Genomic DNA, 114,073 nt, shown 5'->3' on the forward strand with positions numbered 1-114,073 from the left:
CCCCGGCCGCCGGTCAGTACCGCAGAGAGCGTATCCGTCAGGTCGAGCTTCTCGCGCTTCTGATCGAGCGTGACCATTTCCAGGCTGGTGCCGAGCCGGTTGGTGCCGGCGTCCGGTTGAAGTTCGCCGATCAGCATCTTCAGGAGGGTTGTCTTGCCCGCGCCGTTGGGGCCGACGAAACCGATCCGGTCACCGCGCTGGATGCGGGTGGAGAAATCCTTGACGATGCTTCGCCCGCCATAGGATTTGGACAGGTGCTTCGCCTCGATGACCAGTTTTCCGGAGGTCTCTGCATCACTGGCGTTGAGCTTGGCGGTGCCCTGCGGCCCGCGATGCTCGCGTTTCTGTTTCCTGAGGTCGGCGAGTTCGCGCACCCGGCGCATGTTCCGCTTGCGCCGGGCGGTGACGCCATAGGTCATCCAGTGCTCCTCGCGCTTGATCTTCTGCGCGAGCTTGTGCTGGTCGATTTCCTCCTGTTCGAAGACCTCGTCACGCCAGGTTTCGAAATGGGCAAAGCCCTTGTCCATGCGGCGCGAAACGCCCCGGTCGATCCAGACCGTCGCGCGCGAGAGATTTTCCAGGAAACGGCGGTCGTGCGAGATCAGCACGAGCGCCGACTTGAGGCTCTTCAGTTCCGTCTCAAGCCACTCGATCGCCGGCAGGTCCAGGTGGTTGGTTGGCTCGTCCAGAAGCAGGATGTCCGGTTCCGGTGCGAGTGTGCGCGCAAGCGCGGCGCGCCTGGCTTCACCCCCGGAAAGAGACGTCGGATCTTCCCGTCCGTTCAAACCCAGAACCTCGAGAAGGTAAGCGCCGCGATAGGGATCGTCCCCCTCGGTCAGGCCTTCGTTGACATAGTCGAGTGTCGAGGCATAGGCGGAAAGATCCGGATCCTGCGGCAGGTAGCGGACCGTGCGTCCCGGCTGGAAGAAGCGTTCCCCCCTGTCCATCTCGACCTGGCCTGCCGCGATCTTCAGCAGCGTTGACTTTCCCGACCCATTCCGTCCGACCAGGCAGATGCGGTCGCCTTCGGACACGGACAGGTCCGCACCGGTCAGGAGCGGCGTGCCGCCGAAGGTCAGTTGAACGTCGCGCAGTATCAGAAGGGGCGGGGCCATGGTTTCCCTTGGTCTGTGAAGAACGGCGCTTGGTTTATACCAACCGTCATAGAAAGAAACCCATTTCACCGGGATTATTTTGCCACAAGGCATGGCGCGGTTTGCGCGGTAGTGCCGGCACGTCAAGCAAATCGCAACGCGGCATTGAGGCAAAAGAACCCGGCCTCCGGTGGCATCAAACCGGCCATCGGCTGCGTTGCGGCGCTTGCCCGATGCGCCGGAATCGCGCTGCGCACCACGCCTGACCGAGTGGACCGGTTTGATGCCATGAAATGGGTTCTATCAATGAAGGTTGGTACTACTGGTCCTGTCCCGGCCGCGCAAGCGCCAAACCGGCCAAATCCGAAGGACGGCAAAATGGCTTCACCTCCCAGCGTCAGCGCGCTTGAACGGGCACAAGGACTGCTCTGCACATGCTTCCTAGCGAGATTTTGCCATTTCTGCCGCCAAATCAGCTTCGTTTATGGGTCCGTACCCTGGAGCCGGAAAAGGACTTCCGAGACTTTTGATGGCTTTCTGTCGGATTTTTGCCGGGAAATGGGTTAAGCTGACTTGTGGTCAGGGGCCTATCGTCCATTTGCCGGCTGAAATGCCGGAAGGAGACTGAAGATGTTTTGTCTGATCAAGGGTCCCGTGAAGTCCGGGAATTTCGCGTGCAAACTGAGGTCACTCGGTCTTGCGATTGCGCTGTCTTTTGCCGGAGCCGGGCTGACGGCCGCTGTCCAGCCGGGAGTCGCCAAGGCCGATTCGTTCTACATAGGAACCGGCGGCGTCGGCTTTGCGTTCGGAACCGGTGGCTATCGTGGCGGCGTCTTTTATGGCGGCTATCGCGGCGGATTTGCCGGCCCGCCATTCCGTCCCTATGGCCCTCCCTATTATTACCATCCCTACGACCGGCGCGCTTATCCGTATCGCTCCCGGCGCTATGTCGCGCCGCGCTACAGGCCGCCGCTCTATATCGCGCCGAGAGGGGTCTACGTTGCTCCCCGCGGGCGCTATGTCGGCCAGCCGCAGCGCGTGCCCTACACCAAGACGGGTCTTGCTCCGTTCACGCCTCAATGGGTCGCTTACTGTTCGCGGAAGTTCAAGTCCTTCAATCCGAACACGGGCACCTATCTGGCCTACAGCGGAAAATATCGTTTCTGCCGCTAGAATTGTAATTTAATTTCGCACCCGTTTAGCGGTCGGTATAACGATGCCGTGAAGGTGGAGAAAATTTTTCCGGCATCTTCGCGAAAACTGCAAAAACATCGCCTTTCTTTCCCGGTTGTTGAAATATGCCGCCGGGGAATGCTTGATTGCGCGTAAAGAGCGTGGAATCTTGTCCGCTATCGTTTCAAGCTGCAACTATAACCCAAGAGGGGAGAGCGATATGTTCAAGTCCATGCGTGTGACGGCGCTTGCGGCTGCCTTGATGGCTGCCACATCTCTGACCGCATTTGCCGAGGTGGTCTATCATCGCGGCAACACGGCCGATCCGGAAACACTGGATCAGCACAAGACGTCCACAACCTACGAAGCGCATATCCTGCGTGACCTCTATGAAGGCCTGGTAGCCTATGATGCCGCAGGCAAGGTCATTCCGGGCGTTGCGACCGACTGGACAATCTCCGACGATGGCACGGTCTATACCTTCACGCTGCGTGATGACGCCAAATGGTCGAACGGCGACCCGGTCGTTGCCGGTGATTTCGTCTATTCCCTGCAGCGCATCATGACTCCGGAGACAGGGGCGAAATACGCCAATATCCTCTACCCGATCAAGAATGCCGAGAAGGTCAACAAGGGCGAACTCGCTCCGGAAGAAATCGGCGTGAAGGCCCTGGACGACAAGACGCTTGAGATTTCGCTTGAAGCACCGACACCCTACTTCATCGAGCAGCTGACACACCAGACCGGGCTGCCCGTTCATCCCGCCACCGTCGAAGCGCACGGCACGGACTTCGTGAAACCGGAGAATATTGTCACCAACGGTGCCTACGTTCTCGCGGAGTTCATTCCGAACGCACACGTGAAGGCCGTCAAGAACCCGAACTTCCACGATGCGGCCAACGTTCAGATCGACACGGTGTTCTTCTATCCGACCGAAGACCGCGGTGCGGCCCTGCGCCGGTTCCAGGCAGGTGAACTGCATACCAACAACGATGCGCCCACCGAACAGGTTGCCTTCATGAAGGAGAACCTGGGCGATCAGTTCCGTGTCGCTCCCTATCTCGGCACCTATTATTACGCGCTCAACCACGAAGACGAGACGCTGAGCAACCCCGAGGTTCGTCAGGCGCTGTCGATGGCTGTCGACCGCGAGTTCCTGGCAGATGAAATCTGGGGCTCCACCATGGTCGCCGGCTACTCGTTCGTGCCGCCGGGCATCGGCAATTACGGCGAACCCGCCTTTGCCGACTACATGGACATGTCCCAGATCGATCGCGAGGAAAAGGCGATGGAGTTACTGGAGAAGGCCGGTTTCGGACCGGACAATCCGGTGAAACTCACGATCAACTACAACACGTCCGAGAACCACAAGAACACGGCCGTCGCAATTGCCGACATGTGGAAGCCGCTCGGCGTCGAAGTGTCCATGGTGAACACAGACACCAAGACGCACTACGCCATGCTGCGTGACCGTCAGGACTTCGACATCGCCCGTGCCGGCTGGATCGGCGACTATTCCGACCCGCAGAACTTCCTGTTCATGGTCGAGAGCGACAACACCGGCTTCAACTACGCGCGCTACGAGAACCCCGAATACGATGCGCTGATGGATGAGGCCGCGGCGACGATCGATCTGGAGAAGCGCGCGGAGATCCTCAAGCAGGCCGAAGAAATGTTCATGCGGGATCTGCCCTTCATCCCGCTGATGTACTACGGCTCCATGAACATGGTGTCCGACAAGGTGTCCGGATTTGAGGACAATCTCCTCAACGTTCACCCGACACGCTTCATGAGCATTTCCGAGTAACCTCAACACTGGAACCGGCAGGAGATTTCCTGCCGGTTTTTTGCAAAGGCGGCACCGGAAGACCGCCGGCACACCAACAGGGGCAGAGCTTATGCACCGCTACGTGCTCGGTCGATTGCTCAGCGCAATCCCGACCCTCTTTCTGATCGTCACAATCTCCTTTTTCCTCATCCGGATCGCGCCGGGCGGACCTTTTGACCTGGAGCGTCCGCTCGAGGCCAAGGTGATGGAGAATCTGAACAAGATCTATCACCTCGACGAACCGCTGTGGAACCAGTACCTGCTCTACCTCAAGAGCATCGCGCAGCTGGATTTCGGACCGAGCTTCTACTTCCGTGATTTTTCGATCAACGAACTCTTCGCCCAGAGCCTGCCGATTTCGATCCAGCTTGGTCTCTCGGCCTTGTGCCTGGCACTGGTCGTCGGTGGAACGCTTGGTGTCATCGCGGCCCTGCGTCAGAATCAGGCGACCGATTACACGGTCATGGCCGCGGCGACCCTAGGTGTCACCATTCCGAATTTCGTCGTGGCGCCGATCCTGACGCTGATCCTGGGCGTCTGGCTGGGCTGGTTGCCGGTGGGCGGATGGAACGGAGGCGCGTTCGTGAACGTGATTCTGCCGGTCGTCACGCTTGCCTTGCCGCAGGTGGCCGTGGTCGCACGCCTGACCCGGGGGTCGATGATCGAGGCGCTCCGCTCCAATCACGTCCGCACGGCAAGAGCCTACGGCCTGACGGGATACATGGTGATCGTGGTTCACGCCCTGCGCGGGGCCATCCTCCCGGTGGTCTCCTATCTTGGACCGGCAGCCGCCGCGCTCCTGACCGGGTCCGTCGTCATCGAAACAATATTCGGAATTCCGGGTATCGGCCGGTATTTCGTCCAGGGTGCGCTCAACCGCGACTATACGCTCGTCATGGGAACGGTCGTCGTCGTTGCCTGTTTCGTCATTCTCTTCAACCTCATCGTGGATCTGCTTTACGCATTGCTTGATCCGCGCGTGCGCTACGACTGAGGGGCCGGCCATGACGATTACGGCAGATAACAACACGGTTCCCGAAAAGGGCCGCTCCCTGTGGGACGACGCCCGTGACCGCCTGCTGGCGAACCGGGCCGCCGTCGTGAGCATGGTCGTGCTCGCGGCGATTGCGCTGTTGTCGGTCCTTGGTCCGGTCTTGTCGCCGCACCAGTTCGACACGGTCTACCGGGACTACGTCAAGGTTCCCGCAAGCCTTGAGGCCTATCCGCGGCCGGAACAGGTCGAGCCTGCTTTCATGTCGGTGGCCAAGCGGGCCCGCATGACCGTGGAGAGCTACGAGCGGGAGGGAGATACGGTCGTTGCCAGCGTGACCTCCAAACGCGAGATTGACCCGCGTGCCACGCGCTATTTCGACCGGAGCAACCTTTTCAAGGACACGCAGCTGACCGACCTTGCCGGCGACGGCCTTTCGGCGACGATACGTGCCGACATCAACTACATGCACTTTTATTTCGGCACGGATGCCAACGGCCGCGACATGATGACGAGAACCTTCATCGCCGGGCGCGTGTCCCTGACGATCGGGTTGCTGGCCACTGTGGTCGCCATTTCGATCGGTGTCATCTACGGCGCCACATCGGGATACATGGGCGGCCGCGTCGACCAGATGATGATGCGCGTTGTCGACATCCTCTATTCGCTGCCCTTCATCTTCTTCGTCATCATGCTGGTGGTCTTTTTCGGCCGGAACTTCATCTTGATGTTCATTGCCGTCGGTGCGGTCGAGTGGCTTGACATGGCCCGCATCGTGCGCGGACAGACGCTGACGATCAAACGCCAGGAATACGTTCAGGCCGCCGAAGCCATGGGGGTCGACGACGGCGGTATCCTGCGCCGGCACGTCATCCCGAACACCCTGGGCCCGGTGGTGGTCTACATGACGCTGCTCGTGCCGAAGGTCATTCTGCTGGAGAGTTTTCTGTCGTTCCTGGGCCTCGGTATCCAGGAGCCGATGACGAGTTGGGGTGTCTTGATTTCCGAGGGCGCGCGCAATCTTCAGGGCGCAGCCTGGATGCTCATCTTCCCGTCCATCTTCCTGACATCGACCTTGTTTGCGCTGAATTTCATCGGCGACGGCCTGCGCGATGCGCTGGATCCGAAAGACAGGTGAGGAGAGCGGCATGAGCAACGAAACACAGAAAACCGTCCTCGCCATCCGGGATCTGAAAGTCGATTTCGAAACCGCGACCGGGACGGTGAACGCGGTGCGCGGCGTCAATATTCACGTCGAGGCCGGCGAGACGGTCGCGATTGTCGGGGAAAGCGGCTCGGGAAAGAGCCAGACCATGATGGCGGCCATGGGGCTTCTCGCCTCCAATGGCCGCACGCAGGGCGAGGTGATCTACGAAGGGCGCAACATTCTCGGTCTGTCTGTCGCGCAATTGAACAAGGTCCGCGGCGAGAAGATCACCATGATCTTCCAGGAACCGATGACATCGCTCGACCCGCTCTACACCATCGGCCGTCAATTGTCCGAGCCCATGGTCGTTCACGGCGGGCTGTCCTGGAAGGCGGCAAGGGCGAAGGCGCTGGAACTCCTGAAGCTGGTGAACATTCCGGAGCCGGAGCGCAAGATCAAGGCGTATCCCTACGAGATGTCGGGCGGCCAGCGCCAGCGTGTCATGATCGCCATGGCGCTCGCCAATGACCCGGATGTGCTGATTGCCGACGAACCGACCACGGCGCTTGATGTCACCACGCAGGCGCAGATCCTCGATCTGCTTCGCGATCTGCAGAAGCGTCTCGGGATGGCGGTCATCTTCATCACGCATGATCTGGGCATCGTCCGCCGGATCTCGGACCGTGTCTATGTGATGAAGACCGGCGACGTCGTCGAAAGCGGCGACACGCAGAAAATCTTCACGCAGCCCGAGCATCCCTACACGAAGATGCTGCTGGATGCGGAACCGACCGGACACAAGCCGCCAGTGCCGGACAGCACCCCGGTTCTGCTGGAGGCGCAGAAGGTCGAGGTGGAGTTTGAACTGGATTCCGGCTTCCTTCAGCCCAAACACGTGCTGCGGGCGGTCGACAACATCAGTTTTTCCCTGCGCAAGGGACAGACGCTCGGGATCGTCGGCGAAAGCGGTTCCGGCAAGTCGACGCTCGGTCGCGCGATCCTGAACCTGTTGCCGGCCGGCGGGCGAGTTGTCTTTCACGGCAAGCAGATTTCCGGGCTGGACCGGAGCGCCATGCGCGCCCTGCGCAAGGATATGCAGCTGATTTTCCAGGACCCCTTCGGCTCGCTCAGTCCCCGGATGACCGTCGGCCAGATCATCTCCGAAGGTTTGCTCGTACATGAACCGTCACTCAGCGCCCAGGACCGGGACAGGCGCGCCTGCCAGGCGCTGGAAGAAGTCTCTCTCGATCCGGTGATGCGGAACCGTTACCCGCACGAATTCTCGGGCGGTCAGCGTCAACGCATCGCGATCGCGCGCACGATGGTTCTGAAACCGGAATTCGTGGTGCTGGACGAACCGACGTCGGCCCTTGACCGCACCATCCAGAAACAGGTTGTCGAGCTTCTGCGTGACCTGCAGACGGCACATGGACTGACCTACCTGTTCATTTCCCACGACCTTGCCGTTGTCAGGGCCCTGTCGGACACGGTCATGGTGATGCAGCGTGGCAAGGTTGTTGAGGCCGGTCCGGCGGACGCGATCTTCGAAGACCCGAAACAGAACTACACGAAGGAACTGGTCGGAGCCGCAATGCTGACCCAGAAGCACATGAGGGAGACGGCCTAGTGCGGTGAATTTGAAGTTCGCATCATGGCTCCAGCAGTCTCCGAAGCGAATTTCAAATTCGTAAACCGCACTAGAAAAATGCTCTAGGGTCGGGACCCATGTTCCATGGATCAGGCCGTAGCCCGGGGCACGAAAAATGCCTTATAGGGATGCCGGGTTGAGATCGGGTTCGTGCTGCGCCTGCAGCTTGGCCGTGTCCTGCCCGTAGAACTGCGGTGCCAGCAGGGTGACGCTTGAAAAGACGTGCGATTTGAGCGCGCTGACTGCCGCATCACTGTCCTGGGCCTCAAGCGCGTCCAGGATACAGTTGTGCTTGACGATGTTCGGATGGGTCCAGGCATCGTCCGGTCTCGGCGTCGCCAGCGTGATCTTCTGGAGCATGACCAGGGTTCTGACCAGCAACGGTTCGAGCGCGGACATCCCGGCAAATCTGAAAATCTGCAAATGGAATTCCCGGTCGATCTCCGCGCAGGTGTAGATATCCCTTTGGCTGCGCGCTTCCATGAACTGCCGGTCAAGATCCCGTAGCTCCGCGACCTGCTCCGGTGCGATCACCTTGGCCGCTTCGGTAATGCCTGCCACCTCGGTATTGATCCTGAGCCGCAGGAGCAGGATCGCTTCGGCGACGGACGGATCGGTCACGAATGTTCCCTGGTATCCCTTTCGCACGACCAGGCCGCATTCCTGCAGAAGCATCAGGGCTTCCCGGATGGTGCTCTGCGAACAGGCATATTCCTGCGCCAGGGACTGCTCCGTCATCGCGCTGTCCGACTTGAGCTCACCGGTCAGAATGCGTCCCTTCAGGTCCTGAAAGACGGATTCCGATTTTCGGCCGCGCTTCTCGCCGAATGCGTCTTTCTCGTGCGAAGCATTGTTCGCAGCACTTCGAATGGTCACGTCGTTGCCCCCACACCGGCGTCGATTTGTTTTGTTGCATTGCCTCGAGGCCAAACACGGGATTGTTTTCAAGTGTCTCCCGCTCAGCCGAGTGTCTGCCACCTTTGCGCGCAGGGTCAATGGGCCTCGGTGGTCAAATTTGCCGATAAGCGAGGCAAGCGCCGTCAATTCCGGTCAATGTGGACCTGCTTGTCCGTTTGCGGCGCGTCTGTCCAGGCTTTTCCGCCGATCTCAACTGACAATTTCGCGAGCGGTAAAAGTACTGATGAAAAATGCGCAGACGGCGACTTGGCTCCGGTCTACTTGACCGAATCGACGGTCCCGTCCGGCCTTTCGCAGATCGTCACTGCTCAGGCCGCCGATTTTTCAAGCATGGAGATCCAGTTGCGGTAGGCGATCTTTTCCAGTGTCGCATCGTCAAAACCCCGTTCGCGCAGCACGTCGAAGAGGGCCGGCAGACCGGTCACGTCGCTCAGACCTTCAGGCGGCAGACAACCGTCGAAATCGGAGCCGAGCCCCACGTGATCCGCGCCAAGATGGTCGACAAGACGGGCGACATGATCGGCAACAGTCTCAAGCGGGGTGTCCTTCTGGTGTTTTCCGTCCGGACGCAGGAAGGCGACGTGGAAATTAACGCCGACCAGTCCCTCGCTTTCCCTGATGGCATCCAGTTGCTTGCCCGTCAGGTTTCGGCTGCTTTCACAAATGGCATGAACGTTTGAATGGCTGGCGACGATCGGCCTGTCCGTGATCCCGGCCAGGTCCCAGAAGCCTTTTTCGTTGAGATGGGATACGTCGAGCAGGATCCCGAGCCTGTTGCATTCCTGAACGAGCGCGCGCCCGGCGGATGTCAGCCCCGGGCCTGTGTCGGGAGAGGCCGGAAAGGCCATCGGTACGCCCGAACCAAAGGCATTTTCCCGGCTCCACACCAGACCGAGCGACCGAAGTCCGCGATTGTAGAGGTCTTCAAGAGCCTGAAAGCCGGTGTCGATCGCCTCGGCGCCTTCGATATGGAGGCTGATGGCCAATTTGTCCGCCTCGACGGTAGCCAGGTTCTCTTCCGCGGACCTGCAGATCACGACCCCACCCTGGGACGCGGCTTCGATCTGTTCGGCGCGCTCCAGCATCCGCATCGTGAAGTCGAGTGCCTGTTTCTGGGGAACTTCCTGAAAATTGACGGGATCGTTGGGGTTGAAGGGCTTGGAAAAGTCCTGGTCCGGGTTCGAGGGGACGAACATGGCGAACAGGCCTCCGGAAAACCCGGCCTCCTTGGCGCGCACGGCGTCGATATGCCCTCTTTCCGAGCGGTCGAAGAAACTGCGCTCGGTCCCCTTGATCGCGTCTATCTCCAGTTTGAGCAGCGTATCGTTGTGGCCGTCGAAAACCGGAAACCGGCGCGGTGAAGTCTCGTTTTGCACGAAGTGTCCTTGAAGTTGCTGGCAGGCCGAAAGGCGGAAGGGAAATGGAATCTTCTGCTATCAATCTAGTCAATCAGACGCGGATTGTAAGGCTCCCGGGTCAGGACCCGTTCATTTGAATGAACCGGCGGGTATGAATGAGTATTGAATCTGGAGCGAATGTGACTTGAAACTCGTTCAAAGCTGGCCCAAGAAGGGGTCCGGTTTGTTGATAGGTTACGCGGCGCGCGCGCCGTTGGTGCACGAGGATACGGAATTGGTGGAAAGACCTGGGTTGTCACGCCGCTCGATCCTGACGGGAAGCCTGCTCCTGGCTGGCGGGGCGCTTGCCGGTTGTCAAACGGCTGTCGGTCTGCCCGATCAGGCGGAGTTGCCTGACGAGGACTTCGACTACGCATCTGCCTATGCGGCGCTGCCGGACGGCGATTTCACCTGGCCGGCGATCAACTACAAGAATTTCGACGAGAGCTACCTGCGGCAGGTCGTGGAGTATAAGACCCGTGAAATGCCGGGAACGATCATCGTCGACCCTTACAACAACTACCTCTACTGGACGCTCGGCAACAAGAAGGCGTTGCGCTACGGGATCGGTGTCGGCCGCGCAGGCTTCGACTGGTCCGGCGAGGCCCTTGTGCGCGTCAAGCGCGAGCATCCGATCTGGCGCCCTCCACGCGAGATGATCGCGCGCAAGCCGTCACTCGAACGCTACTGGGAAAAGGGCTATCCGCCGGGGCTCAAGAACCCGCTTGGAGCCCGCGCGATGGATCTCTGGCAGGGACCGGTCGATACGCTCTACCGTATCCATGGCACCAACCAGCCGTCGTCGATCGGCAAGAGCGTTTCCTCGGGATGTATCCGCATGTGGCAGCAGGACGTGATCGACCTGTTCAATCGTGTGCCGCTGAGGACCAAGGTCGTGGTCCTGAGTGAGGACCCGAACGCGGACGCGGCCTAGGCCCTATTCTCAGGTCAGCGCGACATCGTGCAGAACGGCGCCGAAGTGGCAGACCGCTGCGGCGAGCACGAAGGCATGCCAGATCGCGTTCTGGAACGGCAGCCGTTTCCAGGCATAGAAGACGGTGCCGATCGTGTAGAGCAGACCGCCGGCCAGGATCATGCAAAGCCCGAACATGGACGCACGTTCAATCAGGGGATTGGCCGCGAAGACAACCACCCAGCCGAGACCGAGATAGATCGGCACGGAGAGTTTCTCCGCCTTTGAAAGGCGCACCAGTTTCAGGATCGCGCCCGTGATGGCGCCGGTCCACACCGTCGCCAGCAGGATGCCGCCCGTCCAGCCGCCGATGATCACCGCGGCGAGCGGCGTATAGGTGCCGGCGATCATGAGGAAGATCGCGGCATGGTCCAGCCGCCGCAGGATGCCGGATTTGTGGTCCTTGGCGAGCATGTTGTAGAGCGCGGAGCAGATCAGCATCGCCATCAGGCAGGCGGCATAGATCATCACCGTGACCTGGCGGGTGGGGTCATCGTTGTGCCAGAGCGTGACCGCAAGGATGACGGTCGCGGTCAGGCCGAGGCAAATGCCGATCACATGGATTGCACCGTCCGCGATCAGCTCTGCGAGGCTCTGCGGTCTGAACTCCGTCATCCGGGCGGTCTCCGGTCACTTTGCGTCATCGTGTTCCAGCGCGATCGAGCTGTAGGCGCAGGAGAGGGCGAGCAGAACGCCCATGGTCACGAAGATCGACGTGAAATCCGCACCCATGGCAAGGAGGACACTGCCGAGGGTCACGCCGAGCGTTCCGCCGACGAGGCGCGCCGTGATGATCAATCCGCTGACTTCGCCCTGCTTGTCCCGCGGCACGGCGTTGGCGGTGATGCGCCCGGTCGGGATCATCGCAACGGGCAGGAAAATGCCCCAAAGGAGCAGTGCCGGTGCCAGCAGCCAGTAATTCTCCAGAAGCATCATGAGGCCGATGAGGATCGTTGAAACGGACAGCAGGGCCATGGCGACAAGCACCGGTTTGCGGGAGCCGTACTTGTCGGAGAACTTGCCCGCAGGCGCGGCGAGGATCGGCATGGGCAGCACCGCGATCACCGTTCCGATGCCTGCCCAGAGCGCGCTGTAGGACATTTCGAGCTGCAGAAAATGCGGCACGTAGATCGCAACCACGATCTTGCTCATCTGGGTCAGGAGAATAATCAGCGTGCTGGCGTGAAACGGCGGCAGCTTGAACAGCCGCACGTCGATCAGCGGCTTGTCGTCCTTTGCTTCAAAATAGATGAACATGCCGAGGAACGCGATGCCGCCGAGAATGGTCGGGATGATGACGGGCGAGACCCAGCCGAAATCCGGGCCTTCCATCAATCCGAAGATGAGCGCGGTCAGGCCGACGAGCAGCAGAACCAGCCCGATGGGATCGACAACCGGGCGCGGCCGCGGGTGCTCCGGATTGCGCCACAGGATGCAGGCGAGGGCGCTTCCGGCCGCAACGATCGGGATGTTGATCCAGAAGACCCATCGCCACGACAGGAAGTCCGTCAGAATGCCGCCGACCAGTGGTCCGGCAGCAAGGAAAATGGTCGCCATTGCCGCAAGCGTGCCGATGGCCCGGCCGCGTTCGTTCTCGTCGAAGGTCAGGGTCGCGGCGGCAAGCGTCATCGGGAACATCACGGCGGCGCACAGACCCTGGACGACGCGCATGGAAATCAGCATGGCGATGCTGTCGGCGAAACCGGCAACAAGACTGGCAACGGCAAAGATGACGCTGCAGACAATGAGCGTCGGCCGGAACCCGAAGAGATCGATCGCCTTGCCGCCGACGGCCGCGAAGCAGGTGAATGCCAGCATGTAGGCATTGATGATCCAGTGGGTCGTGGTCGCCGAAAGATGAAAATGCTCGCGAATGGCGGGGAGCGACACACCGAGAACCGTCTCGTCCAGCATCACCAGGCCGCCGAGGCAGCCGACTGCCAGGACCAGTCCGCGCTTTCGCTCTTTTTCGGCAAGAGCCATGAAAAAATGGTCTCCGTGTCGTTCGCAACCGTCTTTTGTCAAAATACTTTCCTGCAGCTTAGGTCAGCATAGTGACAGGCGCAAAGCAGTTTCTTGGCATCGGCCTCAGCCGGCTGGCGCGCCTCCTCCGAAACCGAGCGTCGACAGGGCCCGGTCGGACCGCCTGCTCCAGGACACCAGCGCGTCGGAGAGCCGGGCCGCCGGGCCGTCATCGGGGTCGGAGCTGCGCCTGACGCACCACCAGTCGAGCGAGATGCCTTCCTCCGCTATCGGGCGCGCGACCAGCGTACCATCGGCCAGTTCCGGCTCGATCGCCCACTGGCTGAAGATGGCGACGCCGAAATTCGCCCGGACAAGGTCGATGACGGCCTCCGGTGTCGGCATTGCGGTCATCCGACGGAACGGTTCGACCGGGGCGCCGAGGAGCGCGGTCCAGTCGAAGCCGGGTTCCGCCGTCAGCGGATAGACGAAGAAACGCTCATCGCCCATGTTGATGCTGTTGACCACGGGCTCGCCGGCCAGCGGATGATTGGCCGACATGACGGCGACGATCGGATCTGGCCCCAGCTTCGAAGACGTGAACTGGCCCTGCGCCGGCGCACGTCCGAAGACGAGCGAGACATCGACCGACCCGTCGATGAGGGAGGCGAGCGGCCGCGCCGTCGCGTTTCCCGACAGATCCACCGTGAGGCGCCGGTCTTCCCGTTCAAGATAGTCGAGAAAGGCCGGCAGCCAGTGGTAGCGGCTGTAGGTTGCCTGGCCCAGCCGGACCAGCAGGCGCTTTTCCTGCGCGGAAGCTTCGATGTCCTGTTCCAGCCGGAAGAGTTCGGCCAGAAAGCTGTCCCCCAGCCGCCTGAGGCGTTCGCCTTCCGGTGTCAGCTGCAGCCCGGCATCTCCCCGTTGAACCAGGGGTACCCCGATCCGGCGTTCCGCTTCACGCAGCCTGTGGGACGCGGCGGACTGGGTGATGCCGAGACGCGACGCGGAAACGGTCATGCTGCCGGTCTCGCTGAGAGCGGCAAGCAGGGTGAGGTGATGAATGGCGAGTTTCGGTATCATTTGTCCATGAAATCATTTCATGAAGAGAATGAAAACTAAGAATTTTATTTATGCGCAAAGGCGCGCTATCGAAGAAACATGTCAGTCTTCACCGTGCCCCGTTTCGAACTCACGCCCGCCGCCGCCACGCTTGTCATCGTCGTGACGGCGGTCGGCTTCGGTCTCGTGCCCGTTTTTGTGCGCGAGCTGCAGGGTCTGGGCACCGGTCCGGCGACCATCGCGCTCTACAGATACGCCATTTCGGTGCTGGTCCTGCTGCCGTTCCTGCCGCGCGAACGGCACAAGCGCGGCAAGGCGCTGCTGCTTGCGGGTGCTGGGGCGGTCGTCGGACTCAGCGTCATCGGCTACCTGGAAGCGATCAGCCAGGCTCCGCTCGCCGCCGTCGGTGTCGTCTACATGTCCTATCCGGCCTTTGCGGCCCTGTTCGCACTGGTCCTTCTGCGGCAGGCTCTCACATGGAGAACCTTCGCGGCAATCGGCCTTGTGCTTGGCGCAGCAGCTCTTCTCCTGGATCCGGCCACACTTTCGCCCGAGGCGCTTGCGGCGCTCATCTGGGCGATCCCCGCGCCAATCGCCTTCGGTTTCCTGATCGTCGTCCTTAGCGGCATGGGCGGGGACCTCAATCCGATAGAACGCGCCGTCTGCACCCTGATCGGAGCCATTGCCGGCCTGCTGCCGCTTGCCCTCGTCGAAGGCGGTGGCTCGGTCCTGCCGTCCTCCTTCAACGAACTCTGGCTGATCGTTTTGATGGGCCTCGTTACCGCTCTGATCCCGCAGATCATGTACACGATCGCCTGTCAGAAGATCGGGCCGATCAGAACCGCCGCTGCGGGCAGTTTCGAGTTGCCGACCATGTTCCTGATCGGCTGGCTGATTTTCGGCGAGGCCTTCGGGCTGGTGGAACTTGTCTGCGCGGTACTTGTGCTCTCCGCCATCCTCGTTGCACCCGCGCCCAAACCGGCAGCGGCCCCGGCAGGTGACCGGCAAGCCATTCAGGCGGGTTGAGTTATCTTTATAAAAAGTATCTTGATATAAAGATAAAAAGTGACTATCTCCTGCGCGACCGGGCAGGGTAAGCCTTTCGGGAAAGTTCGAAACAAACCGTCGTCCTCTTGTTCAAGGTGAAGCCGGGAGCAGGACAGGACGGTTTGCGCTTTACCCGAAACGCCTTGATAGCCCGGGAGCTTTTTGGAGAGAGAATTGATGACCGCCCGCAATCCCGACCACCCCGTTCACGACCTCATTGTCAACCGCTGGTCGCCCCGGTCCTTCGACCGGTCCGAGATGCCGGACGCGGATCTGAAAACGATCCTGGAAGCCGCGCGCTGGGCCCCGTCCGCCTTCAACATCCAGCCCTGGCGCTTTGTTTACGCCCGGCGCGGCGGGGAAGGCTGGGACACGCTGCTCAACCTCCTGAACCCGTTCAATCTCGACTGGGCGCAGCATGCCTCCGCGCTGCTGTTCCTGTTCTCCGACACGGAAGTCGACGGCAAGGACGGCAAACCCAGCCGGAAGAGCGGCACCCATTCCTTCGATGCCGGTGCCGCCTGGGCCAATTCGGCCCTGCAGGCAACCGAAATGGGTTATCACACCCACGCCATGGCCGGGATCAAACGCGACGAAATTCACGATCAGCTCGGCGTCCCGCCCCGCTTCAAGGCCGAAATCGCCATCGCCATCGGCAAGCGCAGCAGGGTCGAGGATCTGCCGGAAACCTTACGCGCCCGCGAGGTCCCGAGTGCCCGCAAACCGCTCGACGAGATTGCGTTTGAGGGGACGTGGAGCTAAGGGAACGAAGTTGCAGGGCACGAATGGCAAAGGGCGAGACCGGTAAACCGGTTTTCGCCCTGCTTGGTTTTGTAACTATCTTGCTACTCGAAACAGCAGCCCCCTCAAGCCCCCGAACCGGCCTTCACGTCCTCACTCTTTTCCACCGGCTTGCGGCTAAACTTCTCCCGAATCCGCTGAACCACGACATAGAGAACCGGGATCATCAGGAGGCCGATGGTGCTGTCGAGGATCATGCCGGCGAAGACCGGCAGGCCGATGGAGACGCGGCTGGCGGAGCCCGCGCCCGAGGCGAACACAAGCGGCAGCACACCGACGATGAAGCAGAGGCCGGTCATGGTCACCGGGCGGAACCGGGTATGGGCGGCGCTGATCGCGGCATCGACGATGCTCATGCCCTCGTCACGGCAGTTGCGCGAGAACTCGACCAGCATGATCGCCTTCTTGGCGGCGAGACCGATGAGGAGAACCATGCCGATCTGGGCATAGATGTTGTTGTTGAGAACGTCGATCAGGTAGAGCGGGATCATCGCCCCGCAGACCGCGAAGACGGCAGACAGCATCACCGCAATTGGCAGCAGCCAGCTTTCATACTGGGCCACCAGGCAGAGATAGGCGAACAGGAAGGCCAGCAGGAAAATGTAGATGACGTAGGAGCCTGCCTCGATTTCCTGAAGCGACATGCCGGTCCACTCGATGGAATATCCGTCCGGCAGAACGTCAGCTGCCACCTTCTCGAATGCCTTGATGCCGTCGCCGGTGCTGTGGCCGGTGCTGGTCAGGCCCTGAACGGCGGCCGAGCGGGCCATGTCGTAGCGCGTCACGCTCTGCGGCCCGACGACCGGCGTCAGGCTGACCAGCGTGCTGAGCGGGATCATGTCGCCGGAGGACCCGCGCACATAGATGTTGCCGACATCGTCCAGCGTCTGCCGGTATTCGGAATCGGACGCAAGGATCACCCAGAAGATCTTGCTGTCCAGGATGAAGTTGTTGACGTAGTAGGAGCCGAGATTGGCCTGCAGCGCGGTAAAGATATCGCTGATATTGACCCCAAGCGCTTCCGCCTTGTCCCGGTCGAGATCGACCTCGTATTGCGGCGTGTTGGCCGAGAGCGAGCTGAACACCTGCCGGAAGACCGGATCTCGGTTGGCGGCGGACAGAACCGAGTTCGTCACCGCGCCGAGGTCAACGACACTTGCCCCCGCATCGTCCTGGATCTGCGCGGCGATGCCGCCGGAAATGCCGAGGCCGTCAATCGGCGGCAGCGGGAAGACGAAGGAGATCGCACCTTCGAAGGCCGACAGCTTTTCGTTCAGCGTTCCGAGGATGTTGTACCAGAGCGTCGCCTTGGTCTTGCGCTCGTCCCACGGGGCGAGGATCGGGATCAGGGTGACATAATTGGACCCTTCACCGGCGATGATGCTGAAGCCGGTGACCGAGATGACGTCCGTCACGCCGTCGACTTCGAGCATGACTTTCGTCATTTCCTTGGCAAGGGCGTCGGAGCGCTGCAGGGACGCCCCGTCCGGAAGCTGGACATTGGCAAAGAGCACGCCCTTGTCTTCAAGCGGAACGAAGCCGGTGGCCGTTTCGCGGAACATGAAAACCGTTGCGGCAATCGCGCCAACCAGAATGAGCAGCGACAACATAGCATGCCGGATCATGCGCCGGACCAGCCAGACATAGCCGTCGCGCACCTTGTCGACGAAAGTGCCGAAGAAGCCGAGCAACCGCGGCGGTTTGCTGTCCGAGCGGCGCAGCAGCATGGAACACAGGACGGGGGACAGCGTCAGCGCGTTGACGGCCGACAGACAGAACGCGACGGTGATGGTCAGCGCGAATTGCAAGTAGATCTGCCCGGTGATGCCGGGAAAGAAACAGACCGGCACGAACACCGCCAGAAGCACGAAGGTGGTCGCGACGATCGGGCTGGTGACCTGGCTCATGGCCTTGAGGGTCGCTTCGCGCGGCGCAAGACCCTCTTCGCTCATGATGCGTTCGGTGTTCTCGATGATGACGATGGCATCGTCGACCACCAGCGTGATCGCCAGGACGATGCCGAACAGCGTGATGAGGTTGGCCGAAAACCCGATCAGGTAGAGGATCGCGAGCGTTCCCAGCAGCGAGACGGGAATGGCAACGGCCGGGATGATCACCGCGCGCCAGTTCATCAGGAACATGAACACGACGAACACCACGAGCGCCGTGGTCATCGCCAGGGTCGTCAGGATTTCCTCGATCGAGGCCTTCACCGCCTTGGTGATGTCGTAGAGAAGTTCGTAGTCGACGCCTTCCGGGAAGCCCGCCTTCATCTTCTCCAGTTCGGCGGCAACGGCACTCGCCACGTCCAGCGCGTTGGCCCCCGGGCTCTGGTAGATCGCGATGGAGGTGGCCGGCTTGTTGTTGAGCGCCGAATAGGCGGAATAGGAACTGGAGCCGAGTTCCACGCGGGCCACATCGCGCAACCGCACCAGCTGTCCCGAGGCGTCGCCCGAAACGACGATGTCGCCGAACTGCTCCGTCGTCTCAAGAAGGCCCTGGGACTTCAGCGTGAACTGCAGGTCGGTCGGACCTGCGAACGGCGCGCCGCCGATCTGGCCCGCGGTCGCCTCCGTGTTCTGGGCCTGGATCGCGTTGGAAAGGTCGGCGGCCGTCAGATTGAGGGCGGACATCTGGTCCGGGTTCATCCACACCCGCATGCTGTAATCCAGCGGGCCGAACTGGGAGACGCTGCCGACGCCGGGCAGGCGCGACAGTCGGTCCTGCATGTTGATCGTCGCGTAGTTGCTCAGGAAGATGGCGTCGCGGCTCTCGTCCGGGGAGACGAGGTTGATCACCTGAAGCATGTTGGCGGACTGCTTCTGCGTGGCAACGCCGAGGGTCTTGACCGCCGTCGGCAATGTCGGCTCCGCCAGTGCGACCCGGTTCTGCACGTTCACCGCGGCGATATCCGGGTCCGTGCCGACCTCGAACGTGATCGTGAGCTGGTAGGTACCGGCGTTGGAGCTTGTCGAGGACATGTAGATCATGTCGTCGACTCCGTTGACCTGTTCCTCGATCGGGATTGCCACCGATTTCTCGATCAGTTCGGAATCGGCTCCCGGATACTGCGCGTTCACCACCACCTGCGGCGGCGTGACATCGGGATATTCCGCAATCGGGATCAGGATGATGGCGATCACACCGATCAGCGAGGCGATCAGGGAAAGAACCAGCGCGAAATTCGGACGGTCGATGAAGAATCTGGACAGCATGATCGATCGTCTCTTTTAGCTTTTGGCTTCGACGGGATCGACGGTCATGTCCGGACCGATCCGCTGCAGACCCTGGACGACAACCTGTTCACCGTCCTTGAGGCCGGACGTGACTTCCCAGAGCCTACCGGACTGGCGGCCCAGAACCACGTCGCGCCGCTCCACCTTGTTGTCCGCGCCGATGACGTAGACATAGTGGCCCTTGGAATCGAGCTGGATCGCCGGTTGCGGGATCGCGGCCACCGCCGTCTGGTCTTCGCTGTCGACCGTGACATTGACGAACTGTCCGGGGATCAGAATGTTGTTCGGATTGTCGAACGTGGCGCGCAGCTCGATGGAATCGCTGCCTTCCTCGACCGACGTCCCCACATAGGTGATCTTTCCGTCGCTGGGATATTTTGTGCCGTCGGTCAGGGTCAGGCTGACCTGAAGGGTGGAGGAGTCGTTGCCGATGAGACCGGCTTCGCGGTCCTTGATGAGATCCTTTTCACCCATGTAGAAGCTGACATAGATCGGATCAACGCTGGTGACGGTCGCGAGCGTACCGGTGTTGGAATCCACCAGATTGCCGACATTCACGTTGGTCTTGCTGATGCGTCCGTCGATCGGGCTGTTGATGTCGGTGTAGCTGAGATTGATGTCCGCGGTCTCAAGATTTGCCTGGGCCTCGTCGACATTGGCCTGATCGACATCCATGGTCGCCTTGGCACTGTCATAGGTGGCCTGGGAGACATCGCCCTTGGCAAGCAGCTGGCGTTGGCGTTCCAGCTCGATCTCGGAATTCTTCAGCGTCGCCTGCGCGCCTTCGAGCGTTGCCTTGGACTGGTCGACGCTTGCCTGGTAGAGGTCCTTCTCGATGACGTAGAGCAGGTCTCCCTGCTTGACGAAACCGCCTTCGGTGAACTTGCGCTCGGTCAGGTAACCTTCCACCCGTGCGACGATATCGACTGTCTTGGTCGCCTCGACCCGTCCGACATAACGCGAACTGTTGTTTGGCGTGATCATCTGAACATTCGCGACCGTGACTTTCTGCGCGGCGGAACCGCTCTCCTGCGCAGCGGCCGGAAGCGCGCCTGCAAGCGCAACAGCCATCCCCAACATCACCTTCGCAGCTTTCATGACGCCTCCTGCCGAGTTCTTGTCTTCTGTCGTTTGACGGCATCATAACCGGAAAGCGCGATGGGGCGATTGAAATAACTTTAATTTTTCGTGGGGCTGAGGCCTGATCCACAATTTTAGGCTGTGCCGGGTTGAGGCTGCTTGTCTCCGCATTCGCAGCCGGTTCCGAAGGCGCGCCGGGTGTGTCAATCGGCGCGGCGAAACAGGGCGCCGGATCTGCTAGACCACACCGATGAAACAAGTGGGGTATTCGTCATGAGCATGTCCGACAAGTTGCCGGCGGAAAGCAGCCTGAACACCTATTATTCGTCGCGCGATTTCATGGATGTCTTTTCCGTATCGCTCAAGGGGCGTGAGGATCTCGTCAACGCCGACATACGTGTTCTGGCCGATCACATGCTGATGGCCGATATCGGCTGGATGAACGCGCTGCTGTCGCTGCGGGACACGCTGGTGAAGCCGCTCGGGCTGAAGACCACGACGACACTTGCGCTCGAACAGTCCGGCAAACCGGTCGCGGAGCGGGAACCTGGAGACCGGATCGGCTTCTTCAGGATCTACCAGGTCAGCGACAACGAGATCATTCTCGGCGAGGACGACTGGCACCAGGACTTCAGGCTGTCGATCTTCCGCAGCGCGTGGCCGACGCCGCGCGTTTATGCCTCGACCTGCTGCAAGCGTCACAATCTCTTCGGTCACGCCTACCTTGCGCTGATCCTGCCGTTTCACAAGAAAATCGCATCGTCGGTGCTGGACAACGCGGTTCGCCAGGAATTGTCCGAGGCAGCCTGAAAACCACCGCTCGCGATCCTGCCGGTTTTTCTTGCCGGGCCGAGGAAGTACGGGAAAACGGCGGATTTCGCGCCTGCGGTCTTTGCAATGATTTCGGAATCGTGCTGACTCGCGGACAGTAGCTGAGCAGGAGCGGAGTGATTGCAGCGCTTCAACGCGCTGATCATGTGTGCATGACGGTCGAGATCGATATCGGGGAAATGACGAGCGGCGCGCGCGCCGGGCTCGATCTGGAAGAGTTGCTGGCAACGCGCCTTCTCGTTCAGGGCAATTCCGGGTCGGGAAAGTCGCATCTGCTCCGCCGTCTGCTCGAACAGTCCGCAAGCTGGGTTCAGCAAGCCATCATCGATCCGGAAGGCGATTTCGTGTCGCTGGCCGAGAAGTTCGGTCATGTCGTCGTCGACGCGGTCGGCACCGAAAAGGATCTGCAGATGATCGCGGGCAGGGTGCGCCAGCACCGCGTTTCCGTCGTCCTCAACCTGGAAGGCCTCGATGCGGATCGCCAGATGAAGGCGGCAGCGACCTTTCTGGACGGCCTGTTCGACGCCGAACGGGACCTCTGGTACCCGATGGTCGTCGTCGTGGACGAGGCGCAGCTGTTCGCCCCGGCAGCCGCCGGAGAGGTGACGGAAGAAGCGCGCCGGCGCTCGCTCGGTGCCATGACCAATCTCATGTGCCGTGGGCGGAAGCGCGGGCTGGCCGGCATCATCGCCACGCAGCGCCTTGCCAAGCTTGCCAAGAACGTCGCCGCCGAAGCGTCCAACTTCCTGATGGGCAGAACCTTTCTCGATATCGACATGGCGCGCGCGGCCGATCTGCTCGGCATGGAACGGCGGCAGGCGGAGAGTTTCCGCAATCTCGACAGGGGCAATTTCATCGCGCTCGGCCCGGCCCTGTCGCGGCGGCCCGTGCCCATCAGGATCGGTCCGGTCGAGACCATGGGGCGCGGCGGCAGCCCGAAGCTGATGCCGTTGCCGGAGCAGCCGAAGGAAGAAGCCAAGGATCTGATCTTCACTCCCGCCGCGGGCGAGGCACCGCCGTCACGGCCCCGCTTCCAGGAACCTGTGGTTTCCACCGGCGAGGTTCTGGACCGGATTTCCAGCGCCGAACAGGCGAATGACGATGCCGAACCGCAGGCGGACAGCCTGCTGGATTTCGGTGAGCGGGAAGAAAAGATCGCCGAGATCATCGCCGGTATCCTGGAAGACGAGGACGCGGCCTTCCAGCCGATCGCAACGCTCTACCAGGACTTTCAGGTCCGCTGCCGGATTGCCAAGCTCGCAGGCGGACCGCCGGATCTGCAGGCTTTCCGGGAAAAGCTCTCGGTTGCCCGTGCCGGCATCGAAAAGGGCGAGATGGACGACGGAGCCTGGTCACAGGCGGAACTGATCGCGGGCGAACTGCCCGACGACATGCGCGGCGTCTACCTGCTTCTTGCCAAGGCCGCACTGGCCAAGGCGCCGTGCCCGGGCAACATCGAGATCGCCACCGCCTACGGAACGCGGTCCCCGGGACGGGCGCGCTGGCTCCTGAGCCACATGGAAGAACGCGGTTTTCTCGTCTGCGCGACGGATCTGCGCGGCAACCGGATCGTGACGCTGACCGATCTCGGCTGGCAGACGGCCCCCGGCGACGAGGCAGCGGCTTAGGGTCCGTAACCTGGACCGACCTCTTGCGAAGTTTGCAATAAACCGGAAGCCACGAAAATGTCATTCAGCCTTGTGTTGAACCGGCCGCCGTGTTTCCCAGCTAAGTCACGTGCAATTGATCAAGAGGACCCAGGATGATCCGGCTGATTCTGCTTCTGTGCTCCCATGGCGCCATGCTGGCCGCAGGCTTCGCTCTCGGGGTGTATTTCCTACCGATCCTGACGGAACCGCAAGGCCCTGACGAAGCTGTTCTGGCGGAGGCGGCCCAGGGCGCGCAGTACGAGGTGAGCCTGACAAGGGACCTTGCAGGCAGCGACTTCCTGCATTGGGGCGAGGGCACAGTCAGCATTTCTCCCCAGCGGATCGTGCATAAGGGAGAACTGTCTCCCGGTCCCGACTACAAGCTCTATCTCGTCAAGGAGTTCGTTGAGGACGAAGCGGGTTTCCTTGAACTCAAGGATACGGCAGTGCAACTCGGCGACATCAAGACTTTCGATGGCTTCATTGTCGATGTTCCGGCGGATGTGAGTATCGACGACTATACGACCGTCCTCGTCTGGTGCGAAGCATTCGGCGAATTCATCACCGCCGCAAAATACCGCTGAGACCCCTCCCGCCAAGAACAACAAGGATCAGATCGCCGGCCTCATGCGGCGCCTGGTATCTGCAGACGGGTCCACTTCGACAGGTTTGAGCGCAAGCAGGTATTCCAGCTGCGAAAGCTCCAGGGTGATGCCGTCGATGGTCCGGGCCAGAACGTTTTCCATGTAGCTGCCCGCCGGTGCGCGGTCTCGGATCTCAACCGCCCGGTCCTTCGCCTTGCGCAGGTAGGCGATCATCTGCGTGACCTCCGACCGGGTGACATCGGTTGTCGGCGGCAATTCCCGGCTGGCTGCCTCGGATCGCAGGATAGCGGAATACTGACCTTGCAAGGGGCTGACAAACTGCATTGCTCACCTCAAATGTTCTTGATTTGTTCTATTTAACTCAAATGCGAATTTTGATCAAGTCGGCGCGCTGCAGATTCCGCGACAATACGGTTGGCGGATGCGGCAGTGAGCGGGAAATCTCAGCAAAATCAGAGGCCTGCAAATTCCTCCTCGATGGTTCTTGAACTTGCATATCAAATTGGTTACATATGTAACTAATTTAGCCCCGGACCGGGAGGACATCATGGATCAGAGAACGGACAGCACGCGGGATTTGACTGGAAACGGGCACAATTCCGGAGCCTTCGACTACATGCCGGGCTTCGGCAACGACTTTGAAACCGAAGCGCTGCCGGGGTCCCTGCCGCAGGGCATGAACAGCCCGCAAAAATGCGCCTACGGGCTCTACGGCGAGCAGCTTTCCGGCACCGCGTTCACCGCCCCGAGCCACCAGAACGAAAGAACCTGGTGCTACCGCATCCGCCCGTCGGTGAAGCACACCAGCCGGTTTGAAAAGATCGAGCTGCCCTATTGGAAAAGCGCGCCGAACATCAACGAGGACGTGATCTCGCTTGGCCAGTATCGCTGGGACCCGGTTCCGCATGCCGAGGAGGAGCTGTCCTGGCTGACGGGCATGCGCACCATGACCACGGCGGGCGACGTCAACACCCAGGTCGGCATGGCGAGCCACATCTATCTCGTCACGAAATCGATGGAAGACGAGTACTTCTTCTCCGCGGACAGCGAGCTTCTGGTCGTGCCGCAGGAGGGCGTCCTCCGCTTCTGCACGGAACTCGGCGTGATCGAGCTGGAGCCGAAGGAAATAGCCATTATTCCGCGTGGCCTTGTCTACAGGGTCGAGGTCGTGAAAGGCCCGGCGCGCGGTTTCGTCTGCGAGAACTACGGCCAGAAATTCGAGCTGCCGGGCAGGGGACCGATCGGGGCCAACTGCATGGCGAACCGCCGCGATTTCAAGACGCCGGTCGCCTGCTTCGAGGATCGTGAGGTTGCCTCTGTCCTGACCGTGAAGTGGTGCGGCCAGTTTCACCAGACGAAGATCGGGCATTCTCCGCTCGATGTCGTTGCCTGGCACGGCAACTACGCGCCCTGCAAGTATGATCTCAGGAACTATTGCCCGATCGGCGCGATCCTGTTCGATCATCCGGACCCGTCGATCTTCACCGTTCTGACGGCGCCGTCCGGAGTGCCGGGTACCGCCAATATCGATTTCGTCCTGTTCCGGGAACGCTGGATGGTGATGGAAGATACGTTCCGCCCGCCCTGGTACCACAAGAACATCATGTCGGAGCTGATGGGCAACATCTACGGGCAGTACGATGCCAAGCCGCAGGGGTTCGTTCCGGGTGGCATGAGCCTGCACAACATGATGATCCCGCACGGGCCGGACAAGAATGCCTTTGAAGGCGCGTCCAACGCGGATCTGAAGGCCGAAAAGCTCGACAACACCATGTCGTTCATGTTCGAAACACGGTTCCCGCAACACCTGACGGAATTTGCCGCAAGCGAAGCGCCGCTTCAGGACGATTACATTGACTGCTGGGACAGCCTGGAGAAAAAATTCGACGGGACCCCGGAAGGAACCTGGAACAAGGGCTGAGAGACCGGTCCGGCCCTTTGGCCGGGGCGAGGGCCTTGAAACCCGAAAGCGGCGTTGTGCCGCCGGGGCGCTGGAAGGCGAAAATTCTGTTGGCCGGAGGGGGCCGACACGCAAAAGGAGCAGAAATTCATGAAACTGGCGACGCTCAAGGATGGCAGCCGGGACGGCAAGCTGGTGGTGGTCAACGAGAGGCTGACCTATTGCACGGACGCAAGCCACATCGCACCGACACTGCAGGCTGCACTGGATGACTGGGATGCTGTTGCACCCAAGCTGGCGCTGCTCGCCGAAAGCCTGTCGCATGATGCCGTACCGACCATCCGGTTTCACGAGCATGACGCGCTGTCGCCCCTGCCGCGTGCCTACCAGTGGGCGGACGGCTCCGCCTATGTCAATCACGTCGAACTTGTCCGTAAGGCCAGGGGCGCGCAGATGCCGGACAGTTTCTGGACGGATCCGCTGATGTATCAGGGCGGGTCCGACACGTTCCTGGCGCCGCGTGATCCGATCCGTATGCGCGACGAGGCCTGGGGCATCGACATGGAGGGCGAGATTGCCGTAGTCACCGGTGACGTTCCCATGGGCGTCAGCCCCGAGGAGGCCAGGAAGGCGATCCAGCTGGTGATGATCGTCAACGACGTGTCGCTGCGCGGACTGATCCCGGCCGAACTCGGCAAGGGCTTCGGCTTCTTCCAGTCGAAACCGTCTTCCGCGTTTTCGCCCGTCGCCGTCACACCTGACGAACTCGGCGATGCCTGGCAGGACGGCAAGCTGCATCTGCCGCTCAACGTCGATCTGAACGGTGCGCCGTTCGGCCGGGCTCAGGCCGGTGTCGACATGACCTTCGATTTCGGCCAGTTGATTGCCCATGCCGCCAAGTCGCGCAATCTCGGTGCCGGCACGATCATCGGCTCCGGGACCGTTTCCAACAAGCTCGACGGAGGTCCCGGCAAGCCGGTATCCGAGGGCGGGGTCGGTTACTCATGCATTGCCGAGATCCGAATGATCGAAACCATCAATGACGGTCAGGCAAAGACGCCCTTCATGAAGTTCGGTGACACGGTCCGCATCGAGATGCTGGACGCGGACGGGCATTCGATCTTCGGAGCGATCGAACAGACAGTGGAAAAAGGCTGACGCAGGAACCCTGCGACTGGATTTCATTTGAGACACCGGCGCTACGCCGGTGCCGCACACAAACGGAAATTGGCCCCGGGAGGTCACATGAGCAAGCAATTCGCATCCGCCGGAGACATGGCGGAAAAGGAAATCTCCTTTACCGAAATCGGCCGGGATCTCTGGGCCTTCACTGCCGAGGGCGATCCGAATTCCGGCGTCATCATCGGCGATGACAGCGTCATGATCATTGAGGCGCAGGCGACACCGCGCCTGGCCGAGAAGGTCATCGAGAAGGTGCGTTCCGTCACCGACAAGCCGATCACGCATCTCGTTTTGACCCACTATCACGCGGTGCGCGTCCTGGGAGCGTCCGCCTATGGCGCCCAGACCATCATCATGAGCGAGAAGGCCCGCTCCATGGTCGCAGAGCGCGGCAAGGAAGACTGGGCGAGCGAGTTCGAACGCTTTCCGCGTCTCTTCCAGGGCCACGAAAGCATTCCGGGCCTGACATGGCCGACCACGACCTTCAATGATCGCATGACGGTCTATCTTGGCAAGCGCCGTGTCGACCTGATGTTCCTCGGCCGTGCGCACACGGCGGGCGACATCGTCGCCTATGTGCCGGACGCCAATGTCATGTTCACCGGCGATATCGTGGAGTATCACTCGGCCTGTTATTGCGGCGACGGTCACTTCGGCGACTGGCCGGGAACGTTGGAACAGATCCGCAAGTTCGATCTCGACGCCATCGCGCCGGGCAGAGGCGATGCCCTCGTCGGATCCGACATGGTCAACGCGGCTCTGGATTCCACGGCGGATTTCGTCCGCTCGACCTATGAGCCGGTAGCAAAGGTTGCCAAGCGCGGCGGATCACTGAAGGAAGCCTGGGATGCCTGCCGTGCCACCTGCGATGCCAAGTTCAAGGACTATGCCATCTACGAGCACTGCCTGCCGTTCAATGTCGCCCGCGCCTATGACGAAGCGCAGGACATCGACACGCCGCGGATCTGGACGGCGGAGCGCGATGCAAAGATGTGGGCGGATCTGCAGGGCTGAGCCGTGACCGCGTTTCCCGAACATCTCAGGCTGATGGCCCGCAACAATGCCTATGCCAATGAACGGCTCCATGACGCCTGTTGCAGCCTTTCGCAAGTCGAATTCGAGGCGGAGAGGACGAATTTCTTTCCGTCCATTCGCGAGACCCTCAACCACATCTGGGAGGTCGATCGCTACTATCTCGATGCGCTTTGCGAAGAAGGCTGGGGACTGACGGTCTATGAGACACCTCATCTGGAAACGGCGGACGCGCTCAAGGCGGCGCAGGCGCTCGAAGACCGGAAGCTCATCCGGTTCTGCGACGCTCTAACGGAAGTGGATCTGAAAAGAACGGTTCAGCATGAAAGAGGCGCAAACGGTGTGCATCACGAAACGATCGGCGCGACGCTTCTGCACCTCTTTCAGCACCAGGTCCATCATCGCGGCCAGGTGCACGCCATGCTGTCCGGGACCGGCGTGAAGGCGCCGCAGCTTGACGACTTCTTTCTTGAGTTTGGCCGCCATCCGGTGGCGGAAAAACACATGTGACGCGTGAACTGGGAGGTTCATCTGTGACCAAGCTTTTCGAAGTGCCGCTTTACCCTTACAGGCACAGTCCTGATCAGGATGCGCCGGCGCCCGTTCGCCATCCGGTCGTCATCATCGGTGCCGGGCCTGTCGGCCTGGCCATGGCGATTGATCTTGCGCAGGCGGATGTGCCGGTGCTTGTCCTCGACGACAACGACAAGGTGAGCGTCGGCTCGCGGGCGATCTGTTTCGCCAAACGGTCACTCGAGATATTCGACCGGCTCGGTTGCGGCGATGAAATGGTCGAAAAAGGGGTCGTCTGGAACCTTGGCAAGGTCTATTTCGGCGACCGTCAGGTTTATAATTTCGATCTGCTGCCCGAAGCCGGTCACAGGCGGCCGGCCTTCATCAATCTGCAGCAATATTACTGCGAGCTCTATCTCGTCGAACGCATCAGGGCGCTGCAGGCCGAAGGCAAGCCGGTCGAGATCCGGGGCGGCAACCGCGTCGAGAACCTGCACCAATATGACGACCACACGCTCGTCACGGTCGAGACGGCCGAGGGCGCCTACAATCTGGAAGCCGACTGGCTGATTGCCTGCGATGGCGCGAATTCACCGGCGCGCCGGATGCTCGATCTCGACTTTGTCGGCCGGGTGTTCGAGGACAATTTCCTGATTGCCGATGTCGTCATGAAGGCGGACTTTCCGACCGAACGCTGGTTCTGGTTCGATCCGCCGTTCAACAAGGACCAGTCGGCGCTGCTGCACAAGCAGCCGGACGGCGTCTGGCGGATCGACCTGCAGCTCGGCTGGGACATCGACAAGGAAAAGGAAAAGAAGCCTGAAAACGTCATTCCCAGGCTGAAGCAGATGCTCGGCGAAGACGTGGAGTTCGACCTGGAGTGGGTGTCGATTTACACGTTCCAGTGCCGCCGCATGGAAGAGTTCCGGCATGGGCGGGTCATCTTCGCCGGTGACAGTGCGCACCAGGTTTCGCCGTTCGGCGCTCGCGGAGCCAATTCCGGTTTTCAGGACGTCGACAATCTCGGCTGGAAGCTCAAACTGGTTCTTGACGGCAAAGCGCCCGAAACGCTGCTCGACAGCTACACGTTCGAACGCGAGCACGGCGCGGACGAGAACATCCTGCAAAGCTCCCGCTCGACGGATTTTATCACGCCGAAATCCGAGATGAGCCGGATCTTCCGGGACGCCGTTCTGGATCTTTCCGAGCATTACGCATTTGCGCGCCCGCTGGTCAATTCCGGGCGGCTGTCGGTTCCGTGCGTCTACGACGGGTCCCCCCTGAACGGTCCCGACGCGGCCATGCTTCCAGAACGCACCCGGCCCGGAAGTCCCGCCGTGGACGCGCCCGTCGGTGACGGCTGGCTTCTGCAAAGGCTTGGCGGTTCATTCGCTTTGATGGGTATCGGTGTCGATGTTCCCGGACACCTGGAAACGGGCGGCATTGTCATCAAAGGCCATTCGATCCCGGAAGATTCTGTCAGCCCGGAACTGAAAGAACGCTATCTGGGCACATCCGGCAAGGCTGTCTACCTGATCCGTCCGGATCAGCATGTTGCCGCACGCTGGCTCAAGTATTCTGAAGAAGACGTCGCGGCTGCTCTGAGAACTTCAACGGGATGGCAAGGACAATGACACCTGACTTAACCGCACCGAAACTGGAAACCCCGGATGCGTTCTACGCCGATTTGCTCGCAGCGCACGAAAATCTCAGCAAGGCGGAGAGCGATGCTTACAACGCACGTCTCATTCTCCTGATGGCCAACCATATCGCGGACGCAAATGTTCTGAGGGCACTGCTCGACGCAGCGAAACGAAAGTAGCGCGCCGGCATCCGTGTTTACGCCTGCGCGACTCCGATTGCGGAAAACGAATCAGTTTGTCTTTGACATCAATATAACTTGAGGTAGCAAGTCTGATTATCTCAATCTCTTTACATTGTATTGTTATTTATTTTAGGGAGAAAGCTACGTGACAATTTTACTGACTATCCACTTGCAATAAAATGGAGTTTCGGGCTCGAATTAATTTACCCTTAGAGCCCTTTCACGAAATTCCTATTCTTCATCAATTGTTTATCCGGCCCGATGCTTACTCTGCGAAAGTGTTGGGGGATACAATGTCGAGCTTACTTGCACCACTCAAGAACGCGCGCTTCGCGACCAAGGTCGGTGGCGGATTTCTCACGATGATATTGGTGGCAGCGGCTGTCGGTGCCGTCGGGACGGTCGCGATCCTGGGTTTGCGTACCCAGTCGGATATCAGCGCGAAGGCAACCGCCTCCATGGCCGGGTTGCAGCAGGTGGCGCAGGCGCAGGAAGCGTATCTCTCCGGCGGGAGCGCGGAGTTGGCGGTTGCGGCCGACGGCCAGATCGAAAGTCTCACGGCATCCCTGCAGGTGCTGAACCAAGCATTCGGCAACAGCACGGCAGAGAACCCGACAACGCAGGCCATATCGCTGGTCGGTCGCCTTGGAACGGAATTCGAGGGGGTGGTTTCCGCAGTGGATAGCCGCCAGGTACAGGTCGACAAGCTGCTGCATTCCGCGCTTGGTCTCGAAACACTCGCCGTTGCGATCTCCGAACAGATGTCAAAAATCAAACGCGAGGCTGGAGCCGCGGCCAAAAAGGCGTCCGGGACGCGCAACCGCGCCGACAAAGTCGGACGCATGTTGTCTCACATAGAAGACACATCGACGGAGCTGAGCGCGTCGATCAAGAAGGCCGCACTCTTCGGCGACCTGCCGGAAAAAGACGCGCAGATGGCGCGCGAAGAAATTGCAACACTCGTCAAGACCGCCAAGAAGTCGGTCAAACTCAAGGTGGACGGTGTCGATCCCGCCAGCCTGAAGGAGCTGGCTGCGGCCACGGTCGCGATTGCTGAGCAATTGCCAGCTACGGAAGGGGCGGACGAAGCGGCAGGCGCGGTTCCGAAGGACATAGCCAAGAAGGTGGCAGCAGACCTCAAGACGCTGCACCTTCAGGCGTCGGAGCTCCGAAAAGTCGTTTACAATGCGGCAGACAACGCCAAGAAAACGGCCGCAACCGCTCAGTCGAAGCTCGGCATCGTCGACCTCGTCAACGAAAATGCCACAAAGTTCCTTGGCGCGTCGCTCGAAATCAGGTCCGCGACGATGGAGTTCTTTGCAGGATTTGAATCGATGAGTGCCGACGAGGTAACGACGCGGATCGGCATCATCAGGAACCTCGCCAATACTTTGAAGGGCGACAGTGCGGCGTTTCCTGAAATCGGGGAGACGGTTGCCAGGATCGATCAGGAGGTCGACGCGTTTGAAACCGAATTCGCAGGCATGGTCGCCGCGACGGATGCTTTTGAGGTTAAGCGGGAAGCGCTGATCGCGATTGCCGCCGACGTCCGCAATGTGATCACCGGATTGGCCGAGGCGCAGTCATCAAGCGCGTATGCAAGGGCGAACAGCGCACTCTGGTTCATTGCGATTGCCCTCGTGATCGCGGTCGTTGTCGGCGGACTGCTGGCCTATGTCGTCTCGCTCGTCATCACCAAGCCGACGCGCGCCTTGACCTCTGCCATGGCGCGGCTCGCGGACGGTGACACCGACGTGGTCATTCCTGCATCCGACCAACGCGATGAGATCGGCGACATGAGCCGGACCGTGAAAGTCTTCCAGGAAAATGCGAAGGATCGCGTCCGGCTGGAGCACGAGACCAGGGCGCATCAGCAGGAACAAAATGCACGGCAGTCTGAAATCGAGAACCTGATCGAAGGCTTCCGTCAGGAAGTGCAGGAGCTTCTCGGGGCCATGGACGAAACGGCCGCAGGCATGTCCGAAACGGCGGCCGCGCTTGGCGGGATTGCCGAGAGCAGCGCAGAGCAGGCAAGCGATACGTCCCGGATCAGTGACGATGCGTCCAACAGCGTTGAAAACGTCGCAAGCGCGGCAGAGGAACTGTCCGCCTCGATTGCCGAAATCGGCGATCAGGTCACCCGCTCTTCAGAGATCGTCACCAAGGCGACGGGAGCCGTGCACGAGACCAACGGCAAGGTACAGAACCTTGCCGAAGCTGCGACGAAGATCGGCGAAGTGGTCAGCCTCATTCAGGCGATCGCGGAACAGACAAACCTTCTCGCGCTCAACGCAACGATCGAAGCGGCGAGGGCCGGTGAAGCCGGCAAGGGCTTCGCGGTTGTGGCAGCCGAGGTCAAGGAACTGGCAACGCAGACATCAAGGGCAACCGAGGAAATCTCGTCGCAGATCCAGACCATTCAGGATTCCACGACGGATGCCGCGACCGCGATCGCTTCCATCTCCGACACCATGGAAGAGGTCAACGGCTACACGCAGGGCATCTCGTCGTCCGTTTCCCAGCAGGGAGCGGCAACCAACGAGATCTCGGGCAATGTTCAGCGCGCTGCCGAAAGCACGCTGGCCGTGAGAAACAACATTTCCCGTCTTTCCGATGCGGTCGAGGAGACCAGGCAGGTGTCCGGAAACGTGCTTGCCGCCTCCGGCGATCTTAGCAATCGCAGCAATGATCTGAAGAAGGGCATTGAAACCTTCCTGGAACGCGTCGCTTCCGCGTGACGCGGGCCTCCAACTCAACTCAAGGCGGCATCCGGGCCGCCTTTTTTTGTTCAGTCGAAGCTGATCTCCACGGATCCGAACGCACCGAAGTCGGCGTGGATCTCGGACCCGGGCGGGCACTCGACGGGTCTGACGAAGCTGCCGGAGAGGACCACGTGGCCGGGTTCGATTTTCTGCCCGTATCCGGCCATGCGCCGGGCAAGCCAGGCGACGCTTTCGGCCGGATCGTTCAATACCCCGGCACCGAGCCCGGTTTCCTCGATCTCACCGTTTCGGAACACCAGCGCCCCGACCCAGCGCAGATCAAACGCATCAGGGGCGTGGCGTTCTTTTCCGAGAACGATACCCGCGTTTGCGGCGTTGTCGCTGATCGTGTCATGGACGGTTCGCACCTTGCCGGTGTCAGGATCGGAACGCAGAATGCGTGTGTCCAGAATTTCGATAGCCGGGACCACATGGCCGGTCGCGGCAAGAACGCCGTCGCGCGTCACTTCTTCTCCGCCAAGCTCCGACCTCATGACAAACGCGATTTCGGCCTCGATGCGGGGCTGAATGAACCGCCCTTGCCGCACAGTCGCACCACTGTCGAATGCCATGTCGTCAAACAGGATGCCGCTGTCCGGGATATCGATTTTCAAGGCGGACTGCATCGCTTTTGAAGTCAGGCCGATTTTCCAGCCGATGACATGCCGCCCCTCGGCAAGTTTCTGCGCATGGATGGCAGTCTGGATTGCATAGGCATCATCCATACTGATGTCAGGATGGCGAAGGGAGAGGAGGCCGATCTGCCGTCCCGTTCTTTCCGCTTCGAGGAGATCAGCCGCTGCACGGGAGTGGTCTTCAGGTGTCATTGCTCGTCCTCGACACCGTTGCGCAATGTACCGATCCCCTCGACCTCGATTTCAACGACGTCTCCCGGCTTCAGATAGCGGGGCGGATCAAAGCGCGCGCCGGCACCCGTTGGCGTGCCCGTGACAATGATGTCTCCGGGCTGCAGGGTCATGAAGGTCGAGATGTAGGCGATCTCCTCGCGGATCGGGAACATCATGCGCTTCAGGTAGTCGTCCTGACGCACCTCGCCGTTGACCCGGGTCACGATCCGGGCTTCGTCGAGTTGGGCCGCGTCCGAGAAGGGGACCAGCCAGGGCCCCATCGCGCCGGACCTGTCCCAGTTCTTGCCCTGGGTTACATTGAACTTTGCGTGCCGCACCCAGTCGCGGATGGTCCCCTCGTTGCACAGCGTGAGGGCGGCAATGTGATCGTAGGCGTCCTCGGGCCGGATGCGCCGTCCTTTCTTTCCGATCACGATCGCGACTTCGCCTTCGTAGTCGAGCGTGTGGTTTTCCGGCGGCCTGATCAGGGGGCGCTCATGCCCGGTGAACCCACTCGCGAAACGCGGAAACAGGGACATGTATTTCGGCTGTGCGCTGCCATCCTTGTATTCGGCATTCCGGTCGGGAAAATTCACGCCGACGCAAAGGATGCGCGGAGCGTTCGGCAGGACCATTTCGTAGGTGTAGTCGGTATGGGTAACGGCGTGCGCGTTCGCTGCCTCGGCAAGAGCTGCAAGACCGCCGCCGGCAACGGCGTCATGGAGCGTCGGCCACTGCGGGAAATGCGGCGAGAGGGCGATCATTCCCTCCGGAACGATAGCCCCGTAGTAGGTATTGCCGTCTGCCGAGTAGGTTGCAAACTTCACGCTATTTTCCTCCAGACATCTTCAATGACGTCTCCGGCCATCATGACATCCTCCCGCGTTGTATCGAATTGACCGACCTGGAACCGGATCACCTTGCGGCCTTCAAAGGCTCCCTGGGTGATATAAATGCGGCCGTCATCATTGAGGGCGTCGACGAGGCGCTGCTGGTCATCGTCATCGCCGGGACACCGGAACGAGAACAGACTCAGGATCGGCTCCGTCACGATCTCGAACCCTTCCATGCCCCGAAGATGCTCACAGAGTTCGCCCGACCATCTGACGTGATTACGGATTCGTGCGCGCAGCCCTTCGAGCCCATAAGAGCGGATCAGGAACCAGATCTTTAGAGCCCGGAACCTGCGGCCGAGGGGGATCGTCCACTCCGAATAGTTGGTAACCGCATCGCCCGACGTCTTGAGATATTCGGGCTCGATTTTCAGCGTGTTGAGCTGCGGCTGAGGGTCGGCAAGGAACTGTATGGAACAGTCGAACTGGGCGCCGAGCCATTTGTGCGGATTGAAGACGATGCTGTCGTATCCCTCCACGCCTTGCCAGAAGTCTTCGCGCAGCTCCGAGCAGATCATGGCCGCCCCGGCCCAGGCCGCATCCAGATGCGTGTAGAGATCGCATTCGCGCGCAACGTCCAGAACGGGACCGAGCATGTCCGACGCACCGATGCCGGTGCCGCCGGTAATCGCAATGATGCCCGCCGGCTTATGGCCTGCCTCGAGATCGTCGGCGATGGCCGCGCGCAACGCATCCACGTCAAGCGCATAGCGCGGGTCGGACACCGGCAGCTTGACCAGGTTTTCCTGGCCGATGCCGGCAACCCAGCAGGCGCGGTCGATCGAGCTGTGCACCTGATCGGAACAGTAGATGCGCAGGTTCCCCTTTGCCGACAGACCGTCCCTGTTGCCGGTATAGCCCGTCGCGCGTTCCCGCATCGTCAGAACCGCTGACAGAGTTGCGGAGGACGCGCTGTCCTGGATCACACCCGTGTAGCCGTCCGGCAATCCGAGGGCCTGACGCAGCCAGTCGACCATGACGCCTTCCATTTCCGTTGCCGCAGGCGAGGTCTGCCAGAGCATGCACTGGGCGGCGATCGTCGTGACCAGCATCTCGGCAAGCATGGAGGGAGGGGCGGCATTCGCGGCGAAATAGGCAAAGAAGCGTGGATGCTGCCAGTGGGTGATCCCCGGCATGACGATGCGCTCGAAATCGGACAGGACGTCTTCCATGGCCTCGGGCGTCTCGGGTGGCATTGAGGGCAGTTGCGCCGCTATGTCACCCGGGGAGGTCTGCGCGCGCACGGGCCGGTCCGGCAGGGTCTTGTGATAATCCGCCGCCCAGTCCGAGATATGTTTGCCCCAGTGAGCGAACGCGTCCCAGTCCATGTATTCCTCCTCAGCGACCAGTGAAACGATCGGGCGATTATGAGCCTAAATCAGGGCGCGACAATCGGTTGGGCGGCGAGACTGGGGGCCTGGATCTCCGTGCCTTCAAAAACGGAACCTTCCTCGAACCAGCTTTTCGGTGCCGGTGCGCCCCAGAGCGTCTGGCGCTGCGGGTCCTTCAGGTCCCATTTGATCGGTTCCAGATCCGGGTCGACGGTCTGATAGTCGGAACAGTAGATTTCGATCCTGTGGCCGTCCGGGTCCCGGATGTAGAGAAAGAACGCGTTGGATATGCCGTGCCGTCCCGGGCCGCGCTCGATGTTGTCCACCCAGCCGGTCGTCGACATGAGATCCAGGAGATCGATGATGTTCAGCGGTGTCGGAACCCAGAACGCGGTGTGATGCAGGCGCGGCCCCTTGCCATTGGTGAAGGCGAGGTCGTGAACGCCGCCCTTGCGATGTGTCCACGCCGCCCAGAGCCGGCCGGTTTCCTCGTCTTCCGTGTACTCGGTGACGCGAAAGCCGAGCTCGTTGTAGAAGGTGACCGACTCGTCGACATTCGGCGAGAAGCAGTTGAAGTGATCGATACGCAGCGGTTTCACGCCGCGATAAAGCGCATATTGCTGATGGATCGGGGCCAGGCGGTCCATCTTGGCGTAGAACTCCAGCGGAACACCGTGCGGATCGCGGGTTCTGAACGTCCGGGACTGAAACGGCCGTTCCACCCAGTCGACCGGCAGGCCTTTGCCTTGAAAGAAATGCGCCGCCTTGTCGAGGCTGTCTTCATCATAGACCTTGAACCCCAGATCGCGGGCGCAGGCTTCGGATGACCTGCGCAGGACAATGCAGTGGTGGCCACGTTCTTCCATCGCGCGCAGATAGATGGCGTCGGCGCTTTCGTCCGTGACCTGCAATCCGAGCGTATCGACATAGAATGCCCGGCTTTTCGCGAGATCCGTGACCACCAGTTCCACGTGGCTCAGGCGCACGATGTTGAAGGGCGGGTAAAGGTTCGGTGCTGGGATCGGCATGTTCCTGTCCTGTCGGATGTCGGTTGGTGGTGCACAGCGTTTGTTGGTTTGGGCGGTGATGCCTCAAGCACCAAGACGCGGGATCTTGTGGTGTCCGGTGGCAAAGGCGACATTCTTCTGTTCCATGTAGAACTCGAACGACCAGTCTCCGCCATCCCGGCCGATGCCGCTTGCCTTGACGCCGCCGAACGGGGTCGGCAGGTGACGCACGTTTTCCGAATTCACCCAGATCATGCCCGCTTCCAGGGCGTCGGTGAAGCGAAGTGCGCGCGTCAGGTCGTTTGTCCAGACATAACCGGTCAGGCCGTATTGCACGTCGTTTGCAAGCTTCAGCGCGTCGTCCTCGTCCTTGAAACGGATGCTGGTCAGCACCGGCCCGAAAATCTCCTGCTGGGCGATGTCCATCGCGTTGTCCGCGCGGGTGAAAAGGGTCGGCCGGACGAAGTAGCCGGCGTCGCCGACCCGCGTTCCTCCGGCGGCGACGATTGCGCCGTTCTGCCGGGCCAGGTCGAAATAGCCGGTGACCTTGTCGAAATGGGTCTTGTGGATCAGCGGGCCGACTTCCGTTTGCGGATCAAGCGGATGACCGACCCTGATTGTATTGACCCGCTCGATCAGCCTGGCTTCGAACGCGTCGGCGATAGTCTCCTGCACGAGAAGCCGGGACGAAGACGTGCAGCGTTCGCCGTTGAGCGAATAGATCATGAAGATCACAGCATCGAGCGCACGCTCCAGATCGGCATCATCGAAAACAACGACGGGGTTCTTGCCGCCGAGTTCGAAGTGAACACGTTTCAGGGTGTCTGCGCCCTGCTTCATGATCATCGACCCGGTACGGCTTTCGCCGACAAAGGCGATGGCCTTGATATCAGGATGTTCGGTCAATGCCTTGCCGGCATCTTCGCCGAAGCCGTTGACGAGGTTCCAGACGCCTTTGGGCAACCCGGCCTCTTCCGCGATCTCCATCAGGATGCGCGCTGTCAGCGGCGAGAATTCCGCCGGCTTGTGAACCACCGTACATCCGGCGGCAAGCGCCGGCGCGATCTTCCAGGTGGACAGCATGAACGGCGTATTCCAGGGCGTGATGACCCCGACAGGGCCGATGGGGACACGTGTCGTGACGTTCATGAGAGTGGGCGAGGGCAGGGACTGCCCATCCCGTGCGCCTGGAGCCTTGTCGGCAAAGAACCGGAAGTTTTCCGCACCGCGCAGGGCGGCTTTCGACATGAAACGCAGGGCCTGGCCGGTGTCCCAGCACTCGCACAGAGCAATCTCCTCCGCCCGTTCGACGATCTTGTCGGCGATCCTGTGAAGGATCCTCCTGCGTTCGCCGGCCGCCATGTCCCGCCAGGCCGGAAAGGCAGCCTTTGCCGCCTTTGCAGCGGCGTCGATATCGGCAGCACCGCCCCTGGCAACGCTGCAGATCAGGCTCTCATCGACCGGAGAATGCGTTTCGAAGGTGTCACCGGAAAGTGCCGGGCAGGCCTTTCCGCCAATCTGGTTGAGGATCCCTGTCTCCTGGAAACGGGCAAGATATCCGTTCAGCTTGTCGATGTTCTCATTAAGGCCAGACATGGTTCAGGCGGTCCCCAAATGTGCGCGGATGCTGCCCGTCTTGGGCGACAGGTCCGGGTCGATGTCACGCATTTCCAGGGAAAGCGCGAGCGAACTTGTTTCAAGAACGGGTTTCAGAAAGACTTGTGCGGCGTCGAACAACCGGTTCGCCGCATCCTTTTTGACGTCGTCAGGTCTTCCGGCGCGCAGACGCACGGAAATGTCGACAAAGGCATGTTTCGGGTCGCCGTCCGCAATGCTGAAATGATTGGCCCTCAAGGCACGAACGCGAACGCCCGGTGTCGGGAAAGCCTCGATACTGGCCGCTTCAGACCGCAGGACGTCGCACAAGGCCTGAATATCCGTACGCTGTTCCAGATTGGCGGAATACTCGATTGATATGTGCGGCATCGAAGTTCCTTAACAAGATAATATTTGCTATGTTAAATATATGCAGTCGAAAATGTCAAACTTTTTGTGTCTATTTCGGCCAGGAATCGTTATGAGCCGGACATGACCGACGACATGGACAAGAAGGGTGGCCGCGCGCTGCCGTCGACGAAACGCTCCGTCCCGATTGCGCTTATCCGTGCGCGCGAGAAGGTCATGGGTCCGATTCGAGAGATGCTGTCCGACTGCGGTATCACCGAACAGCAATGGCGGATATTGCGCGTCCTGGAGGAATTCGGCCCGCAGGATGCCTCCTCGCTGGCAGAGCGTGCCTGCCTGCTGCTTCCGAGCCAGACACGGATCGTGCAGACGCTTCTCGAAAAAGGTCTCGTCACCCGTCAGGCGGACGAAAAGGACCGGCGCAAACAGACCGTCGCCATTACCGAGGCCGGACGGCAGATCATCCTCGACAAGCTGGACGAGGCGCAGGCCATTGCCGCGCGGATCGAGGAGGTTATAGGCAGGAAACGCCTGTCCGAGCTTCTGGACATTCTGGAAGACTTCCAGAAGCTATGAGAGCAGCTTGCTGGCACGCGAGTGTCTCCGAAAGGCCGGCAAAAGCACCGGAAACTGCTTGAGTTCTAAGGAAAAAATGCAATCGGAGATGTTCCTATCCGAGCTGTGTCTCAGTGAGGAAACGTCTTCCAAATGAACATTCTTGCTTTTACGAAAAAGGTCCTGATGTGCTTGTCAGGTCTGATTGCCCTGGCTTTTTCCCTTCCAATCGTCATTGCATCAATTCTGACGCCCATCTGGGGGCGTGTTCCATTTGTATTCCTGGAGATGTTTTACGCCAATCTTTTGGATTGGCTGTTCTGAAGGGCAGACGAATTGAGCAAATTGTTTGGCTCCCTGTCCCTCGACGTCGCTCTGATCTATTCGAACGAAACGTGAGTGCGATGGCTTTCTGAGATACGATATCTGCTGCCTGGCGCAGCGCGAAATGGGGCCTGTCAGGCGGTTTCAAGTCAAATGGATTGTCATTCCGGCTGAAGCGCAGCGGAAGGCCGGAACCCAGTAAGCGCTTGTTTTGCCGTTTTGCTAAACTGCCTGCCGCACGGAGTACTGGGTCCCGGTCTTGCCGCTTTTGCGGCAAACCGGGACGACAAATCCGGAAAACAATTCGGGTTTCCAACTTGGGGAAGAACGGATTTGTACAGCTTTCTCAGGCACATAAGTTCAACAGCACTTTCCAGGCCAGTCAGCCCTAATGAAGGCTGGCTGGCCATCGGCGTGTCCCGCGTAATCAGGATCAGCCCGCCGCCGCCAGTCCCCTGTCGAGTGCCGTCAGGATCGTCTCCACGTGCGCTTCGCTCAGAACGAGGGGAGGCGACAGGATGATGTTGTTGCCCGAAACGCGGATCATGGCGCCGTTGTCATAGGCGGTGCGGTGCACCTTGCCGATGGTGGCCTTGTCGATAGGGGCCTTGCTCGCCCGGTCGGATACAAGTTCAAGCGCGCACATCAGTCCGTGCCCGCCGCGGACGTCGCCGACCAGCTCGTGTTTCATGAACAGCTTTCGGAGGCCTTCAAAGAGCTGCCTGCCACGCACCGCGGCATTGTCCTTGACGTTGAGCCGCTCGGTCTCCTTCAGGCAGGCAATCGCTGCCGCCGCACCGACCGGGTGTCCGGAATAGGTGTAACCGGAGCCGATCGCGCCCTTGCCGGAGGCATCGTTTTCGAACGCCTCGGCCACGCCGTCTGAAACCATCACGGCCCCGAATGGGAAATAGCCGTTGGTGATGGCCTTGGCGCAGCACAGAAGATCCGGCTGCACACCCCAATGCCGGGCGCCCGTCCAGCTTCCCGTGCGGCCGAAGGCGGTGATGACCTCGTCGGAAATCAGCAGAATCCCGTGTTTCGAACAGATCTCGTGGACGCCGGGCATGAAGCTTTCGTGCGGCGGAATGACCCCGCCGGCCCCCAGCACGGGTTCCATGATGAAGGCGGCAATTGTGCCCGGATCCTGGAACCTGATTTCGTCTTCAAGGGCGGCAAGGCAAAGCTGGGCGAGCTTTTCCGGGTCCGTCTCGTTGAAGGGATTGCGGTACGTGTAGGGCGAGGGGATATGATAACAGCCCGGCATCAGTGGCTCGTAGGCCGTGCGGAAATTGGCGTTTCCATTGACCGAGGCACCCATCGTATGGGTGCCGTGATAGCCTTTCTTGAGGCTGAGAAACTTGACACGGCCGGCCTCGCCGCGAAGTTTGTGATACTGGCGCGCCAGCCTTAGCGAGACCTCGACACTGTCCGACCCGCCCGATGTGAAGAAAGCCCGGCTCAGGCCGTCGGGTTCGAAGAAATCCTTCAGCATCATGCTCAGTTCGATCACCGCGTCATTGGTGGTGCCGCGGAAGATCGAGTAGTAGGGCAGCTTGTCCAGTTGCTCGGAGATCGCCTGTTTTACCGGCTCGCAGGAATAGCCGAGATTGACGTTCCAGAGCCCGCCGACCGCATCGACGACCTTCTTGCCGTCCACATCCACGATCTCAACGCCGTCGCCGCCGACAATGATATCGGGCGGGTTCGCAAGGCTGTCAGCCGGATGCGCCATCGGATGCCACAGGTGGCGGGCATTGTTTTCCTTCAGGAAGTTGGCTTCCTTCATTGCGGAACTCCTTTAACTGGATGGCAGGGCGAGCAGGCGCAGGGCGGCTGCGAAAGAGGCGGCAGGGTCGAGCACGTCGAAATGCACGGTCTGCATGCCGGCGGCAACGGCCCCTGTGATGTTGCGGCGCTGATCGTCGACGAAGACACAGGCCTGCGCGGGAAGGTCCAGTTCCTCGATGCAGAGCGCGTAAGCGCGCGGGTCGGGCTTCAGGATCTGGGTGTAGGTGGCATCGACGATCACGTCGAAGTCTCTCAGAAAGGGCAGTTTCTCCCGGAATTCAGCACCGTAGAAGAGGTCCAGTTCATTGGACAGGATTGCGAGTTTCTTGCCTGCTTGTCGGGCGCGGTCGATGGCTTCCAGGGCTTGCGGGCGCATCACGGTCTCCGGGTCTGCGCCGCGGGCCGCCTTGACGAAATCCGACATTTCCGTGAAAGGCCGTCCGGTCAGCTTTGCAACGTCTTCGGTCCGCTTGCGCCAGTAGTCACGCTCGGAAATCTCGTCGGCCTGCATCGACCGCCAAAGCGGATCACTTCCGGGATCGAAAGGGCCTTTCCAGGTGAGCGTGCCGGCCGGCAGGCCGAGCACCTTTTCGGTCAGATCATGGGTCTCGAACAGCGTCCGCGTAACCACGCCGCCGAAATCCAGAACAAGGGCTTCGGCTTCAGGCGGCATCGGCCCAAATCCTCTTCAGATGCGCAGGGACGACGCCGCCGAGCCTGTCGGTGACCTCGGCTGCGCTTGCCGGCAATGCGTCCCTGATCCTGCGCTTCATGTCGTCCGTCATCCGGATGGTCGGAACGGCGACCGCGATTGTCCCGATAGCCTCCGGCTGATCCGCGAACAACGGTGCGGCAAACGAGGAAACGTCCGTCTCGAAGCCTTGGTCGACAAAAGCGATGCCCTGAACCCGAACGTCATCGACAATTTTCTTCAGGCGGACAGGATCAGTGATCGTGTGTGCGGTTGACGGCCGAAGGTCGCCCTTCAGGACGTCAGGCAGCAGCTCTTCCGGGCCGAACGCAAGCATGGCATGGCCGGATGCGGTTGCGTGGAGCGGCAGCAGTTCCGCCTCGTCGAAATAGACGCGGGTGCCGTGGATCAGGGCATCATGGTGGATGAGCGGCGAGAGATGCAGTCCGTCCCGCAGCGACACGTGCACCAGTTCGCCGAGGTCTGACGACAACTTCTCCACGATCGGGGCGACGATGGTTCGTGCGGGAAAAAGACGCTCACGCACGGCAGCGAGCCGCAGGATCGCCGGACCAAGCCGGTATCCGCGCGTGACCGGGTTCTGCTCCAGGAAACCGTTTGCAGCCAGTTCGTTCAGATGCCGGTGGACAGTTGCCTTGTCCTGTCCGCTCAGCGTCCTGAATTCCGTCAGTCCGATCTCTGCCCGGCCCGGGCAGAAATGGTTCAGCAGGTTGAGTGCTTTGGTGATGGTGCCCATCGAATTTCCGGTCTGTTTCCTGTCCTGATCGGCATGCTCTGCGACGGCGCCGATGAAGCGGTGATGCATTTATCTTGACAGATAGTTACAAATGAAACAATAATTATTTTGAAACCTGAGGTTCATTATTTGAACCTTTGGCTGGAGCGAGAAACTCCCTGTTGTCGCGCGATTAGAGGTTGACATGTATTTATTTAATATGACAACTTTTAACAAAGCAAATAAAAAATTATCGAGATCGATCGGCAAGATCGGCAGAAAACACCAGATGAGGGACCAGCAAATGAGAAAGCATGCAATTGCCCTGACTGCAGCCGGCCTGATGAGCGTCACCGCAGCGTTGGCCGACTATCCGGAAAAGCCCGTTTCATTCATCGTTCCCTGGCCTCCGGGTGACCTGGAGGACGTCCTGACCCGGCTGATTGCAGACGAGTTCCAGGAAATGTATGGCGTTCCGGCAGCTGTCGTGAACAAACCGGGCGGCGGTGGCGGCCCGTTCCCGGGGGCTGTCGAGGTCGCAACGGCACCGGCGGATGGCTACACCATCGGCTCGTTCGTTCCTGCCGTTCCGATTGCCGGTGAACTCATCGGGATCCCGGAGTTGACCCCCAACCCGTTCGAGCCGGTCGGCATCTTCATGACCTATCCCTTCGTGATTGCGGCCGGCAGCGACGCGCCTTATTCCACGTGGGAAGAGCTGGTTGCCTACGCCAAGGAGAACGATGTCGCGCTCGGTCACTTCGGCTCGGTGCTGCCGCCCACGCGCATCACGCTGGCGCTCGCCGCATCGTCCGATTTCGATTTCGGCAGCGACGCGGCTTTCGATGAGCTGAACTGCAACACGCTCGCTTCGGGCGATGTCGACGTGATCAACACGACCCTGCAGCAGGTCCTGCCGTGCAAGGACGATCTGAAGATCCTCGCAAGCATCGGCACGGAGCGCATTTCGATCATTCCGGACGTTCCGCGGGTGTCCGAACTCAATCCCGATCTGGACGTCGCGCTCTGGAACGGTCTGTTCGTGCACAAGGACGTACCGGCGGACGCCCGTGCGAAGATCGAAACCGCTGCAAAGGCGGCGCTCGAAAAGCCGGAAGCGCAGAAGCTGATCGGTGAAACGGGTGTCCTGATCTACTGGCAGGATGCGGACGCGTCCAATGCCCAGATTGCCTCCGACAAGGAGGTCAACGGCAAGATCTCCGAACTGCTCGGCGAATAAGCCACTCCTTCGTCCGGGCGGCGCTTGTTGCGGCCGCCCGGCAATTGCATGGTAAGGGGGCGGGATCGATGGCGCATATTAAGACACTTCAGGAGCTTTTCCGACGGCACAGACGCCCCGGGGACATCGTGTTTGCACTCCTGTTTCTGGCATTTTCCATCTTTCTGCTGTCGCAGATCTATGGTGAGACCTCCTGGGTCAAGCGCACGAAATGGTTCGCGCAGCCGCGTTTCTGGCCGGCCGTGTCGCTGATCTTCATGACGTTTTTTGCGCTGCTCCACTTCATCGGCTCCCTGTGCTCTCCGCGTATCCTCGGCCGGTGGCTCGAAGTCGTCTTCTGGCTGCGGTCGTTGGAATTCGTGCTCTATTTCCTGCTCTACGTCGCCGTCGTCCCGTTGCTCGGCTACCTGCCTTCAACGGTGCTGTTCACGTGTTTCCTGACCGTGCGCGTCGGATTGGCGACGCCCCGCTTCCTGCTGACTTCGAGCGCATTTGCCGTGTGCGTTGCCGTGATTTTCCGCGCGGTTCTTCAGGTCAAGATACCCGCCGGACAGCTCTACGAGGCTCTCCCCGATCCCCTCAAAGCCTTCGCGCTGACCTACCTGTGAGGTGACGATGGAAACGGTACTTTCAAGCCTCACCATCCTGTCCCAGTGGCAGGTGCTCGTCGCTCTGCTTCTGGGCTCGATCGGGGGTGTCATCATCGGCGCGCTCCCGGGGGTCGGTGCGGCGGTCGCCATCGCCATTCTTCTGCCGGCAACCTTTGCATTCGAGCCGATCGTCGGACTGACGCTGATGCTTGGCGTCTATGGCTCGTCCATGTATGGCGGGGCGATCCCGGCGATCCTGATCAACACGCCGGGTACCGCCGTCAACGCGTTGACGACCTATGACGGCTATCCGATGACCAAGCGCGGCGAGGGCCACCGTGCCTTGTCGCTCGCCTATTCCGCCTCTTTCTTCGGCGGAATCTTTTCGGTCCTCTGCCTCATCCTGCTGTCGCCGCTTCTGGCGATGATCGCCCCGCATTTCGGCAGCCGCGAGATTTTCCTGGCGGCGCTTCTGGGGATCATTCTGGTGGTGCTGGCGCATCGCGGCCAGGTCTTCGCAGCCGGAATGCTTGCCTCTTTCGGCATTTTCCTGAGCACGATCGGGCTTGAGCCGGTGAAATACACCAAGCGCTTCACCTTCGACATGACCTGGCTGACCTCCGGCATCAATCTGATCGTCGTCGTGCTCGGGCTTTTCGCGATCTCGCAGGCGCTGCTGCTTCTGGTCGACAAGGACCACAAGCCCGGCAAGGCGCATGTCGACGGCAACCTCTTTTCCGGGCTCAGCGAACTGTTCCGCTTCAAGCGCATCGCCTCCGTCTCCTCCAGTCTCGGGGTGCTGATGGGCATGATCCCCGGTGTCGGCGAGTTCACGGCGCAGTTCCTGTCCTACACCTATGCCCAGAAGACATCGAAGAAACCGGACGATTTCGGCAACGGCTCGCCCGAGGGACTGGTCGCGTCTGAAGCTGCCAACAACGCGGTGCCAGGGGCGGCCATGATCCCGCTCCTGGCGCTCGGCATTCCCGGTGAAGCCCTGACCGCCATGATGCTGTCGGTCTTCTACGTCCACAACGTCATCCCCGGACCCCAACTCTTTCAGGGGCAGCTCGATTTCGTGATCGCGATCTACATCGCGCTGATCCTGCTGAATGTCATCGTTCTGGCCTTCCTGCTGTCGTCCACGAACCTGCTTCTCAAGATCATTCAGATCCCGACGCGCTTCCTCGGCGTGATGATCCTGACGCTGTCCTTTGTCGGCGTCTATTCACTCCGCAACTCGATCACCGACTGCGCCGTTGCTTCCGCGTTCGGCGTTTTCGGTCTCATCCTGAAACGTCTCAATCTCCCGATCGTGCCGATCATCCTCGGTATGGTTCTCGGCGGCATCATGGAAGTGAAACTGCGCAGCGCCATGGCGCGGGTGAAGTCGCCGCTCGATTTTGTCGACCGGCCCATCGCCGCGGTCCTGTTCGCGATGATCCTGCTCATCCTGATCCTGCACGTCAGGACCGTGATCAGGGAGCACAAGTTGCGGCGGGAACAGGAAACGTCAAGAAATTCAGAAGCATCCACGCAGCAAGGATAGGGTTCAATGCTGGATCAGAGCGCAATCGATTCCCTGCGGCGGGAAGGTATCCCCGATCAGGGCCATTTCATTGACGGCCGGAAAGAACCTGCGCGGTCCGGTGAGATGATGGATGTCATTTCCCCGATCGACGGCACACGCATCTGCGGCCTTGCCGCGGGGTCCGCCGCCGACATGGAGCGCGCCATCAGCTCCGCGCGCGCCGCATTCGAAGACGGGCGCTGGTCGAAAACAGCGCCGGCGCACCGCAAGAAAGTCCTGCACAGGCTTGCCGAACTGATTGAGCGAGACGCGCTGGCCCTGACCGTGCTCGGCGTTCGGGACAACGGCACGGAAATCAACATGGCCTACAAGGCCGAGGCACTGTCTGCAGCGGCAACGTTCCGCTACTACGCCGAGCTTGTCGACAAGGTCTATGGCGAGATCGCACCGACCGCCGAGGATGTTCTCGGGCTTGTGCATCGCGCACCGGTCGGTGTTGTCGGGGCCATCGTTCCGTGGAACTTCCCGCTGATGATCGGCGCCTGGAAAATCGCCCCGGCGCTTGCCGCCGGGAACGCTGTCGTTTTGAAACCGGCGGAGACCGCGTCCCTGTCCTTGCTCAGGATCGCGGAACTGGCTGTTGAAGCGGGCGTTCCGGAAGGTGTCTTCAACGTGGTAACGGGTGCCGGTGCCGTGACGGGTGAGGCGCTCGCGCTGTCGATGGAGGTCGACGTGCTCGCGTTCACAGGTTCCGGTGCGACGGGCCGCCGCCTCCTGACCTATTCGGCTCAGTCCAACTTGAAACGCTGCTATCTGGAACTGGGTGGCAAGTCCCCGAACATCGTCTTCAACGACGCACCGGATCTTGCCGCGGCGGCAAAAGTGTCCGCTGCGGGGATCTTCCGCAATTCCGGACAGGTTTGTGTCGCCGGCTCCCGGCTGCTCGTGCAGGAAGACATTCACGACGACTTCGTGTCCGAGATCTGCAGGCACGCAGAAGCCTTCCGCGTCGGCGATCCGCTTGATCTGGCCTCGCATATCGGGGCCGTGCACAGCCTGCCTCAGCTGGAGGCCGATCTGCAATTCGTCGGGACCGCGGAACGGGAAGGCGCGCTCCGCCGAACGGGTGGGGACAGGATCTTGGAGGAGAGCGGCGGCTACTACATGCAGCCGACTGTCATGACCAATGTGAAACCGGCCGATACGCTCGCCAGGAAGGAAGTGTTCGGTCCCGTTCTGGCCGTGACACCGTTCAAGGACGAAGAGGACGCGATCCGCATCGCGAACGGCACCGAATTCGGTCTGGCAGCCGGGATTTGGACGCAGAACCTCGGCCGTGCCCACCGCATGATTTCAGCCGTTCGTGCAGGCGTCGTCCATGTGAACACCTATGGCGGCGCGGACCTCACCGTTCCCCTGGGCGGCGTCAAGCAATCCGGCAACGGACACGACAAGTCGCTGCACGCGCTCGACAAGTATCACGACCTCAAGACCGCCTGGATCCAGTTGTGAAGGAAAGTCTCGCCATGAGTAGGCCTCTTCCACCGGAAACCGAAGAGCTGCTTGACCGCCGCAGGCGTCTTCTGGGTCCGAACGTGTCCACCTTCTACGAGGAACCGGTCCACTTCGTGAAGGCAGACGGTGTTTGGCTCTGGGACGCTGACGGTCGCAGGTATCTCGACTGCTACAACAATGTTCCGCATGTCGGGCACTGCAATCCGCGTGTCGTCAACGCGATTGCCGAGCAGGCCGCCAGGCTCAACACGCACACCAGATACCTGCACGAAGGCATCCTGGACTATGTCGAGCGGCTGACAGGCACATTCGACGACGCCCTGTCGACGGCGATCCTGACCTGCTCCGGGTCGGAGGCGAATGACATCGCGTTGAGAATGGCGGAAGCCATGACCGGCAAACGCGGGATTGTTGCAACAGATGCGACCTATCACGGCAATACGACCCTGGTCAGCCACCTGTCGCGCAGCAACGTGCCCGAAGTCGGCTTTGGCCTTGGGCAGTATCTGCGGCATGTCGAGGCACCTGACAGCTATCGCATCAGCGATCCCGATGGCCAGCGATTTGCGGCCCATGTTCAAGAAGCCGTCGATGATCTTGAACGGGCAGGCGCGGGGTTTGCCGCGCTGATCGTCTGTCCGCTCTTTCTCAATGAAGGCTTTCCGGAACAGAAAGAGGGGTGGCTTCGTCCCGCAGCCGAGGTTGCAAGGCGTGCGGGCGGCCTGCTGATCTGCGACGAGGTCCAGTCCGGTTTCGGCCGTAGCGGCAGCCACTTCTGGGCGCATCAGAAGCAGGGCGTCGTGCCTGACGTTGTTACCATGGGCAAGCCCATGGGGAACGGGCACCCGGTCGCGGGTCTCGTCACTACGCCCGATATCATGGCCCGGTTCCGGAATTCTTTCCGCTATTTCAACACGTTCGGCGGAAATCCTGTCTCCTGCGCGGCGGCGATGGCTGTTCTTGATGAATTGGAGGAAAAAGGGCTTCAGGACAGCGCAGCCGCGATGGGAAAACTGGCATATGATCGTCTGTCGGAACTCGCAGCGAAACATCAGGTCATTGGCAATGTCCGGCAAAGCGGGATGGTATTCGGAGCGGAGTTCGTACGCGATCGCGATACGCGCGAACCTGCAAGCGAATTCGCGGACAAGGTCGTCAACGAAATGCGGCGCCGTGGCATCATCCTCAGCAAGCTAGGCAGGCACAAGAACACCCTGAAGATCCGCCCGCCGATGCCGTTTGCAGCCGAACATTTAGACCTGTTGATCAAGACGCTGAACGATGTTCTCGCATCGGTGTCGCCTCATGGATGAAGCCATTTCCGAACTGCTGGCCCTCTGGGGTGTGCAAACGGCGGAATCAACGCTCGTTGCAGCGCGCGAGAACCGCGTGTTCAGGGTGAATGATGGGTCACGAACTCTTGCGTTGCGTCTGCATCGGCCTGGGCTTCGCTCCAGCGTGGAACTCAGGTCGGAACTCGCTTGGATGGCGGAACTCGGCCGCAACGGAATCAGCGTGCCCTATCCTGTCGCCTCGGACAACGGCGAATTCCTGCGGGAAGTGAACGGCCAGCAAGCGAGCATGCTTGCCTGGATGTCGGGATCGCCGCTCGGCAGGACCGGGCAGCCTCTTGAACTCCCCGATCGCAAAGGCACGTTTTTCAAACTGGGCCGGCTCATGGCAAGACTGCATGACGTGTCGGATCGTTGGACACCGCCGGACTGGTTCCAACGCGTCAACTGGGACGCGGACGCGCTTGCCGGACCCGATCCGCTCTGGGGCCGGTTCTGGGAAAATCCCGATCTCGATCCCGCCGAGTGCGCATTGCTGCTTCGGTTTCGCGACACGGCGCGGGGCAGGTTGAAGGAACTGGAAAGGGGCCTCGACAAGGGCCTGATCCACGCAGATCTCGTGCGTGAGAACGTCATGATCGAAGGTCCGGACCTTCATCTGATCGACTTTGACGACGCCGGATGCGGATATCGCCTGTTCGATATCGCGACCGCTCTCATCAAAAACCGGCAGGAACCGGACTATCGGGATCTGAGAGACGCGTTTCTGTCCGGATATCTCAAGGGTCGCCCGATGGATTTTTCAGCGCTCGATCTTTTCCTCTGCCTGAGAGCCGTGAGCTATGTCGGCTGGATCATCGCACGCCTTGACGAGAACGGCGGCCGCATGCGCAGCAAGCGCATGATCGCCGACGCCACGAAACTTGTCGAAGGCTACCTTTCTTCATCTCGTCACTCATCTATTCTGCAAGGGGAGGTGTCACCATGACCAAGACCATCCTTTCGATTGGAACCTACGACACCAAGAATGCGGAACTGGAGTTCATCCAGTCCTGTATCGAGGCGCAGGGTGGCAAGGTTCTCACGATGGATGTGAGCGTCCTGGGAGATCCGGAAAAGCCGACGGACATTTCCAAGCACGACGTTGCGCGGGCCGGCGGCATGACGATCGAAGAGGTGATTGCCCAAGGTGATGAGAACAAGGCCTTCCGCGTCATGTCTCAAGGAGCCGCCGATCTTGTGGCGCAGGCCTGGCGGGAGGGGCGGATCGACGGCATGATCGCGCTTGGCGGCACCATGGGAACCGACCTTGCGCTCGATTGCGCGCAGGCACTGCCGCTGGGGGTGCCCAAGTTCATTGTGTCGACCGTCAGCTTTTCGCCGCTGATCCCGCCGGACCGGCTCGCACCCGATATCCAGATGATCCTCTGGGCGGGCGGGCTTTACGGCCTCAATTCAATCTGCAAGTCGTCGCTCGCACAGGCCGCCGGAGCCGTTCTCGGGGCCGCGAAGGCAGCGCAGCCTCCTGACAATTCCAAGCCGCTTGTCGGCATGACCTCGCTCGGATCGAGTTGCCTGAGTTACATGAAAACGTTGAAGCCTGCGCTCGAACAAAGAGGCTTTGAGGTCGCGGTGTTTCACTCCACCGGCATGGGCGGCATGGCGTTTGAGAAGCTGGCGAAGGAAGGTGCCTTCTGCTGCGTGATGGATTTCTGCCTGCAGGAATTCGGAAACCTGCTGGCCGGATCGCTTGTCAGCAGCGGAGCGGATCGCCTGACAAGTGCCGGCAGGAACGGAACACCCCAGATGGTTGCACCCGGTGCCCTCGATCTGGTCGACTTCGCCGGCTGGCAGGACATCCCGGCGGAATATTCGGACCGGCCATTTCATGAGCACAACAGGCTGATCAAGAGCTCGGTTTTCAATGCCGAGGAGCGCCGCCGCTGGGTTCGTGACCTTGCAGAGCGGCTCGAAAGGGCCACCGGTGAGACGCAGTTCCTGCTTCCGCTTGGCGGCATCGAGGAATGGGACCGGCCGGGGCAGGAAGCCCATGACCCGGAAGGGCTTGCGGCCTTCATTGACGAAGCGCGCACCGTGCTTCCCGGGCGTGTTCGTCTCGTCGAGATCGACGCACATATCAACGACGCCGCGTTCAGCGAAACGGCTCTGGAGATCTTCGACAGGTGGGTGGAAAGCGGTGTCATCGATGCGGGTCTCAACCAAGCTGATGTTTGAGCGAGCTGACACCAAACGATCCGACTGTGCCTTTTGTTTCCAAAAACGGAAACTATATGGGCTCAGATCTTAATTTACATTCCGAAATCTATTAGTGAGAATGTTTTGAAGCGCTAACGCGGCCGGGTGCGGCCGTGATACCTCCTGTCTGGTTGAAAAGTCACACGAAATGAAAGCGTGACGTCCGCGAAGGGGAGGGGCGGACCGGAAATCAAGGACAAGATGTCCGGTTGCGCAGCCAGGTGAATTCAGGTCAGGGTTCGCCGCAAGAACACCGCAGGAATGAGAATACGGATCCGTAACCGGCATCCGAGTGGAGGAGAGAACATGAGACATCTCAAGAAACTGGTTCTGGGTGCCGCCCTGCTGGCACTGGGTGCAACGCCCGGCACGGCGGCGGATCACGAATTCAAGCTGCATCACTTCATCGGTGAAAAGGCGCCCGCGCACGCGCAGATGCTGGTGCCGTGGGCAAAGCGGGTCGAAGAGAACTCCGGTGGCAAGGTCTCCATCGAGATCTATCCCGCCATGACGCTCGGTGGCCGACCGCCGGAACTGATCAACCAGGTCCGCGATGGTGTCGTTGACCTTGTCTGGACGGTGAACGGGTATACGCCCGGACTTTTTCCGCGCTCGGAGGTGTTTGAACTGCCGGGCGTCCACAAGAACGATACGGCCGCGACGAACCTTGCCTTGAAGGAACTCTTCGAAAGCGATCTGAAGGACGACTACAAGGGTGTGGAGGTCATGTTCCTGCATGTTCATGCAGGCCAGGGGATCCACATGACGGATACCGAGGTTCGCAAACCGTCCGACCTTGAAGGCAAGAAGATCCGCATTCCGACCCGCACGGGTGCCTGGGTAATCGAGGCGCTCGGCGCGTCGCCGGTGGCCATGCCGGTTCCCGAATTGCCGACGGCTCTTCAGAAGGGCGTCATCGACGGAGCCATGATCCCCTGGGAGATCATTCCGCCGCTCAAGATCCAGGAACAGACGGAATACCAGATCGAGGGCGCGGACAAGGAACGCTTCGGGACGACCGTGTTCCAGGTGTCCATGAACAAGGCCCGCTGGGACGCGTTGCCCGATGACGTGAAACAGGCGTTTCGCGATGCGTCCGATGAGGTCTGGGCCAAGGAAGTTGGCAACATCTGGGCCGGCGCCGATGATTTCGGCATTGGGCTCGCAACCAAGGCCGGCAACACTCATATCACGCTGTCGCCCGAAGAAACCGCCGCCTTCAACGAAGTCCTGGCACCTGTCGTCGATCGCTGGGTTGCGGAAGTTGGCGAAAAGGGAATCGACGGCACCGCGCTGGTCGATAAAGCCAGGGCGGCTGTTGCCAACAACGCGTCCAACTGATGACGGATGACATTCAACAGGGCAGCTCCGGACTTGTCGGGGCTGCCAGCCGGCTGATCACGGTTTGGGCGCTCCTGGGGGGATTGCTGCTTCTGGCCGTGGTTGGCGTGAACATGGTATCGATCATCGGATCGGTTTTCGGAAAGCCGTTTCCCGGCGATTTCGAGCTGACCGAGATGGGCGTGGCGGTCGCGGTGTTCACCTTCCTGCCCTATTGCCAGCTGGTCGGGGCGAATGTGTCCGCAGACATTTTCACCTCGGGGGCGTCCAAGAGAACAATCGCGTTTTTCACGCTGCTCGGATCTCTGGTCGCACTCGGGTTCGCAAGCCTGCTGATCTGGCGCATGTATTTCGGCATGCTCGACCAGAAAGAATACGACTATACGACCACCATTCTGCAGATCCCGCACTGGATCGCCTTCATTCCGATCCTCGTCTCGCTCGCGCTGCTCGCCGTCGCGGCGATTGTGGCCCTGCTGCGAGATGCAAGCGCTCTGTCGAAAGGATGATCACAGCATGACGGACGCTCTTGTCCTCGGCCTCGGTGCGCTGGCCGTACTCGTCTTCCTGATCGCGATCCGGATACCGATCGCCTATGCGATGATCCTGGTCGGCGGTGTCGGCACGATGATGCTGAACGGTCCGGCTCTCGTCCTCAGCCAGCTCAAGACCCTTGCTTACGGGCAGTTCTCCATCTACGACCTGTCGGTCGTCCCGATGTTCGTCCTGATGGGAGCGATTGCCTCCAAGATCGGCCTGAGCCAGGCCCTCTTCAGGGGGGCGAATGCCTGGCTCGGCTGGATGCGCGGCGGAACGGCCATGGCGGCCATCGCCGGATGCGCCGGGTTCGGCGCCGTGTGCGGGTCCTCGCTCGCGACCGCCTCCACCATGGGCAAGGTCGCGCTTCCCGAACTGCGCCGCTACAACTATTCCGGCGCACTGGCGACCGGAACCCTGGCAGCCGGCGGCGTGCTGGGCATCCTCATTCCGCCATCCGTCGTTCTGATCATCTACGCGGTCATCGTCGAAGCGAACATTGTCACTATGTTCATGGCGGCGTTCTTGCCGGGCCTTCTGGCTGTTGTCCTGTTTCTCCTGACGATCGCGGTCTACGTCGCCATCAAACCGGCGTCTGGTCCAAAGGGAGGTGTCGCCAGCAGCAGCGAGTTCGTCGAGGCGACCATCGGGATGATCCCCGTTCTGGTCATCTTCGGACTCGTCATCGGCGGCATCTATTTCGGCTTCTTCAATCCGACCCCGGCGGCGGCGGTCGGTGTGTTTCTCGTTCTTTTCTTCGGGCTGGTGCAGCGCAAGCTGTCCCGTCCGGACTTCGTTGCCGCGCTCAAGGAAACGGCCGGCACGTCCGGAATGATCTACCTGATCATTCTGGGCGCGGAACTCCTGAAGATCTTCATGTCCCGCGTGGGACTGCCGCAGGAGACGGCTGCCTGGATTGCGGGCTCGGGTCTGGAACCGATGACGGTTTTGATCATCTTGCTGATTGCGCTGATCTTCCTCGGCTGCCTGATGGACAGCCTTTCCATGATCCTCCTCGTAATCCCGTTCTTCTGGCCGGTGCTGGTCGAGATCAACGGCGGCATCTATCAGGGTGCGGATGGTGCGGGCTTTGGCATGAGCACCGAGGACCTGAAGATCTGGTTCGGCATTCTGGCCCTTATCGTCGTGGAACTTGGCCTGATCACGCCACCGGTCGGCATGAACGTGTTCGTGATCTCCTCACTCGCGCGCGACACGCCGATGATCGAGACGTTCAAGGGCGTCGTGCCGTTCTTCGGCGCGGAGGTTCTCCGGGTGATCCTGCTGGTCAGTTTCCCGGCGATCACGCTTTGGCTGCCGCAGGTGCTGAGATAGCAGCACTAGCCGTTGGATCGCTTTGAAAAGATCCTGCGGGACATTTCCTTGCAGGGGCCGATTGCGGAGCGGGGGTCCAGCACCGCGGTCCAGTCGATCCCGGCGGAACTGAGCTTGGCAAGCGCTTCGGGGAAGGGAGCATTGTCAGCAGCGGCCCTGGCGACCAGATCCTTCGCCTCGGATCGTGAAACGCCCGCCCTGGCGAGCGCGAAGCTCGCCGCTTCGGCCATGATCTCCGGGTTGTCGGCCAGGGTCGCGTCCAGACCCGCTTCGTTTGGTCTCAGGCTGTCCGACAGGCCCTTGGCATGATTGAGGGCCGAACCCGCTGCCAGAAACATCTGCGGCAGCATCATCCATTCCAGCGGCCACTTCGTTCCGTCGCGCTCTTCCAAAGGATCGGCGGCAGCCGCAAGAGCGCTGTGCGCATGATTGGCGATTTGCGCAAGAACTTGGATGGTTTCCGCCTGAACCGGATTCGATTTCTGCGGCATGGTCGATGACCCGCCACCGGCTCCGCTCGCCAATTCGCTGATGTCAGAGCGGCCCATCAGGATCAGGTCGCCGGCCATTTTGGCAAGCGCAACGCAAACGCGCTGCAGCCAGCCGGACAGGAGCAGGACCGGCGTCCGGTTCGTGTGCCAAGAAGGTGCGTCGCCGAGCCCGAGTTCGGATGCCAGAGCCTCGGCGACGCGCGTGCCGTCCGGTGCAATGGCGCTGTTCACGCCGGACGCGCCGCCGAACTGGACCTTGAGAGCATTCTGGCGGAGCGCAGTCATCTCGTTGCGCGCATCGATCAGGGGATGAGCCCATTGCGCGATCCTGTAGCCGAGGGTCACCGGTGTTGACACCTGGCTGCGTGTCCGCCCGGCCAGCAACCGGTCCGCATGCAGGTTGCTTTGCGCTTCCAGCGTATCGATCAGGCGGTCGAGCCTGGTTTGCAAGATATTAAGCGCGGTCTTGGCCTGCAGCATCTGCGCCGTATCCATGACGTCCTGGCTGGTCGCGCCCCAGTGGAGCCACGTCCCGGCTTCATCTCCGGCGATCTTGCGCAGCTCGGCGACGAGCGCAGGCACCGGGACGCCTGCAGCCGTGGTTCCCTCACGCAAGCTGGCAGGGTCCGGCGCGGCGTCCCGGAGGCCTTCGGCGATCCTTGCTGCCGCATCGGCAGGAATGATCCCGAGCCGCCCCTGGACCACGGCAAGGGCCTGTTCGAAACGGACCATTTGCGCGATGTCACCGGCATCGCCGAACACTTGCGCGAGATCTTCGTCCGCAAAGAGACCGGAATGGATTTGGCTGGAAAACAGGGAAACGGGCATGGCTCTCAACTACTGGGATTTGCCCTCAATTGAGAGCCAGGCGGAGCGCAGCGTCAAGCCGCGGCCCTGAGTGGCAGGTCCAGGATCTCGCGCGCCTGCTGCCAGGTCGCGACCGGACGCTCGTATTTTTCGCAAAGGTCCGCGGCGCGCTTCACCAGTGCCGCATTCGACGGCGCAAGCGTTTCCCGGTCCAGGCGCACGTTGTCCTCTAGCCCGGTCCGGGTGTGGCCACCGGCCGCGATGCACCACTCGTTGACGGTCAGCTGATTGGCACCGATGCCCGCGGCACACCAGTCCGCATCCGGGACAAGCCGCTCAACCGTCTTGATGTAATAGTCGAAGACGTCGCGGTCGACGGGCATGGCGTTTTTTACACCCATGACGAACTGCACGTAGAGCCGGCCCGGTATCCGGCCGTCCTTGTTCATCGCCGCCGCCTGATGGATGTGGCTGAGATCGAAGGCCTCGATCTCGGGTTTGACGCTGTTCGTCCGCATCTCGCCGGCCAGCCAGTCAACAAGATCCGGCGGATTCTCGTAGACCCGTGTCGGGAAATTGTTGGATCCGACCGACAGCGATGCCATGTCCGGTCTGAGCGGCAGCATGCCGCCGCGCGCCTGTCCCGCGCCGGAGCGACCGCCTGTCGAGAACTGGATGATCATGCCGGGGCAATGCTTTTCCAGGCCTTCCTTCAAACGCGCGAATTTCTCCGGATCCGAGCTCGGCGACTGATCGTCGTTCCGCACGTGTGCGTGAACGATGGCAGCTCCGGCCTCGAAGGCCTCGTGCGTGCTCTCCAGCTGTTCCGCGACCGTGATCGGCACGGCGGGATTGTTTTCCTTTCTTGCCACCGATCCGGTGATGGCTGCGCAGATGATGCAGGGTTTTGTCATTGTTCTTGTCTCAGATGTCGAAAAAGACCGTCTCGTCCTCGCCCTGGAGCTTGATATCAAACCGGTAAACGATTTTACCGTCCCGTTCACTCCTTTTTGCGATCAGGGTCGCCCGGCGACGTTCCCATTCAATCAGGTTCAGCACCGGGTCCTTGGCGTTTGCGTCTGTTTCGTCGTCGAAATACATGCGCGTGTTCAAACCGATGTTGATCCCGCGCGAAACCAGCCAAAGGTTCAGGTGCGGTGCCTGAACGCTTCCGCTGCGGCCCGGGCAGGGGCCTGGTTTGACGGTGTCGAAACCCCATTCGCCGGTGTCGAAATCGGTGATGACACGGCCCCAGCCGCGGAACCCGTCTTCAACGGGACCGCCGCCTTCGGGATGGGCAAAGTTCCCGTCCGCATTTGCCTGCCAGACTTCCAGCAAAACATCCTTGATGGGCGATCCCATGCCGTCGGTCACCACGCCTTCGACGCGGATGCGTTCGCCTTTGGCACTCGGACCGGCGATGTCCCAGCCGAGTTCGTGCGCGTAGATATCGAAGCCGGCCGCACCCGGAGCGAGACCGATATGGACGTAGGGACCTGCTGTTTGCGACGCCGATTCCTTCAGATAGGAGAGTTCCTGCGGCATGTCTCAGTTCCCTTCCAGGCGGTTCTCGAACAGGGTCGACCGGCGCCCGCGCAGGACGATGTCAAACTTGTAGGCAATCGTGTCGAGCGGGATGGTTGCGTTCAGATCCAGTTTCGCCGTGAGCTGCTCGATCGCGTCCGGGTCGGGGATTGTGTTGACGATCGGACAGATCGGGATAAGGGGATCGCCTTCGAAGTAACACTGGGTAATGAGCCGCTGGCAGAAGGCGGAACCGAAGACCGAAACGTGCACATGCGCCGGCCGCCAGTTGTTCACCCGGTTCCGCCATGGGTACGCCCCCGGTTTCACGGTGCGGAAGTGATAGGAGCCGTTTTCATCGGTCAGCGTCCGGCCACAGCCGCCGAAATTCGGGTCGATCGGGGCAAGGTAAGTGTCCTTCCGGTGCCGGTAGCGACCGCCGGCATTGGCCTGCCAGATTTCCACCAGGGTGTTCGGTACCGGTCTGGCGTTCTCGTCGAGGACGCGCCCGTGCAGGATGATACGTTCCCCGATCGCGCTTTCCCCCGGTTTGGCGTAGTTGTGCAGCAGATCTCGGTCGAGCGGATCGATATCGGTGTGTCCGAACACGGGGCCGGTGATTTCCGAGACCGTGTTCTCCAGGCTGATCAGGGCATATTGCGGCGACCGCGACACGGACGTCTTGTAGTCCGGGGTCAGGGCGGGCGGCTGGCGGTCTCGGTCGCGCTGGTGGTATTCACCCGGTTTGAGCATCGGTTCCTCTCCTCAGATGCCGGCGGTGCCTATTCGGCTTCCATTTCGGCATAGGTCTGTTTTGCAAGTTTAAGGGCCTGGTTTGCCCGGGGCACGCCGGCATAGATTGCCACATGCTGAAAGGCCTCCAGGACATCCTGCTTGCTTGCTCCGGTGCGCTGCGTTGCCCGGATATGCATCGGAATTTCCTCGAAGTTACCGAGTGCCGCCAGCAGCGCAAGCGTGAGCATGGAGCGTTCGCGCGGGCTGATGCCGTCGGATGACCAGACGTTCCCCCATGCGCTCTCGGTGATCAGGGTCTGGAAGGGACGGTCCAGATCCGTCTTGCAGCTTTCTGCGCGGTCGACATGGTCGTCGCCCAGGACGGCGCGGCGCACGTCCATGCCGCGGTCATAGCGTTCCGACATGGAGATCCTCCTTCAGAAATGTCATCAGATGGCCGGCATAGTTCTGCGGATGTTCCACGCAAGGCAGATGCCCGGCATCGGCGATCTCGACATACCGGCTGCCCGGAATGAGTTGCGTCGTCGCCCTGACGATGTCCGGCGGACTTGCCTGGTCATATTCGCCGCCGATCCCGAGAACCGGCAATGTGAGCTTTGACGTGGACGCGGTGAGGTCGCTCGCTGCGAGGGCCGCGCTGCAGCCCGTGTAGCCGTCCGCCGGCGTCCGGGTCATCATGTTTCGCCACAAGATGGCCTCGTCCGTCTGGCGGAACGCGTCTCCAAACCAGCGTTGAAGCACCGCGTCCGCAATCGATTCCATGCCGCCCGCGCGAATGTGCTCGATCCGCTCTTGCCACATTTGCGTGGTTCCCATTTTTGCCGCACTGTTGGAAAGAACCAGGCCTTTCACAAGGTTCGGCCGGCGGCTGGCCAGGAGTTGCCCGATGCAGCCGCCAATGGAGAGACCCACGAAAAAACAGCTTGTTACCCCGATCTGCTGCAAAAACTCTTCCGCGTCTTCACAAAGTGCTTCCATCGAGTAGGGCGGCTTCGGACACGAGGAAAGACCATGGCCTCTCTTGTCGAAACGGATCAGGCGCAGGCCCGAGGCCGGCAACAGCGGAATGATCTTGTCCCAGAGGCGCAGATCGGTTCCCAGGGAATTGGCGAAGACTACCGGAAGACCGGCCGGATCTCCATCCTCCCGCCAGTGTAGGTCGACAGACTTGAGCCGCGCGATGTTCATCAGTAGGGCAGTCCCACATAGTTTTGCGCAAACCATCTCTGCGCAATTTCGTTGTGGTGAAGGGACTCGATTTCCGCCCGTTGCATCTTGAGGTCAAACGGCGTCTGGTCCGGAAAACGGTGCAGCAGATTGGTCGTCGCCCAGCTGAAGCGCTCCGCCTTCCAGACCCGCGCCAGTGCCTTCTCCGAGTAGCGCTCTATGCCCTCGTCTTCGTTGTCGCGGTAGTATTGGACCAGGGCTTCGTAAAGATAGTGCACGTCCGATGCGGCGGTGTTCAGTCCCTTCGCCCCGGTCGGCGGCACGATATGGGCGGCATCGCCGCACAGGAACAGGCGTCCCCAGCGCATCGGTTCCGTCACGAATGAACGCAACGGCGCGATTGACTTCTCGATGGAAGGTCCGGTGACGAGCCTTTCCGCAATCGCTTCCGGCAGACGGCGTTTCAGCTCGTCCCAGAAGGCGTCGTCGCTCCAGTTCTCGGCCTTGTCGGTGAGCTCGCACTGGACGTAGTAGCGCGACAGGTTCTCGTTTCGCATGGAACAGAGCGCAAATCCCCGTGTGGAATTGGCGTAAATCAGCTCCTCGTGGACGGGCGGCGTCTCGGATAGGATACCGAGCCAGCCGAACGGAAAGATCTTTTCATATTCCCTGCGCACCGTCTCGGGGATCGTTTTCCGGCTGACGCCATGAAACCCGTCGCAGCCGGCGATGAAATCGCAGTCGATGCGCTGCTCGGTGCCGTCTGTATGAAACGTGACATAGGGCGCGTCCCGGTCCGCGTCGCAAATCCGCACGTTCTCAACTTCGAAAATCGTCTTCGCGCCGATCGCCGCCCGCGCATCGTAAAGATCGTGCGTTACCTCCGTCTGGCCGTAGACAATGACGTTTTGTCCGATCAGCTTCTGAAAGTTGATGTCGAACATCTCGTTTTCGTAGGAAATGCACGTCCCGTGATGAACGAAGCACTCGCGGTCCATGCGCTCCGCGACGCCCGCTTCGCGCATCATGTTGACCAGCCCGGTTTCAAGAATGCCGGCCCGGATGCGCGCAAGGACGTACTCCCGTGTTTTCCGCTCAAGAATGACCGTCTCGATGCCGTGCTTGTGGAGCAGCTGTCCGAGCAGCAGACCGGACGGCCCGCCGCCTACAATGACAACCTGAGTGCGCATGCTTTCCTCCTCTGTTCCTCCTATATTGAATGTCCGAAATTGAGAAGTAAAATGAGATAACAAGCCTTTTTGTTTCTCGAATTGGAAACTAAATGATCGATCGCCGCATCAAATTCCGCCACATCCAGTGTTTCGTGGAGATTGCGCATGAGCGCAGCCTGAAGCTGGCCGCCGACAAGCTGTCGCTCACGCAACCGGCCATATCCAAGACGCTGAAGGAACTGGAGGAAATCATCGGCGCCTCGCTCATGACACGGAACAGGGCCGGCATCGCGCTCACGAAGCAGGGAAAGGTCTTTCTGCATTTCGCACAGATCTCGCTCGCGAGCCTTCAGCAGGGTCTGGATGGTGTCGAGAAGGAGGGCGAGCAGGCGCGTGCAACCTTGAAGGTGGGGGCGCTGCCGAGCGTCGCCGCAAGCTTCATTCCGCCGCTGATCCGCGAATTCACGGAGCTTGCACCGAACGTCCTGGTCAAGATCATGGATGGGCCGCACGGCTTTCTCATTGAACGACTGAAACTGGGTGAGCTTGATCTGGTGATCGGGCGCCTGGGCCGTCCCGATTCGATGGAAGGCGTCTCCTTCACGCAGCTCTACTCCGAGCGGGTGGACCTCGTCGTCCGCAAGGGGCACCCGCTGCTTGCCAACCCGGATGTGAAGCGCATCGTCGACTGGCCCGTGATCTATCCTCCAGAAGGGGCTGCAATCCGCCCGCTTGTCGAACGCTTCATGATTGCAAACGGTGTTGGCGAGATCCCGCACCGGATTGAGAGCGTTTCGGGCGCATTCGGGCGGCTCTATACCCGTCAGACCGATGCCGTCTGGATCATTTCGTCCGGTGTGGTTCAGACCGAGACCGAGGACGGCTCTCTGGTCCGTCTGCCCTTCGACAGCGATATCACCAAGGGGCCGGTGGGCCTCATGACCCGGCCGAACGCGCCGCAAACACCTGAGGTGCAGATTTTCATGCTCGCGGTGCAAACGGTCATCAAGGAGCTGTCCCTGTCGTCGTGAACCGGCGCTCGGTTGGCGGTGCGCTGGCCGAACCCGAGCGGAAACGCGCCGTGCGCCGGGGATGTGCGAAGCGACTTCACGAAACCGTGAGCCCAGTTGCCGCACGTTCAATCGGCCCGGTCTCGGAAATCGACACAATCGCACTATATCTGAGCACTGAGAACAGACCGCCTTGCCGAGTGTGGCGGTGCAATTCCTGTCCGATAGGAGACCACAGATGACCAACGACCTGTTCACCCGCCGGAAGCTGCTTGCCGCTGGTAGCGCTGTTGCGGTGACCGGGATGTCCGGCCTCATTGTTCCTGCCCGTGCCCAGGGCCTTGCGCCGACACGGTCGATGCGCGGCGGGTCCAACAACTATCGGCCCGGTGCACCGATCGTCGACCGGATCGGCGGCGGCGGTTTCTGGATGTCCGGAACGGTGCGCCGCGCTGGTGACGGAGCACCGCTTGCCGGTCAACGTATCCAGATCTGGGCGCACACGACCGAGGGTCATGAGCGCGATGCACGCTCACACGGGGCGACCCTGACCGACGAAAACGGCGTGTTCCGTCTCGAAATGCCCCAGATCGTACCGGCGTTCGGACAGCCCCATGCCCATCTGGCCTATGACAGCGACGCGTTCGAGACCGTGTTTCTGAGACCCGTCATGCCGAGCGCGAAAGACACCAGTCTCGAAGCACATTTCGTGCTTCAGCCTGCCTGATCGATCGGGAACGCGAAGCTCGATGCGGCTGCGTGCGATCCTGATCTGGATTGCCCTTGCAGGGATCGTGCTTGTCCCGCTTGTGGCGGCGGCGCAAAGCCCGCTGTTGCAATGGCGTCAGCCGGTCTATATCGCCGCCGGGTTCGCGGGCATCTTTGCGCTCGTTCTTCTGCTTCTCCAGCCGCTGTTGGCCGGTGGTTATCTGCCCGGGCTTTCCGCACCGCGCGGTCGTGTCCTTCACCGCTTGACCGGTGCTCTTCTGGTTCTCGTGGTGATCATCCACGTTGCCGGCCTGTGGATCACCAGCCCGCCGGATGTCGTTGACGCCTTGCTGTTCCGCTCACCGACACCGTTTTCCGTATGGGGCGTGCTGGCCATGTGGGCCGTGTTCCTGAGTGCGCTCCTCGCGCTGTTTCGAAGGAAACTGAGGGTGCGGCCACGCACATGGCGGTTGGCCCACACGGCGTTCGCGCTCGTGATCGTTGCCGGCACGGTGACCCATGCCCTTTTGATCGAGGGCACGATGGAGACGACAAGCAAGGTCGCGCTCTGCGCCCTCGCCATAGTGGCCTTCCTCAAGGTTGTTGCCGACCTGAAGCTGTTTCCGCTTCGTCCCAAACGAAACGCCTGAGACCGCGCGCGGCGGGGGGGCGGCGCCGCGGATGGTCACGGAAAGCCGTCGCCGAGATCCCAGAACAGGCCGGTCATCATCTCGAGCCCTTCCTTCATCAGGTGCGGCAGGACATGCTCGTCGGGAGCGTGCTGCGAGCAGCCGGTATAGCTGTGCGGAACCCAGAGCGTCGGCATGCCGATGATGTTGAGAAACACGCCGTTGGGCAGGGATCCGCCTGCATTGGGAATAACCGTGACCGGTTTCCCGGTCGTGCGCTCCATGGATTTTACCGCCCAGCCGACCGCCGGGTGTTCCGGGTCCAGTCGCGAGGCACGCAGCATGAACATCCGGGCCGGTTCCACGGTGATGCCTTCAAATCCCTCGTCTTCAAGATGTTTGCGGATCAGGGGCAGAAAGGTATCCGGATCGGTGTCGACAACAAAGCGGATCTGGCAGATGGCTTCCGCGAAGGGTGGGACGGCGTTTTGAGGGCTTTCTGGATCGCCCGTGATGAAAGACAGAACTTCGAACGTGTTCCAGCCGAAGACTTTCTCGGCGCTGCTGAGCCCCGGTTCGCCCCACCACGGATCGATCTCCGGATCGCCGGGGCCGGACTTGACCGTGATGCTGCCGAGCGCTTCGCGGACGGAATTCTTGATCCGGTCCGGTTTCAGGCCGGGATGCAGGATCTGGCCGTTGCGGCTGACCAGGGTGGTGAGCGCATGCATCAGCACGATCGCCGGATTTGCCAGCAGTCCGCCCCAGTTCCCGGAATGGTGGCCGCCTTCGCGATATTCCAGTCGAAAGCGGATGTTCAGACCGCCGCGCGTGCCCAGTTTGATATCCGGGCCGTCGGTTGAAAAGCGCGGTCCGTCGGAAGCGATCAGGAGGTCAGCTTTCAGCATGTCACGGTTTTCCCGGCAGAAATCGGACAGTCCTGCCGATCCCATTTCCTCTGCCGTCTCGATGAGGAACGTGACGTTGTATCCAAGATGGCCGCGCGTTTCGATGACGTGGCGCATGGCTTCCATGTTGATGGCATGCTGGGACTTGTTGTCGGCAGTGCCGCGGCCGTACCAGCGCTCGCCGGATGCTGTCTCGGCGACATCGAGCGTCCATGGATCGCGGTCCTCGCTCCAGCGCCCTTCCTCGCCGGGCACGGTGTCGCCGTGACCGTAACAGAACAGGGAGGGCAGAGCCGGGTCTTCTATGCGCTTTGCCACCAGGAACGGGGCACGTTCGAGGGCCGGATTGGGATGGATCTGGACGCCAAACCCCATTGCTTCGAAACGCGCGCGCATCAGGTCGAGATACCGCAAGACATCGAGTCGATGGTCTTCTTCGCGGCTGGAAGTCGGGATTGCCACCTGCTCGGCCAGGTCGGCCTTGAACCCTCCCGCTTCGAAATACGTCGCTGCCGCTTCGATCGCGGCCTCACGTGTTGGCATTATCTGATCCCTTGTGGTGTGGTGAAGCTTTGAATGATCCTGCGGGCAGGAAAAGGAGGGAACTGGAACTGAAGGTCCCGGACTATGTGATCAAGGATCACGCCGTGCAAGTCTGACGGCCGTCTGCCCGCGCCAGAGACGCTTTGACGGCATGACAAGCATGAGATTGTCCTCCGGTGTGCAGACGGGTTCGCCGCCGTCATATCCGAGCACCGTTCCCTTTTCAGGGATGACTTCGCCGCCTGAAAACGGTCTTTCAAAAACGAATTCCTCGTTCTTGATGGTGATCGCCTCGATGACCGTGTAGGCCGTTTGCGGCGTCGAAGGGGGCTCAAATTCACGCAGAATGTCTTGCGGAAGGATGCCGGTTGCCACGAGAAACCGTGCCGCGGATTCCCTTGCAAGAAGACCGGCGGAAGCCTCCCAATGCTGGCCGCACTCGATCAGCAGCGCCGTTTGCGTTGCATCGGGATCATCGAAGGCGCCGTAGTCCCGCATGCGCCGGCCCGCCGCGTGCCCCGCATCCCCGACAACGCGCTCCGGCACGCCGACGGCAGCCGCCAGCGCTTTCGCCCGTGCATGGCGGCCCGACATCATGAGCGGGGGCGCCAGGTGCTGCATGCTGTGAATGTCCAGAAGAAAGTCTATGTCTTCCAGGGCAGGGCGGACTTCGCGCGCGCGGCGAAGCTCGACGCTGTCGCGGTCTCCCTCAAGCACGCCGATGTCCCAGACACGGTTGAAGTCCTCGTCGATCCATCGTGTCGCATTCGGGTCCCCGGGATCGAACGCCTCGTAGGCGGCAATGTTCATGAACGCCATCGTCAGCGATCCCGCCACGGGCCGCGTGTCTCGCTGCATCAGCCAGTCAAGCGCGATCGCACCGCAGGGCTCGTTGCCATGGACGACGGCGCTGAGCATCACATTCGGCCCCGGAGCACCGCTCTCGAAACGCCAGACATAAGGAATGCCGGTATTGCCGGTCTTGTAAGGCGACAGATCGGGCGGGGTCAGTTCAACCTTGTATTCGTTCGGAATATTGATTTCGGCCATCGGATCGTGCTCCTTTTGCGATGATAACCATACGCGGAGGAATTTCGGTGAGGGAACCCAAGGTTGCGCTGTTGGGCATGATACTGGAATCGAACAGGTTTGCACGCCCGGCAAATGAGCATGATTTCCGTTCCCTGACCTGGCTTGACGGAAAGGCGCTTCTTGACGAAGCCCGGTCTGCGACGCCGTCGCTGGCCGCCGAATTCGCTGCATTCGTTCGAGCGATGGACGCCACCGGCCCCTGGCATCCTGTTCCCTGCACCCTGGCAGCCAGTCATCCGGCGGGGCCTGTCGGCAAGGACGTCTTCGAGACGATTGCGGGCAGCATCGAGAGCCAGCTTGCCGCTGCCGGGCCGCTCGATGCGGTCTATGTCTGTAATCACGGTGCCATGGTTGCCGAACACAGTCACGATCCGGACGGTGACCTGATGGAGCGGGTCCGGGCCGTGGTCGGTCCCGGGCCCCTGATCATCAGTACGCTGGACCTGCACGGAAACATCTCGGAAAAGATGACGGAGGCCTGTGATCTGATCGTCGGCTACCGGACCAATCCCCATGTCGACATGATCGAGCGCGGCGAAGAGGCTGCGTTTTCCTTGAGGCGCTGTCTTGCCTCCAGCCAGCGTCCGAAGATCGCACTTGCCAAACCGCCGATCGTTCCGGCATCCGTTGCCCTTCTGACCGCAGAAGCGCCCTACGGCGCGCTGATCGATTACGGCCAGCGGCGACAGGCGGAGCTGGGCGGCGCAATTCTGAATGTCTCCGTATTCGGCAATTTCATTTTCTCCGACACGCCGGACAATGGCGTGAGCGTGGTTGTCACGGCGCGCGACGACCTGGAGACGGCGCAAAAGCTGGCCGCCGAGATCGCGGACCAGGCCTGGTCGCAGCGCGAGAGCTTTGTCAGGACCCTGAGCACCGTGGACCGGGCCGTTACGATGGCCTGCGATCCGGAGGGGCCGCCGGTCATCTTTTCCGACGCAGGCGACAATCCGGGCGGAGGCGGGTCCGGCAGAACCACCGAACTGCTTGCTGCGCTCCACGCCGGTGGCGCTCAGAATGTACTCTACGGGTCTTTTTTCGATCCGGACCTTGCTGCGGAAGCCCACACCCTGGGGGTGGGAGCCGAGTTCACCGCCTGCTTCAATCGCAACGCCGGCAAGACCGCCTGGGAGCGATGGGATCGAAGGTTCGAGGCTCCGGCGAGGGTTCTTGCTCTACACGACGGAAATGTTGTCGGAGAACGCGGCATGACCGCCGGACGGCAGATGCATCTTGGCCCTTGCGCCGCGCTTGAGCTTGGGGGCATTCGGGTCGTCGTGATTTCTGACCGCGCGCAGACGGCCGACCCGGTTTTCTTTCATATGCTGGGTCTTGATATCGAGAGCGCCAGATGTGTCGTCGTGAAGTCCCGCGGGCATTTTCGGGCAGGGTTCTCCGGATGGTTCGCACCCGGGCAGGTCTTCGAGATCGACACGGCGGGACTGACGAGCCCTGTGCTGGAGCGCTGGCCCTTCGAATTCATACCCCGGCCCAGCTTCCCGCTGGATCCCGACACGGTCTGGAACGATACAGGCCAAGGCTAGACAATCTCCGAATATTCATCCGGTGGCGTGGTGATCTTGACGTACTCCATGAATTGCTGCGCAAGTTCGGACGGCTGGCGCCCGGAAGGCAGAACGAAACTGGTGTTGTAGGTAATCGGGGCGTCGAACGGCCGGACGGTGATATTGGGCATGCCGCCGGACAGGACCGGGAACGGGTTCAGCAGGGTGACACCGAGGCCTTCCCGGACGAGTTCGATCGCGGCCATGTTCGTGGCGGTTTCGGCAACCGTTCGGGGACGCACGCCAGCGCGTGCGAACACCTGCTCGGTAATCGCGCGGGTTCCAAGCCTGCGCAGGAACTCGATCAGCTCCACGTCCTCGAGGTCCGAAGGCCTGATGATGTCTTTCTTTGCAAGGGGGTGGCCGCTCGGCATCGCACAGACGACATGCGAGCGCCGCCACGGCACCAGCGTCACGCCGGACCGCTGGATCATCGCGCTGGTCAGGCCGAGATCGTAGCGCAGGTCGAGAATGCCCGCCACCAGCACGTCTGTCGCCTGGATGTCGAGCTGGAGGCTCTTGCCCGGGTTCTGTTTGAGGAAGGCCGCCACTCTCTGGATGATGAAATTGTGGGCGAGTGTCGGCGGCACGATCAATCGCAGCGGTTCTTCGTCGGCCGCCGCCCACTCTGCGCCTTCGATCCTGGCCAGTGTCTCAAAGAGCGGATCCAGTTGTGCATTGAGCCGAAGCGCAGATGCCAGGGGCTCGATCCGCCCGGATGTGCGCAGGAACAGCTTCCGGCCGACCCGCTGTTCCAGCTGCCCGAGGGCGCGGCTGACGGAGGATTGGGAAACGCCGAGCCTGCGCGCGGCGGCGAGCGTGGTCCCTGTTGTCACCAGGGCGCGCAGGGCTTCCATTTCGCGAAGTCTGTGACGGTGGCCTGCCATGAATTGCGGTTCCGGATGTTGGCGGTCCTAAAGTTGAATTAGCCTATGCAAAATTGGATACATTTTAATATTGGCAATGAGTTTTTTGCAAGCTAACATCTTTTCCATCGTGCGGCAAAATATCCGGAAAAGGACACCGCACCTTCCGAGGGAGTTAGGAAACCATGAGAAGATTCAGGATTTTAGCTGCTGTCACGGTGAGTGTTCTGGCACTCGCGACCGGCGCAGCCCAAGCAGAAAAGCTGACCATCGGTCTGGCCTCTGAGCCGACATCGATGGACCCCCATTTTCACAACCTTGGACCGAACAACGCCATGTCGGTCCATATTTTTGATCGTCTCATCGCACAGGATGAGAAACAGCGCCTGTCTCCGGGTCTTGCTGTTTCCTGGGAGCCGATCGACGATCTGACCTGGGAATTCAAGCTGCGCGAGGGCGTGAAGTTTCACGACGGCAGCGAATTCAACGCAGACGATGTCATCTGCACGATGGAGCGCGCACCGGAAGTGCCCAATTCGCCCTCCGGCTACGGCACCTATCTGAAGGGCAAGACCTTCAAGAAGATCGATGACTACACCGTTCATGCCATCACCGAGGCGCCGTACCCGCTGATGGCGAACGACATTTCCACCATCCCGGTCATTTCCGACAGCGCCGGGTGCGGGGCTGCGACGGAAGACTTCAACGCAGGAACCGCCGCCGTCGGCACGGGGCCGTTCAAGTTTTCCGACTACAAGCCCGGAGAGAGCATCACGCTCGTGCGCAACGACGACTACTGGGGCGATGCCCCGACCTGGAGCGAGGTCGAGTTCCGTCCGATCAAGTCCGGCCCGAGCCGCGTCGCGGCCCTGCTGGCCGGTGATGTCGACATGATCGCCGGTGTTCCGACCACGGATATTTCCACGCTTGAAGGCAAGGACGATATCCAGCTCAGCCAGGGTGTTTCGAACCGCGTCATCTATCTCCACATGGACCAGTTCCGCGAGAACTCGCCTTTCGTGAAAGGCAATGACGGCAGCGACATCAAGAATCCGCTGATGGATCAGCGTGTCCGCCTGGCGATCTCCAAGGCCATCAACCGTGACGCCATCGTCGAACGTGTCATGGAAGGGGTCGCGATCCCGGCCGGACAGCTGCTGCCGGAAGGCTTCTTCGGTGTCTCCGACAAACTGCAGCCTGAAGGCTATGATCCGGAAGCCGCCAAGGCGCTGCTCGCCGAAGCCGGTTACCCGGACGGGTTCCAGCTGACCATTCACGGCCCGAATGACCGGTATATCAACGACGCCAAGATTGCCGAGGCAATCGGTCAGATGCTCACCCGGATCGGCATCAAGACCGCGGTCGAGACAATGCCGAGGTCGGTCTATTTCGGACGTGCATCGCGCGGCGGCGCCGATGGCCTTCCCGAGTTCAGCTTCATCCTGGTTGGATGGGGTGCCGGTTCCGGCGAGGCTTCGTCGCCTCTGAAGTCCCTGATCCACACCTACGACAAGGACAAGGGCTTCGGATCCTCGAACCGCGGCCGTCACTCCAATGCCGAGATCGACGCCCTGATCGAGGAAGCGCTCAGGACCGTTGATGACGAGAAACGTCAGGACCTGCTCGCTCAATCGACGGAAATGGCGATCGAGAACGTTGCGATCATCCCGACGCACTTCCAGGTCAACACGTGGGCGGCCAAGAAAGGCCTGAAATATACGCCCAGGACTGACGAGTACACCCTTGCGATGGGTGTCGTGAAGGAATGATTCCTCCCTGCCGGGTCGCCTTCATCGGCGGCCCGGTTCTTCTTCTAACCGAGAAAATCCCATGACTGTTTTCGTCATCCGGCGGTTGATGCAGGCGTTCTTCGTCGTCTTTCTCATGTCGGTGATTGTCTTCTTCGGCGTGAATATCGTCGGCGATCCGGTCTACATGCTGGTCAGCCCCGATGCCGATCAGGCCGACATCGAAGCCGCCATCCGCCGTCTCGGGCTCGACCGGCCCATATGGGAACAATACCTCCTGTTTCTGAAGGGGGCGGCACAGGGCAATCTCGGTGACAGCTTCGTCTTCGGCGAACCGGCGCTGAAACTGATCCTGCATCACATGCCCGCGACGCTGGAACTGGCGTTCAGCGCGCTCTTCCTGTCCGTCGTGCTTGGAATTCCGCTGGGACTGTTCTCGGGGCTCTACCCGGACAATCCGGTGTCGAAAGGCATCATGGCGGGTTCCATACTGGGCTTTTCGTTGCCGACATTCTGGGTCGGCCTCATGTTGATCCTTCTTTTCGCCGTCGAACTCGGCTGGCTGCCCTCCACCGGGAGGGGGGACACGGCCTCCATATTCGGTATCGAAACCAGCCTTGCGACGTGGGACGGCATCCGGCACATCTTCCTCCCGGCGCTGAACCTGTCGCTGCTGAAAATTTCGCTTGCTATCCGCCTGACCCGCGCCGGTGTCCGCGAAGCGATGGGGCAGGACTATGTCAAATACGCGCGCGCCAAGGGCATTTCGACCAAACGCATCATTTTCGTCCATGTCATGAAGAACATCATGATCCCGGTAATCACGGTGATGGGGCTGGAGTTCGGCAGCCTGATCGGCTTCTCGGTTGTCACGGAAACGATCTTTGCCTGGCCGGGCATGGGCAAGCTTCTGATCGATGCGATCCTGCAACTCGACCGTCCGGTTGTCGTGGCCTACCTGATGATCATGGTCCTGTTCTTTGTCCTGATTAATCTGATCGTCGACATCCTCTATTCCATCCTGGACCCGCGGGTCCGCATTCAGGACCAGGGCGCATGACCGATACAGCAATCCAGTCCGCAGGCCCGGCGGCCGCCAAGGTCGAAACACCTTTCCAGCGCTTTCGTGCCGAGTTTTTCGAAAGCCGCATCGCTGCGACCGCCTTCGTTGTTCTGGTCGTCATCGTCTTGCTGGCGATCCTCGCCCCCTGGATCACGCCTCAAAACCCTTACGATCTTGCGCAAGTCGATGTTCTCGACGGCCGTTTGCCCCCCGGGTCGGAAGCCTTTGCCGGATACACGATGTGGCTCGGCTCCGACGGTGCGGGGCGCGACCTCTATTCCGCGATCCTCTACGGATTGAGGATCTCGATTTCCGTCGGACTTGCGTCCGGGGTGATCGCCCTTTTCATCGGCATGACCGTCGGGCTGATCGCAGCATATGCAGGCGGCCGGACGGAGGCGATCATCATGCGCGTTGTCGACCTGCAATTGTCTTTTCCGGCATCGCTCGTCGCCCTCATGCTCGTCGCAGCGCTCGGCAAGGGGGTCGACAAGATCATCCTGGCGCTCGTCGTGGCGCAATGGGCGTACTATGCCCGGACGGTGCGCGCGACCGCGCTTGTCGAACGCGGCAAGGAATATGTCGAGGCGGCGCAATGCCTCGGTCTGTCTCGTTCGCGGGTGGTGTTCCGCCATATCCTGCCGAACTGCCTGGCGCCCCTGATCGTGGTCGGCACCGTGCAGACGGCCCATGCCGTTTCCCTCGAGGCGACCCTCTCCTTCCTGGGGGTCGGGCTGCCGCAGACCGAACCGTCGCTGGGCGTCCTGATCGCCAACGGCTTTGAATACATGCTGTCGGGCCGATACTGGATCTCGGTCTTCCCGGGGATCGCGCTGCTTATGACCGTCGCGTCGATCAATCTCGTCGGCGACCAGTTGCGCGACGTGCTCAATCCGAGGCTGAAGAAATGACCGCTGTTCTGGAAGTGAGCGGGCTCAAAACGCATTTCTTCACCCATGCCGGCGTGGTCAAGGCGGTCGACGGGGTCGACTTCACCGTCAGCAAGGGTGAGGTCATGGGCCTTGTCGGGGAATCCGGATCGGGCAAGTCCATAACCGGATTCTCCATTCTGGGGCTGATCGATCCGCCCGGCCGGATCGTCGAAGGCGCGATCAGGTTCAATGGCGAGGACATCGCCAATGCACCTGAGGAAAAGCTCAAGGCGATCCGCGGGAACCGGATATCCATGATCTTCCAGGACCCGATGATGACGCTCAACCCGGTGCTGCGCATCGATTCCCAGATGATGGAAGCGATCCTCGCTCACGAAAAGGTGCCCAAAAAGGAAGCCTGGGAACGGTGCCGGGATGCCCTGGGTCTTGTCGGCATTCCGTCGCCCGAAGAACGCCTCCAGGCCTATCCGCACCAGCTCTCGGGGGGAATGCGTCAACGCGTCTCCATCGCGATCGCTTTTTTGAACAAACCGGATCTGATCATCGCCGACGAACCGACAACGGCGCTCGATGTCACCATTCAGGCACAGATCATCCACGAGGCCCAGAAACTCACCCGGCAGACAGGCACCGCGATGATCTGGATCACGCACGATCTTGCGGTCGTTGCCGGCCTGGCCGACCGGATATCGGTCATGTATGCGGGCCGGATCGTCGAACAGGGACAGACGGACAATGTCATCGATCATCCGCTCCATCCTTACACCGTCGGCCTGCTGGGCTCGGTTCCGACCGCCAACAAGAGGGGCGAGCGACTGTTCCAGATCGAGGGTATGACGCCCAACATGCTGGCTCTGCCTGAAGGCTGCGCCTTCTCGCCGCGCTGCGGTTTTGCGAGCGCAGCCTGCAAGGTTCCGCCACCCGTCGAGCACGTGGCGGAGCGGGAGCTTCGTTGTTATCACCCCCAGTCACAGGTGGCAGCTGAATGACGGCGCCTTTGGTAGAAATCCGCGATGTCTCCAAACGCTTCGCCAAGCGTCTCGATGTCGCCGGAAAGATCGCACAGAAGCTGGGCGCGGGCGTGCGCGAAGAAGTCGTCCATGCGGTTGACGAGGTCAATCTCGAGGTCAGGGAGGGCGAGGTGCTCGGCCTCGTCGGCGAATCCGGTTGCGGCAAATCCACGCTCGGCCGCGTGGTCGCCGGCATTCACGCGCCGACATCCGGACAACTGCTCTACCAGGGAAACGATGTTGCTTCCATGTCGGGGGCGGACCGCCGTGCGGCGACCCTTGCCATTCAGATGATCTTTCAGGATCCGTTTGCGAGCCTGAACCCGAGAATGCGCGTTGAAGACATCATCGGAGAAGCCCCTCGGGTCCATGGCATTGTCTCCGGGTCCGAGGCGCCGGACTACGTCGACGACATCATGCGCAAGGTCGGGCTGGATCCGTCGCTCAAGCGGCGTTACGCCCACCAGTTTTCCGGCGGGCAGCGGCAGCGGATCGGCATTGCACGGGCACTCGCCGTCAAACCGAAGTTTCTCGTCTGTGACGAGGCGATTGCGGCGCTGGACGTCTCGATCCAGGCACAGGTGATCAACCTGTTCATGGATCTTCGCGAGGAGTTCGGCCTGACCTATCTCTTCATCAGCCATGACCTGAGCGTCGTCGAACACATCGCCGACAGGGTGGCCATCATGTATCTCGGCCGCATTGTCGAGAGCGCGTCGACAGAGGAGATCTTCAACGCGCCGAGGCATCCCTATACGAGGGCGCTTCTGGCCGAAGCGCCGCGGCTGGACCAGCGCAAGCGGGACTTCGCTCCCATTGAAGGTGAAATTCCCTCGCCCCTGAACCCGCCTGACGGATGCTTCTTCAACCCGCGCTGCCCGCATGCGCAAGACCTGTGCCGCGCCGATCAGCCGACGCTGGAGGCCATCGACGCGGGACACAAGGTCGCGTGCCACTACTGGAAAGACATTTGACCGCGCGGGTTGCCGCGGCGGCCAGGACAGAGACCTGCTGCGGCTTATCCGTCGTTCGCCCACACTGAAATGAATGAACGGCACTCGAACGGCTTTCCCATGAGCGATCGAACGGCCTGAAACCGTTGCAGCAAGCATCGGCAGAATTTGGAGGAAAGAATGAAAAACACGGATCGGGTCTGGGATTTGGTCGATGCGCGCCGGGACGACTATGTCGGGCTTTCCGATCGTGTCTTCGATCAGCCGGAGATTGCCTATACCGAGTTCAAGTCGGTCGCCGAACACAAGAAGATGCTGGAACAGGAAGGTTTCCGGATCAAGGAAGGCATTGCCGGGATACCGACGGCGATTGTCGGCGAGGCCGGCGACGAGGGCCCCGTGATCGCCATTCTGGGCGAGTTTGATGCGCTTCCCGAGTTGGGGCAGGTGGCAGGCGTTGCGGAACATCAGCCGGTCGAAGCCGGGGGACCGGGCCACGGATGCGGTCACAACCTGCTCGGCTCGGCGGCACTCATGGCCGCGTCTGCCGTGAAAGACTATCTTGCGGAGCGGGGTCTCAAGGGCCGTGTGCGCTACTATGGCTGCCCGGCCGAGGAGGGCGGCGCCGCCAAGACCTTCATGGTGCGGGAAGGCGTCTTCGACGATGTCGATGCCGCGATTTCCTGGCATCCGGCAACCTTCACCGCCGTCAACGAAGCCCGGTCGCTGGCCAACACGCGCATTGATTTTACCTTTCACGGCCGAGCGGCGCATGCCGCCGGAGCACCTGAACTCGGCCGCAGCGCGCTCGATGCCATTGAGCTGATGAATGTCGGCGTCAACTACATGCGCGAGCACATGCCGGACGAGGCGAGGGTGCATTATGCCTATCTGGATGCAGGCGGCATTGCCCCGAACGTCGTTCAGTCCAGGGCGACGGTGCGCCAACTCGTCAGGGCGCGCGATCTTTCGGAGCTGCGCGGGCTGATCGCGCGTGTCCGCAAGATCGCCGAGGGCGCTGCCCTGATGACGGAAACCGAGGTCGAGACCCACGTGGTGAGCGGCGTTTCCAACCTGATCGGCAACCGGCCCCTGGAAGAGATCATGCAGCGGAATATGGAACGGCTCGGCCCCCCGGATTTCGACGATCATGATCGTGAATTCGCCGAGAAAATCCGCGCCACCCTGAGCGAGGACAACATCACCGTCTCGTTCCGCCGGATCGGTGCGGAGGTGAATCCGGATCTGGCCCTCTGCGACTTCATTGCACCGCTCGACCGCCACAGCGAGGGCGGGGAAGGTTCCACCGATGTCGGCGACGTCAGCTGGGCGGTGCCAACCGTGCAGGCACGTGTCGCGACCTGTGCCGTTGGAACGCCGTTTCACACCTGGCAACTGACGGCCCAGGGCAAGGCTCCGGCCGCGCACAAGGGAATGACCCATGCGGCAAAGATCATGGCCGGCACCGCCATCGATCTGTTCGAGGATCAGGAGGTTCTTCAAACCGCGATCGACGCGCACAATACAAAGCTGGGACGGGATCCCTATGCCTGTCCGATCCCAGACGACGTGACGCCGCCGCTCAAGGCGATGAGCAACCAGTAGCGACACGCCAGCAAGCGGGCATGCGGTCCTGAAATCGCCGCTGCCCGCGTTTCATTGGCCCGGAGTTGCGCCGTTCTCGGCGGTCAGTTCCATCAGCGCGGAACGGACCGACGGGATCAGGTCGGCGTTTTTTTCGTGCAGGTAATGAAACAGCCGCACGCGGTGCAGCGGTTCGTCGCTCACACGGATGCAGCCGATCTCGTTTTCAGCCTTGTATGCCTCCAGAACTTGCCGGGCGCCGAGAACCGCGTCCAGCCGTCCGAGTTTCAGCATGTCGAAAAGTTCCTCGAAGGTTTCACCCTCCCAGACGTCCTGAAAACGTTCCGTGAGGTTTTCCAGGACAACGGCACCGGCAAGGTGGCCAACGCGTTTCGAGGCAAGCCCGGCTCCCGGGCTGGAAGACAGGCCTTCGCTGCAGGTAAACACCATCACTTCGACCGTCGTCAGCGGAACGTCAACCCGCTTGAGAGACGGATATCTCGCCTCGATCGCGCTGCCTGCGACGACTTCCCCATCCACCTGTCCGGTCGAGGACAGGACCAGCGTTCTTGATCTGGGTGCGCGCACGAGCTCGACGCGAATGCCGAGCGCTGCGTAGGCCGACGTCACGATGTCCGCACTTTCTTCGACGGGCAGAACGTTTTCGGAAAGGGCGAGCACGATGGTCCTCTCGGCAATTGCCTGTGAAGAGACCAGACAGGTGCCGAGCACCACGGCAATCATCTGCAGCCGCCTGTGCGCCCGGCCAAACGTGATTTGCGCTGCACCTGACATAACGGAAATCTAGCTGAAATACGCCGATTTTGATTTACGTGCTAACACAACTGTAAGATTTGACAGTGGCGGCCTGCAACGGGCCTTCTGCAATACGTGCGGTTGCTTCAACGAAAAACGCAATAGCCGGGACTTGCACACACGGATGCCACTTGCCCTCTTGCGCTCAGTTGTCCTCGGCGCTTTTGTCCGCCGGTCTCTTCAGTCGGGACAGCAGCAAGGGGCCGAGGGCCAGTGAAACCATCACCCGGAACAGGTGGTGCAGTCCGACGAAGGCGACTTCCCGGCCCATCGCGATCGCAATCAGCGACATTTCGGCAAGGCCGCCTGGGGCATAGGCCAGCATGAGCGCAAGCGGATCAAGATCCGAGTTTCGCGCAACCAGGATGGCCGCCGAGAACGCGATCGCGATCTGCACGCTGATCACGACAAACGCGGCACCAATCACGTGGGAGAGCTGGCGGGCCGAGATCCCCAGAAAGCGTCCGCCCACATTGATGCCGATAAAGACCTGGACGATGTTGGTCACCCATTCGGGAACGACGAAATGCGTCACCCCGGAAATATGCAGTGCTGCACTCACGATCAGGGGCACGACGATGACCCGGGCGGGCAGACGTGTCCAGCGGTCAGCGGCAACGCCCGCGGCGATGCAGGCAAGGAACCAGCCGGTGTCGATCAGCGAGAGCGACGGTGTGGTTCCGGCCGCGCTGCGCTGAACGTCCACATGCATGAACCATGCGATCAGGAGCGGCAGTATCAGAATTGAAAGCGCGATGCGCAGGGCATGGACGATGGCGACCCTGGCCTGATCGGCACCTGCCTGTTCGCTCAGCAGGATCATTTCTGCGATCCCGCCCGGAGCGGCACACAGCACGGCAGTCGGTTTTTGGAACCGCAGTACCTTGCTGAGGAGCAAGAAATTGATCGAACCGGACAGAAGAAGGGCGATCAGCAGGAAAACGAGGGATGTCCACCACTCGGGGAACGACAGCAAGAGCCCTGCAGTGACCGACGCTCCGAGCATGGTTCCGACCGACGCCCTGACATATGGCATGAGTGCCGTGGGCTGTTCCGCCGGCAACTTGAGCAGGGAGGCGGCGGCGACCGCCAGCATGGCCCCCATCATCCAGCCGAGCGGCAGGCCTGTCAGGGAAACGATCCAGCCTGCGAGCCCGGCAAGAACGCAGGTCGCGCCAGACCGGAGCCAGGCGTGTTTGTTAAGTGTCAGCGGCATTCGATCTCGCTGTTGAGCACACCATCGGCATCACCATAACACCACAGCGCCGCATGCAGGAACGCCTGCTTGAGGCGGACCTGGACAGGTTCCAGCCCGAACAGCTTCTGAAGAACGGGGCTCTTTTCCACGAGGAACTGATCAAGCTGTCGAACAACCCGTATTTTCACACGGCGCTGCAAAGGGTCAACCAGATGCGCCGCCTGATGGAATACCGGGCCAAGATCGACAAGGACCGGCTTGTCGAACAGTGCACCGAGCATCTGGAGATCATTGCGCTGCTGGAAAGAGGACAGGTCGCCGACGCGTCATACCTCATGCGCCGTCATCTGAGCGGCGCCCTCAAGCGCAAGTCCCCGATCGCCTGGTCGTGGTCGGAGGAGATCGTCAGAGAGCCGTGATCCGGTCTGCTGCTGTCCGGTTTGGTATGCACGATCGGACATATGTCATTGAGAGGGCTGCATTGCTCCGTCCAGCGCAAAGCCGGCATTCAGAATAGTCACCCGGATTTGTCGTCCCGGTTTGCCGCACAAGCGGCAAGACCGGGATCCAGTACTCACGGTGACAGAGGATTGAAAGAAGACGTTGAAACAAGTGTTTACTGGGTTCCGGCATTCCGCGTTGCTTCAGCCGGAATGACAAGTTCGTTGACTGGGACCACCTCACGAGATCCATTTCGGGTTAACCGGACGGTGGGGGATCAGGCCCGGGCGCCACGGAGTGTGTGGCTTCATCGAGGGTCGGCCCGCTCCGTGCGCTTCAAGGCGTTGTCTGCCGTCCCGCTGGCAAGGTGTCCAGAGCGGCGCCTGTAGCGCGCGGTATCTGCGCGAGCACATGATCCGTCACGATCGCTGACAGCCAGATGCCGACAAGCGTCAGCCACGCGGTCACCGCGAAAAGGGAGGCTCCCGTTATGCCGGCACCGACGGCGCAGCCGCCCGCAAGCATTCCGCCGAACCCCATCAGGGCCGCGCCGGTGAGGTACCGGGCCATGGACGGGCCGCTTTCGAACCCTTGAAGCATCAGTTGCCGGGTGAGGAGGGCGGCGAGAAACGAACCGAGAAAGACGCCCGGCACAAGTCCGGAATTGAACCCGAGCTCTTCGAAGGGGGCGGACAGGAACAGCATCAGCATGTCGGCCGAGGGCCCGGTGAAGGTCACGCCTTCCACCTGTACCGGATCGAAGGCCTGCCGGGTCATGGCGGTCGTGAACCAGAGCGCCAGCGGCACTGTCAGGCCTGCGCCGATGGCGGCCGCCAACCGCCAGACGGAACTCCGGTTGCGCCAGGCGAAACCGAGGCCCGCGAACAGCCAGAGGCCACCGAACAGAAAGACCGACACCTCGCTCATGCCCAGGAATATCGTGAGATCATTGCCGCCTGTATCGACCGTCGTCCACAATCCGGACAACCAGTCGCGCAGGGGTTTCAGGGCACCGTAAAGACTGGCCTGGGCGACAACGGCAAAGACCAGGCCGGACAGCAGGGCTCTCAGGTTGCCCGTCGCCGAAAGCACCAGCAGCCGGCTCGCGCACCCGCGCGCCATCACCATGCCCGTTCCGAACATCGCCCCGCCGATGAGCGCCCCGGAGAGGCTCTGCGGTGACGCCAGCTGGCGCGTTTCGCCCGTATCGACTTCGCCAAGCAGCGCCAGAAACTGCGTCGCGATAAGGGCGCTGGAAAAGGCCAGCAGCCAGATCGGAAGGCGGTCGGCGGGTCTGCGGCGGGAAAACTCCAATGCAGCGGCCCTCAGGCAGAACCGGCTCTGCTGCGCGAATGCACCGAACAGGATGCCGACAGTCAGCCCGCCGAGCACAAGCACGGTGGGTTCCGGCAATCTGTCGAGTAGTGCGGTCAGGTCCATAAGCGATCCGGCGCAGCGGGCTCAGCGCTGTCAGCAGTTCAAGATCCGACCAGTGTGAAGGCAGCGGACCGGCGCGCATTGACCGATCTCAAGAATGAAACAGAAAATTCGAATTTTTGAATATGAATTGTGGCCACGGTAGCCGATTTGGCCCTCGCTGTTCCGGCAGACGACGTTACTCGGCAGGCGCAAAGCCGGTGATGAGTTGCTTCAGGCCGAAGGCCGCGCCGGCGAAAATCGCCAGAAACGTGATCGGTGCGCTGTAGGCCAGCACGGAAAAGGCGGAAATGCCCTGACCGACGCTGCAACCGACGGCAAGGATCGCGCCCGGACCCATGATTGCAGCGCCGGTAATCTGACGCCGGAGTTCGCGGGGGTCCTCGCAGGCCTCCCAGCGGAAATGTCCCTTGGCGAAGGAGCCGAGGAACGCACCGATGACGACGCCAACGACCGACCCGACGCTGAAGGACAGAGTGTTTCCGGAGGCGGTCATGCCGTAATAGATCGTGTCTCCGATCGGCGCGGCGAACGTGTGTGTCTCGATCGGTTCCGCCTCGAAACCGGTCATGGCGACCCAGTAGGTGCCGACCCAGCCCGACACGATCGCGAGCCCGACGACACTTCCCCAGAAAATGTGCTTGGGCGACGTCCTGAATGCGGTACTGGTGAGCGTGAAGGCGATGATCAGCCCTCCGACGGCAAGGCCAGTGATGATCGGTGCGATCCCGAACGTGGCGTCAAGGAACTGGCTGACGCCCTGCGGGGACTGAGCGCCGGTTTCGACCGGGAACAGCCAGACGCGCGCATGGGCGAGGGGCCCGGACATGACGAAATAGGCGGACAGTCCCATGACGATCACCATGACGAACGCGCGCAAGTCTCCGCCGCCGAGGCGAGCGAGTGCTCCGTATCCGCAATTGCCGCAAAGGGCCATGCCGTAGCCGAACATCAGCCCGCCGACAATCGAACCAAACGGGTTCCAGACCCTGTCGAGATAGGCCGTGCTTGATCCTTCAAGAAGTCCGGAGGACATGGCGGCATGTGAGCCGATAATGGCGACGCCGATTGCAAGACCCCACATGCGCAGGCGCCGGTCGTCCGCTCCGTAGAGAACGTCTTCAATGGCTCCGAGCGTGCAGAACCGTCCGATGCGCGCAGCAAGCCCGAGGGCAATCCCGCCCAAAAGGCCAATCAGCGCAACCGTGTTGGCTTCTCCAAGCGCCTCCAGCATGTCCGGCTCCTCCCCAGGGTCCTGACCCTACCCGGACGCTAGCCAAGCGTTCGGTTAGTCCTCTCGGCAGAACAGGTCATAAACCACTTCCATGATTTGCTTGGGCCGGTCGTCTGTCAAGCTGTAGTAGATCGCCTTGCCGTCGCGGCGCGGGGTCACCAGGCCTTCGAGTCTGAGCCGCGTCAGTTGCTGCGACACGGCGGCTTGCCGCGCGGACAGAAGATTTTCCAGTTCCGCCACCGACTTTTCGCCCGAGGCGAGGTGGCACAGGATCATCAACCTGCCTTCGTGGCTGATGGCTTTCAGGAAATTGGAGGCGCGCTGGGCGTTCTTCATCATCCTGTCCATGTCTTCGGCACACATGTCGGCATCGAACACCGGCAGGCGGGACGTGGTTTCGCTCGCGTCTTCGGGCGTGCCTTGCGTGTCAGCGCTCATCGTTTCTCAACCTGTCTGTTCCAGCGGAATATTCGCTTTGCTGAACATCATGCTGAGCAAGCTCCAGAAAAAATCCTCACCGGGGTACCCCTCGATTCGACCGACTTCTCCGCCATTGTGCACGAGAATGAAGGTCGGTGTGAAGCGGACCTTCCGCTCGAAGGCCACATCGGGCGTCTCGCCATGCAGGTTATAGCGCTTCAGCGGGGCGGTTCTACCCTCGGCCGTTTTCGGATAGATATGCGCGATCTCCTTGTCCCATTTGGCACACCAGTGACAGCCGTCCTCCTCCGCCATGAGCAGGAACGTGTCTGCATTCACCGCGGCCGGCGCGAGCGCCAGCATCAGAACGATCAGCGTCTTCAACAAAGTCAATTCGAAACCCCGATTGACGAGTGCACACACTTAATCATAATCTAATTTGTGAATATATCAAGCTGAGAAGCAGCTCAATCCATGTTCGAGATCACCTATTTCGGTGCGCTGGCCGCAGGGCTTTTGTCGTTCCTGTCGCCCTGTATCCTGCCGATCGTTCCGTTCTACCTGAGTTACCTGGCAGGTGTCGGGGTAAACCAGGTGGAATCGGAGGCGCGCGTTTCCGGTGCCGTCAAGCTGCGCGCCTTCCTGTCGGCCTGTCTGTTTGCACTCGGGGTGATCACCGTCTTCATGGGACTGGGGGCCACGGCCAGCACGTTCGGTCAGCTGGTGCGCGAATATTTCGACGTGCTGCGCTGGATTGCCGCTGCGATCATCATCGCGATGGGGCTCCATTTCCTGGGGCTCATCCGGATCGGCATCCTCTATCGGCAGCTTCGCGTCGAAACCGGCAATGCGGCGGGCGTCAGTCTGCTCGGAGCCTATGTCGTCGGGCTTGCATTTGCGTTTGGTTGGACCCCGTGCGTCGGCCCGGTGCTTGCCGCAATCCTGTTTACGGCCGCAGGTCAGCAGACCGCGGGTCAGGGCGCGATGCTGCTCTTCGTCTACGGCCTCGGAATGACGCTGCCTTTTGTTGTCGCGGCTCTTTTCATCGGCCCGTTCATGACCTGGATGGCCGGTTTCAGAAAATATCTTGGCGTCGTTGAAAAACTGATGGGGGCGTTCCTGATCCTGTTCGGGATCCTGATCGCGACGAATTCCATCAACATCATCGCCCAATGGATGCTGGAAAACGTCCCCTGGTTCAGTGCCATTGGCTAGTGGAGGAGAGAGTGTGATGACACGTTTTTTTGCAGTTTTGTGCGCGGTCTTGTTCTCGGCGCAGGTGTTCGCGGCCGAAATCGGCGATGACGGTCTCCACAAGGCGTCCTGGATGCGGGACACCTTCAAGGATCTCTCCGAAGATCTTGAGGAAGCGAACGCGGAAGGCAAGCGCCTGATGGTGATCGTCGAGCAGCGCGGCTGCATCTACTGCAAGCGGATGCACGAGGAAGTTTTCGTCGTTCCGGAGATCTCGCAATACATCGAAGACAATTATTTCGTCGTCCAGATCAACATGTTCGGAGACGTCGAGGTCACCGATTTCGACGGCACGACACTGCCGGAAAAGGACATGGTCAAACGGTGGGGAGCCCTGTTCACGCCCAATATCTTCTTCTTTCCGTCCGAAGTCGACGACGGCGTCACGGCTCCTCAGGCGGCTGTCGCCAACATGCCGGGCGCTTTCGGACGGTGGACAACAATGAACATGCTGACCTGGGTGGTGGAAGAGGGCTACAACAGCGACGAACCCTTCCAGAAATACCACGCGCGCAAGTTCGAAAGCCAAAACAAGTAACGAACCATACCGCAATGCGACATTTTATTGCGTTTTTGCTGCGCATGCGAACAGATAGATAAATTCATTTAATTGAATTTGTTATTGCGTAAACGCGAATATGTGATGTATGGTCGCAACAAAGGTCGCCGGGATTCGGCTGAGGGAGGACCCATGAAACACGTAATATTCGGCATAGGCGCAATGCTTGCTGCATCGACGGCGTTCGCCGAGGCGGTCAAGCCGACGGACGTCGTCTTCACCGACGGCGCCGTCGACGTTTCGCTCTCCGGCGTCGCAGGCGATCCTGCTGCAGGGGCCGAAATCATGAACAAGGGTGCCGGCAACTGCATCGCCTGTCATCAGGTGTCCGCCCTGAGCCACCTGGCGTTTCACGGCGAGATCGGACCGCCGCTCGACGGCGTCGCGGACCGGTGGTCCGTCGCGGAGCTGCGCGGCATTGTCGCGAACGCGAAGGTGATGTTCGAAGGCAGCCTGATGCCGTCCTTTTACAAGACCGAAGGGTTCGTTCGCCTCGGGGATGCCTATACCGGCGATGCCCATGGCGACGGCGACGTGCAGCCGCTGCTGACAGCCCAGCAGATCGAAGACGTTGTCGCCTTTCTCGTAACGCTCAAGGAAGAGTGAGCTTCCTGACATGGAGATCAACATGGAAATGACACGGAGAAAGCTACTCGCATTCGGCTCCGGCACATTCGCTCTTGCCACCCTGTCGAGCCTGCCCGCGTTTGCCACCCTGACGGATGATGCGATCGCGGCGCTGACCGGCGGCGCGGATCTGGGCGAGGGGGCTATCACCCTGACGGCGCCGGAAATCGCCGAAAACGGCAACACCGTTCCGATCACCTTTGATGCTCCGGGCGCGGCGGAAGTCACGCTTTTTGCTGACGGCAACCCGGTTCCGAACGTTGCGACGTTCAAGTTTGGCCCGCTCAGTGCATCACGCAGCGCCTCGACGCGCATCCGCCTTGCCACGACACAGAACGTGGTGGCGATCGCCAAGATGGAAGACGGATCCTTCCAGATGGCCAAGGCCAACGTGAAAGTGACCATCGGCGGCTGCGGCGGCTGATCGGCAAGGCATTAGGAGATAAATCATGGCATCCGGTGTGAAACCACGGGTAAAGGTACCCAAGAAGGCTGCGGCAGGCGAGACCATCACCATCAAGACGCTGATCAGCCACAAGATGGAAAGCGGTCAGCGCAAGGACGATGACGGCAATGTCATTCCGCGTTCGATCATCAACCGCTTCACCGCCGACTTCAACGGTCAGAACGTGATCGACGTGGTGCTCGAACCCGCAATCTCGACCAATCCCTACTTCCAGTTCGAAGCGGTCGTGCCCGAATCCGGTGAATTCAAGTTTACCTGGTACGACGACGACGGGTCTGTCTACGACACGACGAAGAAGATCACGGTCAACTGACCGACAACGGCAAGCGTCTGGTTGAGGGAGGAAGGCGTGAATAAAACGACAATAGCAATAGGCTCCGTGGCTGCACTGGTCTTGATGCCGGGTTTGGCGCTGTCCGACCCTGATGAAGACAGCCTGACTATCAATGGCGAGATTTCGATCATCACGGAGACCGAAGCGCCGGCACATACGGAAAATCTCTCGACCATCTATTCAGGTTGGCGATTCCGCTCGGACGAAACCCAAGCCTTCCAGATGGACGATTTCGACAATCCCGGAATGATCGGCGTTGAGAACGCGACGGTGGATTGGGAAACGGTCGACGGATCGGCCGGCAAATCCTGTGCGAGTTGCCACGGAGCACCGGAAGAGATGGCAGGCGTTCGCGCGGTTTATCCCAAGTGGAACGAGGAAAAGGGCAAGGTGACCACTCTGGAAATGGAGGTCAATAATTGCCGCGAGAACAACATGGGCGCCGAGAAGTGGAAATACACCGGCGGCGACATGACCGACATGGTCGCACTGATTTCGTCTGTTTCCCGTGGAATGCCCGTCAATGTTGCCATTGACGGCCCGGCCAAGGAAACCTGGGAGCAGGGCAAGGAGCTTTACTACACCCGCACCGGCCAGCTTGAGCTGTCCTGTGCAAACTGCCACGAAGACAGCTATGGCATGATGATCCGCGCGGATCACCTCAGCCAGGGCCAGATCAACGGCTTCCCGACCTACCGGCTGAAAAACACCAAGCTGAATTCCGTCCATGCCCGGTTCAAGGGATGCGTGCGCGACACGCGTGCGCACACCTACAAGCCTGGTTCGCCCGAATTCATCGCGCTTGAGCTTTATGTTGCCTCGCGCGGAAACGGCTTGAGCGTCGAAGGCCCGTCCGTCCGCAACTGACGCCATTTCCGGGTCTCGGATAACCGCCGAGGCCCTTTTTGCAAAGTGATATATTCACTTATGCGCATATGTTAAAAGGAGCGAGCAGGAACATGATATCGCGTCGCGATTTTCTGCAGGTCGGAATGGCAGCATCCGCGGTTGTCGGCGCCTCGGGGTTCGGCAACTGGGCGCGCCTCGCCGCGCAGCAGGCGCTCACCCAGAACCAGCTTCTGGAATTCGACACGTTCGGAAACGTTTCTCTCATTCACGTCACCGACATCCATGCGCAGCTGAAACCGATCTATTTCCGGGAGCCTTCCGAAAACATCGGTGTGGGTGACAACCGGGGCGCCGTACCGCACGTGACCGGCGCGCAGTTCCGCAAGCTTTACGGGATCGCGGACGGCAGCCCTAGCCACTATGCCCTGAGTTCCGGTGACTTCTCATCACTGGCGAAAGGGTATGGCCGCGTCGGCGGACTGGACCGTGTTGCGACCGTCATCAAGTCCATGCGCGCCGACCGTCCCGACGCGATCCTGCTGGATGGCGGAGACACCTGGCACGGCTCCTACACCTGCTACAAGACGGCGGGGCAGGACATGGTCAATGTCATGAACGCACTGAATCCGGACGCGATGACGTTTCATTGGGAATTCACGCTCGGCAGCGACCGCGTCAACGAGATTGTCGAAAACCTGCCGTTCGCGGCGCTCGGCCAGAACATATTCGATGTCGAATGGGACGAGCCGACGGAGCTCTTTCCGCCCTACAAGATGTTCGAACGTGGTGGCACGAAGGTCGCGGTCATCGGGCAGGCGTTTCCCTATATGCCGATCGCCAATCCGGGCTGGATGTTCCCCGAATACGCCTTTGGCATCCGCGATGAAAACATGCAGGCCATGGTCGACGAAGTGCGCGCGGAAGGCGCCGAGTGCGTCGTTGTTCTCAGCCACAACGGGTTCGATGTCGACAAGAAGATGGCGACCGTGGTCAGCGGCATCGACGTCATCCTGTCCGGCCATACCCACGATGCACTGCCGGAACCGGTGCTGTCGGGCAAGACGATCATCGTTCCGTCCGGCTCGAACGGGAAATTCGTCAGCCGGGTCGATCTCGACATCCGCAACGGCCAGCTGATGGGCTACCGCCACAAGCTCATTCCGGTCTTCGCCGACGTCATCGAACCGGATGCGGAGATTGCCGCGCTCATCGACGAGCAGCGTGCGCCTTATCTTGACGATTTGTCGGAGGTCATCGGCAGGACCGACAGCCTGCTGTACCGCCGGGGCAATTTCAACGGCACCTGGGACGATCTCATTTGCGATGCGCTTCTGTCCGAACGCGATGCCGAGATCGCGCTCAGTCCCGGCGTGCGTTGGGGCCCCTCGCTCATCCCGGGCCAGGAGATCACGCGCGAGGACATTTTCAATGTCACCTCGATGACCTACGGCAAGGCCTATCGTACGGAAATGACGGGTGAATTCCTCAAGGTGGTCCTGGAAGACGTTGCGGACAACATCTTCAACCCGGACCCCTACTACCAGCAGGGCGGCGACATGGTGAGGACCGGCGGGCTCGGATACCGGATCGATATCGCCCAGCCGCAGGGCAGCCGCGTCTCGAACATGACGCTCCTGAAGACAGGCGAGGCCATCGACCCGTCGCGCTCATACGTGGTGGCCGGATGGGCCAGCGTGAACGAGGGCACGGAAGGGCCGCAGATCTGGGACGTCGTTGAAAATCACATTCGCAAGCTCGGCACGGTGTCAACGCGGCCGAGCAACAGTGTCGAAGTCATTGGTGCATAGTTTAGGCAGGGAGTCCTCATTGATGGACGCGAAAACCAAACCGTCCCGAAGGTCCTTTCTCAAGGGCAGCGTCGCGATAGCCGGCGCGTCAGTCGCCGGGACCGCGAGCGCGAGCGAAGCCGACCCGCTGATTACGGAAGTTCAGGACTGGGCCTCGATCACCGGCGCCGGCGTGGATGAAACGCCTTATGGCATGCCGATCAGTTTCGAGAAGGACGTGGTTCGCCGCAATGTCGAATGGCTGACCGCGTCTCCGATTTCTTCCATCAACTTCACGCCGATCCACGCGCTGGACGGCACGATCACGCCGCAGGGCTGCGCGTTCGAGCGCCACCACTCGGGTGCGATCGAACTGCGCAAGGAAGACTACCGGCTGATGATCAACGGCCTGGTCGACAGGCCGCTGGTGTTTCACTACGCGGATCTGGAGCGTTTCCCGCGGGAGAACCATGTCTACTTTTGTGAATGTGCCGCCAACACCGGCATGGAATGGGCAGGCGCACAGCTGAACGGAGCCCAGTTCACGCATGGCATGATCCACAACATGGAATACACCGGCGTCCCGCTGCGCACGCTCCTGAACGAGGCGGGTCTTGCTGCTGCGGGCGACCTCAAGGACAAGTGGGTCTATGTCGAAGGCGCGGATGCATCCTCCAACGGCCGCTCGATCCCGATGGAAAAGGCCCTGGACGATGTGCTGGTGGCGTTCAAGGCCAATGGCGAGGCCCTGCGCATGGAGCACGGCTACCCGGTCCGTCTTGTGGTGCCGGGCTGGGAAGGCAACATGTGGGTAAAGTGGCTGCGCCGCATCGAAGTCACCGACATGGCGGTGGAAAGCCGCGAGGAAACCTCGAAATACACAGACGTCTACGAGGACGGCACCGCCCGGAAATGGACCTGGGTGATGGACGCGAAATCCGTCATTACCTCGCCAAGCCCGCAAATGCCGATTTCACACGGGAAGGGTCCCCTGGTCATCTCCGGGCTCGCCTGGTCCGGTCACGGCAAGATCACGCGGGTCGATGTTTCAAGGGACGGCGGCATCACCTGGGAGACGGCCCGCCTTGGCAAGCAGGGCGACACCAAGGCCCTGACCCGCTTCTATCTGGACATCGACTGGGATGGCAATCCGATGCTGCTTCAGTCACGTGCCATGGACGAAACAGGCTACGTCCAGCCGACCAAGGACCAACTTCGCGAAATGCGCGGCGAGAACGCCGTCTATCACAACAATTGCATCCAGACCTGGTTCGTGGATGAAAACGGGGTCGCCGAGAATGTCGAAGTCTCTTAACCAGATCGTTCTCCCGGTTGCCGGCGGGACGGCGCTTGCGCTTTCGGCCGCGCTCCTGTTTGCCAACATGGACTACGGGCAAAAGAAGATCGGCGCGCTGGAACAGCGGGTCGAACAGGTCTCCCTGCAGGCGGCATCGGCGAACCAGCGCGCTGAAGAAGAGGCGGCGGCCGTCTCGGACCTGAAAGAAAAAATCGCCGAGATCCAGGCCGCGGCAGAAGAACGTGCGGCGCTTGGCAGCGACCTCACGGAACAGGCTCCGGAAAAGGACGGAACATTCGGGCTGGGCCGCGAGGCCCGCACCGAAGAAATCGCGGCCTGGGATGTCGACGTGCTGCCCGACGGACGGGGGCTGCCCGAGGGCCGGGGCGATGCCTACTGGGGCGAGGAGGTCTTCGCCGAAAAATGTGCCTCCTGTCACGGGGATTTCGCCGAGGGCGTGGACAACTGGCCCGTTCTTGCCGGCGGGTTCGACACGCTCGGCGACAAGGATCCGGTGAAGACCGTCGGCTCCTACTGGCCGTATCTTTCGACTGTCTGGGATTACGTGCACCGTTCCATGCCGTTCGGCGAAGCGCAGACGCTCACCGCGGACGAGACCTATGCGATCGTCGCCTATATCCTTTATTCAAACGATCTCGTGGATGACGACTTTGAGCTAAGCCACGAGAATTTCGCCGAATTCGAAATGTACAACAGGGACGGCTTCGTCATTGATGATCGTCCGGCGCTGGAATACACCAGGTGGCGGGCCGAGCCCTGCATGGAAAACTGCAAGCCGAGCGTCGAGATCACCATGCGTGCCACGTTCCTCGACGTGACGCCGGAAGATGGCGGCGAGTCGGTCATGAACCACGCGACCGCGGACGATACGCCGACCTTCGTCGCAACGGCGGCCCCTTCGGAAGAGACTGCCGCCGGCGGAGCATCGCCTGCTGCCGTGTCGGCATCGCTGGATCCTGCGCTAGTGGCTTCGGGCGAGAAGGTCTTCAAGAAATGCAGCGCCTGTCACGCAGTCGGTGCAGGCGCGAAGAACAAGTCCGGTCCGCACCTCAATGCGCTCATCGGCCGCCAGATGGGCTCCGTGGACGGGTTCAAGTATTCCAAGGTGTTCGTGGCCGCGCAGGAAGAAGGAAAGGTCTGGGACGAGGCGGCTCTGGCGGAGTTTCTGGCCAAACCGAGATCTTACATGAAAGGCACGAAAATGGCCTTCTCCGGGCTGAAGAAACAGGACGACCTCGATGCCATCACGGCCTATCTGAAGTCGGTCGGAGAGTAAGCGAAGATGCGCATCGCCCGAAACCTGCCCGCTATTGTCTTCTGGCTGCTGTGCTCCGCCGCGCTGGCAGACGACTTCGGCGATCCTGTTGCCGGCGAGACGGTTTTCAAGAAGTGCAAGAGCTGCCACATGGTGGGTGAGGGCGCGAAGCACCGGATCGGACCTCACCTGAACGGCATTTTCGGCCGGCAGGCCGGAACGCATGACGATTTCCGCTATTCCAAGGCTCTTGTCCGGGCCGGGACCGGCGGGCTTGAGTGGCATGCCGACACGCTTGACGCATTCCTGGAAAAACCGAGGGCACTTGCCAGCGGAACGCGCATGAGTTTTTCGGGGCTGAAGAAGCCTGCGGACCGGCGCAATCTGATCGCCTACCTGCGCACGTTCTCCGATGATCCGGCCAACATTCCCGAGGCGGATCCGACGGCGACCCCGACGGACCACGACCTCGACCCGGCCATTCTCGCGCTCAAGGGCGATCCGGAATACGGCGAATATCTCAGCAGCGAGTGCACGACCTGCCACCAGGCAGATGGCGCGGACGACGGCATCCCGTCGATCGTGCTGTGGCCGGAAGAGGATTTCGTGGTCGCGATGCATGCCTACAAGAACAAGAAACGCGCCCATCCGGTCATGCAGATGATGGCCGGGCGGCTCAATGCGGAAGAGATAGCGGCGCTGGCAGCCTATTTTGCCGCGCTTGAACAATGACGGTGCATTTAGGGAGGAAGAAATGACGCTGAACAGAAGACAATTTGTCGGCACGACAGCCGCAATGGCGGCCGTCCTGTCCGCTCCCATGGTCAAGGCGCAGGGCACACCGCGTGTCGTGGTCGTCGGGGGTGGTGCCGGCGGGGCCACGGCCGCACGCTACATCGCCAAGGACAGCAAGGGGGCGGTCGACGTCACCCTGATCGAACCGACCCGCAAATACTACACCTGCTTCTTTTCCAATCTTTATCTCGGCGGTTTCAAGGAAATCGAGGATATCGGCCACACCTATGGCGGTCTGGCAGCAGGTGGCGTCAACGTCGTCCATGACTGGGCGATCGGTGTCGACCGCGACGCCAGGACCGTGGCCCTGGCGGGCGGCGGGTCTGTGCCTTACGACAAGCTGATCCTGAGCCCGGGCATCGACTTCGTCGAAGGGGCCGTCGAAGGCTGGGGTTTGAGCGCGCAAAACGCGATGCCCCACGCCTACAAGGCGGGCTCGCAATCGGAGCTTTTGAAGGCGCAGCTGATGGCGATGCCGGAAGGCGGGACCTTTGCCATGGTCGCACCTCCGAACCCCTATCGCTGTCCTCCGGGGCCGTATGAACGGGTGTCGATGGTCGCGCATTTCCTGAAGCAGAACAATCCGACCGCGAAGATCATCGTCGCCGACCCGAAGCCGAAATTCTCAAAGATGGCGCTCTTCCAGGAAGGCTGGGCGAACCACTATGAAGGCATGGTCGACTGGATCGGCGAGGACTTCGGCGGCGGCAACGTTTCCGTCGACCCCAGCGCCATGACGGTCACCATCGACGGCGAGGAGACGAAGGTCGACGTCTGCAACGTCATCCCGGCCATGAAGGCCGGCCGCATTGCCGATCTCGCCGGCGTTACCGATGGCAACTGGGCGCCGGTGAATGCAGCCGACATGTCGACCAAAGCCGATGCCGACATCTACGTCCTCGGCGACGCCTCGAGCCAGGGCGACATGCCGAAATCCGGGTTTTCCGCGAATTCCCAGGCCAAGGTCTGCGCCAATGCCGTGCGCGGCGCGCTGACGGGGTCCAAGGTCTTCCCGGCGAAATTCTCCAACACCTGCTGGTCGCTGATCGCGCCCAATGATGGCGTAAAGGTCGGCGCGACCTACGAGGCAACGCCGGAGAAAATCGCCAAGGTCGACGGCTTCATCTCTCAGACCGGTGAAAGCGCGGACCTGCGCAAGGCGACCTACGAGGAATCGGAGGGCTGGTACACCGGCATCACCACGGACATGCTCGGCTAAGTCTTTGCATTCGCAGCGTCCCGGGACTGATTTCGATCAATGCCCGGGGCGCAGCCAGGCTCCAGAATTGCGTTGAAACGTGGAGGATCAGACTATGAAATCCGTTGTTCTAGCGGCCGTTCTCGGCCTCACCTTCAGCAGCGCAGCCTTGGCCGATCAGCCGTTTACCTATTCGTTCGACGGGTCCTTCGAGGACGCGACCTTCGCTGTCGAGAGCGCGATCGTCGGGGAGGGTCTGGTGATCGATTCCGTCAGCCACGTCGGAGCGATGCTCAACCGGACGGCGGCCGATGTCGGCAGCGAGGAAACGATCTTCAAGAATGCGGATATCTTCCTGTTCTGCTCTGCCCTGATATCGCGTCAGGTGATGGAGAAGGATCCGATGAACATCGTGCATTGCCCCTACGGAATATTCGTCATGGAGACGGATGAGGGCGTCACGATCGGCCACAAGGACTATCCGGACGGGTCCATGCAGGCGGTCGAGAACCTGATGCAGCAGATCGTTGCCGAGGCAATCGGCAACTGAGGCACTGCGGACATTTTATTCGGCCCGCGACGGCACGTTTCGAGGGACCGGAAAAGAATTGAGGGTGCCGCAGCTTTGTCTCTGCGGTCGCCCGGCAATGGGTCTATTCGAACTCCATCTGCTCATAGACGCGGCCTGCATTCCGTGTCGCAAGTTCCTCGAACGTATCCAGATGGGCGTAGGGTGACTGGTCGACATAGTAGGCGTCGGCCAACTCGCCGCCGTCCTCAAGATGCGCTCCGATCTTCTCCCTCAGGTACAGCAGGTAGTCGCGCGTGTAGCGGCGGACCTGTGCCATGTTGGTCGGGTGGCCATGGCCCGGAATGACGTAGGTCGCGTTCAGGGCCTCGAAGCCGGTCTCCCAGGTCTCCAGCCAGTCCGCGGCGATCGTGTCCTCGAAAATCGGCAGCATTCGCTCATGAAAGGCCATGTCGCCGGCGATCACGAGGCTTTGCTCCGGCAGCCAGACCTGCGTGTCCCCCGGGCCGTGTGCCGGGCCGAGATGAAGGACCTCGATGCGGAAGTCACCCATCTCGATGACATGCCGGTCTTCGAACGTCTGCGTCGGCGGCGCGACGAAGGTGCCCTCAGCCTTGTCCCGGTTGTACCGTCTCATGCCCTCAAGAATCTGGTTGCCGCGTTCCTCGATTTCATGGGCGGCATCGACATGCGCCAGGATCGGGACACCTTGTTCCGACCAGTAGGAGTTGCCGAGCATCGCGTGACCCTGGCCGTTTTCGTCGATGACGAGTTTGACGGGCTGATCGGTGACTGTCCTGATTTCCTCGTGAAGCGCTTTTGCCAGGATATAGGCCGCCCCGCCATTGATCACGATGACGCCATCGCCGGTCACGATGAAACTCAGATTGTTGTTGTGGCCGGAGTTTTCATATGTCGGAGGTGCCGTCGCGCCGATGGCGGACCAGACATGCGGGATAACTTCGACCGGCTTTGAATAGAGCGCAGAGCCCGGATACTGGTCTGCAATGTCTTCGCTGGCAAGCGCCGTTGTGGCGAGACAAACGGAAAGGAACACGCCGGCGATACGCATCAGGACGCCTCCGGAAAAAAGCGGAAGGCGTCGCCCGTGCGCTCGACATGCCCGATCCCGCCGCCGGGAAGGTGAAAACCGGCGATCTTGAGATCTTCGGCGATGATCCGGTCCAGGAGAGCGAGCCGCGTCGAGGCGGCAACCTCGGCATCCTGATCCGATCCGCTTGGCCACGCGGGCCGCATGAAGGCGACGTGGTGGTTGCCGATGGCATCCCCGATCACGAGTGCGGCCTGCGAACCGCTTCGGATTTCGAAACTCATGTGGCCGGGTGTGTGCCCGGGAGTGGAAACGGCCAGGATCCCGGGCAGGATTTCCTGATCGCCCGAGAAGAACTCGACCGTGTCCTCGATGGCCTCTAACCTGCGTCTAGCGCCGACCGCCATGGCAGCGCGGGCTTCGCCGATCGTGTTGACGGTCTCCGGGTTCCACCAGTAGTCCCACTCGGCGCGGCCGATCATGTAGGTCGCGTTGACAAAGACAGGGTCGTCGAACGCGTCGAGCAGCCCCCAGATGTGATCCGGATGGGCGTGGGTGAAAACCACATGCGTGACGTCTTCGGGGGCCACACCTGCCTGCTCCAGTCCCTCCGCAAGCTCGCCGGCAGACGGTTGGAAATCCGGTCCCGATCCGACGTCGAACAGCACCGTGTTGGTGCCGTCGCGGTAGAGCGAGACATTGCAGTCCGGCCTCAGCGTTTCCTGGGAAACCCCGGCTTCTTCCAACAGGGGGAGAAGCTGGTCCTGCGGCATCGGGTCGAAAATGAAGCTGCCCGGAAGCGTCAGGTGTCCGTCGCTGATGGTCGTCAGCGTTCCCTGGCCGATCGGCGTCTCGGCCAGCGCGAACCGGCTAAGTTGCGCGGAAAGGGGCAGGGCGGCACAACCGGACAAAAAGGCACGGCGGGACAGGGACATTGCGCTTCCTCATATAAAATTCTTATATTTGAATATGTATGAAAAAGACTGGTATCACAAGCGGAATTGAAAAGGCCGGGGTCTGCAAAGACAGACCCCGCAGCGTTGGCCAATACCAGAGAGGCCAGCGCATGCCGTTCTGACCGTGGCGCCGTCATCCTGAAAAAATCAGGCAACCTTTGGCAGTGTTGCAAGCTGACCGTCTGACAGAAGCGCGCCGCCACCCGGCGCAACTTCCGTCAGGCCGAGGCTTTGAAGGATTTTGCGGGTCGTTGCGACAGCCGCTGATACCGTCGGCAAGCCCGAGGCGCGCTCGATCATTTCAATTGCCGGAAGGGACGGCATTTGAACGCAGGCGGACGCGACGATGGCATCGACACCGCGCACGTCCAGCTTGCGCCACAGTTCAGCCGGAGCCGCCGGGTCCTGGGACGCGACATCCAGATTGTCCGGGATCTCGAGTGCGAGAAAATCCTGAACCTCGACACCTTCGTGCTCGATGTAATCGACAACCAGCTTCGTCAACGGCTTCATGTAAGGGCATATGATCGAGACTTTCTTGACGCCCATTTCCTTCAGGCTGTCCACCAGGGCTCCGGCGGAATTCAGAACCGGTGTCGGACATCCGTTTGTCGCCGTTGCCTGGTGGAGTTTTTCAGATGACGTGCGGTGGTAGCCGCGACCCATGGACATGATCGCGACGAGGCAGGCATAGGCCTGGACTTCAACAGCAGCATCGGAGAGTTCACTCGCGCAGCGAAGGCTGTCGGCATCCATCGCCTCCAGCTCTTCCTTGACCACCGCCTTCATGCGCATGCGCGAGGAGTGGAACGTGAAGCGATCAGGCAGGATTGCCTCTCGCGCCTTCAAAAGCGCCGGGATCTCGGTTTCCATGGTGACGTTGGAACTCGGGACGATAAGTCCGATACGGCGAAAACGGGAAGCTTGGGACATGAGATATCTCCTGTTTCGGGTGCCGGCGCTCAGAGCGCTGGCCCCATTACGAAATTGGGTAACCAGGTGGCAAGACCGGGAAACAGACACAGAACAAGGATGGCGATCAGCATGCATCCGACGAAGGGCAGGGAACCCAGCAGGATCTTGCGAAGCGAGATGTCCGGCGCGATGCCGTTGATCACGTAAAGATTGAGGCCCACCGGTGGAGAGATCAGGCCGATCTCCATGTTGATGGTCAGGACAACCGCGAACCAGATCGGGTCGAACCCGGCACCGGTGATGACCGGCAGCAGGATCGGTGCCGTCATCAGGATCACGGCAACGGGCGGAAGGAAGAAACCCGCAACGATCAGGAACACGTTGATTGCGCCCAAAAGCACCCAGCGGTTGACCTCCAGTTCGCTGATCCACGCGGCGATCGCCTGGGTGATGAACAGGCTCGACAGCATGTAGGAAAACACCCCGGCGGCCGCGATGATGAACAGGATCATCACGCTTTCCTTGGTGCTGTCGCGCAGAACCGACCAGAGGGCCGAAGGCCGCACGAGCTTGTAGACGATCATCGCCACGACAAGACAGAGCAACGCGCCGACGGCTGCCGTTTCCGATGGCGTTGCGACACCGCCATACATGGCATAGAGCACGCCGATGATGATCGCGATGAACGGCAGAACCCTCGGCATGATTTCAAACCTCTGGCGCCAGCTGTACGTCACGCGGCCGAGGCTCGCACGCTCCCCGGAAGCCCATGTGGCGTAGATCGACCAGGCCATGAAGAGCCCAACCAGCAGCAATCCGGGTATGACGCCGGCCAGGAACAGCCGGCCGATCGACGTCTCGGTGGCAATGCCGTAGACGATCAAGGTTATGGAGGGCGGGATCAGGATCCCGAGTGTTCCGCCGGCAGCAATCGACCCCGTGGCGATTTCCTCCGAATAGCCCCGTTTCCGCATTTCCGGAATTCCCATCTTGCCGATGGCTGCACAGGTTGCCGGGCTCGATCCGGACATCGCCGAGAACAGGGCGCAGGCGCCGAGATTGGAGACCACCAGGCCACCGGGAACCCGCGTCAGCCATCGTTCGAGCGCTTCGTAGAGATCAGCACCCGCCCGGGTCGAGGCGATCGAAGCCCCCATGATGATGAACATGGGGATGGACAGAAGCGCGAAACTGTCGAGCTTTCCAAACAGGATCTCGGGCATGAGTTCCAGCGAGCGCAGGCCGTCGAACGTGAGCAAAAACACGGCAGACACCAGCAGCAGGCCAACGGCGACGGAAATTCCGGAGAACAGAACGAAGATCGTTGCAAGCCCGATGATCGTGCCAAGTACAAGTGGATCCATCACGATGCCTCCCTGGTAGGCGCGGTGGACAGGACGTCCAGAAGATCGGCAATCAGTTGCAGCAGCATCAGGCCCAGTCCCACGGGCAGCGCCAGATACGGGATCCAGAGCGGCACGGCCGTGACGGTGTCGGACGTCCAGCCGCGCGACTGTGCCAGATGCCAGAACTCGTAGCCGTAGAACAGGCAGACACCGATCACGATGATCGCGGCCGAATGGGTAGCGATCTCGAGCGTCCGGCCGGCATTTGGGCTCAGCCACAGCTTCAGAAGGTCCACGTTCACGTGGCCCTTGTGTTTCTGGACGAAGGCCAGTCCGACAAGCGTGGCACCGACCATCAGGTAAACAACGACCTCGGTTTGCCAGACGGTGGACGCGTTCAGCACAAACCTGACAAAGATCATCTGGCACGTCAGCAACACCGCGCCAAGGATCATCGCAGCCGCGGTCCAGCCTGAAACTTCCGAGATCCAGCCGACGGCTTGCTGGAACACGCGCGGCTTGGCGGGGCGGGCGGATAGGGTGGTTTCCATTGGTTTTGTCTCCGATCGTTCGCGAATGTGGACGGGCGGGGCAGAACACCCGCGCCCGCACGGATCGTCACTCCACGGAGAGCGCCATATCGAGGAGGTTCTGTCCGTCGGGAACGCTCTCGACGAAGGATTTGTAGGAAGTTTCCTTCGCAAGAGCCTGCCAGGCAGCGAAGTCCTCGGGCGACATCTCGGCGATTTCGACGCCGGCTTCCTTGAAGACATCGACGGAAAGGGCGTCCTGTTTCTTTGCTTCTTCCAGGTAATAGGCTTCCGCCTTGGCAGCCGCTGCCATAAGTGCCGACTGCTGTTCCTCGGACAAGCGTTCGAAAGTGGTCTTGTTCATCAGCAGCGGCTGGTACAGGAACCAGAGCGCCACGTCTCCGGCAGGCGTGTAGCACGCGACCTGTTCGAAGATGCGGTAGGAGACGAACGATGATGACGAGGTGTTCGCCGCATCGAGCACACCGGTCTGCATCGCGCTGTAAATCTCGGACGATGCCATGGAGGCAATAGAGGCCCCGGCACCCACCAGCATTTCTTCAAAGGACTTGCCGGCTGCCCGCGTTTGCAGGCCTTCCACATCCGCCGGCTTGGTAATGCACTTGTTCTTGCCGACAAAGCCGCCTGCCAGGTAACCGTGGACAAGAACCATGACATCGTCCTCGGCCATCTTGGCTTCCAGCGCGTCCATGAACGGTGACTTGGAGAGCCGGGACGCATGATCGTGGTTCTTCACCAGTCCCGGCATAAGGGTGAGGTTGAACGCCGGTTGCTGGCCACCTGCATAGCTGAGCGGAAACACGGTCATGTCGAGCTGGCCGCGGCTTAGCGGGCGGTATTGTTCGCGTGGTTTGAACAGCGACTTTGACGGGAAAATCTTGATGCTCAGGTCGACATCAGCTGCCGCAACCTCGTTGGCGACAATCTCGGCAACCGCGTGCCTGACATCCTTGGTGGACCATTGATGCGACAGCCGCAGTTCCGTTGCCTGGGTTGCTTGCGCGGATAGCAGCGCGGCTGCGGCCGCGAAAGTCAGCAGATATGTCTTCATGTCACTCTCCTCCAATGGGTACATATAAAGTCTATATGTATACATATAAGAGATATAAAAATTAATAGATGTCAACATGTGTATCGACAAAGCTTGTCCTGCGGGGTAAAAGAGGTGTCAAATCAGGGGATTGAAGATGGCGCGTGTTGCTGACCAACTCATCGAGACTTTGCGTAACGACATCCGATCCGGTGTTTTGCGTCCCGGTGATCAGCTGGAGGAAGCTGCCCTTGCAGAGCGGTTCGGCGTGTCGCGCACCCCGGTTCGTGAAGCCGTGCGTTCGCTTGTCGACAGCGGTCTCCTGGAGACGAGGCCGCGCAAGGGGGCATTGGTTCGCACGCTAACCGCCAAGGAAATTATCGATCTCTTCGAAGTCGCGGCGGAGCTCGAAGGCATGGCCTGCAGACTGGCTGCCGAGCGTTTGACGGTGCAAAAGGCGGACGCGATGCAGGACAGGCTTGCCGAATGTGAAGAGGCCGCCAAAGCGAACGACCCCAACGCCTATGCCAGGGCGAACCTGGCATTCCACGACGCGATCCATCAGGCCGCGGGCAACAACCGTCTCATCGAACAGATCGAACAGCTCTCCGGGCACATCAACCCGTATCGCGCACTTCCCTACAGCATGCGCGGGCGCCTGGAAAAGTCGACCGAGGAACACACCCGGATCCTGGAGGCGATCCTTGCCAATGACGGGCTCCAGGCTGACGAACTGATGCGGGACCACATGATGCTGCAGGGCCAGCGCCTGCCGCTGATCCTGGAGGCACTCGAGGTCAGGTAGCGATTGGCGGCACCGGGCGTTTGGCTGACATCTGCATTACATTTGCAGAATGGAGAAGCGGGAGCTTGCAGATGGCCCAATACGGGCAGACAAAGGCGCGAAGTGACTGACGGAAACGAGCTGAAACGTCCAGATGCCGGGCTTGCCCGGATGTCCGCTGGATTTGACGCGCTATCGGATCACTTGGCTTGAAAGGTGAGCAAATCGGCTGCAGCATCAAAAGAATACGCTCCGATTGCGGAATGCCGGGCAAACTCCGGGTGTTTTCAGTTTTAGAAGGTCAATATGAACGTTCTGCCAGACAGGTTTTTGAGAGATCTTCTCACGCTCCGCTCCTTCGGTGCGAGTGGAGTGGGAAAGGGAGTGGTGCGTCCGGCGTTTTCTGAACCGGACGTGGCTGCCCGAAAGTGGCTGATCAACCAGTTGGAGGCCGCGGCTCTGGCCCCACATGTGGATCCTGCGGGCAACGTCTTCGGTCTGACCAATGGTCCATCCGTGCTTCTGGGGTCTCATTCCGATACCCAACCCGAAGGGGGCTGGCTCGATGGGGCCTTGGGTGTCATCGTCGCGTTGGAGATCGCGCGTGCCGCGAAAGAGGCGGGTGGTCCGCCGGTGTCAGTCGTGAACTTCCAGGATGAAGAAGGGCGGTTCGGTGCGCTGACCGGATCCAGCATTTATTCAGGCAAGACCACACTTGCCGAGGCCGACGAATTCACGGACATGAACGGCGTCTCTTTCCGCGATGCGCGGTCTTCTATTGCGGATCTTGCAGGGGCGTTCGTGCCACAAGACCAGTTCACCGGTTTCATTGAACTGCATATCGAACAGGGCAGCACTTTGGACGACGCGGGCGAGGCTATTGGCGTTGTCACGGATATTGTCGGATCGCGGCAAGTGCAGGTCACGCTGACAGGTCAGCAAAACCACGCTGGCACCACGCTGATGCACCAGCGAAGAGATGCGTTTCAGGCGCTGTCGGCATTCAATACCGCGCTAAACGACCGCCTTCGGAACATTGTGACACCGCGCACGGTCTGGACGATTGGCCGGATACAACTGCGGCCCAATGCACCCTCCATCGTGCCCGGTGAAGTGGTGTTCGACGTGCAGTGGCGCGATGTTGATGACGATCGGCTGGCCCGGATGGAAACTCTTGTTCGAGATCTTGTTGCCGACATTGCCGTGGACCATGAAATGCAGGCTGAAATATTGCCGATCAAGGCGCTGCAGCCGGTTCCGATGGACGCGACCTTGCGCGCTGCCTTGAGCGCCGCCGCTGAGGCGCAGGCCCCCGGCAAATGGCGCGAGATGCCGTCGGGCGCCTTGCACGACGCTTCAAACATGGCGCGGGTGATGCCGTCGGCAATGTTGTTTGTTCCGTCCATAGACGGGATCAGCCACGATTTTGCCGAGGACACGCACGAGGCCGACTTGATAACCGGCCTGCGCGTGATGGCGGACGCCGTCAGCCGGCTGGGGTCATGACCTCAAGCGACAAGTGCCTGAACGCCTCGGAGTTGAAAAGAGCGGAGATGGCAGGAAAAGTCTCGCACGGGCACTGGAAGGAGGTACCTGGATGCCTAATACGATGGAAGATGCCACGCTTGATGCCTATGCCGCCGAATTGCTTGAGGCCTATGACACGGGCCGCCAGATTGCGCCAATGAACGGTCGCGTCCCGGCTTTTGACGCCGAAACGGCGTATTCCATCGCCCACAGGATCACCGCACTGCGCGAAGCCCGGGGTGAGCGGCGGGTGGGCCGCAAGATCGGTTTCACGAACCGGACGATCTGGCCGCTTTACGACGTCACGGGCCCGATGTGGGGGCCGGTTTGGGATACCACCCTGCATGATATCGGTGAAGGGCCGCACAGATTGCCTGAATTGCCCGAGCCGCGGCTTGAGCCCGAGATTGTCTTCGGCCTGAAATCCGCGCCCCGGGCCGGGATGAGCGAGGCCGAGCTTGCCGGGTGCATTGACTGGGTGTCACACGGGTTTGAGGTGGTATTTTCCTCTTACCCCGGCTGGCGTTTTTCCGACGCGGACTGCGCCGCCGCTTTCGGCTTGCACGGCGCGCTTTATCTCGGCCCGAAACTGGCCCTGACGCAATCCGTTACCGAGCAACTGCCGCGCTTTCGCGTGGTGCTTGAGGGGCCGCGCGGCAGGCGGCTCACGGGCTGCGGCGCGGATGTGCTGGACGGTCCGCTCACGGCGCTGGGTCATCTCCTGGACACACTGGCAGCCGACACCGATGCACCGCCGCTGAGTGCGGGAGAGATCGTTACCACCGGAACCTTGACCGATGCCGCGTCGATCATGCCGGGTGACCGCTGGACCACCCATCTCGACGGCATCGATCTTCCGGGTGCAACGATCGGCTTTGTCTAGGGTACGGACTCATAAATGAAGTCAATTTGGTTTGGGTCGTTTTGACCAGCTGCGAGGAGCGAAAGCTCAGGAAATGTGGTTCATTTTCAAGCCTTTCGCGACGCAGCAGATGGCCAAAACGGCCAAATCCGAAGGACGGCAAAATGGCTTTATCTCGCAGCGTCACCGCGCTTGAACGGGCAAAAGCCCGCTCTGCGCACGCTTCCTTGCGAGATTTTGCCATTTCTGCCGCCAAATCGGCTTCATTTATGGGTCCGTACCCTAGAGCTTTTTCCAACCAATTTGGGGCATTCGGCAAGCCGCCGGTTATTTTCCGGCCCTGGCGGCAGCCCGTTCCCGCTGTGCGACATAAAGGCCAGAGCCGAATATCACCGCAGCTCCGACAAATGTCATCTCGTCGGGGATTTCTCCCAGGAACCAGAACGCCAGCAGCGCCGCCCAGATCAGCTTGAGGAAGTCGAAGGGCATGACGGCGGTCGGTTCCGTTTCCTTCAAGGCCTGGCTCAGGCTAACCTGGGCGACCGATCCGGCGAACCCGATGAACAGCAGCCAGCCCCAGGCCCATAGGCTCGGGTCCTTCCAGACCCAAAGGGCCGGACCGACCGAGAACGCCGACAGGAAGATCCCCATCCAGGCGACAATGGCAACGCTGCTCTCCGTGCGCGACAGGCTCTTGACGATGATCAGCGCCAGCGACCACAGCAGCGCCGCAGCGATGACCAGCAGGGCGCCGGTCTCCACGACGGCCAGACCCGGCCGCAGGATGATCAGCATGCCGACGAAGCCGAGGCCGATCGCCGTCCATCGTCTCAGCCGGATCTTTTCCTTGAGGATCAGGACGCTCAGGACCGAGGTAAAGATCGGGGCTGTAAAACCGAGTGCGGTGACCTTTGCGAGCGGCGTTATGGCCAAAGCCGTGAAGAACAGGAACATAGCCGCTATGTTCACGACCCCGCGCAGCGCATGAAGGCCGAACCGGCTTGTCCGCATCTGTACAAAACCCGGCCCGATTAGAAGTGGCACAAGAAAGGCGAGGCCGAACAGGTTGCGAAAGAAGGCGATCTGAAAGGGATGGAGTTCGCTGGACGCGACCCGGACAGAAAAATGCATGACCGCAAAGGCAACGGTTGAAGCACACATCATCACCACACCCCGAATGACCGGCGACTGGCTCTTCCAGGAGGCGCTGAGCCCCGCAAAGCCTCCAGGATGGAATGGGTTCACCGTTGCGTACTTTCGTTTCGCACCTGTCGGACCTCTATCGGCCTGAACAGGACGCCGGTATCCGGAAACGCGGCGATCGGCCTTGCGGAGACCGCGTTGCCACCGCTTGCCTTGCGGTGCCTCTTCAACGGACCCGGTCCGATGGCACGAACCCGGATACCATCAACGCGCCGTGCACCACGCGATTTTGTTTTCAGGAGGATATGCATTGGGCGAGGTGCCGCTCCCTATAGACCGAGCTCAAGGGCCCTGAGCAGGCGGAACCGGGTCTTTCCCGTTTTTCCGCCGAGCGAGATCACGAAGGGCACCAGGCCGTGTTTGGTGGTGTTCACGTATCCTGCCAGGGCTTTGACACCGGGGATCGTGCCTGTTTTGTAGCGCGAACCGGCCTTGGTCCTGGGGAGCAACTCGGCATGTGGTGCAAATTCTGCCAGCACCCCGGCAAGGCCCTGGGTAGAGAAGCGGTTTTCGGTGCTGATGCCCGAGCCCTCCTTGAGGTCGATGCCCTCGGTGATGCCATGCTCGGCAAGGATCACCTCCGCGACTTTTTGCGACTTTTCAAGGCTGACCGGTCCGCCGAGACGGTGTGCGCCAACCTCCAGGAAGATTTGGTTGGCGACATAGTTGTTCGACCCCAGCAGCATCTGGGTCAAGATCTCCGGCAGGCCGCGGGACTGGCGGTGCACGTGGATGGGCTCGAGTCCCTCCGGGATGGATCCGACCGATATCTCGCCTTCAACGCTGCCGCCGGCTTTTTCGATAAAGACGGCGAGAAGCTCGCCGGCGTAGCGCACGCCGACGGAAGGGTCTTCCTGGGCAAGGCTGATGCGGCCGCGTCCGTTTGGCCCGCGTTTGCGGAATTGGCTCACCGCAAGGGGCGTGATCGGGGTTTGCTTTTCCGCGGAGCGGACGGATTTTCCCTTTTTGACGGCATGGATCGTGTTGAAGTTGACCGCGAGAGCCGAGTTGAGGGCATCATACGCCCGGCCGGTGTCCTCGATGCCGGGGATGCGCAGCTCTTGTGGGTAATAACTTGCGTCAAGAACCATGCCTGCGAACGGCTCCTTGCCGGTTGCGGCGACAAGGTCGGGCGCAAGCAGCGCCAGCTCCTCGGATACAAGGAAGGGATCACCGCCGCCGCGCACATAAAGCACCCGGTCGCTGTCCAGGTAAAACCGGGTCTGGAACCGGTGGTCACTCCCCAGAACCTCCATAGCCAGCCATGCGGTGACGATCTTGGCGACGGACGCAGGGACGAAGGACTTCCCCGCGTTTTGCGCCACCAGTTCATTGCCCACACCATCCAGCACCAGCACGACACCCGACGGTGCAACGCCGGCGACCTTTTCCTTGATGCCGGCCAACGCAGGCGCACAAAGAAGAACAACGGCAAGGGCAAAGGCAAGCAGGCGCATGAAGGCTCCAGTCAGCCGCTGTTCCGGCGGCCGGATAACGAGGATACGGCCTGGCAATTCAACCGGAACTTCGACCGCTTGTGAATAGGTCATGTCAAACATGTCGAAACTGAGCCGTATGTGACGAATGCCCTCTTCCCGTCCATCCGGCGAATTGGCTGCGTCTGGAAGAAGCGTCAGCTTTCGGAATACGCTTGCAGATTGTTGAATGACAGATAGCAGGGCGTAAATAGGACGCTGAAAGAATGGCCGCTAGACTGCAAACGACGCTGTGATTTCATGAATGCCGCAAAGCGCACTGCGTGGGCTCTGGTGATTGATACGCTGCCTTTTGTCCGAGCGGGGCGGCACCTGTCTGCTGACATCCGCAAATCGTGGAAAAGCAAGGCCGAAAGAAACCAGCCGAAACGTTGCCCCGACCCTTGGCCCAGGAATGCAGGAAATACGGCAGTTCTCGCGCGAACGCGAAAAGTGCTTCAAAATCTGCATCAAGAGTGAGGAAAAAATGGTCGGAGTGAGAGGATTCGAACCTCCGACCCCCTCGTCCCGAACGAGGTGAATTCAACTTAAAGTACATAAAAAACAATAGTTTATGTTTGTGTTGGTTGGCGTTCGTTCACGTTTGTTCGCGTTGTTTCATTGGCCAATCGTTGGCCCGTTTTGCATCTGTGCGTGTTCTGTTCGCCCGTTCCGCCAATTTGTTGGCAGCGGTCTTTTGGTAGTCTGGATGGTGATGAGCGTACCGATATTGAAGCGTTTCGATTGACATGCCGAGATAACCCGCAGCTTCGGCGAAATCGACGCCTTCCTGCATCATCCATGTCGCCGCGGTATGACGCAACGTGTGGCGCACTACATGCTTTTCGAGTTTCGCCAGGCGCACTAGGCGTTCAAACGATTTGCGGCAATTCACCGGCTTGCCATTGAACTCGACGACATGTTTTGCCCCTGCGTCTCTCCATTCTTTCATTTCTTCGACAAGCGCTGGAGCAAGGGGAATTGTTGGATACTTCTTGTTTGTGTGTTCCGTCTGGCGTGGTGCCTTTCGATAGAAAAGACCCTTCTCCAAGTCGATCCACGGTCGGTCAGTTTTACGTTCAAATGATGCCTGACAGATTGCACCGCTTCGCGTACCGGTCATGACCGCGACACGAATGAAGCGCTCAACATGGGCCAGGGGCTTCTTGCGGGTTTCGACCTTCTGGCCCTTTCGCGCACCCTTGTGGATCGTTTGAACTTCCCTGGTGTTCCGTGCGATCTGGCATAGCAGCTCAACCTCTTCTTCAGTCAGCCACTCCTCACGGCCTGGGTTTTCCGGTGGGAGGAAAATCCGGACGGGCTCTGATAGAATTCCGTCGTCCATTGCAGTCCTGACAGCAGCGCGCAGGTCTTCTAGTTCTCGCCGCGCACCGGCCGTCGTAGTTACACGCGGGTTTGGATTATCCGTTCGAGTTGCAGATGCCCAACGTTTCCCCGAGCGGAACTGAACGTAGTCATTGCAAGTGACTGATGAGATGTGGTCACAGGTCTTGTTCCCCCAAAACTCGAGCAGTCTTTGCATCCGCTGGCCAAGCTCATTCGGTCTGGCTACTTGTGTACCTTTCACTTCCATGTACCTCGCCAGCACTTCTGCAACTGAAAGCTCTTCTGCGGTCTTGCGACGCGTGCTTCTGGTTGTTTCCTGGCGGGTCTTTTCGGTGATGTATCGGCCTAGCGCTTCTTCAGCTCCTGCGCGATCATCCGGGCCACATCCAGTGCTGATTTGTCTTCCAGCGTCGAGGATGAGGAAGACGGGTTGTTTGACCGAGTTCCCGCCTTTGGTTTTGCGGACTGGCCGGAGCCAGAGGCGGGCTGGTTTGGATGGACGCGGCACTTTTCTCTCCATTCAGCAATGTAGCGACGGGTGGTGCGGAAGTTCTTTCCAAAGGTCTCCACCTGGAGCTCTTGTCTGCGAACGGCGGCACGAAGCTCGTTGATTGTTACCAGAGAACTCTTCTCCCAGGAGCTCCCCCCGAGTTCAGGTAAGAACAGAGCGTTGTGCAACGGGAACGGAGCGTCCTCATGCAGTTCATCGATACCGGGAAGTTCTAGGTCGAACTCATCGATGACAAGTTGGAAGAGTTTCTTTTCACTGTCTTCAGTCACAATGTTTCTCCAAGGCGTACAGGGTGTTTTGTGATCCGAATCTCAGTGGGTGGAAGAGGGAAACTGTTCGCTCAATTTTGCGATTCATCCAGCCACGCCGTTCCAGGAAGTAACGGGGGGACGAGGTCCATGACTGGGGAACGGCGTTACTCATTGGCAGTGTTCTCGAAGTCAGGCTTACGCTGGAACTCCCAGCCACTCTTTATCTTGTCGACGAGCGTTTCGATTGCGTCTTCGGTTTGGTTCCGATCGAAGCCGCGTTCCACCAAGTGGTCAGTCTCCTTTTCAAGTGATCCGTAGAAGGTTTTCCAACCGCCCTTGCGGGTGGTCCATTTAACAAGCCAATGAAAATACGCTACCGCGATATCGTCCCTAGATGGACGTCGCTTGTCTTTCATGTGTTTTCGGTATTCGCGTTGTCGTTCGGCCTTTTTGGCAAGGCGCTGTTTATAAGACGGGCGTGAAGTCATGATGGGACCTCTGTTTCATTTGAATTGGTCGGGCGGAAATTATTTCCGGTGTGCCGTCATCATTTGTCTTTTAGGCATTGATGACGGTTCACGGGACTTGAGTGGCTGCCCGGTTGGCAGCGAGGATCAGGCAGCCTTCTCTGCGGCTTTCTTCAGGAAATCCGGTCGCTTGAACTTCGGCTTCTCCGTCTGCTGAACCGGCAACGAAGTTTCCCCTTCAGCCGGCACCTCAGTTTTTTCAGGCTTGGATTTCACCGGGGCTTTCTTGCCGGACCTTTTGGCGGCGTCCGGAGCATTGTTCTCAGCGGCCCTTTTGAACAGGTCCGCGATGAACTTGTCTTCAACGCCAAGAGCCCATTTCAGCTGGGGGATCGCAGTATCATTGAGGAAGTCTGGCAATTCCTTCGACGAAACATTCTCTATGTACTGGAGATAGTCGAGCGTATGGATCAGTTTTGCCCAACCGCCGTCTTTTTCTGGGTTTTCAAGATGAAGATGTCCAATCGCGGCGGCCCAATGGTCGGAGCGGCGAAAAAAACCAATCATACTCCTAAGAAGCTGGCGTGCTTCCTCTGATTGTAGCCGGATTTTTTCCCGAAGATGGCTTTTGACGACTGCCTTGCCACGCAGCTTTGGTTCATATGCTTCAACGATGTGTACCAAGAGGTGAAGCAACAGCTCCTTCAAACGCGCGATGCGTACCCGTTGTTCCTGAGCGCCATATTTGGCAAGACCATTGAGCCCGGGCCGATCTTCAATCGGCAAGTCAATTGCTTCCGCATCAGTTTTTCGTTTGACGATGGCATCAACGTCCCGGCCAAGAGGTCTTTTGCCGCTCTCATACAGGTGCAATACCGTTTGGATGCTTTCAGCCTCGGCATGTGCAATCTTATATAGGTTCGTTGGTGTTACTCCGAGCTCGACGCATCTGGCCTTGTAAGGGGTAAGATTGCGGTGCACGGCTCTCAGGGTTCGGCCGTGGCGAGTTGTGATCCCAAATTGGGAAACCAGCCAGCCATCGCAGATTTTTTCGTCACCGATCAGTTCCGACGCTTCTTCGAGCAGGGCGCCGAGCTTGAATGTTGCCTCAGTGTCTTTTTTTCCGAGGCCGAGAATGTCTTTTCCGATTGCCTCAACGCGTGCCCTGGCATCGCTGTCCAATGCATCAATTTCAACTGGGTTACTTACCGCTGTCATCTTCAATCTCCCGGGTTCGTTAGCAGCCGGTTGCGTGGCTGCTTAATCCAGGAGTTAAGCTCATTAGGGCACCGCCCGATACCATAAATTGGCAGCTTGGGGCATGAGGGGTAAAAAGAGAAAGCTGATATTTTACAATTATATAAAGGTTGAATCCTTGCGTGCTTTTTCGCCTAATGTGAACATGAATCCTTCCTCGCCGCGAGCGCGGTAATCCCGCCGCAAGGATTCAGTTTTTTATGCCAATTTGCCTAAAGTGAGGGATGGCAATGCCTGGGACGGCCACCGCATGAAAACGCGCAAGGATTCGCGAGAAATTGTCGTGAGAATTTTGAATCCTTGAGTGAATCCTTACGTCGAAAATTGCGGCTGTTAACGATTTCACGGAAAAAGCGCGAAAAAAAACTTTGGAAAACTGGATTTTGAATTGGGGCTGCTGACCATATTATCGCCCAAAAGGACTTGGGCTAGCCTCTGTTTAATTATCGAACATGCGATCCGAAGGTTTGAGCGTACTGTCCGTATTAGCGACATTCCGGCTGATCCGGGCAGGGCCAATTTCGGCCCCAAATCTGACATCTGTACCCTCAGATGTGGCAAAAACGCCTGATCCGCTCGGTTGCACAGAAGCGGACCGCCGTGAGTGATCCTTGTCTAGAGTCAACTTGTCGAGCCTCAGATGTGGTGTTTTATGTCTTTAGCTATGAATGAGAAACGACTTTGATTCTGAAAGATGAGAAATTGGTCGTGGTTACTATGTGGTTACTTTCCGGAAATCCACATTGGACTGAGGTCGTCTAAGTGTTTGAAAAATTTGGCGCACTGGTGAGGAAAAAGTGCGAGCACCTATGCGATTGAAATAGTTCTCTAAATCCGATTTCCAGGTCAATCGAGATTTGGAGCGTCATACCGAGCAACTCCTATGATTGTTGGGAGCTTATGTGTTAGCCCTTTGAAAGCTGCAAAGTAGATAGACCTATTCTGAAAGGATACGTACGCATGTGGATATCGATTTTTGCAGTTATTTTTGTCCTTCTAGAAGTCTTTGCTTTGCTTTTCTCTTGGAAAGCAATAAAATCTGCACGGACACCACAAGGGTCTGTAGGTTGGGTCGTATTCCTGATTTCCGCACCCTATTTTGCCGTTCCCATTTATCTGTTTCTCGGCCATCACAAATACGCCGGATATATAACAGCGCGCCGGGACAGCCAAAACATCCGACAGGAGATTGACACCTGGGGAGCGCGCAATGCCCCTGGGCCAAATCAGGTTGATCGAAAATTCAAGGTTTTTGAGAAGATTGCCGAATTGCCAATTGTTCGGGGCAACAGTGTCGATCTTCTCATTGACGGCGACGCAACTTTTTCGGCTTTGTTTCAAGCCATTGACCAAGCAACGCAGTACGTCTTGATCCAATACTACATTGTCAAAGACGATGATCTGGGCCGGACGCTTAAGGATCACTTGATCGCGGCCACCAAACGCGGCGTAACTGTCCGGATGATGATTGACGGAGTGGGCAGCGTCAAACTGCCCTCGGGTTTCATTGCCGAGCTCAAGACTGCTGGTGTCCAGATCATCGATCCGAAAACCGTACGCGGCCCTAAAACCCGGTTCCAGCTTAACTTTCGAAATCACCGAAAGACCGTTGTGATCGACGGCAAGACCGGTTTTACGGGCGGACTAAATGTCGGAAACGAATACAAGGGCCTCGACCCGAAATTTGGACCTTGGCGTGATACGCATGCAAAGTTCTCAGGCCCTATTGTGTCACAGCTCCAACTTGTTTTCGCCGAAGACTGGAACTGGATTACCGGCGAAAATCTGGTCGACAATTTGAACTGGGACACGGAGCATACGCCTGAAGATATGGCCGCACTACTTGTAGCAACCGGCCCAGGCGACAAGCTCGACACCGGATCCATGATGTTCCAGTCGGCTATCGTCGCTGCAAAGGAAAGAGTTTGGATTGCCTCTCCCTATTTCGTGCCGGATACGGTCATTCTCGCCACCCTCAAACAGGCCGCATTGCGGGGCGTGGAAGTCAAGATCCTGGTGCCGGATTTTGCCGATCATCAAATCCCGTGGCTCGCTGCGTTTGCCTATTTTGATGAAGTTATCGAAGCGGGCTGTGAAATCTGGCGCTATAAAGAAGGTTTCATGCACCAGAAGGTATTTTTGGTGGACGATGAGCTCTCCGCAATCGGCACCACGAATATGGACAATCGATCTTTTCGTCTGAATTTCGAGACCATGGTGCTCATGTTCGACAAGAAAACAGCGCTTTGCGTTCACGACATGTTGCAGGATGATCTGACGCGTGCGTACCGGCTTGAAAAACCGTTATCTGAACAGCCCTGGAAAATTCGAACTGGTGCCCCCATCGCCCGCCTGTTCTCACCACTTCTTTAGTTTGTCTCGGTTTCAATCGGGAAAGAATGGCCTCCAGGTCCAACAAGTGCCCGCGTTGGAAAAGCAAAGGCCGTCCCGGACGCCTCCACAATGCGCTTGATCTCAAGCAGAAGGCGCTCTTTTGCTTCAAGGTAAGCGGCATAATCGATGGTTCTGGTAAAGCACCAGACCATGATGTTGATTGAGCTTTCATCAAACGCATCGATGCGGACGTACCGGGCCGCCTGATTAGGCTGAGCGAAGTCATCGGACTCATCGATATATTGCTCAATTTCAGTTCTGATTTTCTGAAGTTGTTCTGAGCTGGTGCTGTAAACGAGCTTGATTTCCCAAAAAATCCGCCGGTAAGGGCGACGCGTGTAATTGATGAGCGTTGAATTTGCCAGGTCCGCATTCGGAACATGAACGGCAGCCCGATCAAATTGGCGTATGACCGTTGAACGCAGTTCCATTTTTTCCACGATCCCTTCGACGACCCCCTCGACCCGCACCCAGTCACCAATATCGAAACGTTTCTCTCCCATACTTGCCATGCCGGCGATCAGGTTGCGGAAAAGATCCTGCGCAGCCAATGCAACGCCTGCCCCAAGAACACCCATGCCGGTCAGGACTGGTCCGAGATCGATATCCCAGACTTTCAGAATTGCTGACAGAGCAATGATCAAGGTCGCCGCTTTCAATAGCTTTTTCAGCCAGGCCATCTGAAGGCCGTGTATGCGATCCTTGGCGGGAACAATCCAGGCAACCGATACATCTATGAGTGCAAATGCTGCGGCGAAAATTGCAGCAACGGCTACTGATATCACCAGCTTCTCGAGCGTTTGATCCAGTATACTCGGCAGGTTCAGCGCCTCTAGGACACCGTATGATGCTAAAGCGATAATGAGAGCTCGCACGGCAGGCTCTATGGCTTCTTTTACCGCGTCACCAAGCGAAATCTGGATTTTATCCGCAATGAAATCGAAAACGCGTACCGCGAAACCGGACAGGGCTTTCCGCAGAACGATCACCAATAACAAAACCAGGCTGTTAATGACGAGGCTATCGCTATCAACCGCTGCCAGCCAACCGCCAAATTGGTTGGAAAGATCGGCCAAATACTTGAACAGTTGATCCAAATCGCCCCCGCAAATTCTCTTCCGGCAACCTCCATTGAATGCCTATGAAGCAATCAATTGCAATGGTTTCTTCCTTACCTCAAACTAAGTTGGGCATGGGAGGGTCTAGGGTGCAGCGTCTTTGGCAGTGCGCGAAAGCAGCTATTTATCAGTTCAATACCAGCGACGGCTGGGCCATCAGCAGCCACATTGCCCTCTCCCTCATGATGGCTGTGTTTCCATTTTTGATCTTCGCCACATCGCTTGCCGGTTTTTTTGGAAAGGCCGAGCGGTCTGATGACATCGTCAATCTGGTGTTTGAATACTGGCCAGATGAGATTGCCGAGCCAATCATACGTGAGGTCCATGTTGTTTTGGGCCAGGGCCACACAGGATTTGCTGCTCTCGGCATTTTTCTGGCTCTTGTCTTTGCCTCCAACGGAATTGAAGCGGTGCGTGTTGCGCTCAACCGAGCATATGGGATTGAAGATCGCCGTCCCTTTTGGAAACAGCGCATCCAGAGTCTCTTGTTTGTCCTTTGCGGATCAGGTCTTTTGTTTTTCGTCTCTGCCCTGCTTGTGTTCATCCCGCTCTATTTTGCATTTGTGGCCAAGGCATCCCCCACGCTCCACAGCAACCTTTTTGCCAGCGAAAGCCTCGGGTTCATCGGTGCAATGGCAATCCTAATCTTTGTTGTCTTCAGTTGCCACTACTGGCTACCGGCGAGAAAACAGAGGTTGAAGAAAATCTGGCCGGGTATCGTGTTGACGCTCGTCCTTTGGAGCTGTGCTGCCAGCCTGTTTTCCGCATATCTTCAAATGTTTGCCAACTACAGCGCGACTTACGCCGGTTTGGCGAGTGTCATGACCGCCCAGATCTTTCTATACATCATGGGTGCTATCCTGATTTATGGAGCAGAGTTCAATGCGGCACTTGAAAGATCGTCTGTGAGCAGGTCAACATTGGGGGCAAAGCAAGGGGAGGCGTAGTCTTGGGGTTTTTACGGTTTGTTGGACTGCTGTTGCTGCTGGGCGGATGCCAGACCGGCCTCCAGGAGGGTGCCTTGGAGAGTACGTTTCCACCCGAAGGTTGGCAAACATCGGTCAAGGATGGCAGGACACAGTATCTTTGCAATCCGCCGCAATGCCAATCTACTGAGCTTGTTCTTGTCGACGATCTGCCAATTGCCGGATTATCCGAGAAGCTGATCCGGAGCGGCGCTGTCAAATCAGACACAATCGCAAAACTTGATCGGTATGTCGCAAAAGCCAGGAAAGGCACCTACCAGGCAGAGCCCGCCATACCGGTTATCTCCGAAGACTATTCCGGCTTCCGCCACAAGGCGACGCTCAATGAAGACGGCAATGTCGTTTTTCTGGAGGGTCAAAGCATTGTTCAGGGGAGCGGCGGTATTATCGTCTTGTCCTTTGCCCATGATCAAACAATAGCCGAGCAAAATCTGAACACCTATTTGTCCAACACAACAATAAAACGCCCCCAATGAACGAAAAGCTGAACGCCAAGGCGAGTGGCGACCCCGGCATCCAGATCAGAACGACAGCCCTGATAATCCTTGGGATCTGCGGAATGCTGGGACTGCTGGTTGCCGGACGTGACTTTCTCGTGCCAATTGTGATTGCTTGCCTTTTGACCAGTTTGATTTCCGCTGGAATTTCAAAACTTGAACACCGCGGACTGCCAACCTGGGCTGCGATGCTGGTGTCCATCACAGCTTTCTTTTTGCTGGTCTATGCCGCCACTCAGGTGTTTTCCAACCAAGTGGATGTGGTCTCCGGCGCACTTCCCAAATATTCAGCGCGTTTCGACCAGCTGCTCTCCGACTTGACGGCGTTTCTGGGTGACAAGCAGATCGATCAAATCAAGACTACGCTGTCCAATATGGATTTCACTGGACACGCCGCGTTGCTCGCTGAATCCGTTGGCGGCCTTTTTGGAAGTTTTGGTCTGGTGATGATGTATTGCGCCTTTCTCCTTTCCGAGCGGGGAATGGTGCTTAAAAAACTCGAACACCTGTTTCCGGATCCCGAAATGTCTGAAGACGTTCGGCGTGTTCTTAAATCCGTCGGCTACGGCATACGACGGTACATGTGGATCAAAACCGTTGTTAGTGTTTTGACCGGCGGCCTTTGTTACCTCGTGCTGAAATATCTGGAAGTCGATTTTGCGGAGATCATCTCTTTGATGATTTTCCTGCTGAACTTCATCCCGAGCATCGGCTCAATTATCGGGGTGATAATTCCTGCGCTTGTGACCCTGGTGCAATTCGATACCATCACGCCGTTTATACTTGTCGTTTGTTTTTGCGGTGGGATCCAGTTCACCATCGGCAACATCATTGAGCCGAAATTCATGGGAGATACGCTGAACCTAAGCCCGTTCATCGTCATTGTTTCGCTAACGTTCTGGGGCACGATCTGGGGCCTGGAAGGTGCTTTTCTCAGCGTTCCGATTGCGGCGTCGGTCGTAATCCTTTGTAGGGATATCCCTCTCCTCCGTCCAATTGCGGTTTTGATGTCGGCTGACGGTGATCTCTCCAAACGCCGAGAACAGGACACCGGCGACGGGGCCGCGCCAGCAACATCACGGCCTGAAGACGATCGCATCAGAGAACTACAGGCGGAACTAAAAGCAATCCAGGACAGCGATCGCGGGTCATGACTTTGGGGCTCATTTCCGCAAAAAAATGCGTTTCTGACCGGAAGGAAAAGCCACGTTTTTCAGCGGCTTGTGTGCGATCTTGCACCCTCACACCGCACTTTATAAGTCCACGTCCTAAGGCGCGGCGGAAATGTTAAGGGTTTCTGAGGGCAGACAGCCAAAGTGTTTCACATATTGCTTGCTGAAATGCCCTGCATGAATGAAGCCATTGTCCAATGCAACTTGTTTGACCAGAATATCCGTGGGTGCCGCTCGCTTGAGCATCTTGTGCACCCGATTGAGACGCTCCCGGCGCAACCAGGTGGCCGGTGACATCCCGGTCACTTCTTGAAAAGCGTAATGCAGGGTTCGGAGGCTCACACCCAATTCCGCACATATTTCCAATAACTCGATGGTTCTGTTTGTTTCGCCCGCAACCAACTCAGTTGCTTTCTTCACGAGCTTGCGGGCATTACAGGTTCTGACGTCGTCGTCGCGTATGTGATGAGACTGTGCAAGTTCAAAAAGGAACATCTGTGTCAGATGTTTGGACGCCGCCACAATTTGCTGCTCACGACCTGGCAAGGAGGTTTTGAGAAGATGAAAAAACTCCAAGCCTGCCCGGCGAAGACGCGCAGCTGACTGCGGGTTTAGCTTCAATGCCTTGTGCCCGCCCTCAAACAGGCCATCATAGTTCCCAATCAAGCTTGCGTAAGACTCTAGTTCGTTTTCCGGTATTGCCAGAATAAGCGTATCCCAAAAATCTGTCCCGACATATTCCCCCTGTTTGTCAGGTACCTGCACGATTACTGTGTCAAGGCAGGCTGGGCTTCCTACCCAGCTTCCCGTGCCTCTCTGTTTCAAGGGCAATGCCAAGCCGACTGTATTTTTGGGACCAGACCCACAATACTTCATTTTCTGGTTCCAGGTCTCACGGATTATTTGGCAGCTTCCTGCCTGGGCAAAATCGATTTT

Annotated in this window: 107 protein-coding genes and 2 pseudogenes (2 of these 109 cut by a window edge); 60 read left to right on the forward strand and 49 right to left on the reverse strand. The window is 59.9% G+C overall.

All coding sequences use genetic code 11. The features are described from left to right. Positions 1–527 (reverse strand): annotated as a pseudogene (locus ACO07N_RS16480) (ATP-binding cassette domain-containing protein) (its annotated part extends 172 nt beyond the left edge of the window); the annotation flags it as partial. 156 nt (positions 528–683) lie between these two features. Next, a pseudogene (locus ACO07N_RS16485) lies at positions 684–1,208 on the reverse strand (ATP-binding cassette domain-containing protein); the annotation flags it as partial. 516 nt (positions 1,209–1,724) lie between these two features. On the opposite strand from ACO07N_RS16485, the gene ACO07N_RS16490 reads away from it, so the two are divergent. The 5 genes from ACO07N_RS16490 to ACO07N_RS16510 all read left to right on the forward strand — a co-directional run bounded on the left by ACO07N_RS16490 (position 1,725) and on the right by ACO07N_RS16510 (position 7,860). Then, positions 1,725–2,267 (forward strand): BA14K family protein, encoded by a 543-nt coding sequence (locus tag ACO07N_RS16490; protein ID WP_421982060.1) that lies wholly within the window; start codon positions 1,725–1,727, stop codon positions 2,265–2,267. 220 nt (positions 2,268–2,487) lie between these two features. After that, positions 2,488–4,074: a peptide ABC transporter substrate-binding protein gene (locus ACO07N_RS16495; protein WP_421982061.1), complete on the forward strand. Its 1,587-nt coding sequence runs from the start codon at positions 2,488–2,490 to the stop codon at positions 4,072–4,074. Between the two features lie 91 nt (positions 4,075–4,165). Further along, positions 4,166–5,089, forward strand: a complete 924-nt coding sequence (oppB, locus tag ACO07N_RS16500) for an oligopeptide ABC transporter permease OppB (RefSeq protein ID WP_319386515.1) — start codon at positions 4,166–4,168, stop codon at positions 5,087–5,089. A gap of 10 nt (positions 5,090–5,099) precedes the next feature. Beyond that, complete coding sequence (locus ACO07N_RS16505; RefSeq protein ID WP_421982062.1) at positions 5,100–6,224, forward strand: ABC transporter permease subunit; 1,125 nt, start codon at positions 5,100–5,102, stop codon at positions 6,222–6,224. A gap of 10 nt (positions 6,225–6,234) precedes the next feature. Next, entirely contained in the window at positions 6,235–7,860 is a 1,626-nt protein-coding gene (locus ACO07N_RS16510; RefSeq protein WP_421982063.1) for an ABC transporter ATP-binding protein, read from the forward strand. A 141-nt stretch (positions 7,861–8,001) separates the two neighbouring features. On the opposite strand, the gene ACO07N_RS16515 is transcribed toward ACO07N_RS16510, so the two are convergent. Then, the gene (locus tag ACO07N_RS16515) at positions 8,002–8,757 is read right to left on the reverse strand and encodes a GntR family transcriptional regulator (RefSeq protein ID WP_421982064.1); all 756 of its coding nucleotides are present in this window, start codon (positions 8,755–8,757) and stop codon (positions 8,002–8,004) included. Between the two features lie 350 nt (positions 8,758–9,107). After that, the gene (locus ACO07N_RS16520; RefSeq protein ID WP_421982065.1) at positions 9,108–10,175 is read right to left on the reverse strand and encodes a dipeptidase; all 1,068 of its coding nucleotides are present in this window, start codon (positions 10,173–10,175) and stop codon (positions 9,108–9,110) included. 274 nt (positions 10,176–10,449) lie between these two features. Between ACO07N_RS16520 and ACO07N_RS16525 the strand changes: the two genes are divergently transcribed. After that, positions 10,450–11,130 carry a L,D-transpeptidase gene (locus ACO07N_RS16525; protein ID WP_421984441.1) on the forward strand — a complete coding sequence of 227 codons (681 nt, stop codon included), beginning with the start codon at positions 10,450–10,452 and terminating at the stop codon, positions 11,128–11,130. A gap of 9 nt (positions 11,131–11,139) precedes the next feature. Here ACO07N_RS16525 and trhA read toward each other — a convergent pair whose 3' ends face one another. The 3 genes from trhA to ACO07N_RS16540 form a co-directional block, all read right to left on the reverse strand. Then, positions 11,140–11,784: a PAQR family membrane homeostasis protein TrhA gene (trhA, locus tag ACO07N_RS16530; protein ID WP_421982066.1), complete on the reverse strand. Its 645-nt coding sequence runs from the start codon at positions 11,782–11,784 to the stop codon at positions 11,140–11,142. 15 nt (positions 11,785–11,799) lie between these two features. Then, positions 11,800–13,152, reverse strand: coding sequence for an MFS transporter (locus tag ACO07N_RS16535; RefSeq protein ID WP_421982067.1), 1,353 nt, complete (start codon positions 13,150–13,152; stop codon positions 11,800–11,802). Between the two features lie 105 nt (positions 13,153–13,257). Continuing rightward, positions 13,258–14,211 (reverse strand): LysR family transcriptional regulator, encoded by a 954-nt coding sequence (locus tag ACO07N_RS16540; RefSeq protein WP_421982068.1) that lies wholly within the window; start codon positions 14,209–14,211, stop codon positions 13,258–13,260. Between the two features lie 78 nt (positions 14,212–14,289). On the opposite strand from ACO07N_RS16540, the gene ACO07N_RS16545 reads away from it, so the two are divergent. Together ACO07N_RS16545 and ACO07N_RS16550 are read left to right on the forward strand one after the other, a co-directional pair. Continuing rightward, positions 14,290–15,216 carry a DMT family transporter gene (locus tag ACO07N_RS16545; protein ID WP_421982069.1) on the forward strand — a complete coding sequence of 309 codons (927 nt, stop codon included), beginning with the start codon at positions 14,290–14,292 and terminating at the stop codon, positions 15,214–15,216. Between the two features lie 198 nt (positions 15,217–15,414). Continuing rightward, entirely contained in the window at positions 15,415–15,999 is a 585-nt protein-coding gene (locus tag ACO07N_RS16550) for a nitroreductase family protein (protein WP_421982070.1), read from the forward strand. A gap of 104 nt (positions 16,000–16,103) precedes the next feature. Here ACO07N_RS16550 and ACO07N_RS16555 read toward each other — a convergent pair whose 3' ends face one another. Further along, positions 16,104–19,253 carry an efflux RND transporter permease subunit gene (locus ACO07N_RS16555; protein ID WP_421982071.1) on the reverse strand — a complete coding sequence of 1,050 codons (3,150 nt, stop codon included), beginning with the start codon at positions 19,251–19,253 and terminating at the stop codon, positions 16,104–16,106. Between the two features lie 15 nt (positions 19,254–19,268). After that, positions 19,269–20,372: an efflux RND transporter periplasmic adaptor subunit gene (locus ACO07N_RS16560; RefSeq protein ID WP_421982072.1), complete on the reverse strand. Its 1,104-nt coding sequence runs from the start codon at positions 20,370–20,372 to the stop codon at positions 19,269–19,271. Between the two features lie 255 nt (positions 20,373–20,627). Between ACO07N_RS16560 and ACO07N_RS16565 the strand changes: the two genes are divergently transcribed. From ACO07N_RS16565 to ACO07N_RS16575, 3 genes are all read left to right on the forward strand, one after another. Further along, a complete protein-coding gene (locus tag ACO07N_RS16565; RefSeq protein WP_421982073.1) occupies positions 20,628–21,164 on the forward strand; it encodes a DUF2867 domain-containing protein in 537 nt (178 codons plus the stop codon). Between the two features lie 173 nt (positions 21,165–21,337). Beyond that, positions 21,338–22,813, forward strand: coding sequence for a helicase HerA domain-containing protein (locus tag ACO07N_RS16570; protein WP_421984442.1), 1,476 nt, complete (start codon positions 21,338–21,340; stop codon positions 22,811–22,813). Between the two features lie 134 nt (positions 22,814–22,947). Beyond that, positions 22,948–23,418: a DM13 domain-containing protein gene (locus ACO07N_RS16575; protein WP_421982074.1), complete on the forward strand. Its 471-nt coding sequence runs from the start codon at positions 22,948–22,950 to the stop codon at positions 23,416–23,418. Between the two features lie 27 nt (positions 23,419–23,445). Here ACO07N_RS16575 and ACO07N_RS16580 read toward each other — a convergent pair whose 3' ends face one another. Continuing rightward, positions 23,446–23,763, reverse strand: coding sequence for a hypothetical protein (locus ACO07N_RS16580; protein WP_421982075.1), 318 nt, complete (start codon positions 23,761–23,763; stop codon positions 23,446–23,448). Positions 23,764–23,986: 223 nt separating this feature from the next. Here ACO07N_RS16580 and hmgA point away from each other — a divergent pair, with 223 nt between their 5' ends. From hmgA to ACO07N_RS16615, 7 genes are all read left to right on the forward strand, one after another. Further along, positions 23,987–25,360: a homogentisate 1,2-dioxygenase gene (hmgA, locus tag ACO07N_RS16585; RefSeq protein ID WP_421982076.1), complete on the forward strand. Its 1,374-nt coding sequence runs from the start codon at positions 23,987–23,989 to the stop codon at positions 25,358–25,360. Positions 25,361–25,489: 129 nt separating this feature from the next. Then, a complete protein-coding gene (locus tag ACO07N_RS16590) occupies positions 25,490–26,497 on the forward strand; it encodes a fumarylacetoacetate hydrolase family protein (RefSeq protein WP_421982077.1) in 1,008 nt (335 codons plus the stop codon). Between the two features lie 87 nt (positions 26,498–26,584). Continuing rightward, on the forward strand, positions 26,585–27,535 hold the full coding sequence (locus ACO07N_RS16595; RefSeq protein WP_421982078.1) for an MBL fold metallo-hydrolase: 951 nt from the start codon (positions 26,585–26,587) through the stop codon (positions 27,533–27,535). Between the two features lie 3 nt (positions 27,536–27,538). Beyond that, complete coding sequence (locus ACO07N_RS16600; RefSeq protein WP_421982079.1) at positions 27,539–28,063, forward strand: DinB family protein; 525 nt, start codon at positions 27,539–27,541, stop codon at positions 28,061–28,063. Between the two features lie 23 nt (positions 28,064–28,086). Continuing rightward, on the forward strand, positions 28,087–29,700 hold the full coding sequence (locus ACO07N_RS16605) for an FAD-dependent oxidoreductase (protein ID WP_421982080.1): 1,614 nt from the start codon (positions 28,087–28,089) through the stop codon (positions 29,698–29,700). After that, positions 29,697–29,888, forward strand: coding sequence for a DUF2783 domain-containing protein (locus ACO07N_RS16610; RefSeq protein WP_421982081.1), 192 nt, complete (start codon positions 29,697–29,699; stop codon positions 29,886–29,888). Before ACO07N_RS16605 ends, ACO07N_RS16610 begins: the two co-directional genes overlap by 4 nt. Before the next feature lie 296 nt (positions 29,889–30,184). After that, positions 30,185–32,629 carry a methyl-accepting chemotaxis protein gene (locus ACO07N_RS16615; RefSeq protein WP_421982082.1) on the forward strand — a complete coding sequence of 815 codons (2,445 nt, stop codon included), beginning with the start codon at positions 30,185–30,187 and terminating at the stop codon, positions 32,627–32,629. A gap of 50 nt (positions 32,630–32,679) precedes the next feature. Here the strand turns inward: ACO07N_RS16615 and hpaH are convergent, their stop codons facing one another. The 6 genes from hpaH to ACO07N_RS16645 form a co-directional block, all read right to left on the reverse strand. After that, entirely contained in the window at positions 32,680–33,480 is an 801-nt protein-coding gene (gene hpaH / locus ACO07N_RS16620; RefSeq protein WP_421982083.1) for a 2-oxo-hept-4-ene-1,7-dioate hydratase, read from the reverse strand. Further along, on the reverse strand, positions 33,477–34,328 hold the full coding sequence (locus ACO07N_RS16625) for a fumarylacetoacetate hydrolase family protein (protein ID WP_421982084.1): 852 nt from the start codon (positions 34,326–34,328) through the stop codon (positions 33,477–33,479). Before ACO07N_RS16625 ends, hpaH begins: the two co-directional genes overlap by 4 nt. Beyond that, positions 34,325–35,722, reverse strand: a complete 1,398-nt coding sequence (locus ACO07N_RS16630) for a pyridoxal phosphate-dependent decarboxylase family protein (protein ID WP_421982085.1) — start codon at positions 35,720–35,722, stop codon at positions 34,325–34,327. Before ACO07N_RS16630 ends, ACO07N_RS16625 begins: the two co-directional genes overlap by 4 nt. 50 nt (positions 35,723–35,772) lie before the next feature. Then, positions 35,773–36,753, reverse strand: a complete 981-nt coding sequence (hpaD, locus tag ACO07N_RS16635; protein WP_421982086.1) for a 3,4-dihydroxyphenylacetate 2,3-dioxygenase — start codon at positions 36,751–36,753, stop codon at positions 35,773–35,775. 63 nt (positions 36,754–36,816) lie between these two features. Then, entirely contained in the window at positions 36,817–38,328 is a 1,512-nt protein-coding gene (gene hpaE, locus ACO07N_RS16640; RefSeq protein ID WP_421982087.1) for a 5-carboxymethyl-2-hydroxymuconate semialdehyde dehydrogenase, read from the reverse strand. 3 nt (positions 38,329–38,331) lie between these two features. Then, positions 38,332–38,718, reverse strand: a complete 387-nt coding sequence (locus ACO07N_RS16645) for a 5-carboxymethyl-2-hydroxymuconate isomerase (RefSeq protein WP_421982088.1) — start codon at positions 38,716–38,718, stop codon at positions 38,332–38,334. A gap of 102 nt (positions 38,719–38,820) precedes the next feature. On the opposite strand from ACO07N_RS16645, the gene hpaR reads away from it, so the two are divergent. Together hpaR and ACO07N_RS16655 are read left to right on the forward strand one after the other, a co-directional pair. Continuing rightward, positions 38,821–39,273: a homoprotocatechuate degradation operon regulator HpaR gene (hpaR, locus tag ACO07N_RS16650; RefSeq protein WP_421982089.1), complete on the forward strand. Its 453-nt coding sequence runs from the start codon at positions 38,821–38,823 to the stop codon at positions 39,271–39,273. A 132-nt stretch (positions 39,274–39,405) separates the two neighbouring features. After that, complete coding sequence (locus ACO07N_RS16655; RefSeq protein ID WP_421982090.1) at positions 39,406–39,576, forward strand: hypothetical protein; 171 nt, start codon at positions 39,406–39,408, stop codon at positions 39,574–39,576. A 433-nt stretch (positions 39,577–40,009) separates the two neighbouring features. On the opposite strand, the gene ACO07N_RS16660 is transcribed toward ACO07N_RS16655, so the two are convergent. From ACO07N_RS16660 to ACO07N_RS16670, 3 genes are read right to left on the reverse strand one after another with little or no spacing between them, the layout of a single operon-like run. Beyond that, positions 40,010–41,365, reverse strand: coding sequence for an aspartate aminotransferase family protein (locus ACO07N_RS16660; protein WP_421982091.1), 1,356 nt, complete (start codon positions 41,363–41,365; stop codon positions 40,010–40,012). A 12-nt stretch (positions 41,366–41,377) separates the two neighbouring features. Beyond that, the gene (locus ACO07N_RS16665; RefSeq protein ID WP_421982092.1) at positions 41,378–42,040 is read right to left on the reverse strand and encodes an HAD-IA family hydrolase; all 663 of its coding nucleotides are present in this window, start codon (positions 42,038–42,040) and stop codon (positions 41,378–41,380) included. Then, the gene (locus tag ACO07N_RS16670; RefSeq protein WP_421982093.1) at positions 42,030–42,884 is read right to left on the reverse strand and encodes an IclR family transcriptional regulator; all 855 of its coding nucleotides are present in this window, start codon (positions 42,882–42,884) and stop codon (positions 42,030–42,032) included. Before ACO07N_RS16670 ends, ACO07N_RS16665 begins: the two co-directional genes overlap by 11 nt. Positions 42,885–43,098: 214 nt before the next feature. Between ACO07N_RS16670 and ACO07N_RS16675 the strand changes: the two genes are divergently transcribed. From ACO07N_RS16675 to ACO07N_RS16720, 10 genes are all read left to right on the forward strand, one after another. Continuing rightward, positions 43,099–44,034, forward strand: a complete 936-nt coding sequence (locus ACO07N_RS16675) for a tripartite tricarboxylate transporter substrate binding protein (protein ID WP_421982094.1) — start codon at positions 43,099–43,101, stop codon at positions 44,032–44,034. A 68-nt stretch (positions 44,035–44,102) separates the two neighbouring features. Then, positions 44,103–44,642, forward strand: a complete 540-nt coding sequence (locus tag ACO07N_RS16680; protein ID WP_421982095.1) for a tripartite tricarboxylate transporter TctB family protein — start codon at positions 44,103–44,105, stop codon at positions 44,640–44,642. A gap of 7 nt (positions 44,643–44,649) precedes the next feature. After that, complete coding sequence (locus ACO07N_RS16685; RefSeq protein ID WP_421982096.1) at positions 44,650–46,173, forward strand: tripartite tricarboxylate transporter permease; 1,524 nt, start codon at positions 44,650–44,652, stop codon at positions 46,171–46,173. A gap of 6 nt (positions 46,174–46,179) precedes the next feature. After that, a complete protein-coding gene (locus tag ACO07N_RS16690) occupies positions 46,180–47,667 on the forward strand; it encodes an aldehyde dehydrogenase (protein WP_421982097.1) in 1,488 nt (495 codons plus the stop codon). A 14-nt stretch (positions 47,668–47,681) separates the two neighbouring features. Next, positions 47,682–48,983 (forward strand): aspartate aminotransferase family protein, encoded by a 1,302-nt coding sequence (locus tag ACO07N_RS16695; RefSeq protein ID WP_421982098.1) that lies wholly within the window; start codon positions 47,682–47,684, stop codon positions 48,981–48,983. After that, positions 48,976–49,950, forward strand: a complete 975-nt coding sequence (locus tag ACO07N_RS16700; protein WP_421982099.1) for a phosphotransferase enzyme family protein — start codon at positions 48,976–48,978, stop codon at positions 49,948–49,950. The genes ACO07N_RS16695 and ACO07N_RS16700 overlap by 8 nt, the downstream gene beginning before the upstream one ends. Next, entirely contained in the window at positions 49,947–51,197 is a 1,251-nt protein-coding gene (locus ACO07N_RS16705) for a Tm-1-like ATP-binding domain-containing protein (protein ID WP_421982100.1), read from the forward strand. Before ACO07N_RS16700 ends, ACO07N_RS16705 begins: the two co-directional genes overlap by 4 nt. Before the next feature lie 327 nt (positions 51,198–51,524). Further along, positions 51,525–52,559 carry a TRAP transporter substrate-binding protein gene (locus tag ACO07N_RS16710; RefSeq protein ID WP_421982101.1) on the forward strand — a complete coding sequence of 345 codons (1,035 nt, stop codon included), beginning with the start codon at positions 51,525–51,527 and terminating at the stop codon, positions 52,557–52,559. Next, positions 52,559–53,068: a TRAP transporter small permease gene (locus ACO07N_RS16715; protein ID WP_421982102.1), complete on the forward strand. Its 510-nt coding sequence runs from the start codon at positions 52,559–52,561 to the stop codon at positions 53,066–53,068. Before ACO07N_RS16710 ends, ACO07N_RS16715 begins: the two co-directional genes overlap by 1 nt. A 7-nt stretch (positions 53,069–53,075) precedes the next feature. Further along, positions 53,076–54,431, forward strand: a complete 1,356-nt coding sequence (locus ACO07N_RS16720) for a TRAP transporter large permease (protein WP_421982103.1) — start codon at positions 53,076–53,078, stop codon at positions 54,429–54,431. 5 nt (positions 54,432–54,436) lie between these two features. Here the strand turns inward: ACO07N_RS16720 and ACO07N_RS16725 are convergent, their stop codons facing one another. The 7 genes from ACO07N_RS16725 to pobA are packed head-to-tail and all read right to left on the reverse strand — an operon-like array spanning position 54,437 to position 60,366. Beyond that, positions 54,437–55,750, reverse strand: a complete 1,314-nt coding sequence (locus ACO07N_RS16725; protein ID WP_421982104.1) for a lyase family protein — start codon at positions 55,748–55,750, stop codon at positions 54,437–54,439. Between the two features lie 53 nt (positions 55,751–55,803). After that, positions 55,804–56,643 carry a 3-keto-5-aminohexanoate cleavage protein gene (locus ACO07N_RS16730; RefSeq protein ID WP_421982105.1) on the reverse strand — a complete coding sequence of 280 codons (840 nt, stop codon included), beginning with the start codon at positions 56,641–56,643 and terminating at the stop codon, positions 55,804–55,806. 10 nt (positions 56,644–56,653) lie between these two features. Beyond that, complete coding sequence (gene pcaG, locus ACO07N_RS16735; protein WP_421982106.1) at positions 56,654–57,274, reverse strand: protocatechuate 3,4-dioxygenase subunit alpha; 621 nt, start codon at positions 57,272–57,274, stop codon at positions 56,654–56,656. Between the two features lie 3 nt (positions 57,275–57,277). Continuing rightward, positions 57,278–58,006 (reverse strand): protocatechuate 3,4-dioxygenase subunit beta, encoded by a 729-nt coding sequence (pcaH, locus tag ACO07N_RS16740; RefSeq protein WP_421982107.1) that lies wholly within the window; start codon positions 58,004–58,006, stop codon positions 57,278–57,280. A gap of 29 nt (positions 58,007–58,035) precedes the next feature. Next, positions 58,036–58,413, reverse strand: a complete 378-nt coding sequence (gene pcaC / locus ACO07N_RS16745; RefSeq protein WP_421982108.1) for a 4-carboxymuconolactone decarboxylase — start codon at positions 58,411–58,413, stop codon at positions 58,036–58,038. After that, a complete protein-coding gene (gene pcaD, locus ACO07N_RS16750; protein ID WP_421982109.1) occupies positions 58,397–59,197 on the reverse strand; it encodes a 3-oxoadipate enol-lactonase in 801 nt (266 codons plus the stop codon). The genes pcaC and pcaD overlap by 17 nt, the downstream gene beginning before the upstream one ends. Continuing rightward, on the reverse strand, positions 59,197–60,366 hold the full coding sequence (gene pobA, locus ACO07N_RS16755) for a 4-hydroxybenzoate 3-monooxygenase (protein ID WP_421982110.1): 1,170 nt from the start codon (positions 60,364–60,366) through the stop codon (positions 59,197–59,199). Before pobA ends, pcaD begins: the two co-directional genes overlap by 1 nt. A 92-nt stretch (positions 60,367–60,458) precedes the next feature. Here pobA and pcaQ point away from each other — a divergent pair, with 92 nt between their 5' ends. From pcaQ to ACO07N_RS16770, 3 genes are all read left to right on the forward strand, one after another. Beyond that, entirely contained in the window at positions 60,459–61,379 is a 921-nt protein-coding gene (gene pcaQ / locus ACO07N_RS16760; protein ID WP_421982111.1) for a pca operon transcription factor PcaQ, read from the forward strand. 217 nt (positions 61,380–61,596) lie between these two features. Then, complete coding sequence (locus ACO07N_RS16765) at positions 61,597–62,085, forward strand: twin-arginine translocation pathway signal (RefSeq protein WP_421982112.1); 489 nt, start codon at positions 61,597–61,599, stop codon at positions 62,083–62,085. Positions 62,086–62,107: 22 nt separating this feature from the next. Beyond that, positions 62,108–62,716: a ferric reductase-like transmembrane domain-containing protein gene (locus ACO07N_RS16770; protein WP_421982113.1), complete on the forward strand. Its 609-nt coding sequence runs from the start codon at positions 62,108–62,110 to the stop codon at positions 62,714–62,716. A 35-nt stretch (positions 62,717–62,751) separates the two neighbouring features. On the opposite strand, the gene ACO07N_RS16775 is transcribed toward ACO07N_RS16770, so the two are convergent. Both ACO07N_RS16775 and ACO07N_RS16780 read right to left on the reverse strand, forming a co-directional pair. Further along, positions 62,752–64,146: a M20 family metallopeptidase gene (locus ACO07N_RS16775; protein WP_421982114.1), complete on the reverse strand. Its 1,395-nt coding sequence runs from the start codon at positions 64,144–64,146 to the stop codon at positions 62,752–62,754. Positions 64,147–64,236: 90 nt separating this feature from the next. Next, the gene (locus tag ACO07N_RS16780) at positions 64,237–65,196 is read right to left on the reverse strand and encodes a succinylglutamate desuccinylase (protein ID WP_421982115.1); all 960 of its coding nucleotides are present in this window, start codon (positions 65,194–65,196) and stop codon (positions 64,237–64,239) included. Positions 65,197–65,243: 47 nt separating this feature from the next. Here ACO07N_RS16780 and ACO07N_RS16785 point away from each other — a divergent pair, with 47 nt between their 5' ends. Continuing rightward, complete coding sequence (locus tag ACO07N_RS16785; RefSeq protein WP_421982116.1) at positions 65,244–66,782, forward strand: M81 family metallopeptidase; 1,539 nt, start codon at positions 65,244–65,246, stop codon at positions 66,780–66,782. On the opposite strand, the gene ACO07N_RS16790 is transcribed toward ACO07N_RS16785, so the two are convergent. Further along, positions 66,779–67,690: a LysR family transcriptional regulator gene (locus ACO07N_RS16790; protein ID WP_421982117.1), complete on the reverse strand. Its 912-nt coding sequence runs from the start codon at positions 67,688–67,690 to the stop codon at positions 66,779–66,781. The genes ACO07N_RS16785 and ACO07N_RS16790 overlap by 4 nt on opposite strands. Before the next feature lie 164 nt (positions 67,691–67,854). Between ACO07N_RS16790 and ACO07N_RS16795 the strand changes: the two genes are divergently transcribed. From ACO07N_RS16795 to ACO07N_RS16820, 6 genes are all read left to right on the forward strand, one after another. Continuing rightward, positions 67,855–69,438 carry an ABC transporter substrate-binding protein gene (locus ACO07N_RS16795; protein ID WP_421982118.1) on the forward strand — a complete coding sequence of 528 codons (1,584 nt, stop codon included), beginning with the start codon at positions 67,855–67,857 and terminating at the stop codon, positions 69,436–69,438. A 61-nt stretch (positions 69,439–69,499) separates the two neighbouring features. Continuing rightward, positions 69,500–70,477, forward strand: coding sequence for an ABC transporter permease (locus ACO07N_RS16800; RefSeq protein WP_421982119.1), 978 nt, complete (start codon positions 69,500–69,502; stop codon positions 70,475–70,477). Beyond that, positions 70,474–71,391 (forward strand): ABC transporter permease, encoded by a 918-nt coding sequence (locus tag ACO07N_RS16805; RefSeq protein WP_421982120.1) that lies wholly within the window; start codon positions 70,474–70,476, stop codon positions 71,389–71,391. The genes ACO07N_RS16800 and ACO07N_RS16805 overlap by 4 nt, the downstream gene beginning before the upstream one ends. Continuing rightward, the gene (locus ACO07N_RS16810) at positions 71,388–72,362 is read left to right on the forward strand and encodes an ABC transporter ATP-binding protein (RefSeq protein ID WP_421982121.1); all 975 of its coding nucleotides are present in this window, start codon (positions 71,388–71,390) and stop codon (positions 72,360–72,362) included. The genes ACO07N_RS16805 and ACO07N_RS16810 overlap by 4 nt, the downstream gene beginning before the upstream one ends. Continuing rightward, the gene (locus ACO07N_RS16815; protein ID WP_421982122.1) at positions 72,359–73,357 is read left to right on the forward strand and encodes an ABC transporter ATP-binding protein; all 999 of its coding nucleotides are present in this window, start codon (positions 72,359–72,361) and stop codon (positions 73,355–73,357) included. The genes ACO07N_RS16810 and ACO07N_RS16815 overlap by 4 nt, the downstream gene beginning before the upstream one ends. A 159-nt stretch (positions 73,358–73,516) precedes the next feature. Continuing rightward, positions 73,517–74,941 carry a M20 family metallopeptidase gene (locus ACO07N_RS16820; RefSeq protein ID WP_421982123.1) on the forward strand — a complete coding sequence of 475 codons (1,425 nt, stop codon included), beginning with the start codon at positions 73,517–73,519 and terminating at the stop codon, positions 74,939–74,941. A 51-nt stretch (positions 74,942–74,992) separates the two neighbouring features. Here the strand turns inward: ACO07N_RS16820 and ACO07N_RS16825 are convergent, their stop codons facing one another. Next, entirely contained in the window at positions 74,993–75,664 is a 672-nt protein-coding gene (locus ACO07N_RS16825; protein ID WP_421982124.1) for a substrate-binding periplasmic protein, read from the reverse strand. A 217-nt stretch (positions 75,665–75,881) separates the two neighbouring features. After that, on the reverse strand, positions 75,882–76,952 hold the full coding sequence (locus ACO07N_RS16830) for an AbrB family transcriptional regulator (RefSeq protein ID WP_421982125.1): 1,071 nt from the start codon (positions 76,950–76,952) through the stop codon (positions 75,882–75,884). On the opposite strand from ACO07N_RS16830, the gene ACO07N_RS16835 reads away from it, so the two are divergent. Further along, entirely contained in the window at positions 76,940–77,353 is a 414-nt protein-coding gene (locus ACO07N_RS16835; protein WP_421982126.1) for an FCD domain-containing protein, read from the forward strand. The two genes, ACO07N_RS16830 and ACO07N_RS16835, sit on opposite strands and share 13 nt — an antisense overlap. Positions 77,354–77,711: 358 nt before the next feature. Here ACO07N_RS16835 and ACO07N_RS16840 read toward each other — a convergent pair whose 3' ends face one another. The 4 genes from ACO07N_RS16840 to ACO07N_RS16855 all read right to left on the reverse strand — a co-directional run bounded on the left by ACO07N_RS16840 (position 77,712) and on the right by ACO07N_RS16855 (position 80,859). Next, positions 77,712–78,815 (reverse strand): YeeE/YedE family protein, encoded by a 1,104-nt coding sequence (locus tag ACO07N_RS16840; protein WP_421982127.1) that lies wholly within the window; start codon positions 78,813–78,815, stop codon positions 77,712–77,714. Between the two features lie 175 nt (positions 78,816–78,990). Then, entirely contained in the window at positions 78,991–80,046 is a 1,056-nt protein-coding gene (locus ACO07N_RS16845) for a YeeE/YedE family protein (protein ID WP_421982128.1), read from the reverse strand. Between the two features lie 54 nt (positions 80,047–80,100). Further along, a complete protein-coding gene (locus ACO07N_RS16850) occupies positions 80,101–80,409 on the reverse strand; it encodes a metalloregulator ArsR/SmtB family transcription factor (protein WP_319387622.1) in 309 nt (102 codons plus the stop codon). 81 nt (positions 80,410–80,490) lie between these two features. Next, positions 80,491–80,859: a hypothetical protein gene (locus ACO07N_RS16855; protein ID WP_421982129.1), complete on the reverse strand. Its 369-nt coding sequence runs from the start codon at positions 80,857–80,859 to the stop codon at positions 80,491–80,493. Positions 80,860–80,940: 81 nt separating this feature from the next. Between ACO07N_RS16855 and ACO07N_RS16860 the strand changes: the two genes are divergently transcribed. The 12 genes from ACO07N_RS16860 to ACO07N_RS16915 all read left to right on the forward strand — a co-directional run bounded on the left by ACO07N_RS16860 (position 80,941) and on the right by ACO07N_RS16915 (position 91,458). After that, positions 80,941–81,681, forward strand: coding sequence for a cytochrome c biogenesis CcdA family protein (locus tag ACO07N_RS16860; protein ID WP_421982130.1), 741 nt, complete (start codon positions 80,941–80,943; stop codon positions 81,679–81,681). 16 nt (positions 81,682–81,697) lie between these two features. Next, complete coding sequence (locus ACO07N_RS16865; protein ID WP_421982131.1) at positions 81,698–82,258, forward strand: thioredoxin family protein; 561 nt, start codon at positions 81,698–81,700, stop codon at positions 82,256–82,258. Positions 82,259–82,411: 153 nt separating this feature from the next. Beyond that, entirely contained in the window at positions 82,412–82,885 is a 474-nt protein-coding gene (gene soxX, locus ACO07N_RS16870) for a sulfur oxidation c-type cytochrome SoxX (protein WP_421982132.1), read from the forward strand. Between the two features lie 22 nt (positions 82,886–82,907). Further along, positions 82,908–83,330 carry a thiosulfate oxidation carrier protein SoxY gene (gene soxY / locus ACO07N_RS16875; protein ID WP_421982133.1) on the forward strand — a complete coding sequence of 141 codons (423 nt, stop codon included), beginning with the start codon at positions 82,908–82,910 and terminating at the stop codon, positions 83,328–83,330. Between the two features lie 25 nt (positions 83,331–83,355). Continuing rightward, positions 83,356–83,685 (forward strand): thiosulfate oxidation carrier complex protein SoxZ, encoded by a 330-nt coding sequence (soxZ, locus tag ACO07N_RS16880; protein ID WP_421982134.1) that lies wholly within the window; start codon positions 83,356–83,358, stop codon positions 83,683–83,685. Between the two features lie 36 nt (positions 83,686–83,721). Continuing rightward, positions 83,722–84,573 (forward strand): sulfur oxidation c-type cytochrome SoxA, encoded by an 852-nt coding sequence (gene soxA / locus ACO07N_RS16885; protein ID WP_421982135.1) that lies wholly within the window; start codon positions 83,722–83,724, stop codon positions 84,571–84,573. 92 nt (positions 84,574–84,665) lie between these two features. Then, the gene (gene soxB, locus ACO07N_RS16890; RefSeq protein ID WP_421982136.1) at positions 84,666–86,363 is read left to right on the forward strand and encodes a thiosulfohydrolase SoxB; all 1,698 of its coding nucleotides are present in this window, start codon (positions 84,666–84,668) and stop codon (positions 86,361–86,363) included. 22 nt (positions 86,364–86,385) lie between these two features. Continuing rightward, positions 86,386–87,657, forward strand: a complete 1,272-nt coding sequence (gene soxC, locus ACO07N_RS16895; protein WP_421982137.1) for a sulfite dehydrogenase — start codon at positions 86,386–86,388, stop codon at positions 87,655–87,657. After that, complete coding sequence (locus tag ACO07N_RS16900; protein WP_421982138.1) at positions 87,641–88,936, forward strand: c-type cytochrome; 1,296 nt, start codon at positions 87,641–87,643, stop codon at positions 88,934–88,936. Before soxC ends, ACO07N_RS16900 begins: the two co-directional genes overlap by 17 nt. A gap of 6 nt (positions 88,937–88,942) precedes the next feature. Beyond that, entirely contained in the window at positions 88,943–89,647 is a 705-nt protein-coding gene (locus ACO07N_RS16905) for a c-type cytochrome (protein WP_421982139.1), read from the forward strand. Positions 89,648–89,669: 22 nt separating this feature from the next. Further along, entirely contained in the window at positions 89,670–90,929 is a 1,260-nt protein-coding gene (locus ACO07N_RS16910; protein WP_421982140.1) for an FCSD flavin-binding domain-containing protein, read from the forward strand. Positions 90,930–91,023: 94 nt separating this feature from the next. Continuing rightward, complete coding sequence (locus tag ACO07N_RS16915; protein ID WP_319386602.1) at positions 91,024–91,458, forward strand: DUF302 domain-containing protein; 435 nt, start codon at positions 91,024–91,026, stop codon at positions 91,456–91,458. 103 nt (positions 91,459–91,561) lie between these two features. Here the strand turns inward: ACO07N_RS16915 and ACO07N_RS16920 are convergent, their stop codons facing one another. From ACO07N_RS16920 to dctP, 6 genes are all read right to left on the reverse strand, one after another. After that, a complete protein-coding gene (locus ACO07N_RS16920; protein ID WP_421982141.1) occupies positions 91,562–92,509 on the reverse strand; it encodes an MBL fold metallo-hydrolase in 948 nt (315 codons plus the stop codon). Beyond that, positions 92,509–93,423 (reverse strand): MBL fold metallo-hydrolase, encoded by a 915-nt coding sequence (locus ACO07N_RS16925; protein WP_421982142.1) that lies wholly within the window; start codon positions 93,421–93,423, stop codon positions 92,509–92,511. Before ACO07N_RS16925 ends, ACO07N_RS16920 begins: the two co-directional genes overlap by 1 nt. A gap of 168 nt (positions 93,424–93,591) precedes the next feature. Further along, positions 93,592–94,377 (reverse strand): maleate cis-trans isomerase family protein, encoded by a 786-nt coding sequence (locus tag ACO07N_RS16930; protein WP_421982143.1) that lies wholly within the window; start codon positions 94,375–94,377, stop codon positions 93,592–93,594. Between the two features lie 29 nt (positions 94,378–94,406). Next, entirely contained in the window at positions 94,407–95,723 is a 1,317-nt protein-coding gene (locus tag ACO07N_RS16935; RefSeq protein ID WP_421982144.1) for a TRAP transporter large permease, read from the reverse strand. Then, positions 95,723–96,256 (reverse strand): TRAP transporter small permease, encoded by a 534-nt coding sequence (locus ACO07N_RS16940; protein WP_421982145.1) that lies wholly within the window; start codon positions 96,254–96,256, stop codon positions 95,723–95,725. Before ACO07N_RS16940 ends, ACO07N_RS16935 begins: the two co-directional genes overlap by 1 nt. Positions 96,257–96,323: 67 nt before the next feature. Further along, a complete protein-coding gene (gene dctP, locus ACO07N_RS16945; protein WP_421982146.1) occupies positions 96,324–97,307 on the reverse strand; it encodes a TRAP transporter substrate-binding protein DctP in 984 nt (327 codons plus the stop codon). A gap of 136 nt (positions 97,308–97,443) precedes the next feature. Here dctP and ACO07N_RS16950 point away from each other — a divergent pair, with 136 nt between their 5' ends. The 3 genes from ACO07N_RS16950 (at position 97,444) to ACO07N_RS16960 (ending at position 100,480) form a co-directional block, all read left to right on the forward strand. Continuing rightward, entirely contained in the window at positions 97,444–98,091 is a 648-nt protein-coding gene (locus tag ACO07N_RS16950) for a GntR family transcriptional regulator (RefSeq protein ID WP_421982147.1), read from the forward strand. Between the two features lie 285 nt (positions 98,092–98,376). Next, positions 98,377–99,576 (forward strand): hydantoinase/carbamoylase family amidase, encoded by a 1,200-nt coding sequence (locus ACO07N_RS16955; RefSeq protein ID WP_421982148.1) that lies wholly within the window; start codon positions 98,377–98,379, stop codon positions 99,574–99,576. Between the two features lie 91 nt (positions 99,577–99,667). Further along, positions 99,668–100,480, forward strand: coding sequence for a 2-keto-4-pentenoate hydratase (locus tag ACO07N_RS16960; protein ID WP_421982149.1), 813 nt, complete (start codon positions 99,668–99,670; stop codon positions 100,478–100,480). 306 nt (positions 100,481–100,786) lie between these two features. Here ACO07N_RS16960 and ACO07N_RS16965 read toward each other — a convergent pair whose 3' ends face one another. From ACO07N_RS16965 to ACO07N_RS16990, 6 genes are all read right to left on the reverse strand, one after another. Next, the gene (locus ACO07N_RS16965) at positions 100,787–101,704 is read right to left on the reverse strand and encodes a DMT family transporter (protein WP_421982150.1); all 918 of its coding nucleotides are present in this window, start codon (positions 101,702–101,704) and stop codon (positions 100,787–100,789) included. 227 nt (positions 101,705–101,931) lie between these two features. Beyond that, positions 101,932–103,212 (reverse strand): D-alanyl-D-alanine carboxypeptidase/D-alanyl-D-alanine-endopeptidase, encoded by a 1,281-nt coding sequence (locus tag ACO07N_RS16970; RefSeq protein ID WP_421982151.1) that lies wholly within the window; start codon positions 103,210–103,212, stop codon positions 101,932–101,934. 523 nt (positions 103,213–103,735) lie between these two features. Next, positions 103,736–104,731, reverse strand: coding sequence for a tyrosine-type recombinase/integrase (locus ACO07N_RS16975; RefSeq protein ID WP_421982152.1), 996 nt, complete (start codon positions 104,729–104,731; stop codon positions 103,736–103,738). 98 nt (positions 104,732–104,829) lie between these two features. Continuing rightward, entirely contained in the window at positions 104,830–105,264 is a 435-nt protein-coding gene (locus ACO07N_RS16980) for a hypothetical protein (RefSeq protein WP_421982153.1), read from the reverse strand. Between the two features lie 146 nt (positions 105,265–105,410). Beyond that, on the reverse strand, positions 105,411–105,734 hold the full coding sequence (locus tag ACO07N_RS16985) for a hypothetical protein (protein ID WP_421982154.1): 324 nt from the start codon (positions 105,732–105,734) through the stop codon (positions 105,411–105,413). Between the two features lie 126 nt (positions 105,735–105,860). Further along, positions 105,861–106,931 carry a hypothetical protein gene (locus tag ACO07N_RS16990; RefSeq protein ID WP_421982155.1) on the reverse strand — a complete coding sequence of 357 codons (1,071 nt, stop codon included), beginning with the start codon at positions 106,929–106,931 and terminating at the stop codon, positions 105,861–105,863. 999 nt (positions 106,932–107,930) lie between these two features. On the opposite strand from ACO07N_RS16990, the gene cls reads away from it, so the two are divergent. Continuing rightward, complete coding sequence (gene cls / locus ACO07N_RS16995) at positions 107,931–109,343, forward strand: cardiolipin synthase (protein ID WP_421982156.1); 1,413 nt, start codon at positions 107,931–107,933, stop codon at positions 109,341–109,343. On the opposite strand, the gene ACO07N_RS17000 is transcribed toward cls, so the two are convergent. After that, positions 109,340–110,461: a mechanosensitive ion channel family protein gene (locus ACO07N_RS17000; RefSeq protein ID WP_421982157.1), complete on the reverse strand. Its 1,122-nt coding sequence runs from the start codon at positions 110,459–110,461 to the stop codon at positions 109,340–109,342. The genes cls and ACO07N_RS17000 overlap by 4 nt on opposite strands. A 110-nt stretch (positions 110,462–110,571) precedes the next feature. Between ACO07N_RS17000 and ACO07N_RS17005 the strand changes: the two genes are divergently transcribed. From ACO07N_RS17005 to ACO07N_RS17015, 3 genes are all read left to right on the forward strand, one after another. Further along, the gene (locus tag ACO07N_RS17005) at positions 110,572–111,429 is read left to right on the forward strand and encodes a YihY/virulence factor BrkB family protein (RefSeq protein ID WP_421982158.1); all 858 of its coding nucleotides are present in this window, start codon (positions 110,572–110,574) and stop codon (positions 111,427–111,429) included. 74 nt (positions 111,430–111,503) lie between these two features. Next, positions 111,504–111,944, forward strand: a complete 441-nt coding sequence (locus ACO07N_RS17010) for a hypothetical protein (RefSeq protein WP_421982159.1) — start codon at positions 111,504–111,506, stop codon at positions 111,942–111,944. Then, entirely contained in the window at positions 111,941–113,119 is a 1,179-nt protein-coding gene (locus ACO07N_RS17015) for an AI-2E family transporter (protein WP_421982160.1), read from the forward strand. The genes ACO07N_RS17010 and ACO07N_RS17015 overlap by 4 nt, the downstream gene beginning before the upstream one ends. 114 nt (positions 113,120–113,233) lie before the next feature. Here ACO07N_RS17015 and ACO07N_RS17020 read toward each other — a convergent pair whose 3' ends face one another. Then, positions 113,234–114,073 carry the 3' portion of a helix-turn-helix domain-containing protein gene (locus ACO07N_RS17020; RefSeq protein ID WP_421982161.1) on the reverse strand. Its footprint extends 120 nt past the window's final position, so the window shows 840 of its 960 coding nt (coding positions 121–960); its start codon lies off the right edge, out of view; its stop codon occupies positions 113,234–113,236.

It is taken from the genome of Roseibium sp. (assembly GCF_965229775.1).
Taxonomy (GTDB): domain Bacteria; phylum Pseudomonadota; class Alphaproteobacteria; order Rhizobiales; family Stappiaceae; genus Roseibium.

Bases quoted from the DNA above. Each gene is read 5' to 3' on its own strand.
- ACO07N_RS16840 (WP_421982127.1), bottom strand. From the start codon at position 78,815: ATGGACCTGACCGCACTACTCGACAGATTGCCGGAACCCACCGTGCTT.
- ACO07N_RS16825 (WP_421982124.1), bottom strand. From the start codon at position 75,664: ATGATTGCCGTGGTGCTCGGCACCTGTCTGGTCTCTTCACAGGCAATT.
- ACO07N_RS16505 (WP_421982062.1), top strand. From the start codon at position 5,100: ATGACGATTACGGCAGATAACAACACGGTTCCCGAAAAGGGCCGCTCC.
- ACO07N_RS16655 (WP_421982090.1), top strand. From the start codon at position 39,406: ATGAACATTCTTGCTTTTACGAAAAAGGTCCTGATGTGCTTGTCAGGT.
- soxZ (WP_421982134.1), top strand. From the start codon at position 83,356: ATGGCATCCGGTGTGAAACCACGGGTAAAGGTACCCAAGAAGGCTGCG.
- ACO07N_RS17015 (WP_421982160.1), top strand. From the start codon at position 111,941: ATGAACGAAAAGCTGAACGCCAAGGCGAGTGGCGACCCCGGCATCCAG.
- ACO07N_RS16675 (WP_421982094.1), top strand. From the start codon at position 43,099: ATGAGAAAGCATGCAATTGCCCTGACTGCAGCCGGCCTGATGAGCGTC.
- ACO07N_RS16970 (WP_421982151.1), bottom strand. From the start codon at position 103,212: ATGACCTATTCACAAGCGGTCGAAGTTCCGGTTGAATTGCCAGGCCGT.
- ACO07N_RS16550 (WP_421982070.1), top strand. From the start codon at position 15,415: ATGACCGCCCGCAATCCCGACCACCCCGTTCACGACCTCATTGTCAAC.
- ACO07N_RS16815 (WP_421982122.1), top strand. From the start codon at position 72,359: ATGACGGCGCCTTTGGTAGAAATCCGCGATGTCTCCAAACGCTTCGCC.
- ACO07N_RS16535 (WP_421982067.1), bottom strand. From the start codon at position 13,152: ATGGCTCTTGCCGAAAAAGAGCGAAAGCGCGGACTGGTCCTGGCAGTC.
- ACO07N_RS16575 (WP_421982074.1), top strand. From the start codon at position 22,948: ATGATCCGGCTGATTCTGCTTCTGTGCTCCCATGGCGCCATGCTGGCC.
- soxB (WP_421982136.1), top strand. From the start codon at position 84,666: ATGATATCGCGTCGCGATTTTCTGCAGGTCGGAATGGCAGCATCCGCG.
- pcaQ (WP_421982111.1), top strand. From the start codon at position 60,459: ATGATCGATCGCCGCATCAAATTCCGCCACATCCAGTGTTTCGTGGAG.
- ACO07N_RS16865 (WP_421982131.1), top strand. From the start codon at position 81,698: ATGACACGTTTTTTTGCAGTTTTGTGCGCGGTCTTGTTCTCGGCGCAG.
- ACO07N_RS16905 (WP_421982139.1), top strand. From the start codon at position 88,943: ATGCGCATCGCCCGAAACCTGCCCGCTATTGTCTTCTGGCTGCTGTGC.
- ACO07N_RS16730 (WP_421982105.1), bottom strand. From the start codon at position 56,643: ATGACAAAACCCTGCATCATCTGCGCAGCCATCACCGGATCGGTGGCA.
- ACO07N_RS16770 (WP_421982113.1), top strand. From the start codon at position 62,108: ATGCGGCTGCGTGCGATCCTGATCTGGATTGCCCTTGCAGGGATCGTG.
- hpaD (WP_421982086.1), bottom strand. From the start codon at position 36,753: ATGCCGATCCCAGCACCGAACCTTTACCCGCCCTTCAACATCGTGCGC.
- ACO07N_RS16680 (WP_421982095.1), top strand. From the start codon at position 44,103: ATGGCGCATATTAAGACACTTCAGGAGCTTTTCCGACGGCACAGACGC.
- ACO07N_RS16985 (WP_421982154.1), bottom strand. From the start codon at position 105,734: ATGACTTCACGCCCGTCTTATAAACAGCGCCTTGCCAAAAAGGCCGAA.
- ACO07N_RS16915 (WP_319386602.1), top strand. From the start codon at position 91,024: ATGAAATCCGTTGTTCTAGCGGCCGTTCTCGGCCTCACCTTCAGCAGC.
- ACO07N_RS16950 (WP_421982147.1), top strand. From the start codon at position 97,444: ATGGCGCGTGTTGCTGACCAACTCATCGAGACTTTGCGTAACGACATC.
- hmgA (WP_421982076.1), top strand. From the start codon at position 23,987: ATGGATCAGAGAACGGACAGCACGCGGGATTTGACTGGAAACGGGCAC.
- ACO07N_RS16940 (WP_421982145.1), bottom strand. From the start codon at position 96,256: ATGGAAACCACCCTATCCGCCCGCCCCGCCAAGCCGCGCGTGTTCCAG.
- ACO07N_RS16495 (WP_421982061.1), top strand. From the start codon at position 2,488: ATGTTCAAGTCCATGCGTGTGACGGCGCTTGCGGCTGCCTTGATGGCT.
- ACO07N_RS16710 (WP_421982101.1), top strand. From the start codon at position 51,525: ATGAGACATCTCAAGAAACTGGTTCTGGGTGCCGCCCTGCTGGCACTG.
- pcaD (WP_421982109.1), bottom strand. From the start codon at position 59,197: ATGAACATCGCGCGGCTCAAGTCTGTCGACCTACACTGGCGGGAGGAT.
- ACO07N_RS16810 (WP_421982121.1), top strand. From the start codon at position 71,388: ATGACCGCTGTTCTGGAAGTGAGCGGGCTCAAAACGCATTTCTTCACC.
- ACO07N_RS16670 (WP_421982093.1), bottom strand. From the start codon at position 42,884: ATGCATCACCGCTTCATCGGCGCCGTCGCAGAGCATGCCGATCAGGAC.
- ACO07N_RS16705 (WP_421982100.1), top strand. From the start codon at position 49,947: ATGACCAAGACCATCCTTTCGATTGGAACCTACGACACCAAGAATGCG.
- ACO07N_RS16925 (WP_421982142.1), bottom strand. From the start codon at position 93,423: ATGTCCCTGTCCCGCCGTGCCTTTTTGTCCGGTTGTGCCGCCCTGCCC.
- ACO07N_RS16715 (WP_421982102.1), top strand. From the start codon at position 52,559: ATGACGGATGACATTCAACAGGGCAGCTCCGGACTTGTCGGGGCTGCC.
- ACO07N_RS16660 (WP_421982091.1), bottom strand. From the start codon at position 41,365: ATGAAGGAAGCCAACTTCCTGAAGGAAAACAATGCCCGCCACCTGTGG.
- hpaE (WP_421982087.1), bottom strand. From the start codon at position 38,328: ATGTCTGGCCTTAATGAGAACATCGACAAGCTGAACGGATATCTTGCC.
- ACO07N_RS16795 (WP_421982118.1), top strand. From the start codon at position 67,855: ATGAGAAGATTCAGGATTTTAGCTGCTGTCACGGTGAGTGTTCTGGCA.
- ACO07N_RS16790 (WP_421982117.1), bottom strand. From the start codon at position 67,690: ATGGCAGGCCACCGTCACAGACTTCGCGAAATGGAAGCCCTGCGCGCC.
- ACO07N_RS16910 (WP_421982140.1), top strand. From the start codon at position 89,670: ATGACGCTGAACAGAAGACAATTTGTCGGCACGACAGCCGCAATGGCG.
- ACO07N_RS16935 (WP_421982144.1), bottom strand. From the start codon at position 95,723: ATGGATCCACTTGTACTTGGCACGATCATCGGGCTTGCAACGATCTTC.
- ACO07N_RS16565 (WP_421982073.1), top strand. From the start codon at position 20,628: ATGAGCATGTCCGACAAGTTGCCGGCGGAAAGCAGCCTGAACACCTAT.
- ACO07N_RS16975 (WP_421982152.1), bottom strand. From the start codon at position 104,731: ATGGAAGTGAAAGGTACACAAGTAGCCAGACCGAATGAGCTTGGCCAG.
- ACO07N_RS16920 (WP_421982141.1), bottom strand. From the start codon at position 92,509: ATGCGTATCGCCGGCGTGTTCCTTTCCGTTTGTCTCGCCACAACGGCG.
- ACO07N_RS16695 (WP_421982098.1), top strand. From the start codon at position 47,682: ATGAGTAGGCCTCTTCCACCGGAAACCGAAGAGCTGCTTGACCGCCGC.
- ACO07N_RS16900 (WP_421982138.1), top strand. From the start codon at position 87,641: ATGTCGAAGTCTCTTAACCAGATCGTTCTCCCGGTTGCCGGCGGGACG.
- ACO07N_RS16955 (WP_421982148.1), top strand. From the start codon at position 98,377: ATGAACGTTCTGCCAGACAGGTTTTTGAGAGATCTTCTCACGCTCCGC.
- pcaH (WP_421982107.1), bottom strand. From the start codon at position 58,006: ATGCTCAAACCGGGTGAATACCACCAGCGCGACCGAGACCGCCAGCCG.
- pcaG (WP_421982106.1), bottom strand. From the start codon at position 57,274: ATGCCGCAGGAACTCTCCTATCTGAAGGAATCGGCGTCGCAAACAGCA.
- ACO07N_RS16690 (WP_421982097.1), top strand. From the start codon at position 46,180: ATGCTGGATCAGAGCGCAATCGATTCCCTGCGGCGGGAAGGTATCCCC.
- pcaC (WP_421982108.1), bottom strand. From the start codon at position 58,413: ATGTCGGAACGCTATGACCGCGGCATGGACGTGCGCCGCGCCGTCCTG.
- ACO07N_RS16725 (WP_421982104.1), bottom strand. From the start codon at position 55,750: ATGCCCGTTTCCCTGTTTTCCAGCCAAATCCATTCCGGTCTCTTTGCG.
- ACO07N_RS16685 (WP_421982096.1), top strand. From the start codon at position 44,650: ATGGAAACGGTACTTTCAAGCCTCACCATCCTGTCCCAGTGGCAGGTG.
- ACO07N_RS16580 (WP_421982075.1), bottom strand. From the start codon at position 23,763: ATGCAGTTTGTCAGCCCCTTGCAAGGTCAGTATTCCGCTATCCTGCGA.
- dctP (WP_421982146.1), bottom strand. From the start codon at position 97,307: ATGAAGACATATCTGCTGACTTTCGCGGCCGCAGCCGCGCTGCTATCC.
- ACO07N_RS16665 (WP_421982092.1), bottom strand. From the start codon at position 42,040: ATGCCGCCTGAAGCCGAAGCCCTTGTTCTGGATTTCGGCGGCGTGGTT.
- ACO07N_RS16545 (WP_421982069.1), top strand. From the start codon at position 14,290: ATGTCAGTCTTCACCGTGCCCCGTTTCGAACTCACGCCCGCCGCCGCC.
- ACO07N_RS16560 (WP_421982072.1), bottom strand. From the start codon at position 20,372: ATGAAAGCTGCGAAGGTGATGTTGGGGATGGCTGTTGCGCTTGCAGGC.
- ACO07N_RS16610 (WP_421982081.1), top strand. From the start codon at position 29,697: ATGACACCTGACTTAACCGCACCGAAACTGGAAACCCCGGATGCGTTC.
- ACO07N_RS16780 (WP_421982115.1), bottom strand. From the start codon at position 65,196: ATGGCCGAAATCAATATTCCGAACGAATACAAGGTTGAACTGACCCCG.
- ACO07N_RS16630 (WP_421982085.1), bottom strand. From the start codon at position 35,722: ATGGACTGGGACGCGTTCGCTCACTGGGGCAAACATATCTCGGACTGG.
- ACO07N_RS16805 (WP_421982120.1), top strand. From the start codon at position 70,474: ATGACCGATACAGCAATCCAGTCCGCAGGCCCGGCGGCCGCCAAGGTC.
- ACO07N_RS16720 (WP_421982103.1), top strand. From the start codon at position 53,076: ATGACGGACGCTCTTGTCCTCGGCCTCGGTGCGCTGGCCGTACTCGTC.
- ACO07N_RS16555 (WP_421982071.1), bottom strand. From the start codon at position 19,253: ATGCTGTCCAGATTCTTCATCGACCGTCCGAATTTCGCGCTGGTTCTT.
- ACO07N_RS16930 (WP_421982143.1), bottom strand. From the start codon at position 94,377: ATGTCCCAAGCTTCCCGTTTTCGCCGTATCGGACTTATCGTCCCGAGT.
- ACO07N_RS16775 (WP_421982114.1), bottom strand. From the start codon at position 64,146: ATGCCAACACGTGAGGCCGCGATCGAAGCGGCAGCGACGTATTTCGAA.
- ACO07N_RS16595 (WP_421982078.1), top strand. From the start codon at position 26,585: ATGAGCAAGCAATTCGCATCCGCCGGAGACATGGCGGAAAAGGAAATC.
- ACO07N_RS16850 (WP_319387622.1), bottom strand. From the start codon at position 80,409: ATGTGTGCCGAAGACATGGACAGGATGATGAAGAACGCCCAGCGCGCC.
- ACO07N_RS16820 (WP_421982123.1), top strand. From the start codon at position 73,517: ATGAAAAACACGGATCGGGTCTGGGATTTGGTCGATGCGCGCCGGGAC.
- hpaR (WP_421982089.1), top strand. From the start codon at position 38,821: ATGACCGACGACATGGACAAGAAGGGTGGCCGCGCGCTGCCGTCGACG.
- ACO07N_RS16845 (WP_421982128.1), bottom strand. From the start codon at position 80,046: ATGCTGGAGGCGCTTGGAGAAGCCAACACGGTTGCGCTGATTGGCCTT.
- ACO07N_RS16800 (WP_421982119.1), top strand. From the start codon at position 69,500: ATGACTGTTTTCGTCATCCGGCGGTTGATGCAGGCGTTCTTCGTCGTC.
- ACO07N_RS16615 (WP_421982082.1), top strand. From the start codon at position 30,185: ATGTCGAGCTTACTTGCACCACTCAAGAACGCGCGCTTCGCGACCAAG.
- ACO07N_RS16510 (WP_421982063.1), top strand. From the start codon at position 6,235: ATGAGCAACGAAACACAGAAAACCGTCCTCGCCATCCGGGATCTGAAA.
- oppB (WP_319386515.1), top strand. From the start codon at position 4,166: ATGCACCGCTACGTGCTCGGTCGATTGCTCAGCGCAATCCCGACCCTC.
- ACO07N_RS16590 (WP_421982077.1), top strand. From the start codon at position 25,490: ATGAAACTGGCGACGCTCAAGGATGGCAGCCGGGACGGCAAGCTGGTG.
- trhA (WP_421982066.1), bottom strand. From the start codon at position 11,784: ATGACGGAGTTCAGACCGCAGAGCCTCGCAGAGCTGATCGCGGACGGT.
- soxX (WP_421982132.1), top strand. From the start codon at position 82,412: ATGAAACACGTAATATTCGGCATAGGCGCAATGCTTGCTGCATCGACG.
- ACO07N_RS16490 (WP_421982060.1), top strand. From the start codon at position 1,725: ATGTTTTGTCTGATCAAGGGTCCCGTGAAGTCCGGGAATTTCGCGTGC.
- ACO07N_RS16540 (WP_421982068.1), bottom strand. From the start codon at position 14,211: ATGATACCGAAACTCGCCATTCATCACCTCACCCTGCTTGCCGCTCTC.
- cls (WP_421982156.1), top strand. From the start codon at position 107,931: ATGTGGATATCGATTTTTGCAGTTATTTTTGTCCTTCTAGAAGTCTTT.
- ACO07N_RS16645 (WP_421982088.1), bottom strand. From the start codon at position 38,718: ATGCCGCACATATCAATCGAGTATTCCGCCAATCTGGAACAGCGTACG.
- hpaH (WP_421982083.1), bottom strand. From the start codon at position 33,480: ATGACACCTGAAGACCACTCCCGTGCAGCGGCTGATCTCCTCGAAGCG.
- soxY (WP_421982133.1), top strand. From the start codon at position 82,908: ATGGAAATGACACGGAGAAAGCTACTCGCATTCGGCTCCGGCACATTC.
- ACO07N_RS16860 (WP_421982130.1), top strand. From the start codon at position 80,941: ATGTTCGAGATCACCTATTTCGGTGCGCTGGCCGCAGGGCTTTTGTCG.
- ACO07N_RS16830 (WP_421982125.1), bottom strand. From the start codon at position 76,952: ATGCCGCTGACACTTAACAAACACGCCTGGCTCCGGTCTGGCGCGACC.
- ACO07N_RS16990 (WP_421982155.1), bottom strand. From the start codon at position 106,931: ATGACAGCGGTAAGTAACCCAGTTGAAATTGATGCATTGGACAGCGAT.
- soxC (WP_421982137.1), top strand. From the start codon at position 86,386: ATGGACGCGAAAACCAAACCGTCCCGAAGGTCCTTTCTCAAGGGCAGC.
- ACO07N_RS16570 (WP_421984442.1), top strand. From the start codon at position 21,338: ATGACGGTCGAGATCGATATCGGGGAAATGACGAGCGGCGCGCGCGCC.
- pobA (WP_421982110.1), bottom strand. From the start codon at position 60,366: ATGCGCACTCAGGTTGTCATTGTAGGCGGCGGGCCGTCCGGTCTGCTG.
- ACO07N_RS16960 (WP_421982149.1), top strand. From the start codon at position 99,668: ATGCCTAATACGATGGAAGATGCCACGCTTGATGCCTATGCCGCCGAA.
- ACO07N_RS16700 (WP_421982099.1), top strand. From the start codon at position 48,976: ATGGATGAAGCCATTTCCGAACTGCTGGCCCTCTGGGGTGTGCAAACG.
- ACO07N_RS16765 (WP_421982112.1), top strand. From the start codon at position 61,597: ATGACCAACGACCTGTTCACCCGCCGGAAGCTGCTTGCCGCTGGTAGC.